Annotated in this window: 106 protein-coding genes and 1 pseudogene (1 of these 107 running past the window's edge); 22 read left to right on the top strand and 85 right to left on the bottom strand. The window is 70.4% G+C overall.

Translation table 11 applies throughout. The annotated features are described in order from the left end of the window. The 3 genes from PSEJ31_RS0111830 to PSEJ31_RS0111820 form a co-directional block, all read right to left on the bottom strand. Positions 1–3,514, bottom strand: the 5' portion of a protein-coding gene (locus PSEJ31_RS0111830; protein ID WP_028915564.1) for a YhdP family protein. It extends 470 nt beyond the left edge of the window; 3,514 of the gene's 3,984 nt are visible here — the first part of the coding sequence; it begins with the start codon at positions 3,512–3,514; the stop codon falls past the left edge of the window. A 105-nt stretch (positions 3,515–3,619) separates the two neighbouring features. Beyond that, on the bottom strand, positions 3,620–5,107 hold the full coding sequence (rng, locus tag PSEJ31_RS0111825; protein ID WP_028915563.1) for a ribonuclease G: 1,488 nt from the start codon (positions 5,105–5,107) through the stop codon (positions 3,620–3,622). A gap of 6 nt (positions 5,108–5,113) precedes the next feature. Next, positions 5,114–5,710 carry a Maf family nucleotide pyrophosphatase gene (locus tag PSEJ31_RS0111820; RefSeq protein WP_019399789.1) on the bottom strand — a complete coding sequence of 199 codons (597 nt, stop codon included), beginning with the start codon at positions 5,708–5,710 and terminating at the stop codon, positions 5,114–5,116. A 157-nt stretch (positions 5,711–5,867) separates the two neighbouring features. Between PSEJ31_RS0111820 and PSEJ31_RS0111815 the strand changes: the two genes are divergently transcribed. Next, positions 5,868–6,593, top strand: coding sequence for an SIMPL domain-containing protein (locus PSEJ31_RS0111815; RefSeq protein ID WP_019399788.1), 726 nt, complete (start codon positions 5,868–5,870; stop codon positions 6,591–6,593). Between the two features lie 70 nt (positions 6,594–6,663). Here the strand turns inward: PSEJ31_RS0111815 and PSEJ31_RS0111810 are convergent, their stop codons facing one another. The 9 genes from PSEJ31_RS0111810 to leuS form a co-directional block, all read right to left on the bottom strand. Next, positions 6,664–9,660: a TonB-dependent receptor gene (locus PSEJ31_RS0111810; protein WP_026010756.1), complete on the bottom strand. Its 2,997-nt coding sequence runs from the start codon at positions 9,658–9,660 to the stop codon at positions 6,664–6,666. Positions 9,661–10,279: 619 nt separating this feature from the next. Next, positions 10,280–13,276 (bottom strand): TonB-dependent receptor, encoded by a 2,997-nt coding sequence (locus PSEJ31_RS0111805; RefSeq protein WP_050992248.1) that lies wholly within the window; start codon positions 13,274–13,276, stop codon positions 10,280–10,282. A 1,209-nt stretch (positions 13,277–14,485) separates the two neighbouring features. Then, positions 14,486–17,569 carry a TonB-dependent receptor gene (locus PSEJ31_RS0111800; protein WP_028915562.1) on the bottom strand — a complete coding sequence of 1,028 codons (3,084 nt, stop codon included), beginning with the start codon at positions 17,567–17,569 and terminating at the stop codon, positions 14,486–14,488. A gap of 379 nt (positions 17,570–17,948) precedes the next feature. Further along, complete coding sequence (gene rlmH / locus PSEJ31_RS0111795; protein ID WP_028915561.1) at positions 17,949–18,419, bottom strand: 23S rRNA (pseudouridine(1915)-N(3))-methyltransferase RlmH; 471 nt, start codon at positions 18,417–18,419, stop codon at positions 17,949–17,951. A 422-nt stretch (positions 18,420–18,841) separates the two neighbouring features. Further along, positions 18,842–19,255: a ribosome silencing factor gene (gene rsfS / locus PSEJ31_RS0111790; protein ID WP_019399783.1), complete on the bottom strand. Its 414-nt coding sequence runs from the start codon at positions 19,253–19,255 to the stop codon at positions 18,842–18,844. A gap of 71 nt (positions 19,256–19,326) precedes the next feature. Then, positions 19,327–19,998, bottom strand: coding sequence for a nicotinate-nucleotide adenylyltransferase (nadD, locus tag PSEJ31_RS0111785; RefSeq protein WP_019399782.1), 672 nt, complete (start codon positions 19,996–19,998; stop codon positions 19,327–19,329). Between the two features lie 11 nt (positions 19,999–20,009). Beyond that, positions 20,010–21,047: a DNA polymerase III subunit delta gene (holA, locus tag PSEJ31_RS0111780; RefSeq protein WP_019399781.1), complete on the bottom strand. Its 1,038-nt coding sequence runs from the start codon at positions 21,045–21,047 to the stop codon at positions 20,010–20,012. 25 nt (positions 21,048–21,072) lie between these two features. Continuing rightward, positions 21,073–21,693, bottom strand: coding sequence for an LPS assembly lipoprotein LptE (gene lptE / locus PSEJ31_RS0111775; protein WP_037035097.1), 621 nt, complete (start codon positions 21,691–21,693; stop codon positions 21,073–21,075). 338 nt (positions 21,694–22,031) lie between these two features. After that, complete coding sequence (gene leuS / locus PSEJ31_RS0111770; RefSeq protein WP_028915559.1) at positions 22,032–24,683, bottom strand: leucine--tRNA ligase; 2,652 nt, start codon at positions 24,681–24,683, stop codon at positions 22,032–22,034. Positions 24,684–24,933: 250 nt separating this feature from the next. Between leuS and PSEJ31_RS0111765 the strand changes: the two genes are divergently transcribed. Then, positions 24,934–25,185 carry a SemiSWEET transporter gene (locus PSEJ31_RS0111765; protein WP_019399596.1) on the top strand — a complete coding sequence of 84 codons (252 nt, stop codon included), beginning with the start codon at positions 24,934–24,936 and terminating at the stop codon, positions 25,183–25,185. On the opposite strand, the gene PSEJ31_RS16045 is transcribed toward PSEJ31_RS0111765, so the two are convergent. Beyond that, positions 25,133–25,786: a DUF998 domain-containing protein gene (locus tag PSEJ31_RS16045; protein ID WP_051403732.1), complete on the bottom strand. Its 654-nt coding sequence runs from the start codon at positions 25,784–25,786 to the stop codon at positions 25,133–25,135. The two genes, PSEJ31_RS0111765 and PSEJ31_RS16045, sit on opposite strands and share 53 nt — an antisense overlap. Positions 25,787–25,978: 192 nt before the next feature. On the opposite strand from PSEJ31_RS16045, the gene trxA reads away from it, so the two are divergent. Continuing rightward, positions 25,979–26,836, top strand: a complete 858-nt coding sequence (trxA, locus tag PSEJ31_RS0111755; protein WP_028915558.1) for a thioredoxin — start codon at positions 25,979–25,981, stop codon at positions 26,834–26,836. A gap of 40 nt (positions 26,837–26,876) precedes the next feature. Here trxA and PSEJ31_RS0111750 read toward each other — a convergent pair whose 3' ends face one another. The 3 genes from PSEJ31_RS0111750 to PSEJ31_RS16040 all read right to left on the bottom strand — a co-directional run bounded on the left by PSEJ31_RS0111750 (position 26,877) and on the right by PSEJ31_RS16040 (position 30,412). After that, positions 26,877–27,653, bottom strand: a complete 777-nt coding sequence (locus PSEJ31_RS0111750; protein ID WP_028915557.1) for a LytTR family DNA-binding domain-containing protein — start codon at positions 27,651–27,653, stop codon at positions 26,877–26,879. Next, positions 27,650–28,873 carry a histidine kinase gene (locus PSEJ31_RS0111745; protein ID WP_232211018.1) on the bottom strand — a complete coding sequence of 408 codons (1,224 nt, stop codon included), beginning with the start codon at positions 28,871–28,873 and terminating at the stop codon, positions 27,650–27,652. Before PSEJ31_RS0111745 ends, PSEJ31_RS0111750 begins: the two co-directional genes overlap by 4 nt. A gap of 315 nt (positions 28,874–29,188) precedes the next feature. Continuing rightward, a complete protein-coding gene (locus PSEJ31_RS16040) occupies positions 29,189–30,412 on the bottom strand; it encodes a formimidoylglutamate deiminase (RefSeq protein WP_019399591.1) in 1,224 nt (407 codons plus the stop codon). A 94-nt stretch (positions 30,413–30,506) separates the two neighbouring features. Between PSEJ31_RS16040 and hutI the strand changes: the two genes are divergently transcribed. Beyond that, a complete protein-coding gene (gene hutI / locus PSEJ31_RS0111735; protein WP_028915555.1) occupies positions 30,507–31,730 on the top strand; it encodes an imidazolonepropionase in 1,224 nt (407 codons plus the stop codon). A gap of 78 nt (positions 31,731–31,808) precedes the next feature. Here the strand turns inward: hutI and PSEJ31_RS16570 are convergent, their stop codons facing one another. Beyond that, entirely contained in the window at positions 31,809–31,979 is a 171-nt protein-coding gene (locus PSEJ31_RS16570; protein ID WP_019399589.1) for a 30S ribosomal protein THX, read from the bottom strand. A 75-nt stretch (positions 31,980–32,054) separates the two neighbouring features. Beyond that, positions 32,055–32,468 (bottom strand): MerC domain-containing protein, encoded by a 414-nt coding sequence (locus PSEJ31_RS0111725; protein ID WP_019399588.1) that lies wholly within the window; start codon positions 32,466–32,468, stop codon positions 32,055–32,057. 74 nt (positions 32,469–32,542) lie between these two features. Between PSEJ31_RS0111725 and PSEJ31_RS0111720 the strand changes: the two genes are divergently transcribed. The 3 genes from PSEJ31_RS0111720 (at position 32,543) to PSEJ31_RS0111710 (ending at position 36,477) form a co-directional block, all read left to right on the top strand. Next, on the top strand, positions 32,543–34,729 hold the full coding sequence (locus tag PSEJ31_RS0111720; protein WP_051403731.1) for a TonB-dependent receptor: 2,187 nt from the start codon (positions 32,543–32,545) through the stop codon (positions 34,727–34,729). Between the two features lie 102 nt (positions 34,730–34,831). Then, on the top strand, positions 34,832–35,263 hold the full coding sequence (locus PSEJ31_RS0111715; protein WP_028915553.1) for a MarR family winged helix-turn-helix transcriptional regulator: 432 nt from the start codon (positions 34,832–34,834) through the stop codon (positions 35,261–35,263). Next, a complete protein-coding gene (locus PSEJ31_RS0111710; RefSeq protein ID WP_028915552.1) occupies positions 35,260–36,477 on the top strand; it encodes an MFS transporter in 1,218 nt (405 codons plus the stop codon). The genes PSEJ31_RS0111715 and PSEJ31_RS0111710 overlap by 4 nt, the downstream gene beginning before the upstream one ends. 30 nt (positions 36,478–36,507) lie before the next feature. Here PSEJ31_RS0111710 and PSEJ31_RS0111705 read toward each other — a convergent pair whose 3' ends face one another. The 3 genes from PSEJ31_RS0111705 to PSEJ31_RS0111695 all read right to left on the bottom strand — a co-directional run bounded on the left by PSEJ31_RS0111705 (position 36,508) and on the right by PSEJ31_RS0111695 (position 39,880). Further along, the gene (locus tag PSEJ31_RS0111705) at positions 36,508–36,987 is read right to left on the bottom strand and encodes a transcriptional repressor (RefSeq protein WP_019398190.1); all 480 of its coding nucleotides are present in this window, start codon (positions 36,985–36,987) and stop codon (positions 36,508–36,510) included. A 13-nt stretch (positions 36,988–37,000) separates the two neighbouring features. Further along, positions 37,001–38,404 (bottom strand): glutamate--tRNA ligase, encoded by a 1,404-nt coding sequence (gene gltX, locus PSEJ31_RS0111700; protein ID WP_019398189.1) that lies wholly within the window; start codon positions 38,402–38,404, stop codon positions 37,001–37,003. Positions 38,405–38,566: 162 nt separating this feature from the next. Beyond that, positions 38,567–39,880 carry a diguanylate cyclase gene (locus PSEJ31_RS0111695; protein ID WP_028915551.1) on the bottom strand — a complete coding sequence of 438 codons (1,314 nt, stop codon included), beginning with the start codon at positions 39,878–39,880 and terminating at the stop codon, positions 38,567–38,569. Between the two features lie 183 nt (positions 39,881–40,063). Between PSEJ31_RS0111695 and lpxH the strand changes: the two genes are divergently transcribed. Beyond that, positions 40,064–40,810: a UDP-2,3-diacylglucosamine diphosphatase gene (gene lpxH, locus PSEJ31_RS0111690; protein WP_028915550.1), complete on the top strand. Its 747-nt coding sequence runs from the start codon at positions 40,064–40,066 to the stop codon at positions 40,808–40,810. Positions 40,811–40,823: 13 nt separating this feature from the next. Here lpxH and PSEJ31_RS0111685 read toward each other — a convergent pair whose 3' ends face one another. From PSEJ31_RS0111685 to PSEJ31_RS0111655, 7 genes are all read right to left on the bottom strand, one after another. Next, positions 40,824–41,639: a ferritin-like domain-containing protein gene (locus PSEJ31_RS0111685; RefSeq protein WP_028915549.1), complete on the bottom strand. Its 816-nt coding sequence runs from the start codon at positions 41,637–41,639 to the stop codon at positions 40,824–40,826. Between the two features lie 10 nt (positions 41,640–41,649). After that, positions 41,650–43,119: an amidophosphoribosyltransferase gene (gene purF, locus PSEJ31_RS0111680; RefSeq protein ID WP_019398185.1), complete on the bottom strand. Its 1,470-nt coding sequence runs from the start codon at positions 43,117–43,119 to the stop codon at positions 41,650–41,652. Between the two features lie 19 nt (positions 43,120–43,138). After that, positions 43,139–43,780, bottom strand: a complete 642-nt coding sequence (locus tag PSEJ31_RS16035) for a CvpA family protein (protein ID WP_019398184.1) — start codon at positions 43,778–43,780, stop codon at positions 43,139–43,141. Positions 43,781–43,814: 34 nt separating this feature from the next. Next, positions 43,815–44,846, bottom strand: coding sequence for an SPOR domain-containing protein (locus PSEJ31_RS0111670; protein WP_028915548.1), 1,032 nt, complete (start codon positions 44,844–44,846; stop codon positions 43,815–43,817). 62 nt (positions 44,847–44,908) lie between these two features. Further along, a complete protein-coding gene (gene folC, locus PSEJ31_RS0111665) occupies positions 44,909–46,183 on the bottom strand; it encodes a bifunctional tetrahydrofolate synthase/dihydrofolate synthase (RefSeq protein ID WP_028915547.1) in 1,275 nt (424 codons plus the stop codon). A 165-nt stretch (positions 46,184–46,348) separates the two neighbouring features. Next, on the bottom strand, positions 46,349–46,993 hold the full coding sequence (locus tag PSEJ31_RS0111660) for a histidine phosphatase family protein (protein WP_019398706.1): 645 nt from the start codon (positions 46,991–46,993) through the stop codon (positions 46,349–46,351). 90 nt (positions 46,994–47,083) lie between these two features. Beyond that, positions 47,084–49,168, bottom strand: a complete 2,085-nt coding sequence (locus tag PSEJ31_RS0111655) for a S46 family peptidase (RefSeq protein ID WP_026010534.1) — start codon at positions 49,166–49,168, stop codon at positions 47,084–47,086. Positions 49,169–49,432: 264 nt separating this feature from the next. Here PSEJ31_RS0111655 and tdh point away from each other — a divergent pair, with 264 nt between their 5' ends. Then, positions 49,433–50,467: an L-threonine 3-dehydrogenase gene (gene tdh / locus PSEJ31_RS0111650; protein ID WP_028915546.1), complete on the top strand. Its 1,035-nt coding sequence runs from the start codon at positions 49,433–49,435 to the stop codon at positions 50,465–50,467. A 66-nt stretch (positions 50,468–50,533) separates the two neighbouring features. Here tdh and PSEJ31_RS0111645 read toward each other — a convergent pair whose 3' ends face one another. From PSEJ31_RS0111645 to PSEJ31_RS0111620, 6 genes are all read right to left on the bottom strand, one after another. Next, on the bottom strand, positions 50,534–51,223 hold the full coding sequence (locus PSEJ31_RS0111645; RefSeq protein WP_019398703.1) for a TorF family putative porin: 690 nt from the start codon (positions 51,221–51,223) through the stop codon (positions 50,534–50,536). Positions 51,224–51,355: 132 nt separating this feature from the next. After that, on the bottom strand, positions 51,356–52,405 hold the full coding sequence (locus tag PSEJ31_RS0111640; RefSeq protein ID WP_019398702.1) for a sulfate/molybdate ABC transporter ATP-binding protein: 1,050 nt from the start codon (positions 52,403–52,405) through the stop codon (positions 51,356–51,358). A gap of 9 nt (positions 52,406–52,414) precedes the next feature. Beyond that, a complete protein-coding gene (cysW, locus tag PSEJ31_RS0111635; protein ID WP_050992168.1) occupies positions 52,415–53,329 on the bottom strand; it encodes a sulfate ABC transporter permease subunit CysW in 915 nt (304 codons plus the stop codon). A 64-nt stretch (positions 53,330–53,393) separates the two neighbouring features. Further along, complete coding sequence (cysT, locus tag PSEJ31_RS0111630) at positions 53,394–54,272, bottom strand: sulfate ABC transporter permease subunit CysT (RefSeq protein WP_050992167.1); 879 nt, start codon at positions 54,270–54,272, stop codon at positions 53,394–53,396. 88 nt (positions 54,273–54,360) lie between these two features. Next, a complete protein-coding gene (locus tag PSEJ31_RS0111625) occupies positions 54,361–55,383 on the bottom strand; it encodes a sulfate ABC transporter substrate-binding protein (RefSeq protein WP_028915545.1) in 1,023 nt (340 codons plus the stop codon). A gap of 30 nt (positions 55,384–55,413) precedes the next feature. Then, complete coding sequence (locus tag PSEJ31_RS0111620; protein ID WP_028915544.1) at positions 55,414–56,850, bottom strand: porin; 1,437 nt, start codon at positions 56,848–56,850, stop codon at positions 55,414–55,416. A gap of 166 nt (positions 56,851–57,016) precedes the next feature. On the opposite strand from PSEJ31_RS0111620, the gene kbl reads away from it, so the two are divergent. Then, positions 57,017–58,222, top strand: a complete 1,206-nt coding sequence (kbl, locus tag PSEJ31_RS0111615; RefSeq protein ID WP_156924945.1) for a glycine C-acetyltransferase — start codon at positions 57,017–57,019, stop codon at positions 58,220–58,222. 79 nt (positions 58,223–58,301) lie between these two features. Here kbl and PSEJ31_RS0111610 read toward each other — a convergent pair whose 3' ends face one another. From PSEJ31_RS0111610 to PSEJ31_RS0111595, 4 genes and pseudogenes are all read right to left on the bottom strand, one after another. Further along, the gene (locus PSEJ31_RS0111610; protein WP_019398696.1) at positions 58,302–58,583 is read right to left on the bottom strand and encodes a hypothetical protein; all 282 of its coding nucleotides are present in this window, start codon (positions 58,581–58,583) and stop codon (positions 58,302–58,304) included. A 70-nt stretch (positions 58,584–58,653) separates the two neighbouring features. Beyond that, a complete protein-coding gene (locus PSEJ31_RS0111605; RefSeq protein WP_028915542.1) occupies positions 58,654–59,454 on the bottom strand; it encodes a pseudouridine synthase in 801 nt (266 codons plus the stop codon). A gap of 8 nt (positions 59,455–59,462) precedes the next feature. Next, positions 59,463–59,672, bottom strand: a pseudogene (locus tag PSEJ31_RS17260) (hypothetical protein); the annotation flags it as partial. A gap of 336 nt (positions 59,673–60,008) precedes the next feature. Then, positions 60,009–61,115 (bottom strand): OmpA family protein, encoded by a 1,107-nt coding sequence (locus PSEJ31_RS0111595; RefSeq protein ID WP_019398693.1) that lies wholly within the window; start codon positions 61,113–61,115, stop codon positions 60,009–60,011. Between the two features lie 297 nt (positions 61,116–61,412). Here PSEJ31_RS0111595 and PSEJ31_RS0111590 point away from each other — a divergent pair, with 297 nt between their 5' ends. From PSEJ31_RS0111590 to PSEJ31_RS0111575, 4 genes are all read left to right on the top strand, one after another. After that, positions 61,413–62,432, top strand: coding sequence for a zinc-binding alcohol dehydrogenase family protein (locus PSEJ31_RS0111590; protein WP_028915541.1), 1,020 nt, complete (start codon positions 61,413–61,415; stop codon positions 62,430–62,432). A gap of 73 nt (positions 62,433–62,505) precedes the next feature. Continuing rightward, positions 62,506–64,545, top strand: coding sequence for an NADPH-dependent 2,4-dienoyl-CoA reductase (locus PSEJ31_RS0111585; RefSeq protein ID WP_028915540.1), 2,040 nt, complete (start codon positions 62,506–62,508; stop codon positions 64,543–64,545). A gap of 430 nt (positions 64,546–64,975) precedes the next feature. Beyond that, entirely contained in the window at positions 64,976–65,431 is a 456-nt protein-coding gene (locus PSEJ31_RS0111580; protein ID WP_028915539.1) for a cell wall hydrolase, read from the top strand. Positions 65,432–65,486: 55 nt separating this feature from the next. Next, a complete protein-coding gene (locus PSEJ31_RS0111575) occupies positions 65,487–66,098 on the top strand; it encodes a glutathione S-transferase N-terminal domain-containing protein (RefSeq protein WP_028915538.1) in 612 nt (203 codons plus the stop codon). A gap of 40 nt (positions 66,099–66,138) precedes the next feature. Here the strand turns inward: PSEJ31_RS0111575 and PSEJ31_RS0111570 are convergent, their stop codons facing one another. Genes PSEJ31_RS0111570 through prpB form a run of 3 tightly spaced genes read right to left on the bottom strand, consistent with a single transcriptional unit; the run spans position 66,139 to position 68,803 of the window. Then, positions 66,139–66,666, bottom strand: coding sequence for a hypothetical protein (locus PSEJ31_RS0111570; RefSeq protein WP_019399137.1), 528 nt, complete (start codon positions 66,664–66,666; stop codon positions 66,139–66,141). 40 nt (positions 66,667–66,706) lie between these two features. Further along, complete coding sequence (gene prpC / locus PSEJ31_RS0111565) at positions 66,707–67,864, bottom strand: 2-methylcitrate synthase (protein ID WP_028915537.1); 1,158 nt, start codon at positions 67,862–67,864, stop codon at positions 66,707–66,709. 54 nt (positions 67,865–67,918) lie between these two features. Beyond that, positions 67,919–68,803 (bottom strand): methylisocitrate lyase, encoded by an 885-nt coding sequence (gene prpB, locus PSEJ31_RS0111560; protein WP_028915536.1) that lies wholly within the window; start codon positions 68,801–68,803, stop codon positions 67,919–67,921. An 86-nt stretch (positions 68,804–68,889) separates the two neighbouring features. Here prpB and PSEJ31_RS0111555 point away from each other — a divergent pair, with 86 nt between their 5' ends. Further along, on the top strand, positions 68,890–70,125 hold the full coding sequence (locus PSEJ31_RS0111555) for a citrate synthase family protein (protein ID WP_028915535.1): 1,236 nt from the start codon (positions 68,890–68,892) through the stop codon (positions 70,123–70,125). 10 nt (positions 70,126–70,135) lie between these two features. Here the strand turns inward: PSEJ31_RS0111555 and PSEJ31_RS0111550 are convergent, their stop codons facing one another. The 6 genes from PSEJ31_RS0111550 to PSEJ31_RS0111525 are packed head-to-tail and all read right to left on the bottom strand — an operon-like array spanning position 70,136 to position 75,520. Continuing rightward, entirely contained in the window at positions 70,136–72,052 is a 1,917-nt protein-coding gene (locus tag PSEJ31_RS0111550) for a response regulator (RefSeq protein ID WP_028915534.1), read from the bottom strand. Then, positions 72,039–72,902: an ATP-binding protein gene (locus PSEJ31_RS0111545; protein WP_019399142.1), complete on the bottom strand. Its 864-nt coding sequence runs from the start codon at positions 72,900–72,902 to the stop codon at positions 72,039–72,041. The genes PSEJ31_RS0111550 and PSEJ31_RS0111545 overlap by 14 nt, the downstream gene beginning before the upstream one ends. Further along, positions 72,899–73,918 (bottom strand): ATP-binding protein, encoded by a 1,020-nt coding sequence (locus PSEJ31_RS0111540; RefSeq protein ID WP_028915533.1) that lies wholly within the window; start codon positions 73,916–73,918, stop codon positions 72,899–72,901. Before PSEJ31_RS0111540 ends, PSEJ31_RS0111545 begins: the two co-directional genes overlap by 4 nt. Next, a complete protein-coding gene (locus PSEJ31_RS0111535) occupies positions 73,909–74,307 on the bottom strand; it encodes an anti-sigma regulatory factor (RefSeq protein ID WP_028915532.1) in 399 nt (132 codons plus the stop codon). The genes PSEJ31_RS0111540 and PSEJ31_RS0111535 overlap by 10 nt, the downstream gene beginning before the upstream one ends. Next, positions 74,304–74,669 (bottom strand): STAS domain-containing protein, encoded by a 366-nt coding sequence (locus PSEJ31_RS0111530; RefSeq protein WP_019399145.1) that lies wholly within the window; start codon positions 74,667–74,669, stop codon positions 74,304–74,306. The genes PSEJ31_RS0111535 and PSEJ31_RS0111530 overlap by 4 nt, the downstream gene beginning before the upstream one ends. Then, complete coding sequence (locus tag PSEJ31_RS0111525) at positions 74,669–75,520, bottom strand: STAS domain-containing protein (RefSeq protein WP_028915531.1); 852 nt, start codon at positions 75,518–75,520, stop codon at positions 74,669–74,671. Before PSEJ31_RS0111525 ends, PSEJ31_RS0111530 begins: the two co-directional genes overlap by 1 nt. A 339-nt stretch (positions 75,521–75,859) precedes the next feature. Here PSEJ31_RS0111525 and PSEJ31_RS0111520 point away from each other — a divergent pair, with 339 nt between their 5' ends. Continuing rightward, positions 75,860–76,903, top strand: a complete 1,044-nt coding sequence (locus PSEJ31_RS0111520) for a glycoside hydrolase family 43 protein (protein ID WP_028915530.1) — start codon at positions 75,860–75,862, stop codon at positions 76,901–76,903. On the opposite strand, the gene PSEJ31_RS16340 is transcribed toward PSEJ31_RS0111520, so the two are convergent. From PSEJ31_RS16340 to PSEJ31_RS0111505, 3 genes are all read right to left on the bottom strand, one after another. Continuing rightward, on the bottom strand, positions 76,851–77,339 hold the full coding sequence (locus tag PSEJ31_RS16340) for a hypothetical protein (protein WP_051403730.1): 489 nt from the start codon (positions 77,337–77,339) through the stop codon (positions 76,851–76,853). The genes PSEJ31_RS0111520 and PSEJ31_RS16340 overlap by 53 nt on opposite strands. 308 nt (positions 77,340–77,647) lie before the next feature. Next, complete coding sequence (prpE, locus tag PSEJ31_RS0111510) at positions 77,648–79,540, bottom strand: propionate--CoA ligase (protein ID WP_019399149.1); 1,893 nt, start codon at positions 79,538–79,540, stop codon at positions 77,648–77,650. A gap of 211 nt (positions 79,541–79,751) precedes the next feature. Next, the gene (locus tag PSEJ31_RS0111505; protein ID WP_028915529.1) at positions 79,752–80,675 is read right to left on the bottom strand and encodes a LysR family transcriptional regulator; all 924 of its coding nucleotides are present in this window, start codon (positions 80,673–80,675) and stop codon (positions 79,752–79,754) included. Between the two features lie 93 nt (positions 80,676–80,768). Between PSEJ31_RS0111505 and PSEJ31_RS0111500 the strand changes: the two genes are divergently transcribed. The 3 genes from PSEJ31_RS0111500 to PSEJ31_RS0111490 all read left to right on the top strand — a co-directional run bounded on the left by PSEJ31_RS0111500 (position 80,769) and on the right by PSEJ31_RS0111490 (position 83,332). Then, a complete protein-coding gene (locus PSEJ31_RS0111500) occupies positions 80,769–81,776 on the top strand; it encodes a zinc-binding alcohol dehydrogenase family protein (protein WP_028915528.1) in 1,008 nt (335 codons plus the stop codon). Positions 81,777–81,788: 12 nt separating this feature from the next. Further along, positions 81,789–82,961, top strand: a complete 1,173-nt coding sequence (locus PSEJ31_RS0111495) for an L-dopachrome tautomerase-related protein (RefSeq protein ID WP_028915527.1) — start codon at positions 81,789–81,791, stop codon at positions 82,959–82,961. Between the two features lie 86 nt (positions 82,962–83,047). Then, complete coding sequence (locus tag PSEJ31_RS0111490) at positions 83,048–83,332, top strand: DUF1330 domain-containing protein (protein WP_019399153.1); 285 nt, start codon at positions 83,048–83,050, stop codon at positions 83,330–83,332. A gap of 63 nt (positions 83,333–83,395) precedes the next feature. Here the strand turns inward: PSEJ31_RS0111490 and PSEJ31_RS0111485 are convergent, their stop codons facing one another. After that, the gene (locus tag PSEJ31_RS0111485) at positions 83,396–84,004 is read right to left on the bottom strand and encodes a TetR/AcrR family transcriptional regulator (protein ID WP_019399154.1); all 609 of its coding nucleotides are present in this window, start codon (positions 84,002–84,004) and stop codon (positions 83,396–83,398) included. Between the two features lie 101 nt (positions 84,005–84,105). On the opposite strand from PSEJ31_RS0111485, the gene PSEJ31_RS0111480 reads away from it, so the two are divergent. Continuing rightward, complete coding sequence (locus tag PSEJ31_RS0111480; protein WP_028915525.1) at positions 84,106–85,338, top strand: FAD-dependent monooxygenase; 1,233 nt, start codon at positions 84,106–84,108, stop codon at positions 85,336–85,338. Positions 85,339–85,466: 128 nt separating this feature from the next. Here PSEJ31_RS0111480 and PSEJ31_RS0111475 read toward each other — a convergent pair whose 3' ends face one another. From PSEJ31_RS0111475 to PSEJ31_RS0111465, 3 genes are all read right to left on the bottom strand, one after another. Continuing rightward, positions 85,467–86,453 carry a malate dehydrogenase gene (locus PSEJ31_RS0111475; protein WP_026010631.1) on the bottom strand — a complete coding sequence of 329 codons (987 nt, stop codon included), beginning with the start codon at positions 86,451–86,453 and terminating at the stop codon, positions 85,467–85,469. A gap of 74 nt (positions 86,454–86,527) precedes the next feature. Continuing rightward, positions 86,528–86,884, bottom strand: a complete 357-nt coding sequence (locus PSEJ31_RS0111470; protein WP_037035085.1) for a glutaredoxin domain-containing protein — start codon at positions 86,882–86,884, stop codon at positions 86,528–86,530. 136 nt (positions 86,885–87,020) lie between these two features. After that, a complete protein-coding gene (locus PSEJ31_RS0111465) occupies positions 87,021–87,515 on the bottom strand; it encodes a peptidylprolyl isomerase (protein ID WP_019399158.1) in 495 nt (164 codons plus the stop codon). A gap of 125 nt (positions 87,516–87,640) precedes the next feature. Between PSEJ31_RS0111465 and typA the strand changes: the two genes are divergently transcribed. Then, the gene (typA, locus tag PSEJ31_RS0111460) at positions 87,641–89,470 is read left to right on the top strand and encodes a translational GTPase TypA (protein ID WP_019399159.1); all 1,830 of its coding nucleotides are present in this window, start codon (positions 87,641–87,643) and stop codon (positions 89,468–89,470) included. A 131-nt stretch (positions 89,471–89,601) separates the two neighbouring features. Then, positions 89,602–91,179 (top strand): amidase, encoded by a 1,578-nt coding sequence (locus PSEJ31_RS0111455; protein WP_037035083.1) that lies wholly within the window; start codon positions 89,602–89,604, stop codon positions 91,177–91,179. Here the strand turns inward: PSEJ31_RS0111455 and PSEJ31_RS0111450 are convergent, their stop codons facing one another. The 31 genes from PSEJ31_RS0111450 to tuf all read right to left on the bottom strand — a co-directional run bounded on the left by PSEJ31_RS0111450 (position 91,180) and on the right by tuf (position 110,369). Further along, entirely contained in the window at positions 91,180–92,349 is a 1,170-nt protein-coding gene (locus PSEJ31_RS0111450) for a mechanosensitive ion channel domain-containing protein (RefSeq protein WP_051403729.1), read from the bottom strand. 144 nt (positions 92,350–92,493) lie between these two features. Continuing rightward, positions 92,494–93,891 (bottom strand): 3-deoxy-7-phosphoheptulonate synthase class II, encoded by a 1,398-nt coding sequence (locus PSEJ31_RS0111445; RefSeq protein ID WP_019399162.1) that lies wholly within the window; start codon positions 93,889–93,891, stop codon positions 92,494–92,496. A 35-nt stretch (positions 93,892–93,926) separates the two neighbouring features. Beyond that, positions 93,927–94,445 (bottom strand): disulfide bond formation protein B, encoded by a 519-nt coding sequence (locus tag PSEJ31_RS16025; protein WP_019399163.1) that lies wholly within the window; start codon positions 94,443–94,445, stop codon positions 93,927–93,929. A gap of 126 nt (positions 94,446–94,571) precedes the next feature. After that, positions 94,572–94,946 (bottom strand): 50S ribosomal protein L17, encoded by a 375-nt coding sequence (gene rplQ / locus PSEJ31_RS0111435; RefSeq protein WP_028915521.1) that lies wholly within the window; start codon positions 94,944–94,946, stop codon positions 94,572–94,574. 232 nt (positions 94,947–95,178) lie between these two features. Continuing rightward, positions 95,179–96,177 (bottom strand): DNA-directed RNA polymerase subunit alpha, encoded by a 999-nt coding sequence (rpoA, locus tag PSEJ31_RS0111430; protein WP_019399165.1) that lies wholly within the window; start codon positions 96,175–96,177, stop codon positions 95,179–95,181. A gap of 157 nt (positions 96,178–96,334) precedes the next feature. Continuing rightward, entirely contained in the window at positions 96,335–96,961 is a 627-nt protein-coding gene (rpsD, locus tag PSEJ31_RS0111425) for a 30S ribosomal protein S4 (protein ID WP_019399166.1), read from the bottom strand. Positions 96,962–96,975: 14 nt separating this feature from the next. Next, positions 96,976–97,368, bottom strand: a complete 393-nt coding sequence (gene rpsK / locus PSEJ31_RS0111420; protein ID WP_013535974.1) for a 30S ribosomal protein S11 — start codon at positions 97,366–97,368, stop codon at positions 96,976–96,978. A 14-nt stretch (positions 97,369–97,382) separates the two neighbouring features. After that, positions 97,383–97,739 carry a 30S ribosomal protein S13 gene (gene rpsM / locus PSEJ31_RS0111415; protein ID WP_028915520.1) on the bottom strand — a complete coding sequence of 119 codons (357 nt, stop codon included), beginning with the start codon at positions 97,737–97,739 and terminating at the stop codon, positions 97,383–97,385. Positions 97,740–98,071: 332 nt separating this feature from the next. Beyond that, on the bottom strand, positions 98,072–99,424 hold the full coding sequence (gene secY / locus PSEJ31_RS0111410; protein ID WP_019399168.1) for a preprotein translocase subunit SecY: 1,353 nt from the start codon (positions 99,422–99,424) through the stop codon (positions 98,072–98,074). A 7-nt stretch (positions 99,425–99,431) separates the two neighbouring features. Continuing rightward, positions 99,432–99,869 carry a 50S ribosomal protein L15 gene (gene rplO, locus PSEJ31_RS0111405; RefSeq protein ID WP_019399169.1) on the bottom strand — a complete coding sequence of 146 codons (438 nt, stop codon included), beginning with the start codon at positions 99,867–99,869 and terminating at the stop codon, positions 99,432–99,434. Positions 99,870–99,879: 10 nt separating this feature from the next. Then, on the bottom strand, positions 99,880–100,071 hold the full coding sequence (gene rpmD, locus PSEJ31_RS0111400) for a 50S ribosomal protein L30 (RefSeq protein WP_019399170.1): 192 nt from the start codon (positions 100,069–100,071) through the stop codon (positions 99,880–99,882). After that, positions 100,064–100,606 carry a 30S ribosomal protein S5 gene (gene rpsE, locus PSEJ31_RS0111395; protein ID WP_019399171.1) on the bottom strand — a complete coding sequence of 181 codons (543 nt, stop codon included), beginning with the start codon at positions 100,604–100,606 and terminating at the stop codon, positions 100,064–100,066. The genes rpmD and rpsE overlap by 8 nt, the downstream gene beginning before the upstream one ends. A gap of 151 nt (positions 100,607–100,757) precedes the next feature. Continuing rightward, on the bottom strand, positions 100,758–101,114 hold the full coding sequence (gene rplR, locus PSEJ31_RS0111390) for a 50S ribosomal protein L18 (RefSeq protein ID WP_019399172.1): 357 nt from the start codon (positions 101,112–101,114) through the stop codon (positions 100,758–100,760). A 78-nt stretch (positions 101,115–101,192) separates the two neighbouring features. Further along, positions 101,193–101,720: a 50S ribosomal protein L6 gene (rplF, locus tag PSEJ31_RS0111385; protein WP_019399173.1), complete on the bottom strand. Its 528-nt coding sequence runs from the start codon at positions 101,718–101,720 to the stop codon at positions 101,193–101,195. Positions 101,721–101,739: 19 nt separating this feature from the next. Continuing rightward, positions 101,740–102,138 (bottom strand): 30S ribosomal protein S8, encoded by a 399-nt coding sequence (rpsH, locus tag PSEJ31_RS0111380; protein ID WP_019399174.1) that lies wholly within the window; start codon positions 102,136–102,138, stop codon positions 101,740–101,742. Positions 102,139–102,312: 174 nt separating this feature from the next. Continuing rightward, positions 102,313–102,618 carry a 30S ribosomal protein S14 gene (gene rpsN, locus PSEJ31_RS0111375; protein WP_019399175.1) on the bottom strand — a complete coding sequence of 102 codons (306 nt, stop codon included), beginning with the start codon at positions 102,616–102,618 and terminating at the stop codon, positions 102,313–102,315. An 11-nt stretch (positions 102,619–102,629) separates the two neighbouring features. Then, positions 102,630–103,172, bottom strand: a complete 543-nt coding sequence (gene rplE, locus PSEJ31_RS0111370; RefSeq protein WP_019399176.1) for a 50S ribosomal protein L5 — start codon at positions 103,170–103,172, stop codon at positions 102,630–102,632. 11 nt (positions 103,173–103,183) lie between these two features. Further along, the gene (gene rplX, locus PSEJ31_RS0111365; RefSeq protein ID WP_019399177.1) at positions 103,184–103,501 is read right to left on the bottom strand and encodes a 50S ribosomal protein L24; all 318 of its coding nucleotides are present in this window, start codon (positions 103,499–103,501) and stop codon (positions 103,184–103,186) included. A gap of 15 nt (positions 103,502–103,516) precedes the next feature. Continuing rightward, positions 103,517–103,885, bottom strand: a complete 369-nt coding sequence (rplN, locus tag PSEJ31_RS0111360; RefSeq protein ID WP_014161372.1) for a 50S ribosomal protein L14 — start codon at positions 103,883–103,885, stop codon at positions 103,517–103,519. A gap of 14 nt (positions 103,886–103,899) precedes the next feature. After that, on the bottom strand, positions 103,900–104,166 hold the full coding sequence (gene rpsQ, locus PSEJ31_RS0111355; protein ID WP_028915518.1) for a 30S ribosomal protein S17: 267 nt from the start codon (positions 104,164–104,166) through the stop codon (positions 103,900–103,902). A 12-nt stretch (positions 104,167–104,178) separates the two neighbouring features. Continuing rightward, positions 104,179–104,367 carry a 50S ribosomal protein L29 gene (gene rpmC / locus PSEJ31_RS0111350; protein WP_019399179.1) on the bottom strand — a complete coding sequence of 63 codons (189 nt, stop codon included), beginning with the start codon at positions 104,365–104,367 and terminating at the stop codon, positions 104,179–104,181. Beyond that, complete coding sequence (gene rplP, locus PSEJ31_RS0111345; RefSeq protein WP_019399180.1) at positions 104,367–104,780, bottom strand: 50S ribosomal protein L16; 414 nt, start codon at positions 104,778–104,780, stop codon at positions 104,367–104,369. Before rplP ends, rpmC begins: the two co-directional genes overlap by 1 nt. A gap of 5 nt (positions 104,781–104,785) precedes the next feature. Continuing rightward, complete coding sequence (rpsC, locus tag PSEJ31_RS0111340; RefSeq protein ID WP_028915517.1) at positions 104,786–105,514, bottom strand: 30S ribosomal protein S3; 729 nt, start codon at positions 105,512–105,514, stop codon at positions 104,786–104,788. 1 nt (position 105,515) lies between these two features. After that, entirely contained in the window at positions 105,516–105,851 is a 336-nt protein-coding gene (gene rplV / locus PSEJ31_RS0111335) for a 50S ribosomal protein L22 (protein ID WP_013535991.1), read from the bottom strand. 10 nt (positions 105,852–105,861) lie between these two features. Continuing rightward, on the bottom strand, positions 105,862–106,128 hold the full coding sequence (gene rpsS, locus PSEJ31_RS0111330; protein ID WP_019399183.1) for a 30S ribosomal protein S19: 267 nt from the start codon (positions 106,126–106,128) through the stop codon (positions 105,862–105,864). A 6-nt stretch (positions 106,129–106,134) separates the two neighbouring features. After that, positions 106,135–106,962: a 50S ribosomal protein L2 gene (gene rplB, locus PSEJ31_RS0111325; RefSeq protein WP_028915516.1), complete on the bottom strand. Its 828-nt coding sequence runs from the start codon at positions 106,960–106,962 to the stop codon at positions 106,135–106,137. A 10-nt stretch (positions 106,963–106,972) separates the two neighbouring features. Further along, positions 106,973–107,272 carry a 50S ribosomal protein L23 gene (gene rplW / locus PSEJ31_RS0111320; RefSeq protein ID WP_019399185.1) on the bottom strand — a complete coding sequence of 100 codons (300 nt, stop codon included), beginning with the start codon at positions 107,270–107,272 and terminating at the stop codon, positions 106,973–106,975. Beyond that, the gene (rplD, locus tag PSEJ31_RS0111315; protein WP_019399186.1) at positions 107,269–107,874 is read right to left on the bottom strand and encodes a 50S ribosomal protein L4; all 606 of its coding nucleotides are present in this window, start codon (positions 107,872–107,874) and stop codon (positions 107,269–107,271) included. The genes rplW and rplD overlap by 4 nt, the downstream gene beginning before the upstream one ends. An 11-nt stretch (positions 107,875–107,885) precedes the next feature. Beyond that, positions 107,886–108,536 (bottom strand): 50S ribosomal protein L3, encoded by a 651-nt coding sequence (gene rplC, locus PSEJ31_RS0111310; RefSeq protein ID WP_028915515.1) that lies wholly within the window; start codon positions 108,534–108,536, stop codon positions 107,886–107,888. Between the two features lie 11 nt (positions 108,537–108,547). Further along, positions 108,548–108,859 (bottom strand): 30S ribosomal protein S10, encoded by a 312-nt coding sequence (gene rpsJ, locus PSEJ31_RS0111305; RefSeq protein WP_013535997.1) that lies wholly within the window; start codon positions 108,857–108,859, stop codon positions 108,548–108,550. Between the two features lie 319 nt (positions 108,860–109,178). Beyond that, on the bottom strand, positions 109,179–110,369 hold the full coding sequence (tuf, locus tag PSEJ31_RS0111300; RefSeq protein ID WP_028915514.1) for an elongation factor Tu: 1,191 nt from the start codon (positions 110,367–110,369) through the stop codon (positions 109,179–109,181).

Here is a 110,369-nt window from a genome sequence, read left to right as displayed (position 1 = left end):
CCACGCTCAGCAGGCCCAGCACGCGGCCGGCGCCGGGCTCGACCTCCAGCAGCTGGCCATTGCGCACGTCGATGCGCAGGTTGCCCTCCAGCGCGCCCAGGCTGAAACCGTCCGGCGGCCCGGGCCAGCCGGCCTGCAGGCGCAGGGTGCCCTCGCCGCGGGCGAGGAAGTCGGCATAACCCAGGGCCGAGACCAGCCGGCCCATGTCCTCGCTGCGCACGTCCACCTGCAGCCGGGTGCGTGCGTCGGCGCCGCGGCCGGTCCATTCGCCGCTGATGTCGGCCTGCTGCCAGTCGGCGCGCAGCTGCAGCCGCTCCAGGCGCATGCCGTCGGCCACCGGTGTGGTGCGCAGGCTGGCGCGGCCCAGGCGCGCGCCGCGGTAGCGCAGGTCCTCGACCTCGATCGCCAGCGGCGGTACCGCGGCCGGGTCGAAGCTTTCCGGCGCCGTTGGCTCCGGCGCCGCGGGCAGGTCCGCGGCAGGGTTGCCGGCAGCGGCCACGGACGCCGCAGCCGGCGTGGCGGCCCCGGCGGCGGTCGGACCAGGGTCGGCCGCGGGCGTGGTCTGCGCTGCCGCGGCGGCCGGCGCTTCCGCCTGCGCGCGCGCCACCGGCTGCCAGTGCAGCCGCGCGAAGCGGCCCTGCACCGGCTCGCCCGCCGCATCCGGCACCTGCAGGTGGCCGGCCAGGGCCGGGCCGTCCACCTCCACCGCCAGCATCCCGGCCCGCGGTTCCAGCTGCAGCCGGGTCTGCGCGAACTGCCCGCCCAGCAGGTACAGCTGCTGGGCCAGCACGTCGACCCGGCGCAGCGGCAGCCCGTCGCCGCCACCGCCGCGCGCCAGGCCAATCCATTCCAGCGCATCCAGCTCGGCGGTGTGGCCGCCGATGGCCATGCCGCTGGCCGGCGGCTCGCCGGCGACCACGGCGCTGCCCAGGGTCACCATCACCCCGGTGGCGCCATTGTGCTGGCGCGCGCGCAGGGCCAGGCGCTGGCCGAAGGCCAGATCGATCGGGCCGCTGCCGAACGGCAGGCCCAGCTGCACCCGGGTCGGCAGGGTGGCCGGCGCCGGCTTGGCCAGTGGCGCGGGGAAGTCCAGGGTGGTTCCGGCCAGGTCCGAATCCAGCCGCAACCGTGCCGCCGGGGTGCCGGCCGGGGCATTGGCCGGCACCGCCAGGCCCAGGATCCAGGCGGAGCGGCCGTGCACGTAGGGGCGCATCCAGTCCAGCTCCGGGGCGCGCGCCAGCAGGCGGCTGGCATCCATCGGCGCGGCCAGCTCGGCCTCGAAGGCCTGCGCCGGGTCCTGCACGTGGCCGCGGCCGGCGCGCAGCGACAGGCGCCCGGGCTGGCCTTCGTAGGCGACCGCAAGGTCCCCGGCGGTAAAGCCGTTGCCGTCGTAGCGGACCTCGCCGCGCACGCCGTCGAAGGCCAGGTTCCAGCGCTTCTCCACCAGCCGGGTGCCGGCCAGTTCGACGCTGCCGGACAGGCGCCCGGGCTGGTCGTGCTTCAGCGGCAGGTTGAGCGCGAAGCTGGCCCGCGCCGGGCCGGAGGCCTGCAGGTTGTCCAGGGTCTCGGCCTGGGCCTCGTACAGCGGGCTGGCGCGCAGCAGCTCGACGAAGCGGCCGGCGTCGGCGCGGGCGCTGGCGCGCACCAGCAACGGCGCGTCGCCGTAGTCGGCGATCCCCGCCTCGAAGCGCTCCACCGGCACCCCGCCTAGTTCGCCGCTGCCGCGCACCTGGAAGCCGTTGCCGACAAAGGCAACCTCGGCCTGGGTCGATTCCAGCGCCGGCCATTCGGCCTGGAAGCGGAAACGGCCGCCCTCGATCCGCCCGCGCGCGTCGAACAGGCCGTTGTCGTGCACGAACGGCCAGTCATCCAGGTCGCCGGCCACCAGCGCGCGGCCATCGCGCACCACGCCGTCCTCCAGGGCCATGTCCAGCCACTGCACCGCCGCCGGCGGCATCGACTGGCGCAGCCAGAACTTCTTGGCCGCCGGCACCGCGGCATCGTCCAGTTCGGCGGCCACGTCCATCCACGGCCGGGTGCCATCGCCCTGGAAGTGCAGGCCGCCGCGCAGGCGCGCGCCGTAGTCGCTGGCGCGGATCGCCAGGTCCGGGGTGGCGACCTGCCAGCCCGGGCCTTCGCGCCAGGCCAGCAGGTGGCCGTCCAGGCGCACCTCGTGGGCCACGCCGAAGCCGCCCGGCCAGTCCAGGCGCAGCGGGGTGGCGGGGTCCAGCGCCAGGTGGATGGCCTGGGCATCGCCCTCGAAGCTGCCGGACAGGCCTTCCAGGCCGGGGGCGCGGCCGACCGGGGCGAAGCCCAGGCCTTCCAGCCGGCCCTGCAGGCGCAGCGCGCCGCCGCGCTCGCCGGCCAGCTCCAGCGCGGCCAGGCGCGCATGCGGCGCCGCTTCCAGCAGCCAGGCGCGGCGTTCCGGTGGCAGGCGGTCGGACAACGCGGCCAGCGCCAGCAGCGGCCCCAGCTCGACCTCGTCCACCCGCAGCGCGTACTGCTGGCCGCCGGCCAGCACCAGCCCGTCCAGCCGCTGCGCGCCGCCGGGCATCTCCAGGTGCAGGTGCGGCGCGTCCAGGCGCCAGCCGCCGGCCACCAGCCGCCAGGTCAGCTGTCCGGACAGCCCGGCCAGCTGCTGCAGCGGACGGCCGAGGCCTTCCAGCGGGGCTCCGGCCAGCTCCACGCCGCGCAGCTCGAACTGGCTGGTCGCCAGCACCACGCGGCGGCCGCGCAGTTCGGCCCAGGCCTGGACCTTGCCGCTGCCGGCCTGCGGGGTGATCCCGGCCTGGCCCAGCAACGGCGCCCAGGCGGCCAGGTCGGCCGCGTCCAGCTGCGCCCAGGCGCGGCCATCGCCGCGGCTGCGCTCGAACTCCAGGGCCAGGGCCAGCGGCTCGGCCTGCGGATCGATCCAGCTGCGGGCACCGGCGCGGACCCGCGCGCCGTCGACGCGCAGGCGCAGGTCGATGCGCGGGATGCGCAGCTGCAGGCCCAGCTGCGGCGCCTCGACGTCGAGGCGGCCGCCAATCACCTGCAGCTCGCCCAGCCCTTCCAGGTACTGCAGCGGATCGGCCTGGGGCGCGCCGTCGGCCAGCGGCAGGCCGCGGATCGCCCAGCGGCCATCGTCTTCGCGGCGCAGGGCCAGGGCCGGGCCGCGCAGGCGCAGCTCGGTGAAGGAACGGCCCGGGAGCAGGCCGGCGTACAGCGAGACCAGCACCTCGGCCTGGCCGACCTGCACGCCGCCGCCGTCGGCGCCGCCGCCGATGCGCAGGCCATCCAGGTGCAGCAGCGGGCCGCGCCGGGTCCAGCGCGTGCGCACCTGGTCGAACTGCACCGGGCGGCCGGCCTTCTCGCTGAGCCAGGCCGCCACCTTGTCCGGATGGCGCTCGGCCAGCGGCAGCAGCTGGCTGGTGGTGCCGACCGCCAGCGCCACCGCGATCAGCAGCACGGCCGCCAGGTATCCGGCCCAGCGGCGCACCCGGCGCAGGCGGTGGCGCGACAGCACGGTGGTCACCGTCCGCGGGTCCGGCGGGCGCGCAAGCGCGCCGCGGCAACGGCCAGCGCCGCCCCCGTCCCGTCGCTGCCCGTCCTGGCCGTTATCGTCCCTGGGGTCCGCGCCTCAGAGCAGGACCACATCGAACTGCTCCTGCAGGTACTGCTCGTCCGCCTGGAAGCGGATGCTCTTGCCGAGGAATTCCTCCAGCTCGGCCACCGCCGCCGATTCCTCCTCGGTGATCCGCGCCACCACCTTGGGCGAGGCGATCACCAGCAGGCGCGCGGCCTCGAACTGGCGCACGGCGCGGGTGATCTCGCGGAAGATCTCGTAGGTCACCGTCTCGGCGGTCTTCACCGTGCCGCGCCCGCCGCACTGCGGACAGGTCTCCGACAGCTGCCGCTCCAGGCTCTCGACCGTGCGCTTGCGGGTCATCTCGACCAGGCCCAGCGGCGAGAAGTCGTACACCGTGGTCTTGGCGTGGTCGCGCGCCAGCGACTTCTCCAGCGTGCGCAGCACCTGGCGGCGGTGCTCCGGGTCGGTCATGTCGATGAAGTCGATGATGATGATCCCGCCCAGGTTGCGCAGGCGCAGCTGGCGGGCCACCGCCTGCGCGGCCTCCAGGTTGGTGCGGTACACCGTCTCCTCGAGGTTGCGCTGGCCGAGGAACGAGCCGGTGTTGACGTCGATGGTGGTCATCGCCTCGGTCTGGTCGATGACCAGGTAGCCGCCGGACTTCAGCGGCACCTGCTTGTCCAGGGCGCGTCCGATCTCGTCCTCGACCCCGTACAGGTCGAAGATCGGGCGGTCGCCGGAATACAGCTCCAGCTTCTCGGCCAGCACCGGCATGTACTTGGCGACGAAGGCCTGCAACCGGTCGTAGGTGTCGCGCGAGTCGACCCGCACCTTTTCCACGTCCTTGCGGATCAGGTCGCGCACCGAGCGCAGCGGCAGGCTCAGGTCCTCGTAGATGATCGAGCCGGCCGGGGCCTCGCGGCCGCGGCGCTCGACCACGTTCCATACCCGCGACAGGTAGGCGATGTCCTCGGCCAGGGCCTCGGCCGGCTGGCCCTCGGCGTTGGTGCGGATGATGTAGCCATGGCCGCCGTGGCTGGTGGCCAGGTCGGAAACAATGGTCTTCAGGCGCTGGCGCTCGGCCTCGTCCTCGATCCGCGCCGACACGCCCACCGTGCGCGACTGCGGCAGCAGCACCAGGTAGCGGCTGGGGATGCTGATCTGGGTGGTCAGGCGCGCGCCCTTGGTGCCGATCGGGTCCTTGACCACCTGGACCACGATCTCCTGGCCATCGCGCAGCAGCTCCACGATCGACGGCGGCGCCAGCGGCTGCGGCGGGGCGTCGTCGGACACCCCGGCGTCGACCGGGGCCGGCCGCACCACGTCGTTGGCGTGCAGGAACGCGGCCCGCTCCAGGCCGACCTCGACGAAGGCCGCCTGCATGCCGGGCATCACCCGCTGCACCCGCCCCTTGTAGATGTTGCCGACCACGCCGCGGCGCCAGCCGCGCTCGATGTGCAGTTCCTGCAGCATGCCGTTCTCGACCACGGCCACCCGGGTCTCGCGCGGCGTGACGTTGACCAGGATCTCCTCGGACATGCGCTCCTATCCTGCCATCGCGGCGCGGGCGCCGGCCGTGGTTGCGGGGCCGGCGGCCAGCAGCCGCGCGGTTTCGTGCAGGGGCAGGCCCATCACCCCGGAATGGCTGCCGGCCAGGTGCTCGACGAAGGCCTCGGCGCGGCCCTGGATGGCATAGGCCCCGGCCTTGCCCAGCGGCTCGCCGGTGGCGACGTAGGCGGCGATGGCCGCCTCGTCCAGCGCCGCGAAGCGCACCTGGGTGGTCGACAGCACCTCGCGCGCACCGGCGGCGTCGTGCACCACCACCGCCGACAGCACCTGGTGGGTGCGGCCGGACAGGCGCCGCAGCATGGCCGCCGCGTCGTCGGCGTCGGCCGGCTTGCCGAACACCTCCCCGTCCAGCACCACCTCGGTATCGGCGCCCAGCACCCGCGCGCCCGGCTCGGCGCATACCAGGGCCCAGCCGGCGGCGGCCTTGTCGCGGGCCACGCGGCGCACGTAATCGGCCGCCGGCTCGCCGGGGGTGCGCACTTCGGGCACGTCGACGTCGAGCAGGCGGTAGGAGAGGCCGAGGCGCTCGAGCAGTTCGGCCCGGCGCGGGGACTTGGAAGCCAGATAGAGCATTCGGAAAGGATAACCCGCGCCTGCCCGCTGAACGGTGTCCGATCGGCACCGGCGCCCCGCGACCCCGGAGCGGCTCACCGCGCGTTCATGCGTACAACCCGACCCTGCCGCCGTTCTTCACGCGGCCGGCGCGGCCCCATCCAAGGAGACCCATCGCATGCGCAACCTTTTCGCCTCCCTGCTCGCCCTCCCGCTGGCCCTGGCCATCGCCGCCCCGGCGGCGGCCCAGCAGGGGACGGTCCCGCCGTTGCCGGCCGACGCCACCCTGCTCTCGGTCCAGGCCCAGGCCCAGGCCAGCCAGGCCCCGGACATCGCCAGCGTGTCCGCCGGCGTGGTCACCCAGGCCGCCGACGGCAACGCCGCCATGCGCCAGAACGCCGAGCAGATGAACCGGGTGCTGGCCGCGCTCAAGGCCGCCGGCGTGGCCGAACGCGACATCCAGACCAGCGGCGTGAACCTGCACCCGCAGTACCGCTACGTGGAGAACCAGGCACCGGTGATCACCGGCTACCAGGCCAGCAACACGGTGGGCGTGAAGCTGCGCGACGTGGCCAGGATCGGCAAGGTGCTGGACGCACTGGTGGCCAACGGCGCCAACCAGATCAACGGCCCCAGCTTCGGCATCGACAAGCCCGAGCCGCTGTACGACCGGGCGCGGATCGAGGCACTGAAGCTGGCCCAGGCGCGCGCGGAAACCTATGCCAAGGCGCTGGGCCTGCGCGTGCGCCGGATCGTCAGCATCGGCGAGGGCGGCGCCGGCATGCCGGTGCCGATGCCGCGGATGGGGGCGATGAAGGCCGAGGCGTTCGACAGCACCCCGGTGGCCCCGGGCGAGAGCAGCGTCTCGGTGTCGCTGGACGTGGTGTTCGAGCTGGGCCGCTGAGTCCGGCGGCCACCGCGCCATAAAAAAAGGGCGCCCCTGGGGGCGCCCTCCCGCCACTGTCCCGGGGCGGTCAGAACTCGTACTGGACCGAGAAGGTCACCGTGCGCGGGGCCACGAACCCGGTCGGGAACTTGTAGCTGTAGACCCGGTCGCCGGCGCCGGTGTCCCAGTCATCGCGGACCCGGTAGTAGTCCTCGCGGTTGAACACGTTGTTGGCGACCAGGCCGAACGACAGGCCCTCCGCCCAGCGCGGCTCGTAGTCCAGGCGCAGGTCCACGATCTTCACCCACGGCACGCGGCCGGACGTACCGCGCGGATGCAGGCCGTCCTCGTACGAGACCGGGACGCTGGTGCCCTCGCCGCAGTAGAACGAGGCCACGCCGTACAGCGGGGCAACCGGGTCCGGGCCATCGCCCGGGTACACGCCGAAGCAGTTGATCGGGCGGCCGCTCTGCGCCAGCAGGCTGGCGCCCAGGCGCAGCTCGTCGGTCAGCTGGTAGGCGCCGAACAGCTTGAAGCTGTGCCGGCGGTCGTTGGGCAGGTAGCCGAACGAGCCGTCCATCAGGCCGGGGTAGTCGAAGTCCTGGGTGATGCCGGCATCGTCCTGGCCGTTGTCCGACTTCACGTAGCCCTCGGTGTTGCCCTTGCTCTTGGCATAGGTGTACGAGGCCGACAGGAACCACTTGCCGTCCCAGGCGCGGTCCAGCATCAGCTCCAGGGCGGTGTAGGTGCGGCGGGCCTCCGGCAGGCCGATGGCCTCGGCCGGGATGTCCACCCGGGTCAGGGTGCCGGTGCCGTCCAGGTCGACGTTGGCCGACAGGGCCTTGCCGGGGTTGGTCAGGAAGCAGTGCTCCAGGGCCCCGTAGATGGCCTCGGCCTGTTCTTCCGAATAGCCGTTGGCCAGCGCCCAGTTGGCGGCGCCATCGCCGGTGCAGATGTCGTCCATGCCCGACTGCAGTTCGCGGCGGATGGCGCGGAAGCCGGCGGTCCAGTTCGGGGCGAAGGTGAACTGGGTGCCGATGATGTACTCGTCCTGGTACATCGGGTCGAGGTTGTTGTCGACCACGGTCCGCGGGTCCGGGATCTCGCCGGTGGACGTGTAGTTGCGCGGGCCCACCTGCTCGCCCAGCACCGGGATGCCGGTCGCCGGGTCGATGCCGGTGAAGGTGTACCACTCGGTGTAGTCCAGCTCCGGGCCGGCCAGGCGCACGTTGGTGTTGGCGTACACCGGGATGTAGTAGCGGCCGGCGTTACCGAACACCTTCAGGCCGGAGTCGCCGTTCACGTCCCAGGAGAAGCCCAGGCGCGGCGCCCAGGTGTCCTCGATGTCGATGAAGGTGCCGCCCTCGGAGTTGAGGTTCTCGAAGCCCTCGTTGCGGATGCCCAGGTAGGCCATGAAGTTGTCGGTGACCTGCCAGGTGTCCTCGACGTACCAGGCATTGTTCTTGGTCAGGTAGGTGCCGCCGTTGCCGATGTAGCGGAAGCGGACCAGTTCGGTGACGCCGGGCGGCACGATCACCCCGGGCGCGGCGGTGGAGCCGGGCGTTCCGTTGACGTAGCGCCAGGACGCGCCGCCGGAGTACTCGCTGCCGTCGACCGTCTCGAATTCCTCGCGGTCCAGGCCGAAGCGCAGGGTGTGGTCGCCCAGCACCCACTCGCCGTCCACGCGCCAGGCCTTGCGCACGTCGCCGGCGTCCGGCACGCCGCGGAAGGTGTCGATCCAGCAGCCGGCCACGCCCACCGGCGCGGTGCCGGAGGAACGCACGTCGACCACCACCGGGCAGCCCTCGGCGTTGGTGTTGGTATTGAAGCGCGAGTACTCGCCGCGGCCGTACAGCGCCGACAGGGTGAAGGTGTCGGTGAGGTAGCCGGTCCACTTGCCGATGTAGTTCTCGCCGCCCTCCTCGGCGCGGAAGGTACCGATCGGGGTGCCGCCGCCGATGGTCAGGTCGCCCGGCTCGCGCTGGTAGGTGGTGCCCTTGATCTTGTTCTTGTCGCTGAAGGCGGTCAGCTCGAGGCGGTGGCTGTCGTTGATGTACCAGTCCAGCTTGACCAGGCCCTGCGGCGAGTCTTCCTTGGAGCGGTCGCTGCCGTTCTCGTAGTTCAGGACCTCGGTGTCGTCCTTGCCCTGGAACAGGCCGAAGAAGAACAGCCGGTCCTTGATCAGCGGACCGCCGCCGTAGAGGTTGTAGACGAAGGAATCGGTCTTGGAGCCGGTGTCGACGATGCGGTAGGTGCCCGAGCGGGTCGGGTCGTAGGCGAAGGGCGTGCCCTTGGCCAGCGAGTCCGGGCTCCAGAACAGACTCACGCCGCCCTTCCACTCGTTGGTGCCCTGCTTGGTGGTGACGTTGATGACGCCACCGAGGGAACGGCCGAACTCGGCGCCGTAGCCGCCGGTCTTCATCTGCTGTTCCTGCACCGCCTCGAACGGCACCTGGTTGAAGGCGGTGCCGGTGACGATGTTGGTCACGTTGAAGCCGTTGACGTAGTACACGTTCTCGGCCACGGAGGAACCGCCGAACGAGGCCAGGTTGCCGAAGCGGTTGTCGCCGCGCACCGTGCCCGGCGCCAGCAGGGCCACGTCGGTGGCGTTGCGGCGCACCGGCAGGCGGTCCAGCTGGGCCTCGGTCAGGATCGTCACCGACTCCACCGAGGACACGTCGATCGGGTTGACCGCGCCGGCGAAGCCGCGCACCTCCACCGCGTCCAGCGCCGTCGCCGAGGAACTGGCCGCGGCGACGAAGGAGACGTTGGAGCCGCTACCGCTGCTGACCCGCACCACGCGCTCGTTCACTTCCCCGGACGGCGAGGTGCGGATCACCCGGTACTCGCCCGCGGGGATGGCCGACAGGCGGAAGCTGCCGTCGCCACCCACGGTGATCTGCCGGGTAAAGCCGGTCTGGGTGTTGACGATCTGGACCGTGTCGCCGCTTTCCGCCTGGCCGAAGACCGAGCCGGCGGTATTGGACTGCGCGTGGACGGTGCCTGCGAAACACAGGCCAAGCGCGATACTGAGCGCGGTCCGCCTTATTCCCCTGGAGCAATGGAAGCGATTGGATTCAGTCACAGCTGCAGCCTCTTGATGGATGGAAACTGGACTTGCGCCCGAAGGCTTTCTTACCGGACGGAAAACGCCCGGTTAACCGCGATGTAACGGTGTTTTTGCGCAAGGAATCAAGTCAGATGAAACGACCTGGTTCTCACTTTGCGGAACCGTTCGGATAAATCGATTCGCACTCGCGCATTCAACAAAGTCATCGGATCGTGAAGTCGCGAAGCCCGTCACGCGCGCGCACGTCTGGCGTCACCATTTGATTCGCCGCATACAAACCTGAAGCACTGGCCCGTGGGCGCCTGCAGCTGCCTTGGCGTCCCGACGTAACCCGCGCATACGCATATATATGCGTGGCCATCGTCCGCTCGCAGCGCCGGCGACGCACTCGCGCATCCCCCGGGCAGATCCGGAGGCTTCCCTCGACGCGCGACACCGGCCACCTCCCCGTTCCCGCGTGCCCTGCCCCGGGTGCACCCTGGCATGCCCTCCGCAAGCCGTGCCGCCGCATGTCGCAGGGCAGCGTGGCGCGATCCGGCATCGGCTTTCCGTCGCGTCCAGCGCATCCGCCCCGCACACAAAAAAGAACCGGCGCCCGAAGGCGCCGGTTCCGGTCACGCACGATCGGTGTGGATCAGAACGAGTAGCGCACGCCCAGATAGGCACGGCGCGGCTCGACCCAGTCGTTGGCCTGGCCGAAGTTGTACACGCCGTTGCCGTCGACCAGGGCCATGTGGCTGGTGGCCGACTGCTTGTTGAGGATGTTGAAGACGTCGACGAAGAACTCCAGCTGTCCGACCTGCAGCGGCTTGACGTACTTGGCGCGCACGTCGAGCGTGTAGTACGACGGGCCGGTCTCGGCGCCGATGCTGCCGGGCAGCACCCAGGTGTCGAACACGCCGTCGTACTCGTACTCGTCGCCCATCACCGGCAGGTAGCGGCCGGAGATCAGCTGCGAGCGGCTGTAGATCAGGCCGCTGTTCCAGTTGAACACCGCGCTCAGCTCCAGGCCGAAATCGAACTCGTACGAGCCGAAGGCCTTGAACTGGTGCTCGATGTTGCCCGGCTGCCGGCCCCACATGTTGGGGGCGCGCGGGTCGATGGCCAGCCAGTCGCCCTGGAAGTCCGCGTTGGAGTCGGAGTTGGTGTTGCCGTGGGCGTCGTTGTAGGTGTACGACAGCATGCCCTGCCAGTTGTTGCTCTTGAACTTCTGCAGGGTGATCTCCAGGCCCTGGTACTCGCGCTTGCCGCCGGCCAGCGTGGCGATCACGTAGTTCGAGTTCGGGGCGCCGTCGTAGCCGAAGTACGAGTACGGCAGGTAGAACGTCGGCGAACCCGGGCCGGCCACGCCGTGGTCGCCGCGCTCGACCGTCGGGTCGGAGTACAGCGCCAGGTCGTAGTCCTCGAGGATGTCCTTGGTGGTGCGCCGGGTGAAGGTCACCGACAGGCTCATGTCGGTGCCGATCGTGTGCGACACGCCCACCATGAACTCATCGGTATACGGCGTCTTGGTCGACGGCGCGAACAGCGCGTCCGGGGTCTTCTCGCCACCACGCACGCGATAGGTCAGCCAGCGGTCGCCGATGTAGATCTGCTCGTGCAGCTCCGGGCCGGTCAGGTTGCCGGCGAAGTCGGCCATGTTGGTGCGGATCGGGTCGTAGTACCGGCCGTAGAAGCCGAACAGCTTGGAACGGGCGTCGCCGAAGATGTCGTACACCACGCTCAGGCGCGGGGCGAACTCCCAGTCGAACTTCGCGGACTCGCCGCCCTTGGAGTCGTAGTGGGTCCACTCCTCGGCGCGCACGCCGGCGTTGACCGTCCACTGGTCCTTGGTCCAGGTGTCCTGCAGGTAGAAGGTCTTGCCCTTGCTCTTCACCGTGTACGGCGCGGCGGCGGCCTCGATGATGCGGTAGTTGTTCACCTGGCCGGTCGGGTTGCCCGCGGTGCTGGTGAACTGGTACGCGTACAGCTCGGCCTGCGACACCTCGCCGTCGCCGTTGGTGTCCAGGGCGCTGATGAAGTACGCGCGGTCGGCGGCGGTGGAGTTGCCGACGCGGCCGGTGTCGGACAGCAGGCGGGAAACATCGCTGCTGGAGATCGAGCGGGTGCCCGACCAGCCCGGGCCGATGAAGTCGGCGAAGCTCACGCCGGCGTTGGCCGCGGCGATGGAGGCGTAGCGCGCGCGGTCCGGGCCGGTGATGATCGAGTCCTCGAAGTACTCGTTCTCCGAGTAGGACACGCCGCCCTTGATGGTGTGGGTACCGAAGGCGGTGTCCAGGAAGTACTCCAGGCTCAGGCCGAACTCGTCGCGGTTGCGCTCGGTGATCAGCGCGGTGCCGCCGCCGCCCTGCTGGCGCTCGGCCAGGCTGGCCGGCGAGTTGAAGTAGGCGACGTCGTTGCGCGACTGGTCCTGCACCGCCGGGATGTCGGACAGCTCGCCCTCGTGGGTGAAGCCGTAGACGTTCAGCAGCAGGTTGCCCCAGTCGCGGCTGTACTCCAGCTTGTAGTTGTCGCCGCCCTGCTCGCGGGCCACGTCGCGGTTGTTGAGGGTGGTCGCGTTGCGCGAACCGCTGATATCGGTCGGGTCGTTGAAGAAGGTGGCGACCAGGCGGTCGTTCTCGGTGATCTGCCAGGTGGTCTTGAAGAACGCGTAGCGCGCGTCGCTCTCCACCGTGCGCATCGCGGTGCGCGTGGTCGGGTCAAGCACGTCGTCTTCGCGGTACTTCTTCTGGTACGAGGCGAAGAACCACAGCTTCTCCTTGACGATCGGGCCGCCCAGGGTGAAGGCGGTGTCGTAGGTGGAGAAGCCGCTGGACTCGCCGTGTTTGTCCTTGGCGACCAGGTTGTCGTTCTGCAGGTAGTAGTTGACCGAGCCGTGCCACTCGTCGCTACCGGACTTGGTGATCACCTTGGAGATCAGGCCCGAGCCGCCGGCGTACTCGGCGGGCACGCCGCCGGTGATGACCTGCTGCTCCTGGATGATCTCGGAGTTGAAGTTCGAACCGAAGGTGCCGGTGTTGTTGTCGGTGACGTCGACGCCGTCGATCAGGTAGACGTTGTCGGAGGAGCTGCCGCTGGCGCCGCCGATGTCGCTGTAGTTGACGCCGGACTTGGACGAAGGGTTGCCGCCGGGGCTGGGCTTCACGCCCGGGACCAGCTGCAGGTAGCTCTGGTAGCTGCGGCCGGTGGGCAGCGATTCCACCATCTGCAGGGTCAGCGTGGTGCCCACGGTGGCCGAGGTGGTGTCGATGGCCGCCAGCGAGGCGCCGGTAACGACGATCGCGTCGAGGGTGGTGGCATCGCCGGCGGTGCGGCCGCCGCCGCCCAGACTGTAACCCAGGCTGAGGTTGCGGCCGGAAACCACCGCCACGTTGGACGCGGTGTAGTCCTCGTAGCCGGCCGCGGAAATCACCACGGTGTAGTTGGTCGCCGGGTCGAGGCCCTGCAGGCGCACGGTGCCGTCATCGCCGGTGACGCCGCTCTTGCTGACGAGACTGTCAGGAGAACTGACCCGCACGGTTGCACCGGCAACCGGTTGCCCGTCAGCACCGGTGATGCTGATACGCAAGCTGCCGGGATCGGCGGCCCAGGCGGCGCCGGCAATGCACATGCCCAGCGCGAGGCTGAGCATGCTTCGCTTGATGTTCTTCACACAACGGGAGCTTTTCGTATTCGTCACAGCGCCGACCTCTCAAAAAATGTTTGAAGGGGGTGGACCACGTGGACTACACGCCCGGCATACATCCATGGCTGGAACCTGAATGAAATGCAGGGTTAACCGGAATATAACGACGTTTCTCCCGCAGAAGAATCATGTGAAATGAAAGCAATTGGATTCAGCTGTTCATCTCAAAATAAAATAAATTTATTTGCTGACGAAACTGAATTGGGCATTCGATAATTGCGCACTGTTAAGTACTTGTTTTTCTTTGCGCACTACGGCAAAACCTGAAAACATGAATGTCTCGGGAAAGGCGTCATAATATATTTTCAAGGAATCGAAAAGCCTCAGAAATGGAGAAAATTGAATAGATTCCCTGACTTCGGGCACATGTCTTTCGTTGGCGCCGGCGCAACGATCGGGAATCTTGGGCAACGAGCAGCCCATCACCGTACGCGGATGTTCAGCTCGCCCGGCCCGCGCCTTGGCGGGCCTCCTTGCTTGCGCAAAAAACCGGGGCGCCCGTCATCGCCAGTGGCGATATCGGGGGGGGCGCAAGGAATATTGGCTAGCGCGCCACGCGCATCCGGCTGCAACGTGATGCAATCGCTCGCCGCACCATCCAGGTGCGGCAAGGGCCGCCCGCCACCGCTGCTGGCCAGGCGCCGCGCCAGAGTGGCGCCCTCGCAAACCAGCAAAGCGATCACCGATCAGCTCCGCCCCCGGAGCCGCCATCCGCGCCACGCCTGTGGAGCGCAGCGTGCCGGCCACGAATGCACGTGGAATGCCGCGCTGTCCGCATGCAGGTGCACTACGCATTCCGGCGCGTTCCCGGCGGTCGGCGGCGACATCACGCCACCGGGCCCGTGGCGGTCCTGGGGGACTGCCTTGTCGTCGCCGGTATCCGACCCGGAGCCGTCCCGGGTCGCGAGCCGCAAGGATTTGCCGTGGGCGGCGTAGTGCGACCCGGTCGCGCACGTGCGTGCGCGTTTTGGCCCGCCACGTGATCCACCAGGGGTCGCCACGGGGGGGGGCCGGTAGCCCACTGGCACGCCCCACACACAAGCAAATCCGGTGTCGGTACAGCAGGGCCCCTGTGCTTGCCGCCGCAACCAGGGCAAAAAAAACCGCCCCCGTTTCCGGGGGCGGCCTTGAAGCACCTTCTAGATCCGGAACGGATTAGAAGTCGTACTGCACCTGGAACCGCACGTAGCGCGGATCGTTGAAGAACTTGGCAGCACCGTAGTTGTAGTAGTTGCGGTACGAGGCCACGCCGCTGTAAGCGAACTTGGTCTCGTAGACCTGGACCGGCTTGATGTTGTTGAACAGGTTCAGCACGTCAACATTCAGGCGCAGACCCTCGGCCCAACGCGGCTTGTACACGATGCTCGGGCTGAAGGTAACGACCCACGGGGTGCGGCCGGCGGAACCCACCGGGCTGACCACGTCGTCCGCGGCGCGATCCATGTTGGCGCCGGTGTTGTTGGCACCGGTATCGCACACGTGGAACACGCCGGTGTAGCCGTACTCGGTGCCGAAGCTGCCGTAGCCGCCGCCCAGGCAGGAGATCGGCGAACCCGACTGCGCCATCAGGTTGAAGCCCAGCTGCCACTCCGGAGTGAAGGAGTACGAACCGAACACCTTCAGGCTGTGGCGGTGGTCGTTGAACAGGTAGCCGTCGGCACCGATCATGATCTCGGCGAAGTCGAAGTCCGAGGTCGTGCCGGTGTCGTCCTGACCGTTGGTGCTCTTGACCAGGCCTTCCAGGTTACCGGTCAGCTTGGACCAGGTGTACGAGGCGCTGACGTTCCAGCGCTCGGTCGCCTTGTCCGCGCTCAGGGTGATGGCCTTGTAGTCACGCTTGGCCTTCGGACCCAGGGCAGCGCCCGGAACGGTGACGGTGACGACGTTGCCGTCGACGTTCAGGTCGGTGGTCAGGGTCATGTCGCGACCCGGGTTGTAGATGTAGCAGCCCGGGATGCCACCCGGAACGGTCCACTCGTCGTCCCAGTTGGACAGGTCGTAGCCGGCGTCCACGCCCGCGTTGTACAGCGCACGCGCATCGCAGGTGTCGTCGATGGCGTTGTCGACGCGGCGGTAGGTGCCCTTGATGCCCAGGGTCCAGCCGTCCAGGAAGTCGTTGGCCGAATCCAGGCGCTGCTGGTAGCCCAGGATCAGCTCGTCCTGGGTGTAGGGCTTCAGGCCGCGGGCGGCCACGGCTTCCGGATTCGGCACGCTGCCGTCCTCGCCGTTGTGCACCAGGTTGTACGCACCGTCGGCGTAGCTGCCGGTGGTGTTCACCGGCACCTTGGTCACCGGATCCAGGCCACCGGTGTAGGTGTAGTAGAAGTCGGTGTAGTACGAGGCCGAAGCGGCGCGCAGGGCGACGTTGGCGGCGATCGGCAGGGAGTAACGGCCGACCGAGCCGAACACCTTGGAATCACCGTTGCCCAGGACATCCCAGGTGAAGCCGACGCGCGGCTGCCAGATGTTGTCCTGCTTCACGAAGGTGATGCCGTTCGTGTTCTTGTTCTCGAACGAGTCGTTACGCAGACCCGCGTACAGCATGAAGTTGTCGGTGATGTTCCAGTTGTCCTCGATGTACCAGGACTTCTGGTTGACCTGCACGCTGCCGCCGTTGAAGTAGCGGATCTGGTTGTAGATGTCGACCGACTCGTCGGTGCCCAGGAAGTAATCGGACGTGGTGATGTAGTACACGTCCTGGGCGGCGCCCTGGAACGACTTCCAGCGCTCGTCGCTGTAACCGAACGAGATCTTGTGGTCGCCCACCAGGTACTCGAAGTCGATGCGGCCGGCGTCGCGCTTGTTCGAACCACCGTAGATGTCCACCGAGCTCACGGTGGCGCAGCCGATGTTCTGGCCGAAGTTCGAGCTGTCCGGACGGTAGTCGAGGACGTACGGGCAGGTCGGCGAGGAGTTGATGTCGCCGTTGTACTTGTTCTCGATGCCGTCGGCGTTGACCGTGTAGTCAGAGTTGGTGTTGTCCATCTGACCATACTGCAGCGACATGGTCAGGGCATCGCTGAGGTAGGAGGTCCACTTCAGGATGTGGGTGGTGCCACCGTTCTCGAGGATCTCCTTGCCCTGGTAGGTGCCCTTGCTGACGCTGGCGTCGGCGTCCAGGCTGGAGTAGGTCGCGGTGTAGCGGTTGTAGGTGCCCTTGCGGGTATTGTCGAAGCCGGTGTACTCGACGTGGTTGTTGTCGTTGACGTACCAGTCCAGCTTGGCCACCCAGTACGGCTGACGCGACTTGTAGTCGTACATGGTGGTGTTGCGGTTCGTGGTGTACGGCGCAGTCGGCGAGGTCGAGTAGCCGTTACCACGGGCAGCGTAGCTGGTCACGTCCTGGTTGCTGAACGAACCCAGGGCGAAGAAGAACAGGCGATCCTTGATCAGCGGACCGCTCGCCCAGAAGCTCAGGTTGTCCGAGGACGACTTGTTGTTGCCGTAGCTGCGGAAGATGGTGCCGTCGCTCAGCATCACCGGATCGGGCTGCTCGCGCAGCGAATCCGGCACGACGGTGTAGCTGAAGCCGCCCTTCAGCTCGTTGGTGCCGCGCTTGATGTTGACGCTGGTCACGCCGCCGGTGGAGAAGCCGTAGCGGGCGCCGTAGCCGCCGGTCTGCACGTCCAGCTGGTCGATCGCCTGGTACGGAACCTCGGAGAACGACAGGTTGTCGTACAGGTTGGTGACGTTGAAGCCGTTGACGTAGTAGCTGTTCTCGGCCGCCGAGGCGCCGCCGAACGAGGCGTTGCCGAAGTAGTCACTGCTGGCGGCAGTGCCCGGGGTCAGCAGCGAAACGGCGGTGACGTTGCGGGCCACCGGCAGCGAGTTCAGCTGGTCGGCGGTGAAGGTGGTGCGGGTCTCGATGCTGGTGAGGTCGATGCCGTTGACCGAGCCCATGCCGCGGACCTGGACGACGTCCAGCGAGGTCGCGTCGGCGGCGCCGAACGAAGCGGTCACGGCCTTGCCGGCAACCACGGTGACGACGGTGGTGCGGCCATCGGAAGTGGTCACTTCGTACTGGCCGGCCGGCAGGGCCGGGGCACGGAAGCGACCGTCGGCACCAACGGCGAACTCGCGGACCTGGCCCGAACCCAGGTTGCGCACCTGGACCTTGCCGGCGGACGCGTCGAGCGTACCGATGATGTCGCCCGAGGTGCTCTGGGCGTAGGCCTGTTCGGCCGGGATCATGGTGGCCACAGCACCGGACAGCGCCAGTGCCAGCAGGCTCACCTTCATATAGTTACGGCGGCGGCTGTCACCGCCCTTAGTTGCAAAAGACATTAGTCCTCTCGATTCAAATGCTTATGGGACAGTGGCCGCGAAGCTAAGCCTCGCCAGCGGTCCCAACCTATACCATTTCAAATAAAAATTAAAGTTACGTTACTGACTCGCAAAGGAAGTCTTGTAAGCACCACAAAGGTGCGCTATGCGCCCCCGTTTGGATCTACAAAAAGCCCGCTGTAGCGCCTTTGGCGAGCAATTCCGGTCCAATCCCCATTCAGGTGCATTCATAGCCAAAGGGGAATTAGCAAGCGCATCCCAGAAACAGATCGTCCCAAACATAGAACGAACTAATGAAACGCCCCGTATGGTGGGCGCTGGGACCGGGTCGTATTCAGGCGCGGTGGTAGGGGTGGTTGGCCAGCATGGCCGCGGCGCGGTACAGCTGCTCGGCCACCACCAGGCGCACCAGCATGTGCGGCAGGGTCAGCGGGCCCAGGGACCAGGATTCGTGGGCCATGGCCCTGACCTCGGGGGCGTGCCCTTCCGGGCCGCCAATCAGGAACGCCAGGTCGCGACCCTGCTGCCGCCAGTGCTCCATGCGCGCGGCCAGCTGTTCGGACGACCACGGCTTGCCGGGCACGTCCAGCGCGACCACGTGTGCGTTCTTCGGCAGCGCCGCCAGCACGCGCCGGCCTTCGTCCTCGATCGCCCGCAGCGGATCGCGGCCCTTGCCGCGCAGGCCCGGCTCCACTTCCACCAGTTCCAGCGGCATCCAGTGCGAGAGCCGCTTGCGGTACTCGGCGAAACCCTCGGCCACCCAGGAGGGAGCGCGTTCGCCGGTTGCGATCAGACGTGCCTTCATCGGCACATGATACGCACCACCAGGCCGCAGCCAGGCCGCACCGCGCCTGCCTGCGCAATGCACGGCCTCTCCTGCCCGCTCCCTGGCTGCCACCGGATCCGCGCGCCAGTCACGCGGGCGGGAACGAGCGGCTGGCCGGGGCAGCGGAGGCCGCGGCGGGCCGGCACGCCCGATTGCGTCACACCGCCTTCCCGCGGCCGGCGGGCGTCAGGAGCGGCGGCGATCAACCCGGCACAACCCCGGCAGCGAGGCGGTTGCGGGGCCGCAGTCGCACCAGGCAGCAGGCGCATCGGCGCGCCACGCACGCGCGGGCACGCCTTCTGCACGCAGGAGCGCGACGCCCACCGGCGCAGGAACGCAAAGGCCGCGCCCAGGCGCGGCCCTTGCTTCGTGCGGTGCCGCCCGCATGCGCGGGCGCTGGATCAGCCGGCGTCGTCGACGTCCGCGGCCGAGCGCGGCTGCTGGTCGCCGACGCTCCACAGCCGCTCCAGCGCGTAGAACTCGCGCACCCGCGGCAGCATGACGTGGACGATCACGTCGCCCAGGTCCACCAGCACCCACTCGGCCTCGCGCTCGCCTTCCACGCCAAGCGGCTGCGCGCCGAGCTTCTTGGCGAACTTCACCACCTCGTCGGCGATGGACTTCACGTGGCGGGTGGATGTACCCGAGGCGATCACCAGGTGGTCGGCCACGCTGGTCTTGCCGCGCACGTCGATCTCCACGACGTCCTTGGCCTTGATCTCCTCCACCGCGGCGCGCACGGCGGCAAGCAGCTTGTCGGCGGAAGGGGGCGGCTCGGGCAGCCGGGGCTTGATGACGTGGGCCTGGTTGTTCAAGGAAGACTCGAGGTAGCTGGGGAATGGCCGGCACTTGGCCGACAGGGGTGCGGATTATACCGGCGGCGGCGTCACGTACCCGTCACGCCGTGCGCACCCTGCCCGGCACCGTACAGGCCGTGGCGGAGGATGTAGCCGGCCACTGCCGGCGGCACCATGCCCTGCCAGCCCGGATCGCCGGCGGCGATCGCGGCTCGCACCGCGCTGGCCGACTGCGGATGCAGCGGCTGCCGCAGCGGCAGGATCCGGCCGCCGGCGGCCGCGGCCAGCGCCGCCGGCGAGTCGCACCAGCGCCCTTCGGTGGCTGCCGCCAGCTCCGGTGGCAGCCCGCGGTCGACCGGCTCGTCGCCGCGACTGGCCACCACCAGGTGCGCCAGCGAGAGGATCTCCCGCCACTGGTGCCACTGCGGCAGCGAGCGGAAGCTGTCGGCGCCCAGCAGCAGCGCCAGCGGCGCGTCTCCGCCGTGCAGCACGCGCAGTTCGCGCAGGGTGTCGATGGTCCAGGACGGGCCACTGCGCTCCAGCTCGCGCCGGTCCACGCGCAAGCGCCGATCGCCGGCCGCGGCCACATCGAGCATGCGCGCACGATGGTGGGCGCTGGCGCCGGGCACGGCGCGGTGCGGCGGATCGGCGGCCGGGGCCAGGGTCACCGGCACGCCGAACGCGTCGGCGGCTGCGCGGGCGATGGCCAGGTGGCCGCAATGGACCGGATCGAAGGTGCCGCCGTACCAGAGCCTGAGCATGGCCGGCGGACTCACCCGGCGGTCGCGAGCAGCCGGGTGGCGGGGGTATCGGCGATTGCCAGCAGCAGCCGCTCCAGCAGCAGCCACGGATCGCCGGCGGCGCGGCCCTTGGCCGCGCGGTCCACGCGCGAGGCGTAGGCGGCGAACCGGTTCCAGCGCAGCGGCGCGGCGTGCCGCTGCAGGGCACGCTTGAACGGCGCCTGGCGTGCCTCCCACAGGCCTTGCGACTTCATTTCCGCGGCGAGGTTGGCGCCACGCGCCTGGGCACGGGCCAGCGCGGCGGCGCGCAGCAGCTCGCGGATCACCACCGGCATCAGCCCGGCCACCTGCTCGCCCTCGGCGCGCAAGCCGGCCAGCATGCGCCGCACCTGCGCCGCCTGGCCGGACAGCGCGGTCTCGACCAGGCGGAACACGTCGTAGCGGGCGGCGTCGGCCACCAGCGATTCCATCGTGTCCAGGTCAAGGGTCGCGCCCGGTGCCAGCAGCGCCAGCTTGTCGATCTCCTGCGCGGCAGCCAGCAGGTTGCCCTCCACCCGCTCGGCCAGGCCCTGGACCGCCTCGGGGCTGGCGCGCAGGCCGCGGTCGCGCAGCCGGCGCTCGATCCAGCCCGGCAACTCGTGCGGCTTGAGCGCCCAGGCGATGGAGACCACGCCGTGCCTGGCGACCGCTTCGTACCACTTGCCCTGGTGCGCCTTGCTCCATTCGTTGGCCACGATCAGCAGGGTTACGTCCGGCGGCGGGTTGGCGCAGAAGGCCATGATGACTTCCGAACCGGTCTTGCCCGGCTTGCCATTGGGCAGGCGCAGTTCCAGCAGGCGGCGCGAGGCGAACAGGCCGGGCGCGTCGAAGCTGGCCGATAGCGCATCCCAGTCCGGCTCGCGGCCCTCGGCCTCGAACACCTCGCGCTCGGCGCCCTCGGCGCGCGCGCGCGCGCGCACCGCGTCGGCGGCTTCCAGCACGTGCAGGGTTTCCGGGCCTGCGACCAGATAGGCCGGCTGCAGCGGCTGCTTGCCCACATGCGCGACCAGCTGTTCGGGCTTCAGCTCCATCGGGCCGGGCCTGGCTGCATCGGATTCACCGCACCGGGGCGTCGAGGGAGGCGGGCCCCTCTTCCGCCGCCCCGGCTTCGCCCGGCGCGGGCGCGGCCTCCGGCGCACGCACCGGGCGCGCGCGCGAGGGATCGGCGCGGACCACGCTGTCGAGCCGGCGCAGGATCGAGGCGGCCATCTCGCGGCGCAGCTCGTCGGCCAGGATCTCGCGCTCGCTGCTGGTGCCGGTGGCGTCCTCCGGCGGCGACACGTAGTCGCGTGCCAGTTCCACCGACTGCCGCGGCACCAGCACGGTGCCGTCGCCCAGCACCGCGGTGAACACGGTGGCGTAGCGCAGCGAGAATTCCTGGGCGCGGCCCTGCTCGTCGATCGCGATCGGCAGGTCGCCCCAGCGCTCGGACAGCACTTCCAGGCGCAGCACCTCGCCCCCGGCGGTGCCCTCGTCGGCCACCTTGGCGCCGGCGTTGCGCAGGTTGCGCTCCAGCAGGGTCACCAGCGAGCTGTACGGGGTGCTCGAGTACACCTGCACCGGCGGCGCATCGCTGGGCAGGGCGATGCGGTCGCGCAGGTGGAAGCCGCATCCGGCCAGGGCCAGGGTGGCGAGGAAGAGCAGCGCCCGGGCGGGCGGGGACGCGGTCGCAATCATGTGGAGAAGTCTGGACGAGGCCGCGACGGGCGGCAACAGGCGCGAAGCCTGACCGATTCCCCGTGAACGCCGCTTGAGAGCACCCGCGCCGGCACCACCCGGATGCAATACGCGCAGCGCGGATCGGGGGATGGACGTTCAAGGCGTGGGTGCCAAGGCTCCTCCGCACCGACAGCGCCAGGCGGGAACAACCGACGCTACCTCCCCCCCCCAGGTTGGGTGCTGTCCGCACGCAGCGCGCACGGGGGATGGAGGCATGGCAGCGGCGGGGCCCAAGGTTCCGCAAGGAACCTTGGGCAAGCGGCCGCAGGCCGCACCCGCCGTGAACATCGGCGCCGCTACGCGGCGACGATGTTCACGATCTTGCCCGGCACCACGATCACCTTGCGGATGGCCAGGCCTTCCAGGTACTTGGCCGCGTTCGGCTCGGCCTTGGCCAGGGCCTCGATCTGGTCGCGCGGGGCGTCGGCGGCGACCTCGATGGTGCCGCGCAGCTTGCCGTTGACCTGCACCGCCAGGGTCACCGCGGCGCGCACCAGCGCCGCCGGGTCGGCCTTCGGGAACGGCACGTCCTCCAGCAGCGTCTCCGGGTGGCCCAGCACCTGCCACAGCGCGTGGCTGGCGTGCGGGGTGATCGGGTTGAGCAGCAGCACCGCCGCCTCCAGCGCCTCCTGGCGCACGGCGCGGCCCTGCGGGCTGGCGTCGTCGAACTTCGAGACCGCGTTGAGCAGCTCCATCACCGCGGCGATGGCGGTGTTGAAGGCGTGGCGCACCTCGTAGTCGTGGCCCACCTTCTCGATGGTCTCGTGGGTCTTGCGCCGCAGCGCCTTCTGCCCGGCATCCAGCGCGGACACGTCCAGCGCCGGCGCGGGGCCGTCGGCGGCGTGCTTCTGCACCTGCGACCACAGCCGGCGCAGGAAGCGCGCCATGCCGTCCACGCCGGCCTCGTTCCACTCCAGCGACTGCTCCGGCGGCGCGGCGAACATCGAGAACAGGCGCACGGTGTCGGCGCCGTACTTGTCGACCATAGCCTGCGGGTCCACGCCGTTGTTCTTGGACTTGGACATCTTCTCGGTGCCCCCGACCAGCACCGGCTGGCCGTCGGCGCGCAGCACCGCGCCGGTGACGCGCCCGCGCTCGTCGCGCTGCACGTCGACGTCGGCCGGGTTGATCCAGTCCTTCGAACCGTCCGGGTTCTGCCGGTAGTAGGTGTCGGCGATGACCATGCCCTGGGTCAGCAGGTTGGTCGCTGGCTCGTCGCTGTCCACCAGGCGCGCATCGCGCAGCAGCTTGTGGAAGAAACGGAAGTACATCAGGTGCAGGATCGCGTGCTCGATGCCGCCGATGTACTGGTCGACCGGCAGCCAGTAGTTGCCGCGCTTGTCGACCATCTCCCGCGCCTTGGGCGAGGTGTAGCGTGCGTAGTACCAGCTCGACTCCATGAAGGTGTCGAAGGTGTCGGTCTCGCGCTCGGCGTCGGCGCCGCACTCCGGGCACTTGCACTTGCGCCATTCGGGATCGGCCTTGATCGGCGAGCCGACGCCGGTGAACTCCACGTCCTCCGGCAGCAGCACCGGCAGCTGGTCCTCCGGCACCGGCACCGCGCCGCACTTGTCGCAGTAGATCACCGGGATCGGGCAGCCCCAGTAGCGCTGGCGGCTCACGCCCCAGTCGCGCAGGCGGTAGTTGACCCGGCGCTGGCCGCGGCCCTGGCGCTCGAAGCGCTCGGCCAGGGCCTCGAACGCGCCGCGGTAGTCCAGGCCGTCGAACTCGCCGGAATTGACCAGCTCCAGGTCCTCCCGGGTCTTGTCGCCGTACCAGTCGCGCCAGACCTGCGCATCCCAGGTCGCCTCGTCCTCGTTGCGCGGCGACTTGAGGCGGATCACCTGCACCTTGGGCAGGCCGTACTTGCTGGCGAACTCGAAGTCGCGCTGGTCGTGGCCGGGCACGGCCATCACCGCGCCGGTGCCGTAGCCCATCAGCACGAAGTTGGCGACCCAGATCGGCACCTGCTCGCCGGTGACCGGGTGCACCGCCTTCAGGCCGGTGTCCATGCCGCGCTTTTCCTGGGTCTCGATGTCGACCTCGGAGACGCTGCCGCGCTTGAGCTCATCCAGGAACGCCGCCAGCGCCGGATTGGCGGCGGCGGCCTTGACCGCCAGCGGATGCTCGCCGGCGATGGAAACGAAGGTCACGCCCATCAGCGTGTCCGGGCGGGTGGTGAATACCCGGATCGGCTCCAGCGCCGCGCCGGCCGCGTCGACCACCTCGAACTGGATCTCCAGGCCCTCGGAGCGGCCGATCCAGTTGCGCTGCATGGTCTTGACCGCCTCCGGCCAGCCCGGCAGCTCGTCCAGGCCGTCCAGCAGCTCCTGGGCGTAGTCGGTGATGCGCAGGAACCACTGCGGGATCTCGCGCTTCTCCACCAGCGCGCCGGAGCGCCAGCCGCGGCCGTCGATCACCTGCTCGTTGGCCAGCACGGTCTGGTCCACCGGGTCCCAGTTGACCACCGCGTTCTTGCGGTAGGCCAGGCCCTTGCGCATCAGGCGCACGAACATGCGCTGCTCGTGCACGTAGTACTCGGGCGTGCAGGTGGCGAACTCGCGCGACCAGTCGATGGCGTAACCCAGCGACTTCAGCTGGGCGCGCATGTGCTCGATGTTCTTGTAGGTCCATTTAGCCGGGGCGACCTTGTTCTTGATCGCCGCGTTTTCCGCCGGCAGGCCGAACGCGTCCCAGCCCATCGGCTGCAGCACGTTGTGGCCGGTCATGCGCTTGTAGCGGCTGATCACGTCGCCGATGGTGTAGTTGCGCACGTGGCCCATGTGCAGCGCACCGGACGGGTACGGCAGCATCGACAGGCAGTAGTACTTGGGCTTGTCGGAGGACTCGTCCACCTCAAAGGCGCGGGTCGCTTCCCAGAACGCCTGGGCGGCGGATTCGACCGGCTTGGGATCGTAGGCGGAGACGTTTTCGGGGACGGCGGACATTTGCAGTTCGCGGCGGCTGCGGCAAAGTCCGCAAGGGTACCGCAGTGCAGCATCCGGCTCCACCCGGAACGCCTGCCGCCCCGGGCGCGGAAGCCCCTTCCCGGCAGCGCCGGCTACCATCGTCCAGCCACCACCAAGGCCCGGACATGCCGACCCGGTTCCCGCCCTCCCGCCCCCGCCGCACAGCTCCCGTATTCAGGGTTTCCGGCGCGGGCGCGCGCCCCCCGCTCCCGCGTGCCGGAGAGCGGGCGTGAGCGGGCACTGGCTGGGCTTCGTGGCCGCGACCCTGACCACGGTGGCCTTCGTGCCGCAGGCGCTGAAGACCCTGCGCAGCCGCGACACCCGCGGCATTTCCCTGGGCATGTACGTGGTGTTCACCGTGGGCCTGTGCTTCTGGCTGGCCTACGGGATCGTGCTCGGCTCGTGGCCGATGATCCTGTCGAACGTGGTCACCCTGGTGCTGGCGCTGCTGATCCTGGCGCTGAAGCTGCGGCACGGCTGAGCCGCGGCTGGGCCGCCGCGGCCACGCCCCAGCCCAACCAGCCGAGGATGGCCAGGCGCTGGGCCAGGGCCGGACCGATCCAGTCGCCCAGCAGGAAGGCGCCGGCCAGTACCAGCACCGCCGCGCCCAGGGAAATCGGGGCCAGGCGGCCGGCACCGCGGACCCCGCGCAGCCCCAGGGCAAGCGCGCCGCCACCCAGTACGAAGCCCAGTACCCAGGCCAGCCAGGCGAGCGCGTGCCAGCGGCTGGCACCCGCATCCAGCGCCTCCAGGTCCAGCCGCAACAGTCCCTGGGCGGCGAACGCCAGCGCACCGACCAGCAGCAGCTGCAGGCCGATCCCGGCCAGCAGCCTCGATCCGGGCGGCAGGCCGGCGCGCAGGCGCAGCACCTGCCAGGCCTGGGCCAGGCCCGGTGCCACGTAGGCGGCCAGCCCGAACGCCAGGCCGGCGCCGCCGAGCTGGCGCGCGCCCAGCAGGCCAAGCGGGTGGAGCAGGTGCGAATAACCGTCCAGGCGCGCCGCGGCGAGCACTGCCGCCACCACGCAGGCCAGGGCCGCTGCGACCGCGGCCGCGATGCGCATCCGCGCCGAAGGCGCGCTCACGCGGCGTCCCCGGCGCGTGCGGGAAACGCGGACGGCAACGGGAGGAAACGTGACATGGGGCTTGCGCGGGGCCGTGGCGGGCCGGCCATGCTCCGCCGCCAGGCCGCTAGACTGCAACCCCGGCGTGCGCCGCGCCCTTGCAAGCCACGGCCGCGGCCCCATCTGTCCACTTTCCCGATCCGGATGCCCGCAATGTCCAATCTCCCCCACGTCGTCGACGTCACCACCGACAACTTCGAGACCGAGGTGCTGCAGAAATCGCTGCAGGTGCCGGTGCTGGTTGATTTCTGGGCGACCTGGTGCGGGCCGTGCAAGTCGCTGGGCCCAATCCTGGAAAAGCTGGCCGGCGAGTACGGTGGCGCCTTCGTGCTGGCCAAGGTCGACGTGGACCAGCAGCAGCAGATCGCCGCCGCGTTCCAGATCCGCTCGGTGCCGACCGTGTTCCTGCTGGTCGGCGGGCAGCCGGCGGACGCGTTCCAGGGGGCGCTGCCGGAAGGCCAGCTGCGCCAGTTCCTGCAGCAGCACGGCATCCAGCCGCTGGCCGGCGCCGAGGCCGCCGAAGCCGACGCCGCGCCGCTGGATCCGCACGAGGAAGTGCTGCGCCTGCGCCAGGCGGTGCAGGCCGAACCGGACAAGGAAGAGCTGAAGCTCGACCTGGCCCTGGCCCTGCTGCGCACCGGCGCGGCGGACGAGGCCGGCAAGCTGCTGGACGCGCTGCCGGCCAACCTGGCCGCCGACGACCGTGCGGTGCGCGCCCGCGCGCGCCTGGGTTTCGCCGCCCTGCTCAAGGACGCGCCGGCGCAGGCCGCCCTGGAACGGGCCGTGGCCGCCGACCCGGACGACCACGCCGCCCGCCACCTGCTGGCCGTGCACCAGCTGGTCGGCGGCGATTCGGCCGCCGGCCTGGAGAACCTGCTGGAGCTGCTGCGCCGCGGCCGCGACTACCAGGACGGCCTGGCGAAGAAGGCGCTGATCGATGCCTTCCGCGTGGTCGAGGACGAAGACCTGGTCAGCCAGTACCGCCGCAGGATGGCCTCGCTGCTGTTCTGATCCATGCCGCCGGCGCGGCACCGCCGCCGCGCCGGCCGCCTCACATCCCGCGGAAGCGGTGCAGGAACGCGCCGCTGACCGGCAGCACCTCGGGATGGCCCTTCAGCCGCAGGCCGTGGCGCCCCAGTTCGTTGCGCAGCAGGCGGTCGATCGCCGCGACCCGGACCACCACGCCGCGGTGCACCTGCCAGAAGACGTCCGGGTCCAGCCCCATCAGCAGTTCCTTCAGCGGCGTGCGGATCAGCGCGTTGCCGCCGGCGGTAGCCACGCGCACGTACTTGTCCTGCGCCTGGAAGAACAGCACCTCGTCGATGCCGATCATGCGCACGCTGTCGCCGACGCTGGCGGTGATCCAGCGGATCAGCTGCCCGCCGCGCGGGCGCAGGCGCGCCTCCAGTCCGTCCAGCAGCGCCTGCAGGTCGGGGCCGCCGCCCGCGGCGCGCTCCTGCAGCCGCTGCCGCAGGCGCGCCACCGCCTGTTCCAGGCGTTGCGGCTGCAGCGGCTTGAGCAGGTAGTGGGCGGCGCCGGCCTCGAACGCGCGCACCGCGTAATCGTCGTAGGCGGTGGTGAACACCACCAGGCCGCCATGGCCGGCCACCGCACGCGCCACGTCCATGCCGCTGGCGCCGGGCATGCGGATGTCCAGGAACGCGACCTGCGGCCGGTGCGCGGCCACCGCGTCCAGCGCCGCCTCGCCGTCCTCGCACACCGCCGCCAGCTCCAGTTCCGGCCAGGCCAGGCGCAACTGTTCGACCAGCGCGCGCCGCTGCGGCGCCTCGTCCTCGGCCACCAGGCCAACCACCTTTCCCGTGCTCACGTCCCTGCCTCCTCCAGTGCCGAACGCTCCAGCGCGATCATGGCGACCACGCCGCCGCCCTCGCGCGGCTGCAACCGCAGCGATGCCCGGCGGCCGAAACGGTGTGCCAGTTGTTCGCGCACATTGGCCAGGCCCATGCCGCTGCCAAGGCCGGGCTTGAGGCCGGCGCCGTCGTCGAGGACGCGGACCACCAGGTCCCCGCCCTCGGCCGAAGCGTCGATCTCCACCCGTCCCGGCCCTGGCCTGGGCTCGATGCCGTGCTTGACCGCGTTCTCCACCAGGGTGATCAGCAGCGCCGGCGGGAACGGCAGGCCGCGCAGCGCCTCCTCCACGCGCACCGTCCATGAAAGGCGGCCGCCCGTGCGCACCTGCATCACCGCCAGGTAGCTGGTGCAGATGTCCAGCTGCTGGCCGAGGGTCGAAAGCAGCCGGTGGTCGTCGCGCAGGCGCGGGATGGCCGTGCGCAGGAACGCGACCAGCGCGTCCAGGGCGGCCTCGGCCTGGGCCGGATCCTGGCGCACCAGCGCGCGCACCGAGGCCAGGGTGTTGAACAGGAAGTGCGGCTCGACCTGGGCCTGCAGCACGCCCAGGCGCAGGTCGGCCTCGCGCACGCGCGCGGCCATCGCCTCCAGCTCGCGCGCGTGGCGGTGCTCTTCCCAGCGCCGGCGCTCGCTGAAATACGCCGGCAGCGCCAGGCCACCACCCAACAGGGCATGCAGGATGGCCAGCCCGATCAGCTCGAGGAAGCTGCGGGCCGCGTTGAGCACCGGCCCCAGGTCCGGCGGTGGGGTCCGCTGCAGGCCATGCGCGTGGACCAGTTCCCTGATGTGGGCCGAAACCACGATGTCCACTGCGACGCCAAGCGCGATGCCAAGGAGGACCGCCGCCACCACCGCCCGGCGTTCGCGCCGCGCCGGCCAGCCACGATGGCGCACCCAGGTGGCCATTACCGGTGCCAGCATGGTGAACAGGCAGAAGAAGGCGAACTGGACCGCGGCGTAATACAGCCCGAACCAGCCATCGCGCGTGCTCAGCCCGGTCACGGTCCCGGTCAGCGTGGCAAGCAGCGCACTCATCCCGCAGAACAGCCAGGCGCGCCCGAGCAGCCAGGGCCGGCTGAACACCGGGTACTGGCGGTAGTGGCCCCAGGCCGCGTGGCTGCCCACCAGCACCTCCGGCGGCAGGACCTGCTGCAGCGGATAGTCCGCGTCGGTTTTCATCCCGTGGCTTTCCTCGACGGTCGCCGGCATTGCACAGCAGCGCCGCCGGCATGGCCCGCGGCGGCGCCAGGCGCCGGGCCACGTCCATCCGCGTGCGGCCGCCGGCGGGACAGCATGCGCGGCGTGGCGCCAGCGCATGCCCCGTTCCGCCAGGTGCGCACGGGACATGGCCGGGCCGATGCGGCAAGGGTGTCCATGCAGGCATTCCCTGCTGTCCTGGGTGCCGCCATGATCGGCGTCCAGGCCGGGCCCGTGCACGCCTGCGACGGACGCGGCCGCAGGCGCGACGAATGCCCGCCTGCGCGGCGCGGGCGCTCAGCCGGCCAGCAGGCCCGCCAGCGCCTTGCGGTAGCGCGCGGCGATCGCATCCGCGTCCACGTGGCGGCCGGCGCGCACGCGCACCTGGCCCGCCACCCGGGTCTCGGCCACCAGCGGGCGGTTGCCGGCGAACAGCCAGCGGTCGGCCAGGTCGTCCGGCGTGGCCCCGGCCAGCTGCGCGGCGCCGGCATCGAGCAGGACGAGGTCGCCGGAGGTATCCGCGAAGCCGGTGGCATCGGCCGCGCTGGCGGCCACCCCGGCCAGCAGGCTGGCGCCGACGCGCGGGTGGTCCACGCTGGCGACGATGTTGCGGCGCCGCGCGCAGAGCCGCTGGCCGTATTCCAGCCAGCGCAGCTCCTCCACCGGCGACACCGACACGTGCGAATCCGAGCCGATGCCCCAGCGGCCGCCGGCATCCAGGTATTCGCGCAGCGGGAACAGCCCGTCGCCGAGGTTGGCCTCGGTGGTCGGGCAGATCGCCACGGTGGCGCCGCTGGCGGCGATGCCCTGCACCTCCCCGGCGTCCAGGTGGGTGGCGTGGACCAGGGTCCAGCGCCGGTCCACCGGGAAGCGGCGCAGCAGCCATTCCACCGGACGCTCGCCGCGCACCGCCAGGCTGGCCTCGACTTCGGGCACCTGCTCGGCGATGTGCAGGTGGATGCGCGTGTCCGCCGGCAGCGCCGCCAGCACCGCGCGCATGGCGTCCTCCGGCACCGCGCGCAGGCTGTGGAAGGCGCAGCCGACGCGCAGCATGTCGTCCTGCAGCGGGCGCAGCGCCTCCAGCAGGCGCAGGAAGCCGTCCACGTCGTGGGCGAAGCGCCGTTGCCGCGGCGACAGTGGCTCGCCGGCGAAGCCGCCGCTCATGTACAGCACCGGCAGCAGGGTCAGGCGGATGCCGGCATCGCGCGCAGCGGCGACGAGCGCGCGCGACATCGCCGCCGGATCGGCGTAGGGCGTGCCGTCGGGCTGGTGGTGCACGTAGTGGAACTCGCACACCGTGGTGTAGCCGGCCTCCAGCATCTCCGCGTACAGCTGCGCGGCCACGGCGTAGGTGCTGTCCGGATCCATGCGCGCGGCGAAGCGGTACATCAGCTCGCGCCAGGTCCAGAAGCTGTCCTGCGGATGGGTGCGGTGCTCGGCCAGCCCGGCCATCGCCCGCTGGAAGGCGTGCGAATGCAGGTTGGCGATGCCGGCCAGGGCGAAGGAGTGGTGATCGGGCATGGACGCATTGTGCCCGGCGGACCGCGGGCCGGCATGTGCGTGCGAGAATCCCGGCCATGACCGACGCGATCCCGATGGCCCGCGAGGGCTTCCGATGACCCGCCCGCCGCTGTGGGACGGCCTGCTGCTGGATGCGCGCCTGGCCACCCTCGACGGCCCCGGCTACGGCCTGGTGGAGGACGGCGCGCTGGCGTGGAAGGACGGCCGCATCGCCTGGGTCGGCCCACGCGGGGCATTGCCGGCCGGCGATGGTCCACTGGCCGCGCAGGTGCTGCAGGCCGGCGGTCGCCTGGTGACGCCGGGCCTGGTCGACTGCCACACCCACCTGGTGTTCGGTGGCAACCGCGCCGGCGAGTTCGAGCAGCGCCTGGCCGGCGCCAGCTACGAGGAGATCGCCCGCGCCGGCGGCGGCATCGTCTCCACCGTGCGCGCCACCCGTGCCGCCGATCCGGCCAGCCTGCTGGCGCAGTCGCTGCCGCGCGCCCGCGCGCTGGTGGCCGACGGCGCCACCACCGTGGAGATCAAGTCCGGCTATGGCCTGGACTTCGACAGCGAACGGCGCATGTTGCAGGTCGCGCGCCAGGTCGGCGCCAGCCTGGGCATCGAGGTGCGCACCACCTTCCTCGGCGCGCACGCGCTGCCGCCGGAGTACTCCGGCCGCGCCGACGACTACATCGCCGCGGTCTGCGAATGGTTGCCGCGGCTGCACGCCGAAGGCCTGGTCGACGCGGTGGATGCGTTCTGCGAGCGCATCGGCTTCGATGCGGCGCAGACCCGCCGGGTGTTCGAGGCCGCGCGCGCGCTCGGCCTGCCGGTGAAGCTGCACGCCGACCAGCTCAGCGACGGCGCCGGCGCGGCCCTGGTGGCGGAATTCGGCGGGCTCTCGGCCGACCATGTCGAGCACACCTCGCCCGAAGGCGTGGCGGCGATGGCACGCGCCGGCACGGTGGCCGTGCTGCTGCCCGGCGCCTTCCACGTGCTGCGCGAGACGCGGTTGCCGCCGCTGGATGCATTCCGTGCCCGGGGCGTGGCGATGGCGGTGGCCACCGACTGCAATCCCGGCACCTCGCCGCTGCAGTCGCTGCGCCTGGCCATGTCCCTGGCCTGCACCCACTTCCGGCTCACCCCGGAGGAAGCCCTGCGCGGGACCACGGTGCACGCCGCGCGTGCGCTCGGGCTGCATGATCGCGGCCGCCTGGCCGCGGGCCTGCGCGCGGACTTCGTGCTGTGGAACGCGAAGGCGCCGGCCGAACTTTGCTACTGGCTGGGCGGCAACCTGGCGGCCTCGGCCTGGAGCGGCGGCCGCCAGCTGTACTGAGGCGCGGGAAACCCTGCCCCGAAACGCAGAACGCGGCGCCAGGCGCCGCGTTCCGGGAGTACTGCTGCGAGGAGGCGATCAGCCGGCCTTGGCCACCGTCTTCTTGGCCACGGCCTTCTTCACGACGGTCTTCTTGGCCGCCGGCGCGGCCGCACCCGCCGCGGCACGGGTGCCACCATGGCGGCGCGCGTTGCCGTAGCTGGAGTTGTAGCGCTTGCCCTTGGCGGTCTTGCGGTCACCCTTGCCCATTCATTTAACTCCTTGATTTCGAATAACTTGGACGGCGCGCGGCGCGCGACAGGGCGGCAAGCCTAGCATGCGCGCTCAATGGGCGCAGCTGGCGTCATGAACATGGCCATGGTTGAGCCGCAGGTTCAGCACGTGGGCCACGCCGACCAGGGTGCCGCCGAAGGTCATCGCCACCGCATGCGGCACCGCCGCCTCGTGCAGCGGCGCGTACAGCAGCCCGGCCCACAGTGCCAGCAAGCCCGGCACGAGCAGGCCCAGCGCGCGCAGCGCACGGTGGCGGCGGTAGCTCCAGCCCAGGCTGAACACGCCCAGCAGGCTGACGAAGGCCACCAGGGTCCATTCCACCCCGTCGTCGAACCACAGCGACATGCCCAGCGCCGGCACCGCCGCCAGCAGCAGCGGCGTCAGCGCGCAATGGATCGCGCACAGCAGCGAGCCGGTGGCGGCCAGGCGATCGACGAGGCGGTGGTGGTGGTGGTGATGGGGCATGGGCGGGGGCTGGCACCGGAATGAGCGATACATTATAACATCCGCCCTCCCACGTCACCCCCAAGGACCTACGCATGCCCGATCCGATGCGTTCCCCCGCTTCCCGCGTCCTCGTCCGTGCGCCGCTGGCAGCCTCCATCGCGCTGGCCTGCGCGGGCCTGCCAGCCCTGGCGCTGGCCCACGACGACCCCACCGAACTGCCGGCGCTGCAGGTCACCGCCTCGCCGCTGGCCGGCGATGCGGAGACCCTGGCACGCCCGGTGGAAGTGCTGCAGGGCCAGGCCCTCGATGACGCGCGCGCCGCGACCCTGGGCGAGACCGTGGCCCGGCTGCCCGGCGTGCAGACCAGCTATTTCGGCCCGGGCGTGGGCCGTCCGATCCTGCGCGGCATGGACGGCCCGCGCGTGCAGGTGCTGGCAAGCGGGCTGGGCAGCCAGGACGCGTCCACCGTCAGCGCCGACCATGCCGCCAGCGTGGAGCCGTTCCTGGCCGACCAGATCGAGGTGCTCAAGGGCCCGGCGACCCTGCTGTTCGGCAGCGGGGCCATCGGCGGCGCGGTCAACGTGGTCGACGGCCGCATCGCCCGCGAGCTGCCCGGCGCACCGCTGTCCGGCCGCGCCGAGCTGCGCGGCAACACGGTCAACAACGAGCGCAGCGGCATGTTCCGGCTCGACGGCACCAGCGGCGACAACCTCGTGCTGCACGTGGACGGCCTGCTGCGTGATACCGGCGACTACGACATCCCCGGCCAGGCCCACGCCGCGCACGACCACGACGCGGAGGAGGAAGGCCACGAGGCCGCGCCGGGCCGCCTGGGCAACAGCGCGATGCAGACCCGCGCCGGCGGCCTCGGATTGACCTGGCTGGGCGATGCCGGCTACCTGGGCGTGGCCGCCAGCACCTACCGCAGCGAGTACGGCATTCCGCCGGGCGCGCACGTGCACGCCGGCGACCATGGGCACGGGGAAGAGGAACACGGCGACGGGGACGCGCACGGCCAGGAAGACCACGCCCACGACGTGCGCATCGACCTGCGCCAGGACCGCCTGGAGCTGAAGGGCGGGATCTACGCACCGGCCGCGTTCCTGGAGCGGATCGACTTCCACGGCGCCTGGAGCGATTACGAACACGTGGAACTGGAAGGCGGCGAGGTCGGCACCCGCTTCACCAGCAGCGGCTACGACGCCCGCGTGCAGGCGGTGCAGAAGGAACTGGGCGGCTGGCGCGGCGCCTTCGGTTTGCAATCCGGGCGGGTCGATTTCGGCGCGGTGGGCGCCGAAGCCTTCGTGCCGGCCACGCTGACCCGCAGCCACGGCCTGTTCGTGCTGCAGGAAAAGAGCGCCGGCCCGCTGAAGATGGAATTCGGCGCGCGCCACGACCGGGTCGAGCTGGAACCGGAAGGCGGCAAGCCGCGGCGCAGCTTCGGCGCCACCAGCCTCTCGGCCTCGGCGATCTGGAAGCTGGCCCCGTCCCTGGACCTGCGCCTGGGCGTGGACCGCTCCGAGCGCGCGCCCACCCAGGAAGAGCTCTACGCCGGCGGCCTGCACGTGGCCACCGCCTCGCTGGAGGTGGGCGACGCCGGCCTGGACACCGAGTCCGCCCTGCGCGGCGAGATCGGCCTGCACGCGCACCACGAGCGCTTCGACCTGGAGCTGTCGGTGTACCGCAGCCGCTTCGACGAGTTCATCCACCTGGCCGATACCGGCGTGTCCGAGCACGAGGTGCCGGCGCGGCTGTGGACCCAGGCCGACGCGGTGTTCACCGGCGCCGAGGCCGAGGCCGTACTGCACCTGGCCGACAACGCCAGCGGCCGCTGGGACCTGCGCCTGTTTGCCGACCACGTGCGCGGCGAACTGGACGGCAGCGGCACGCGCACGGCGGCGTTCGAGGTGCCGCACGGCGACCATGCCCACGCCTACGTCGTGGAACTGGACAACCGCGGTCCGCTGCCGCGCATCGCGCCCGGGCGCTTGGGTGCAAGCCTTGCCTGGGACCTGGGCGGCTGGCGCGCCTCGCTGGGCGCGGTGCGCTACCGCGCGCAGGACCGGGTGGCAGGCAACGAGGAACCAAGCCCCGGCTACACCCTGGTCGACGCGCACCTGTCCTACGGCTGGGAACAGCCGCACGGCGGCCGCTGGGAGCTGTTCCTGGATGGCAGCAACCTGGGCGACACCGAGGCGCGTCCGCACACCTCCCTGCTGCGCGAATACGCGCCGCTGCCGGGACGCGCGGTGGCGTTCGGCGTACGCGCCTGGTTCTGACCTCGCACGATGCGCGCGCCGCCACGCTTCGGCGGCGGCGCGCTTCCATGAATACGTGCATATGCACGTATAGTGGCGGCCCGCCCCACGCAGGCCGCCCGCATGCCCGCCCCGCACTCGCCTTGCACCTGCTTCCGGCTGCGCCGCGCCGCACGCCTGGTGTCGCAGATCTACGACCACGCCCTGGCCGGCGCCGGGCTCAACGTCAACCAGTATTCGCTGCTGCGCCACGCGCGCACGCCGCAAAGCCTGGGCACGCTGGCCGCGAGCCTGGGCATGGACCGCACCACCCTCAGCCGCAACCTGCAGCCACTGCTGCGCGACGGACTGGTTGCCGAAGTCCGCGATGAGGATCCGCGCCGGCGCGTGCTGGCACTGACCGCGGCCGGCCGCCAGCGCCTGGCCCGTGCACGCCCGCTGTGGCAGCGCGCGCAGCGGCGCATCGACGCCCTGCTCGGCAGCGGCCCGCTGGGCCAGCTGCACGCCGCGCTGGACGCACTGGACGGCGCACTGGCCAAGGAGACAGAGGAATGAGCGCGGACACTGCCCGCACGCCCGGCACCCCCGCCCTGGTGGTGGCCGCCGCGGTGATCCTGATGCTGACCATGGGTGCGCGCCAGACCACCGGCCTGTTCGTGGCGCCGATCCACCTGGATACCGGCGTCGGCATCGCCACCATCAGCCTGGCGCTGGCGATCGGCCAGTTCGTGTGGGGCGCGGTGCAGCCGGTGTTCGGCGCGCTGGCCGACCGCCATGGCTCCGAACCGGTGCTGGTCGGCGGCGGCCTGCTGCTGGCCGCGGGCCTGGCGCTGGTCCCGTTCCTGCCTTCCGGTCCGGGGCTGATGCTGAGCCTGGGGGTGCTGACCGCCGCCGGCGCGGGCGCCGGCAGCTTCTCCATCCTGATCGGTGCCACCGCCGGGCGGCTGCCGCCGCAGCGGCGCTCGTCGGCGGCCGGTTTCATCAATGCCGGCGGCTCGCTGGGCCAGTTCGTGTTCGCGCCGGTGCTGCAGCTGGTGATCGGCGCGGCCGGCTGGACCGTGGCGATGCTGGGCATGGCCGCGACCTCGCTGCTGACCCTGCCGCTGGCGCGCTGCTTCCGCCGCCGCGAGGGCGAGGCGCCGCCGGCGCACGAGGGCTTCGAGGACCGCGGCCTGCGCCACCAGCTGGGCGTGGCCGCACGCGACCGCAGCTACTGGCTGCTGCACCTGGGCTTCTTCACCTGCGGCGTGCACGTGGCCTTCCTGGTCACCCACCTGCCCGGCGAGGTGGCGCTGTGCGGCCTGCCGGCCAGCGTCTCGGCGGTCTCCATCGCCCTGATCGGCCTGTTCAACATCGCCGGCAGCCTGGCCGCGGGCAAGCTGGGCGAGCGCTTCCGCATGAAGTGGATCCTGGCGGCGATGTACGCCAGCCGCGCGCTGCTGATCGCGCTGTTCCTGCTGGCCCCGCCCAGCGCCTGGACCTTCTACCTGTTCGCCGCCGGCCTCGGCTTCACCTGGCTGGCGACGGTGCCGCCGACCGCCGGCCTGGTCGGCAAGCTGTTCGGCCCGCGTTACCTGGGCACGCTGTTCGGCCTGACCCTGCTCTCGCACCAGGTCGGCGGCTTCTTCGGCGCCTGGCTGGGTGGCGTCGCATTGGAGGGCACCGGCAGCTACCAGTGGATGTGGTACGCGGACATGGCCCTGGCGCTGGTGGCCGCAGTGGCCAATGCACCGATCAGGGAGCGGAAGCTGGCACCCGCGGCGGCCTGACCGCCGCAAGCCACGTCCGGGCGCGCCGGCTCAGCCGGCACAGCGCGCGCACAGGCCGTGCACTTCCAGGGTCTGCGCCTGGGGCTGGAAGCCCAGCGCCTTGGCGCGCGCGTCGAGCTGGGCCACGACCTCGCGGTCCTCCAGCTCCACCGCGCTATGGCAGCGGTCGCAGATCAGGAACGGCACGGAGTGCTGCGCGCTGTTGGGATGGTGGCAGGCGACGAAGGCGTTGACCGAAGCCAGCTTGTGCACGAAGCCGTTGGCCATCAGGAAATCCAGCGCGCGGTACACGGTCGGCGGCGCGTCGGCGCCGGCGCCCTTGGTCTCGCGTACCTTCTCCAGCAGGTCGTAGGCCTTCACCGGCTTGCCGGCATCGGCGATCAGCCGCAGCACGTTGGCACGGATCGGGGTCAGGCGCAGGCCACGCTCGCTGCAGGCCCGCTCCACCGCCCGCACGAACGCTTCGGCGCTGTGGACATGGTGATGGGGGTCGGTGCAGGCATGCGGCATGGCGCCTCCGTGGTCAGCCCTTTGGAACCTTGGTGATGGCGGCGTCGATGCGCTTCAAGGCCTCGTCGCGGCCGGCCAGGTAGACCGTCCAGGAAATGTCCGGGCTGACCTGGGTGCCGGTGATGGCCACGCGCAGCGGCTGGGCGATCTTGCCCATGCCCAGTTCCAGCGCCGCGGCGGTGTCGTGCAGGGCCTGGCCGACCGCCTCCACCGTCCACTCCGGCAGCGCGGCCAGCAGCTCCCGGGCCTTGGCCAGGGCGGCGTCGGCGCCGGGCTTGAGGTGCTTGGCCACCGCGGCCTCGTCGTAGTGCTCCAGCGGGGTGTACCAGACCACGGCCTTCTCGGCCATTTCCTTCAGCGTCTGCGCGCGCTCGCGCAGGGCCACGACCACTTCCTCCGGCTTCGGGCCCTTGCCCAGGTCCAGGCCCAGCTTCTCCAGCTGGTAGACCAGGTGCGGCGCGACCGCGGCCGGATCGGTGGTCTTGAGGAAGTGCTGGTTGACCCAGCCCAGCTTGGCCATGTCCAGGCGCGCGGCCTTGGAGTTGCAGTTGCGCACGTCGAACAGCTCGACCAGCTCCTGGCGGCTGAAGATCTCCTGGTCGCCGTGCGACCAGCCCAGGCGCGCCAGGTAGCTCAGCAGCGCGTCGGGCAGGTAGCCCATGTCCTTGTACTGCATCACGTCGGCCGCGCCGGTGCGCTTGGACAGCTTGGCGCCGGCCTCGTCCAGGATCATCGGCATGTGGCCGAACTTCGGCACCGGGGCGCCGATGGCCTGGTACAGGTTGATCTGGCGCGGGGTGTTGTTGATGTGGTCGTCACCGCGGATCACGTCGGTGATGCCCATGTCCCAGTCGTCGACCACGACCGCGAAGTTGTAGGTCGGGTAGCCGTCCGGACGGAAGATCACCATGTCGTCCAGCTCGCTGTTGGCGATCTCGATCCGGCCCTTGATCAGGTCGTCGAACGCGACCACGCCCTCGGTCGGGTTCTTGAAGCGGATGACGCGGTTGGGGTCGTCGCGGTACGGCAGGTTCAGGTCGCGCGCGGCGCCGTTGTAGCGTGGCTTCTCGCCACGGGCCATGGCCGCCTCGCGCATGGCGTCCAGCTCTTCCTTGCTCTCGTAGGCGTAGTAGGCCTTGCCCTCGGCGATCAGCTGCTCGGCCACCTCGCGGTAGCGGTCGACGCGCTGGGTCTGGTAGACCGGGCCCTCGTCGTAGTCCAGGCCCAGCCAGTCCATGGCCTCGAGGATGGCGTCGATCGCCGCCTGGGTGCTGCGCTCGCGGTCGGTGTCCTCGATCCGCAGCACGAACTTGCCGCCGCGGTGGCGCGCCTCCAGCCAGCAGTAGAGCGCGGTGCGGGCACCGCCGATGTGCAGGTAGCCGGTGGGACTGGGGGCGAAGCGGGTGCGGCAGGTCATGGGGAGGAAGACGTGGACGGAATGGGACATTTTACCCCGCCTGCGCAGCGCCCATGGCCCGGGCCGGTGGCGCCCGGCCGGCCGCGGCGGTGCAGGACGGGCCACGGACCGTCCCCCTGGCCCTGCAGCGCCTGGTCCACCGCGCCCGCGCCGGCCTGCCGGCTAGGGACCGGGGGCGATGACCACGCGGTTGCGCCCGCCGCGCTTGGCCTCGTACAGGGCCGCGTCGGCGCGCTTGAACAGCGCGTCGAAGCCCTCGTCCGGCCCCTGCAGGGCCACGCCCACGCTGACCGTCACCGGGACCGGCACGCCCGGCTCGAAGGCATGGGCCTCGACCGCCGCGCGCAGGTTCTCCGCCAGCGCCGGCACCTGGTCGCTGCGCACGCCCGGCAGCAGGACCACGAACTCCTCGCCGCCCCAGCGCACCAGCCAGTCGCTGGAGCGCAGCTGGCGCCGCAGCAGCACGGCCAGCTCGCGCAGCACGCGGTCGCCGGCGTCGTGGCCGCAGCTGTCGTTGATGCGCTTGAAGTGGTCGATGTCCAGCACCAGCAGGGCCCGCGCGTGGCCGGGCGCGACCGGGCCGGCCGGCAGCCGCGCCCAGCGCTGCTCGAAACCGTGGCGGTTCAGCGCCAGGGTCAGCGGGTCGGTGGTGGCGCGGGCGCGGTACTTCTCGGCCTCGTTCTGCAGCAGGCGGCGCTCGGTGCGGTAGGTGCGCAGCTGCAGCAGCGCGTAGAGCACGATGCCGGTGAGCCATACGCCCAGGATCCCCAGGTACCAGGTCTCGCGCGACAGGGCCGGGCGCACGAAGGTGATCTCCTGCACCTCCAGGTCGTGCACGCCCTCGGTCATGGGGTAGGAGAAATCCAGCCCCACCGTGACCACGTTGCTGAGTTCGGCGTGCGCCAGCTCGCGCGGCAGCTTGTAGTACAGCCGCCACCACTCGGCGACGGTGAACTCGTCCGTGCCCAGCGACAGGGGCGCGCGCAGGTCCTGGGTCGGCAGGAACACCGCATTGTACTTGGTGCTGTTGGTGTCGCCGACGGTGGAGTAGCGCGGGTCGAAGTGCCGCGCGAACAGCCGCAGCTTGGGCACGTCGCCCTTGTAGACGACCTTGACCTCCACGTGGGTGTACTTCGACAGGTCCAGGCCGCGGTCGGGGCCGGAGCCGATGAAGTAGTTGACCGCACAGTAGTACAGGGGCTCGTTGGTGCCCGGCGGGTAGTGGCAGCGCAGGCGGCGCTTGCCCTCGTCCAGCCACTCGCCGGCCTCGGCGCGGCCCGGCACCGGGGTGGAGGACAGCACGGTTGCGTCCTTCGGCACCCGGGTCACGTCGAAGCGCACCGGCGGGATGAGGTCGTAGCCGGCGATCGCGCCGAGGGTCAGGGCCACGCCCGCCAGCAGGGCCAGTGCGACGTGCTTGCGTTGCCCGGAGTGGGACGTCGGAGTCGGAGAAACGTCTACACCGGCCGCGGTCATGTGCCCTCTACCATCCCTGTGGACAGGCGGCGCGTGCACGACCGCCTGGAATTGCAGGGACGTTACCAAAGGCCATTCCCGCCTGCACTGTGTGACCCATGCACCCCCCGACCACCGGCGCGGCCGCCTGCCGCCTGGCGCCGGGCACGGGCGGGAGGGCGCGGTCCGGCCTACAATCCGGCGATGGCCACCCTGTTCGTCTCCGACCTGCACCTGGATCCGGCCCGGCCGGAAATCACCGCCCTGTTCCTGCGCTTCCTGCGCGGCGAGGCTGCGGGCGCCGACGCGCTGTACATCCTCGGCGACCTGTTCGAGGCCTGGGTCGGCGACGACGACCCGTCCGAGGCCGGGGCGGAAGTGGCCGCCGCGCTGCACGCCCTGGCCGACGCCGGGGTGCCGGTGTACTTCATGCACGGCAACCGCGACTTCCTGGTCGGCCAGGACTACGCCCGCCGCGCCGGCATGCGCATCCTGCCGGATCCGTCGGTGGTATCGCTGTACGGCCGCCCGGCGCTGCTGATGCACGGCGACCTGCTGTGCAGCGGCGACACCGCCTACCAGGCCTTCCGCGCCCAGACCCGCGACCCGCGCTGGCAACAGCAGTTCCTCGCCCAGCCGCTGCAGGCGCGGCTGGCGTTCGCGGCGCAGGCCCGCCAGGCCAGCATGGCGCGGCAGCAGGAAATGCTGCAGGGCGACCGCGGCACCTTCGAGACCGTCACCGACGTCACCCCGGCCACGGTCGAGGCCACCCTCGCCCGCTTCGGCGTGGACCTGCTGGTCCACGGCCACACCCACCGCCCGGCGGTGCACGCGCTGCGAGTGGGCACGCGCGACTGCCGGCGCATCGTGCTCGGCGACTGGTACGAACAGGGCTCGGTGCTGCGGGTGGACGCCGGCGGCGCGCAGCTGCAGGCGCTGGCGCCGGGCTGAGCGGCAGGCCGGCTCAGCCGCCGGCCTGCTCCGCTTCCACGTAGCGCAGCGATTCCAGCTCGTCCTCGTCGAATCCGGCCAGCAGCCGCGCCTCGACGTTGAACGGGCCGTGCAGGTAGCCGCTGGCGTACTCGCGCAACAGTTCGCGGAAGCGGGCGCGCGGCTCGACCCCGGCGCGCTCGCAGTACCAGCGGTACCAGCGCGAGCCGGCGGCCACGTGCGCCACCTCCTCGCGCAGGATGACCTCCAGGATCGCCACCGTGTCCAGGTCGCCCATGTCGCGCAGGCGCGCGATCATGCCCGGGGTGACGTCCAGCCCCCGCGCCTCCAGCACGCGCGGCACCAGGGCCATGCGCGCCATGCCGTCGTGCGCGGTCTTCTCGCACATCTCCCACAGGCCGTTGTGGGCGTCGAAGTCGCCGTAGTCGCGGCCCATCCGGCGCAGGCGGTCGCGCAGCAAGGTGAAGTGGCGCGCCTCGTCGTCGGCCACCTGCACCCAGTCGCGGTAGAACCGCTCGGGCAGGCCGCGGAAGCGGTAGGCCGCGTCCCAGGCCAGGTCGATGGCATTGAGCTCGATGTGGGCGATCGCGTGCAGGAACGCCGCCCGCCCTTCCTCGCTGCCCAGCCCGCGGCGCGGCAGGTGGCGCGGATGCACCAGCTTCGGCCGCGGCGGCCGCCCCGGCATGCGGATCGGCTCCGGCGGCGGCGCTTCCCCGGGCAGGACGATGTCACCGCGGGCGAAGGCTGCGGCGTATTCGTGGGTCAGCGCGACCTTGCGGGCCGGATCGGCCTCGTCCAGGCAGGCGCGCGCGGCCTGGTACAGCTCCATCGCCGCCTCCTCAGCAGGCGCGGCGGCGGCGCTTGGCCTCGTCCGAGCGCAGCTGCTGCAGGCGTTCGAAGTAGCCCGGCTCGATCCCGGTCACGTACTGGCCGTTGAAGCAGGAGGAATCGAAGCGGGTGAGCTGCGGGTTGCCCTCGCGCACCGCGGCCTCCAGGTCCTCCAGGTCCTGGTAGATCAGCCAGTCGCAACCCAGCAGCTTCTCCACCTCCTCGACGCTGCGGCCGTGCGCGATCAGCTCGTCGGTGGAGGGCATGTCGATGCCGTAGATGTTGGGGTAGCGCACCGGCGGCGCGGCGCTGGCCAGGTACACCTTGCGCGCGCCGGCGTCGCGCGCCATCTGCACGATCTGCTGGCTGGTGGTGCCGCGCACGATCGAGTCGTCCACCAGCAGCACCACGCGGTTGCGGAACTCCAGGTGGATCGGATTGAGCTTGCGCCGCACCGACTTAACCCGCTCGCCCTGCCCCGGCATGATGAAGGTGCGGCCGACGTAGCGGTTCTTGATGAAGCCCTCGCGGTACTTCACGCCCAGCACGTTGGAGATCTCCAGCGCCGCGTCGCGCGAGGTGTCCGGGATCGGGATGATGGTGTCGATGTCGTGGTCCGGGCGCAGGCGCAGGATCTTCTCGCCCAGCTTGACGCCCATGCGCATGCGCGCCTTGTGCACCGAGACGTTGTCGATCATCGAGTCCGGGCGCGCGAAGTACACGTACTCGAAGATGCACGGCGCCTGCTCGACCGCTTCGGCGCAGACCTCGGCGAACACCTCGCCGCGCGGGGTGACGACCAGCGCCTCGCCCGGCTGCACGTCGCGCACGCGGGCGAAGCCGAGGATGTCCAGCACCGCCGACTCGGAGGCCACGATGTACTCGGCACCGGCCGCGCCCTCGCGCTTGCCCAGCACCAGCGGGCGGATGCCGTGCGGGTCGCGGAACGCGACCAGGCCCAGGCCCAGCACCACGCTGACCACCGCGTAGCCGCCCTTGACCCGGCGGTGCACCCCGGCGACCGCGCGGATCGCGGCCTGCGGGGTCAGCTCGCCCTGCACGTCCAGCTCGTGCGCGAACACGTTCAGCAGTACTTCGCTGTCGGAGTCGGTGTTGATGTTGCGGCGGTCCTGGGCGAACACCTGCTGGCGCAGGGCCTCGGTGTTGATCAGGTTGCCGTTGTGCGCCAGGGCGATGCCGTAGGGCGAGTTGACGTAGAACGGCTGCGCCTCGTCCATGCCCTCCGAGCCGGCGGTCGGATAGCGGCAATGGGCGATGCCCACCCGCCCCTCCAGCACGCTCATCGCCTTGGCGTTGAACACGTCGCGCACCAGGCCGTTGTCCTTGTGCAGGCGCAGGCGGGTACCGTCGGCGGTGGCGATGCCCGCCGCGTCCTGGCCGCGGTGCTGGAGCACGGTCAGGCCGTCATACAACTGGCCCGCGACGTTGTCGTTGCCGACGATTCCGACGATGCCGCACATGATGCAAATCTCCGACGGTCTACTGACCGGGGTTGGGACTGGAAGAGGAAGGAGGCTCCCCGCCGGGTGGCGGCGGCGCCGCGTCATCGGGAACGGGAAGGGCCCCGGTAAGGGATTCGACGATGGCGCCGGCGCGGTGAAGGGCGCCATTATCGCCGCCGGCCCGACCGTTGCCAAAGTCCAGTTCGCCGGCCGCCCACTCCGGCAGCCAGCGCGCCAGCCACTGCGCGCCCGGCAGCAGCAGCGGCAGCGCGCGCGACTGCGCCCAGGCCGGTTGCTGCGGCAAGGTGCTGAAAGCCATCAGCAGCACGATCACGCAGGCCACCAGCGCGCCGCGCAGCACGCCCACGGCCAGGCCCAGCACACGGTCCACGCCCGACAGGCCCACCGAGTGCAGCAGCTTGCGCATGATCCAGCCGACCAGGCTCACCGCCACCAGCACGCCGAAGAACGCCAGCGCGTAGCCAGCCAGCAGCCCGGAGGTGCCGGGCTGTCCATCCTCGCTGATCAGGAAGGCCAGCTGCCCGCCGTAGTGGAACGCGCACCAGCTGGCCGCGATCCAGGCCAGCAGCGAGGCGACCACGCCGACGAAGCCGCGCAACAGGCCCAGCAGGGCCGAAGCGGCAATCACCAGCAGCAGGACCAGGTCGATCGCGTTCATGGCTTCGCGGCCGGCGCGCCGGCGCCGGTCCTGCTCACGGGTGCGGCACCACCATGCCGCCGCCGTGGGCGGCCAGGCGCCCGCGCAGCTGCTCGGCCTCGGCGCGCGTGGCCACCGGCCCGACCCGCACCCGGTGCAGGGTGCCCTTGTCGGTGCGCACCGGCTGCACGATGGCGCTGAAGCCGGCCGCGCGCAGGCGGTCGCGCAGCGCATTGGCGTCGGCCTGGCTGGAGAACGCGCCCATCTGCACCGCGAAGCCCACGTTGCTGGCCGCCGGCGTGGGCGAAGGCGCCGGCACGCTGGTGGACGGGGTGGCCGCGGAGGTGCTGGCGGTGGCCGACTTGGCCGGGGTCGCGGTGGTCTTCGCCGGCGCCGGCGTGGTCGCGGCCGGGCGCGGGGCATCGCGCGCCGGCGCGGGCTGCGCCGCGGCGGGCTGCGGCGTCGTCGCCGTCGTTGCGGGCGACGCGGTAGTCGCAGCAGGAGCGGCAGCGGCCGCGGTATCCGGCGCGGTCGCCGCGGCGGCGGCCGGCGCGGCTTCCCCGGCGCCTGCGTCCAGCGCGACCACCTGGGCGTTGACGTCGTTGCGGATGCGCACCGCGCGCAGGCGCCCGGCTTCGGCCAGGGCGCGGTCGGCGAACGGTCCCACACGCACGCGCCAAGCCGGGCGGTCGCCCACCGTGGTGCGCTCGCTGAAGCCCTCCAGGCCGGCCTGGCGCAGGCGGTTGATCACCGCCTCGGCATCCTTCTCGCTGGCATAGGCACCGAAGGTCACCGCCCAGCGTCCCGCCGCGGTGGCCGGGTCGGGCGCGGCCTCGGCCGCCTCGCCGTCGGTCGCGGCGGCTTCGGCCTCGGGGGCGGGCGCCGGGGCATCCACCTCGGCGGGCGCACCGAGCAGGGGCAGCTCGCGGGTCTCGTAGCCGCTGGCCGGCGCATCGGGGACGCGGGTGGAGACGTCGGCCACGCCACTGTCGGGGGCCGGGCCCTGCACCAGCATCGGCAGGAAGATGACCGCGAGCGCGACCAGCACGGCCGCGCCGATCAGGCGTTGTTTCAGCGTGGTATCCACGGGAGCTGGGGGCCTGGCGGGAAGTGGCGGCAATTATAGGGGGAGCCCGGCCGGGCCAACCGTCATTGCCCTGAACGCAGCATCGCCAGCGCGGCGGCGGCGGTGTGGAACGAGCCGGCCACCACCACCCGGTCGCCCGGCGCCGACTGCGCCAGGGCGCGCGCCAGCGCCGCCTCCACGCTGGCATCGCGGCTGCCGGTGGCGGCCACGGTACCGGCCAGGCGCGCGGCCAACGCATCGACCGCTTCCCCGCGCGCGATGCCCTCCAGACCCGCCAGGTGCCAGCGGTCCACGCAGCCTTCCAGCGCCTGCACGATTGCCGCCGCGTCCTTGTCGGCCAGCACCGCCAGGACCATGGCGGTGGCGCCGGACGCCGGCCGCGCCTTCGCCCAGGCAGCCAGTTCGCGCGCGGCCTGCGGGTTGTGGGCCACGTCGACCACCACCTCCACGCCGTCGTGCTCGAAGCGCTCCAGCCGGCCCGGGATGCGCGCGGCGGCCACGCCGGCCGCGCACGCCGGTTCCGCCGGCGAGCGCGGCAGCGCGCGCAGGGCCGCGATCGCGGCGGCGGCATTGGCGCGCTGCACCGGGGCGGCCAGCTGCGGATCGGGCAGCAGCAGCTCGGTGCCGATCTCGCGCCACTGCCACTGGCCCTCGCCGGCCGGCTCGTGGAAGTAGTCGCTGCCGGCGCGGATCGCGTTGGCGCCAATGGCGTAGGCATGGCGCAGCACGCTGGAAGGCGGGTCGATCTCGCCCAGGACCAGCGGCTTCCAGGCCCGGGCGATGCCGGCCTTCTCCTGGCCGATGGCCTCGCGGTCGCTGCCCAGCCAGTCGACGTGGTCCACGTCGACGGTGGTGATCACCGCCACGTCCGGATCGACGATGTTCACCGCGTCCAGGCGGCCGCCCAGGCCGACCTCCAGCACCGCCAGGTCCAGCCCCGCCTGCTGGAACAGCCACAGCGCCGCCAGGGTGCCGTACTCGAAATAGGTCAGCGGGGTGTCGCCGCGGGCGGCCTCGACCGCGGCGAAGGCCGCGGCCAGCTCATCGTCCGCGGCCTCGGCGCCATCGATCCGCACCCGCTCGTTGTAGCGCAGCAGGTGCGGCGAGCTGTAGGCGCCGACCTTCCAGCCGTCGGCGCGGGCGATGGCCTCGATGAAGGCCACGGTCGAGCCCTTGCCGTTGGTGCCGGCCACGGTGACCACCTGCGCCGCCGGCCGCTGCAGCCCCAGGCGCGCGGCAACCTCGCGCACGCGCTCCAGGCCCAGCTCGATGCTGCGCGGATGCCGGGTCTCGATGTAGGCCAGCCATTCGGCCAGGGTGCGGGACGTGGAGCTCATGCGGGTCCAGGGTAGTGGCGCGCCGCGGGCGTGCCGCGGCCACGGCGCGGCGTGCGGCCGCATCGGCCGGCGCCGCGGGAACAGGATGGCAGCTCGCCCGGGCGGGCGCCTCGGCACCGGTCACGGCGCGGGCGCGCGGCCAGGCGTCCCGGCCGCCGCCGGGCTTTACAGCGCCCGGTGCTTGGCTTCGCCGAAGAACGGGGTGTGGTGCGAGCAGTCGTTCAGGCGCACCACTTCCAGGTGCTCCACGTCCGGGCCTTCGAGCAGGTTCAGCGTGGTCGGCGCCTGGCGGAAGGTCCACAGCTTGCTGATCGGCAGGCCCAGGATCCTGCACAGCAGTACGCGGTTGACCGCGTCGTGGGCGACCAGCAGCAGGATGTCGTCCGCGCCCAGGCCCTCGGTGGCGCGCACCAGGCCGCGCCAGGAACGGTCCAGCACCTGGCGCAGCGATTCGCCGCCGGGCATCAGCACCGTGTCCGGCTCCTCGCGCCAGGCCCGCAGGCGGGCCGGGTCCTTCTCGTTGATCTCGCTGGCCAGCAGGCCTTCCCACTCGCCGTGGGCGATCTCCTGCACGTCCGGATCCAGCTGCAGCATCCCGGCGCGGTCCTCGCCCAGCGCCAGCTCGGCGGTGCGCCGCGCGCGCGACAGCGGCGAGGCCACCGCGCGGGTGACCGGCACGTCGCGCAGGCGCTCGCCCAGCGCGCGGGCCTGGGCCTCGCCCACCGGCGAGAGCGGGATGTCGATCTGGCCCTGGTAGCGGCCTTCGGCGTTCCACGGCGTCTCGCCGTGGCGTGCAAGCAGGATGCGCATGGAGTCCCCTCTGGGAAAAAACCCCCGCCGCGCCTGCGCGCGACGGGGGCCGCATGATACCCGACCGCCGGGCCCGTGGCCCGGACGGTTTCAGCGGGTAATACCCATTTCCTGCAGCAGCTGCGGGGCCGGGTAGACCTCCTGCATGATCCAGCGCATGTAGCGGGCGTCGACCGCGATCATGCGGGTCATCTTCGGGTCGAACACCCAGTTGGAGCTGACCGACTCCCAGTTGCCGTCGAAGGCCAGGCCGACCAGCTTGCCCTGGGCGTCCAGCACCGGCGAGCCGGAGTTGCCGCCGGTGATGTCCAGGTCGGACAGGAAGTTCACCGGCACCGAGCCGATGCGCGGATCCTCCAGCCCGCCGTAGCGCTTGGCCTTGACCGCGTCCAGCAGCGCCTTCGGGGAGTCGAACGGCTCCTCGCCGGTGTCCTTGGCGACGATGCCCTCCAGCGTGGTGAACGGGGTGTACGCCATGCCGTCCTTCGGCTCGTAGCCGGTGACGTTGCCGAAGGTGATGCGCAGCGACAGGTTGGCGTCCGGATAGACCGCCTTGCCCTGGCTCTTCTTGTAGTCGGCCACCGCCTGCAGGAACACCGGGCGCGCGGCCAGGTTCTCGCCGGCGCGGACCTTGCGCTCCTGCTCAAGCTTCAGCAGGGTCGGCAGCACCGCCACCGCGTACTGGATCGCCGGGTCGTCGCTGGCCTCGAACGCGGCGCGGTCGGCCGACAGCCACTTCAGGCGCTCCTCGGTGCTGCCCAGCTTCGTCGCGGCCAGGCGGTCCAGGGCGCGCTCCACGGCCACGGCGTCGTTGCCGCCCAGCCACTGGTCCACCGCCGGCACGCGCTGGGCCGCGGGCAGCTTGATGTACTCGTTGAGCCAGTAGGCCTGCAGCTGGCGGTCCATGGCCGGCACGTAGCGGCGCTCAAGCTGCTTCATCGCGCCCTCGATGGTCGGCAGGTCGCGCTGCTGGAAGCCCGGCTCGCGCTCGGCGTCCGGCTTGGCCTTCTCCAGCGACAGGCGGTACAGCTGGGTGGCCGCGCCGACCACGCCGGTGTTGTTGAACATGGCCAGGGTGTAGTCGCGGCTGCGGGTCGCCTTGGACTGCTCCAGCAGCTGCACCAGCTTCGCGTGCGCCTGCAGCGCCTCGCGGCCCTTCCTGCCCTGGCCCTTGAGCCAGGCCAGCACCGCCGCTTCCTCGGCGTGCTTCTGCGCGGCCGCGTCGATGCGCTTGAAGCCCTCCAGCTGGCCCTCGTAGTTCTTGGCGTAGTTGTTCCAGCCGGCCATGTTGCTGGCGTACTTGACCTGGATGTCCGGATCCTTGCGCCCGGCCTCCTCGATCATGCCGATCAGGTTGCGGTAGTGGCGGATGGTCTCCGGGTACACCGTCTGCGCGGTGTGGTCGAACTCGGCGGCCAGCGCGTAGCGGTTGGTCGAGCCCGGGTAGCCGGCGACCATCACGAAGTCGCCGGCGCCCAGCGGCTTGTCGGCGATCTTCAGCCAGTGCTTTGGCTGGTACGGCACGTTGTCCGGGGAGAACGGCGCCGGCTTGCCGTCCTTGCCGACGTAGGCGCGGTAGAACGCGAAGTCGCCGGTGTGGCGCGGCCACATCCAGTTGTCGATGTCGCCACCATACTTGCCCACGCTGCCCGGGGGCGCGTAGGCCAGGCGCACGTCCCGGATCTCCAGGTTCTTGAACAGGCGGTAGGTGTTGCCGCCGAAGAAGCTGTAAAGGCGGCAGCGGTAGCCCGGCTCGGACTCGCACTCGGCGACCAGCTTCTTCTCGAACGCCTCCAGGGCGCGGGTGCGGGCCAGCGCGTTGGGCGCGGCGGCGATCGCGGCCTTCGCCTCGGCGGTGACGTCGGTGATCTCGTCCAGCACGAACACGCGCGCGTTGGGACCGGCGCTGAGTTCCTCGGCCGGGGTGGCGGCGTTGAAGCCTTCCTTGATCAGGTTCTTCTCGGCGGTGGAGTTGAGCTGGATGGCGCCGTAGGCGCAGTGGTGGTTGGTCACCACCAGGCCCTGCGGCGAGACGAAGCTGGCGGTGCAGCCGCCCAGCGCGACCACCGCGCCCATCGGGTCGCCGGTCAGGTCCGCCAGCTGCTCCGGCGACAGCTCCAGCCCGGCCTGCTTCAGCGGACCGGCGATCTCCGGCAGCTGCTGCGGGACCCACATGCCTTCCACGGCATGGGCAAGCGGCGCGCCCAGCAAGGCGGCAAATACGGACAGGGAAAGGGTGCGCAGGCGCATGGGCATTTGGTTCCAACCGAAAGGAACCGGGATTCTAGCCCCCGCCCGCCCCGGGAGAGCCCATGACTTTTGGCAGGTTCCCCGGACAACCCGGGGATGGCCACCCCCGGCACGGGCGCCGCCGACGCCATGGTTTCTTTGGCAACCTATAATGCGCGCCTTCCCCTCCCTGCCACCGAGGTCCCGCCGATGTCCCGAACCATGAAGGCGCTGGTCAAGCGCGAAGCCGCCAGGGGCATCTGGATGGAGCAGGTCCCGGTGCCGCAGCCCGGCCCCAACGAGGTGCTGATCAAGGTCGAGAAGACCGCCATCTGCGGTACCGACCTGCACATCTACCTGTGGGACGAGTGGAGCCAGCGCACGATCCGGCCTGGCCTGGTGATCGGCCACGAGTTCGTCGGCCGCATCGCCGAGCTGGGCCCGGGCGTGTCCGGCTACAAGGTCGGCCAGCGGGTGTCGGCCGAGGGCCACATCGTCTGCGGCCACTGCCGCAACTGCCGCGGCGGCCGCCCGCACCTGTGCCCGCACACCGTGGGCATCGGCGTGAACCGCGACGGCGCCTTCGCCGAGTACATCGTGATGCCGGCGTCCAACCTGTGGCCGGTGCCGGATCCGGTGCCGTCGGAGCTGGCGGCGTTCTTCGACCCCTACGGCAACGCCGCGCACTGCGCGCTGGAGTTCGACGTGGTCGGCGAGGACGTGCTGATCACCGGCGCCGGCCCGATCGGCATCATCGCCGCCGGCATCTGCAAGCACATCGGCGCGCGCAACGTGGTGGTCACCGATGTCAACGACTACCGCCTGAAGCTGGCCGCCGACATGGGCGCCACCCGCGTGGTCAACGTCGCCAACCAGTCGCTGCGCGACGTGATGTCGGACCTGCACATGGAAGGCTTCGACGTGGGCCTGGAGATGAGCGGCAACCCGCGCGCGTTCAACGACATGCTCGAATGCATGTACCCGGGCGGCAGGATCGCCATGCTCGGGATCATGCCCAAGGGCGCCGGCTGCGACTGGGAACGGATCATCTTCAAGGGCCTGACCGTGCAGGGCATCTACGGCCGCAAGATGTACGAGACCTGGTACAAGATGACCCAGCTGGTGCTGTCCGGCTTCCCGCTGGGCAAGGTGCTGACCCACCAGCTGCCGATCGACGAGTTCCAGCAGGGCTTCGACCTGATGGAGCAGGGCCGCGCCGGCAAGGTCGTGCTCAGCTGGACCTGAGCACGCGGCCGGCCCTGGAACGGAAAAAGGCGCCGCATGGCGCCTTTTCCTTTGCCGCGGGGGCCGTTACTGGCCGATGCTGAGGGTCAGCACCACGCGGTCGTCGGCCAGGTCGCCGAAGATGTCGCGGCCGCTGCCGTCGGTGCCGACGTAGGCCAGCGAGGCGCTGAACAGGCCCCAGCTGCGGCTCAGGCCGACGCTCCAGTCGGTGTAGTCGTCGCTGTAGTCGTCGTCGAACATGCTGCGGCCGACGCCCAGGTCGAGGCTGAAGTCGTTCGGCAGGCCGATGCTGGCGCCGCCGGCCACGTACCAGGCCTTGGTGTCGCTGCCGCCGAAGTCGTTGCTGTAGGCGACGGTCAGCGAGTAGTTCTCGGCGAAGGTGGTGGTGGTGATCAGCTCGTTGAAGTTGAGGTCGCTGGCACCCGGGTAGGTGTAGCGGTTGATCATCACGTCGAAGTTGACCGCGTCGCTCAGGTCGACGTTGTAGCCGATGAAGCCGTCGACCTCGGTGTTCGGGTCGCCCGGGCCGAAGTCCACGCCCGAACCCCAGACGCCGGCGTAGAAACCGGAAGCCGAGGTGTAGGTGAAGCCGGCCTGCAGGGTGGGATCCTCGTCGGACTGCGAGACGCCACGCCAGACGTAATCGGAAACGGCGGTCACTTCCCAGGAGAACGGCGACTCCTCCTGCGCGGACGCGACGAACGGGACGGCGGACAGCAGGACGGCGAGCGAAGCAGCGAGCTTGAAGGACTTCATCCTTGGATCTCCTCTGGTGGGGTGGAGCACGCGGGCGGACGGGAGCCGTCACGGTTCACAAATACTTAACCCAGCGGATATTGCGACGCAACAATTGCAGCGTCAACCAGCTCCCGGTGCCCCGCCCGCTGCTCAGGCCCCGGCGAACGCCCCGTAGCGCACCGGCACCAGCCCGACCCGGCTCCCCGGCGGATGCGCCTGCTGCGCGTCCACCGGCAGCTCCACCTCCACTTCCTGACCCTGCCCGCCCTGCAGGCGTGCCCGCACCCGCAGGCGCGGGCCGCTACGCTGGGCATCGACCACCACCGCCTCCCAGCCGCCCTCGCCCAGGCGCAGGTCCTCCGGGCGCACGTACACGTCCAGTTCCGCCGAGTCCCCGCCCGGCAACGGCCCGCACGGCGGCGGCAGCACCAGGCCGCCAACCTCGATGCGGTCGCCCTGGCGTCGCCCGCGCAGGCGGTTCACCGCGCCGACGAAGGAATACACGAACGGGCTGGCCGGGCGGTCGTAGGCCTCGGCCGGGGTGGCCAGCTGCTCGATCCGGCCGCGGTTGAGGATCGCCACCCGGTCGGCCAGCTCCAGCGCCTCCTCCTGGTCATGGGTCACGAACACCGTGGTCAGGCCGGTCTGCACGTGCAGCTGCCGCAGCCAGCCGCGCAGGTCGCGCCGCACCTGGGCGTCGAGCGCGCCGAACGGCTCGTCCAGCAGCAGCACCCGCGGTTCGATCGCCAGCGCACGCGCCAGGGCCACGCGCTGGCGCTGGCCGCCGGACAGCTGCGCCGGGTAGCGCCCGCCCAGGTCCTGCAGCTGCACCAGCGACAGCAGCTGCTCCACCCGCGCGGCGATCCGGGCCGCCGGCCAGCGCTCGCGGCCGCGGCGCACCTTCAGCCCGAAGGCGATGTTCTCGGCCACGGTCATGTGCCGGAACAGCGCATAGTGCTGGAACACGAAGCCGACCCGCCGCTCCTGCACCGTCAGCCGCGAAGCGTCCTCGCCGCCGAACAGGATGCGCCCGCCGTCGGCATGCTCCAGCCCGGCGATCACCCGCAGCAGGGTGGTCTTGCCCGAGCCGGACGGGCCCAGCAACGCCAGCAGCTCGCCGTCGCGGATCTCCAGGTTGATGTCGTCCAGCGCGGCGAACGCGCCGAAGCACTTGTGCAGGTTCTGGATCTCGATCTTCATCGTGCGTCCTCAGTGCCGGTGCGTGGCGGCCAGCGATTCGCCGTGGCGCCACTCCAGCCAGGTCTTGAGCACCAGGGTCACCAGTGCGCTGAGCGCCAGCAGCGTGGCCACCGCGAAGGCGGCGCTGTAGGCGTATTCGTTGTAGAGGATCTCCACGTGCAGCGGCAGGGTGTTGGTGCGCCCGCGGATGTGGCCGGACACCACCGAGACCGCGCCGAACTCGCCCATGGCGCGGGCGCCGCACAGCAGCACGCCGTACAGCAGGCCCCAGCGGATGTTGGGCAGGGTCACCCGCCAGAACGCCTGCCAGCCGCTGGCGCCCAGGCTCAGCGCGGCCAGCTCCTCGTCGCTGCCCTGCTGCTCCATCAGCGGCATCAGCTCGCGGGCGATGAACGGAAAGGTCACGAACACCGTGGCCAGCACGATGCCCGGCAGCGCGAACACGATCTTCGGCAGCTGCAGGTGCACCTGGCCCAGCAGCGGCAGCGACAGCTGCACGCCCTCGTCGATCAGCGGCCAGGCCCAGCCATGGGCGCCGAAGATCAGGATGAACACCAGGCCGGCCACCACCGGCGAGACCGCGAACGGCAGGTCGATCAGGCTCACCAGGATGCGCTTGCCGCGGAACTCGTGCTTGGCCACCAGCCAGGCCGCGGCCACGCCGAACACCAGGTTCAGCGGCACGGTGATGGCGGTGACCAGCAGGGTCAGCCTTATCGCCGCCAGCGCGTCCGGCTCGCGGATCGCGGCCAGGAACGCGCCGATCCCGCCGCGTAGCGCCTCGGCGAACACCAGCAGCAGCGGCAGCAGCAGGAACGCCAGCAGGAAGCCGATCGCGGCGGCGATCAGCAGCCACTGCACCCAGCGCGGCTCGCTGGTCGGCGAGGCCGGGCGGGCACCGACGGTGGGCGCGCTCGGGGCCATGGTCAGTTGCGGCGGATCCAGGGCGATGACGCCCTGCACGTTACCACCCGTCTGTGGCGCCATCTCAAGCCCCTCCCCGGCGCCGGGCCAGGCGCGCCTGCAGCGTGTTGATCACCAGCAGCAGGGCGAAGGACAGCAGCAGCATGGCCACCGCGATCGCGGTCGCGCCGGCGTAGTCGAATTCCTCCAGCTTGATGGTGATCAGCAGCGGCGCGATCTCCGAAACCATCGGGATGTTGCCGGCGATGAAGATCACCGAACCGTACTCCCCCACCCCGCGCGCGAAGGCCAGGGCGAAGCCGGCCAGCACCGCCGGCCACACCGTCGGCAGCACCACCTTCCACACCGTGTTCCAGCGCCCCGCGCCGAGGGTGGCCGCGGCCTCCTCCAGTTCACCCTCGGTCTCGGCCAGCACCGGCTGCACCACCCGCACGACGAATGGCAGGCCGATGAACACCAGGGCCACGGTGATGCCCACCGGGGTGTAGGCCACCTTGAACCCGGCCGCCTCCAGCCAGCGGCCGATCCAGCCGTTGCCGCCGTACAGCGCGGTCAGGGCAATGCCGGCCACCGCGGTGGGCAGGGCGAACGGCAGGTCGATCATGGCGTCGAACAGGCGCCGGCCGGGGAAGCGGTAGCGCACCAGCACCCAGGCCACCAGGGTGCCCATCACCGCGTTGAAGGCGGCCGCCGCCAGCGCGGTGCCGAAGCTGATCTTCAGCGCCGCCAGCACCCGCGGCTCGGTCCAGATCCGCCACAGCCCGTCCCAGCCCAGGCCGGAGGCGTACACGAACACCCCGGCCAGCGGAATCAGCACGATCAGGCCCAGCCAGGCGAGGGTGTAGCCCAGGCTCAGCCCGAAGCCGGGCAGCACCCGGCGCTGCCGGCCGGACGCGCGCGCGCCGCCCACCGGCGGCGTCAGGGGATTGGGGACGCTGGACATCGCTTGGCTTCGCTTCGTCGGGTTCGGGTCTGCGACCCCGCTGCCGGGGCGGCGGGAAGGCCCGGGGCCTGCGCCCCGGGCCCACGGCTCAGCGGGCCTTGGCCGCGGCGAGGATCTGGTCGAACTCGCCGCCGTCGCTGAAGTGCCGCTTCTGCGCCTGCGCCCAGGAACCGAAGGCGCCGTCGATGGTCACCAGCTGTACCTTGGGGAAGCGGGCCACGTCCTCCGGCGCGGCGTGCTCGGGATGGCGCGGGCGGTAGTAGTTCTTGGCGGCGATGCGCTGGCCCTCCGGCGAGTACAGGAACTCCAGGTAGGCCTGGGCCAGCTCGCGGGTGCCTTTCTTGTCGACGTTGCGGTCGACGATCGCCACCGGCGGCTCGGCCAGGATCGACAGCGAGGGCACCACGATGTCGAACTTGTCCGGGCCCAGCTCCTCGATCGACAGGAAGGCCTCGTTCTCCCAGGCCAGCAGCACGTCGCCGATGCCACGCCGGACGAAGGTGGTGGTGGAGCCGCGGGCGCCGGTGTCCAGCACCGGCACGTTGCGGAACAGCGCGGTCATGAAGTTGCGGACCTTGGCCTCGTCACCCTTGAAGATCTTCTCGGCGAAGGCCCAGGCCGCCAGGTAGTTCCAGCGCGCGCCGCCGGAGGTCTTCGGGTTGGGCGTGACCACCGAGACGTTGGAGCGCAGCAGGTCCGGCCAGTCCTTGATGTTCTTCGGGTTGCCCTTGCGCACCAGGAACACGATGGTCGAGGTGTACGGCGAGCTGTTCTGCGGCAGGCGCTTCTGCCAGTCCGGCGCGATCAGCTTGCGCTCGGCGATGGAATCGATGTCGTAGGCCAGGGCCAGGGTGACCACGTCGGCCTCCAGTCCGTCGATCACCGCGCGCGCCTGCTTGCCCGAGCCGCCATGCGAATTCTCGATCTCGACCTTCTGCCCGCGGGTCTCCTGCCAGTGGCGGGCAAAGGCGGCGTTGAACTCGCGGTAAAGCTCGCGGGTGGGGTCGTAGGACACGTTGAGCAGCCTTGCGTCCTTGGCAAGGGCCCCCACCGCGAGGGTCAGGCCGAAGCTCGCGGCCAGCACCAGGAGGGAACGGCGGATGGTATTCATGGGACGAACCTCCGGTTGGATGGGGCTTTGTCAGAATGCGACCTGCAGGCGGGTGAACACCGCCTTCTCGTCCTCGCGGTCGGCGCCGCCGGCGGCCCCGCCCTCGAAGCCGGTCTGCAGGTAGTTCAACACCAGTTTGAGGTTGTTGTTGAGGTACCAGTTCACGCCGGCGACCCAGGCGCTGGCCTCGCGCGCCGACACGGCCGGGTCGGCGAACACCGGGAACGCCGCCTCGTCCACCTCCAGGCGGCCGTAGCGGGCCACCAGTTCCCAGGCGCCCCAGCCGCCCTTGCCCGGGGCGAAGGCGCGCGCGGGCTTGACCCCGCGGTAGCTGGCGTCCTCGCCGGTGAGCACCCAGCTGGCGGTGGCCTGCCATGCGGTGGTTTCCAGGTCCGCGGTGGTGCCGCCGGCGCCCAGCTCCTGGCTGGAGGACGCGTATTCGGCCAGCAGCCCGAACGGCCCGCGGTAGAAATAGCCCTGCGGCGACCAGCGCTTGCGCTGGCCGGCGGCTGCCACGGTGCCGCGGTAGGCGAAGAACTGCTGCTGGCCCGGGGTGCGGTAGCGCGGCAGGAAGTTGTTGCCGGCCCCTTCCACGTCGCCGATGCTGGCGCCGATGCCGAAACCCAGGCCGGCCCAGAAGCTGTCGCTGCCCTTGAGCGGCTCGAAGAACAGGCGGCCGGCGTACTCGAACTCGTCGTCCGGGTTGGTGGTGGTGGCGTCGCGGCCGTCGACCGCGCCGTTGAACACGCCGATGGCGTAGGACACCTTGCCGCCGGCCAGCTCGCCCTGCAGCTGCACGCCCAGGTCGCGGTTGGGCAGCAGCTCGCTGGCCAGGGCGCGCTCGATTTCCGGCAGCGAGGCCGAGGACTGCAGCCGCTCCAGGCCCACCGGCGAGGTAAACTTGCCCACCCGCAGCGTCGCCGCCGGCGAGAACTGCAGGTCGGCGTAGGCGTCGACGATGCTGGCGCTGTCGCCGGCGAACTCCGGGGTAAAGCGGAAACCCACCCACTTGCCCAGGGTGCCCTCGATGGTCGGGCGCGCGGTGCGCAGCAGGAAGCTGTCGTTGGCGCCGGGCGCGCCGCTGTTGAAGAAGCGGCCGTCGCCCTGCAGCAGGCCGCGGATCTTCACCTCGTAGGCACCGTCGCCGGAGCGGAACGAGGCGCCGCGGTCGTTGACCGCCACCGCCGGCGCGGCCTTCTCCTTCGCCGCGCGCGCCTCTTCCTGCAACTCGAGGTTGCGCTCCAGGGCGCGCAGGCGCTGGTCCAGCGCCTGCAGGTCGAGGCTGTCCTGGCCATCGACGCTGGTGCCGCCATAGCGGGCTTCCAGCGCCTGCAGGCGGCGGGCCAGCTCCTCGACCGTGGGCTGCGACTGTGCGAAGGCCGGCGCGGCCAGCGCCAGGGCGATGGCCCCGGCAAGCCAGGAACGGACCAGCAGACGCGAGCGGCGGTGGGGGATGTGCTTGGGCATGGGAGTTCCGTCGTGGGAGCCGGACATCGGCCGTGCGCAAATACTCCCTATTCAGTTTGAAGACCGGAAATGACTTAGGGGCCGCCCCTTATAGCGGATGCGCATGAAGCGGGCGCCGCCGCCGGCAGCCCCGGTAGAATGACGGTTTTCCTTGCAACTGAAGGCCTTGCCCATGTCCGAAGCCGCCATCGCCCGCTACGCCGCCCAGCTGGAAGACCTGCGCGCCAAGGGCCTGTTCAAGTCCGAGCGCGTGATCACCAGCCCGCAATCGGCCGAGATCGAGCTGGCCGACGGACGCAAGGTGCTGAACTTCTGCGCCAACAACTACCTGGGCCTGGCCGACCATCCGGACATCATCGCCGCCGCACGCGGGGCCCTGGACAGCCACGGCTTCGGCATGGCCTCGGTGCGCTTCATCTGCGGCACCCAGGACCTGCACAAGCAGCTGGAGGCGAAGATCGCGCAATTCTTCGGCACCGAGGACACGATCCTCTACGCCGCCTGCTTCGATGCCAACGGCGGCCTGTTCGACCCGCTGCTGGACGAGAACGACGCGATCATCTCCGACGCGCTCAACCATGCCTCGATCATCGACGGCGTGCGCCTGTGCAAGGCCAGGCGCTACCGCTACGCCAACTGCGACATGGCCGACCTGGAGAAGCAGCTGCAGCAGGCCCGGGCCGACGGCGCGCGCACCATCATGATCACCACCGACGGCGTGTTCTCGATGGACGGCTTCATCGCCCCGCTGGACGAAATCACCGCGCTGGCCAGGAAGTACGACGCCCTGGTCCATATCGACGAGTGCCATGCCACCGGCTTCCTCGGCGCCACCGGCCGCGGCTCGGCCGAGGTCAAGGGCGTGCTCGGGAAGATCGACATCTTCACCGGCACCCTGGGCAAGGCCATGGGCGGCGCACTGGGCGGCTTCACCACCGCGCGCCGCGAGATCATCGAACTGCTGCGCCAGCGCTCGCGCCCCTACCTGTTCTCCAACTCGCTGCCGCCGCACGTGGTCGCCGCCGGCACCAAGGCCTTCGACATGCTTTCGTCGGCCGGCGAGCTGCGCACCCGCCTGCAGGAGAACACCGCCTACTTCCGCCAGCGCATGACCGCTGCCGGCTTCGACCTCAAGCCCGGCGTGCACCCGATCTGCCCGGTGATGCTGTACGACGCGCCGCTGGCTCAGCGCTTCGCGCAGCGCCTGCTGGAGGAAGGCATCTACGCCATCGGCTTCTTCTACCCGGTGGTGCCGCAGGGCCAGGCGCGGATCCGCACGCAGATGAGCGCGGCCCACACCCGCGAGCACCTGGACCGCGCGATCGACGCCTTCACCCGCATCGGCCGCGAGCTGGGCGTGGCCAAGGCCTGAGCCACGCCGCCACCGGCATCGGCCCGGCCGGCGCCGCAGCACGGATGGGCCCGGCGCAGGAAACCGCGCCGGGCGCGCCTCAGTTGCCGCCGGCCGGCACCGGCGCCTGCCCCGGCTTGCCGGTGGCGATGCGCACGCCGCGCGACTTCATCCACGCATCGAACTCGTCGGCATTCATCCGCCGCCCTTCCTGCTCCATGTGGAAGCGGTAATCGAGCGGGTCGTCGCTGCGGACGATGATGACCTCGTCCGGCTTCGGCGGCGGCTCCGGCAACGCGGCTGCGGCATCGCGCGCCTGGCGGCCGGCGCAGGCGCAAAGCACGGGAAGGGACAGCACCAGGCAAACTCGCAGGACCTTCATGGCAACTCCTGGAGGGGACCGGGGGAGGATGGCATGCCGCGGTCCCGCATCCGGTGATGGCGGTGACCGCTTACCCCGCCGTCGTCCCTGCGGCGGTGGCCGGCGCCAGTGCATCACGCTCGGCCGGCTCCAGCAAGCGCCACTGTCCCTTGTCCAGCGTGCCCAGCTGCAGCGGCCCGATCGCCACCCGCACCAGGCGCAGCACGGCCAGGTCGAACGCAGCCAGCAGCCGCCGGATCTGCCGGTTGCGGCCCTCGTCCAGCACGATTTCCAGCCAGGCGTTGCGGGTGCCGGCGCGCAGCAGCCGCGCCGAGGCCGCGCGCAGGTGCTCGCCGTCGGCCTCGACCCCGGCACACAGCGCCTGCAGCAGGGCCTGGTCGGGAATGGCGTCGACCTGGACGTGGTAGGTCTTGTCCGGGCCGCTGTCCGGATCCAGCACGCGCGCGGCCCAGGCGGGATCGTTGCTGAACAGCAGCAGGCCTTCGCTGGCGCGGTCGAGGCGGCCGACCGGGGCCAGCCACGGCAGCCCGCTGCCGTCGAGGCAGCGGTAGACGGTGTCGCGGCCCTGCTCGTCGCGGGCGGTGGTCACCAGGCCGCGCGGCTTGTTGAGGGCAAGGTAGATGCGTTCCGGGCCGGCAGGGGCGCGGCCATCGATCAGCACCCCGCGCAGGCCGTCGCGCATGGGGTATTCGGGATCGCGCACGACGCGGCCGTCGACCTGCACGCGGCCGGCCTGGATCCAGCGCGCGGCCTCGGTGCGCGAGCACAGCCCGGCCTTGGACAGGACCCGGGCCAGACCATGGCGGACGCCGGCCCGGGGAGCCCCGGGCGCGGCGGGGTTCGGGCGGCGCGACCGTGGAGGCGCGCCCATCCCGTGCCTCAATCCTTGGTCGGTGCCGCCGCCGATTCGGTGGCCGGCGCCGAGGCGGTCGCGGCCGGAGCCGGGGCGCCCTTGGCCACGCGCACCCCGCGCGCCTTCATCCACGCGTCGAACTCGTCGGCGGTCATGCGCTTGCCGTTCTGGCTCATGTCGAAGCGCCAGGGCGTGTTGTCGTATTCGGTCTGCGGCTTGTACGCAGCCGGATCACTGGCGTTGGCGGCCGCCTCGCAGCCCTTCTCCCCGGACTGCTGGGCGTTGGCGCAACCGTCGGCAGCCATGGCCGCCGCGGACACGAGGGTGAGGCCGAACAGCCCTGCCGCAATCAACTTACGCATGGTGGAACTCCCCCTGGAAGACGGGGCGAGTGTAGGCACGGCGTGCAGGCCGATTCAAGAAGAATCTTACGGAACCTTGGCAAATCGCTAACGCCTCTGCAGAAATGCCGCGACCGGCGTCGTGATCCCGCGCCCGCGGGCCCGGCAGCCATGCAAAAAGAAAGGGCCCGGCTTGCGCCGGGCCCTCCTGGACTGCGTCCGTCCGGAAGCTTAGTTCTGGACGTTCAGCTCGGTGCGACGGTTCTTCGCACGGCCTTCCGGATTGTCCGAACCATCCGCGTTGGTGTTCGGGGCAATCGGGCGGCTCTCGCCGTAGCCGACCGGGCCAACCAGGCGCGAGGCGTCGATGCCGTTGCTGGTCAGGTAGTCGTACACGGCCTGGGCGCGACGCTCGGACAGCTTCTGGTTGTACGCGTCGGTGCCCTTCGAGTCGGTGTGGCCCGCCACCTCGACGCGCAGGTCGGGGTAACGCTTCAGGATCTCGACGGCCTCCGACAGGATGGCCACCGCGTCAGGACGCAGGGTCGCCTTGTCGAAGTCGAAGTTCACGCCCTTCAGGTCGATCGAGACCGGGACCGGGCAGCCGTCCGGGCCGATGGCCTGGCCAGCCTGCGAGTTCGGGCACTTGTCGTCGCAGTTGTTGACGCCGTCGCCGTCGTCGTCCAGGTCGGCGCAGCTCGGCGCGACCGGGGCCGGAGCCGGCGGCGGCGGCGGAGCGGCGGCCGGGCCCAGCGGGATCACGACGCCGACCGAGGCCAGCAGGTCGCCGTACCAGTCGTCGTCGCGGCCAGCACGGGCCGGGTTGACGGCCTGGTCGTCGAAATCGGCGCGGTAGGCGATTTCGGCGCGCACGGCGACGCGGTTGTCGAAGGTGCTCTGCAGGCCGGCGCCGACCTTGGCGGCGACGTTACCTTCGGCGCGCTGGGCCGGGGAGTTCGGCGACGGGACGGTGTACTCCTCCTCGGAGTACTGGTAGCCGATGCCGAACAGCAGGTACGGGTTGAAACCGCGGCCTTCCTGGATGAAGTGGCGACGGAAGTCCAGCGAGGCGCCGTACTGGCTCCAGTTCAGGTCGTTGTTGTCGTCGAACGACGGGTTCTGGTAGTTCAGTTCGCCGTCAACCGACCACACCGGGCTGATGAACTTGCCCAGGCCGATCGTGCCGAAGGGAGCATCCTCGGTGCCGCGGCCGCTGTCCTGGAAATTGAAGCCAACCGAGCCGGTCAGGTACCAGCGGTCGTCAAACTCCTGCGCGGAAGCCGACTGGGCCACAGCCAGGCCGCCCAGCAGCGCAGCGGTCAGAAGTTTCTTGTTCATCTCAAGCTCCTTGATGATTCGGGGGGATGATCCGGGGGAGTAAGTGGAAACACTTGCCTCAGGATTCACGCAGACATGCGCTGGTAGCGGCATATCCCTGACGGCCGTAATCACGACGTCGGGGCGCAGGTTAGGCGCGTTAATGTGAAGGCGGTGTTAACAGTCCCGTAACAAGTGAATTGAAGAAAACCGCCGTTCAGGTTCCAGCAGAGGCCGGCGCCCGGAGCCTGCGCCGGTCCGGCCGCGGGCGCTGCGTATGATGGGACGGTCCCGCAACCACGAAGGTGGAGCCTGCGCATGAAAGCCGTCGGACTGACCCGCTACCTGCCGATCGACGACCCCGAAGCGCTGCTGGACGTGGAACTGCCCACGCCCGCCCCCGGGCCGCACGACCTGCTGGTGCGGGTGGAGGCGGTCTCGGTCAATCCGATCGATACCAAGCTGCGCGCCCCGCGCGAGGGCAGCGAAGCGCAGCCGCGGGTGCTGGGTTTCGACGCGGCCGGGGTGGTGGAAGCGGTCGGCAGCGCGGTGGCCCTGTTCCAGCCCGGCGACGAGGTGTACTACGCCGGCGACATCACCCGTCCCGGCAGCAATGCCCGCTACCAGCTGGTCGACGAGCACATCGCCGGCGATCGCCCGATCACCCTGGACTTCGCCGAGGCCGCGGCACTGCCGCTGACCACGCTCACCGCCTGGGAACTGCTGTTCGAGCGCATGCGCTACGACTTCGACGGCGACAACGCCGGGCGCCGGCTGCTGGTGGTCGGCGGCGCCGGCGGGGTCGGTTCGATGGCCATCCAGCTGGCCCGGCACGCCGGCTTCACCGTGGTCGCCACCGCCTCCCGCCCGGAGAGCGCCGAGTGGTGCCGGCGCATGGGCGCTCACGAGGTGGTCGACCACCGCCAGCCGCTCGGTCCGCAGCTGCAGGCGCTGGGCATCGCCGAAGTGGAGGCCGCGGTGAACCTGGCCGACACCGACCGCTACTGGGAGGAACTGGGCCGGCTGCTGGCGCCGCAGGGCCACCTGGGCCTGATCGTGGAGCCGAAGGGCCCGCTGCACATCGGCGGCGACTACAAGGCCAAGGCCATCGGTATCCATTGGGAAACGATGTTCACCCGGCCGCGCTTCCGCACCGCGGACATGATCTGCCAGCACCGCATCCTCAACCGCGTCGGCAGCCTGGTCGAGGCCGGCGAGCTGAAGACCACCCTGGCCGAGGTGCTGGGCCCGATCAACGCCGCCAACCTGCGCGAGGCCCACCGCCGGCTGGAGTCCGGTCGCACCATCGGCAAGCTGGCCCTGGCCGGCTGGGACTGACCCCGCGGCGCAGCTTGCCCGGCGCCGGGCTTTCATCGACGATGGCGGCCTTCCGTACGCAAGCGTATCCGCCATGACGCCTACCGCCAGCGCCACGCCCTACCCGCACCTGTTCGCCCCGCTCGACCTCGGCTTCACCACCCTGCGCAACCGGGTGCTGATGGGATCGATGCACACCGGCCTGGAGGACCGCGCCCGGGATTTCCCGAAGCTGGCCGCCTACCTGGCCGAACGCGCCGCCGGCGGCGCCGGGCTGATCGTCACCGGCGGCTTCGCCCCGAACGTGGAGGGCTGGCTCAAGCCGTTCGGCGGCAAGCTGTCCTGGCCCTGGGAAACGCGCCCGCACCGCCAGCTCACCCGCGCCGTGCACGAGCACGGCGCCAGGCTGTGCCTGCAGCTGCTGCACGCTGGCCGCTACGGCTACCACCCGCTGCAGGTGGCGCCTTCGAAAGTGAAGGCGCCGATCAACCCGTTCACCCCGCGCGAGCTTTCCGCACGCGGCATCGAGCGCCAGATCCGCGCCTTCGCCAGTGCCGCCGCCCGCGCCCGCGACGCCGGCTACGACGGCGTGGAGGTGATGGGCTCGGAGGGCTACCTGATCAACCAGTTCACCGCCCCGCGCACCAACCGCCGCCAGGACGCCTGGGGCGGCGACGCGCAGCGGCGCATGCGCTTCGCGGTGGAGATCGTGCGCCGGGTGCGCGAGGCCTGCGGCCCGGACTTCATACTTATCTATCGCCTTTCCCTCCTGGACCTGGTCGAGGACGGCAACGCCTGGGACGAGATCCTCGAGCAGGCGCGCGCGGTGGAGGCGGCCGGCGCCACCATCATCAACTCGGGCATCGGCTGGCACGAGGCGCGGGTGCCGACCATCGCCACCTCGGTCCCGCGCGCGGCCTTCGCCGGGATCACAGCGCGCCTGCGCCCGCATGTCTCGGTGCCGGTGGTGGCGGTCAACCGCATCAACATGCCGGAGGTGGCCGAGCGCATCCTCGCCTCCGGCCAGGCCGACCTGGTCTCGCTGGCGCGCCCGTTGCTGGCCGACCCGGAATGGCCGAACAAGGCCCGCGCCGGGCGCACCCACGCCATCAATACCTGCATCGCCTGCAACCAGGCCTGCCTGGACCACATCTTCGTGGGCAAGGTCGCCAGCTGCCTGGTCAACCCGCGCGCCGGCCACGAGACCGAGCTGCGCTACGTGCCGGCGGCCACCCCGCGCCGGATCGCGGTGGTCGGCGCAGGCCCGGCCGGCCTGGCCTGCGCCACGGTGGCGGCGCAGCGCGGCCATCGCGTGACCCTGTTCGAGGCCGCGCCGCGGATCGGCGGCCAGTTCAACCTGGCCGCGCGGATCCCGGGCAAGGAGGAGTTCGTCGAGACCCTGCGCTACTTCGGCCACCGCATCGGCGAGACCGGGGTGGAACTGCGCCTGGGCACCCTGGCGGGCCCGGACGAGCTGGCCGGCTACGACGAGATCGTGCTGGCCACCGGCATCGTGCCGCGCAGGGTGGATTTCCCCGGCGCCGACGACCCGCGGGTGGTCGGCTACCTGGACATCCTCGAGGGCCGGGTCCAGGCCGGGCCGCGGGTGGCGGTGATCGGCGCCGGCGGCATCGGCTTCGACGTGGCCGAGTTCCTGGTCCAGAAGGGCCCATCGCCCACCCTCGACCCGGGCCGCTGGCACGCCGAATGGGGTGTGGACCTGGCTGGCTCCGGCCGCGGCGGCCTGGTGCCGGCCCGGCCCGAGCCGCCGGCGCGCGAGGTGTGGCTGCTGCAGCGCAGCCCGGGGCGGCCGGGGGCGCGGCTGGGCAAGACCACCGGCTGGATCCACCGCGCCACGCTCAAGGCCAAGCAGGTGCGCATGCACGGCGGGGTCGAGTACCTGGGCATGGAAGCCGGCGGCCTGCGGGTGCGGATCGAGGGCGCCGAGCAGGTCCTGCCGGTGGATACGGTGGTCGTATGCGCGGGCCAGGAGCCGCGCCGCGACCTGTACGCGCAGCTGCAACAGGCAGGGGTCGCCGCGCCGGTGCACCTGATTGGCGGTGCCGACGTGGCCGCCGAACTGGATGCCAAGCGTGCCATCGCCCAGGGCAGCCGGCTGGCCGCCGGGTTCTGAGCCGCGCATTCGCGCCTTCGGTGGACGCCGATCCGGTCCGGAGCCGGCCTGCCTGTTCAGGTTCGCGCGGGGCGGTTCAGCCGCCTGCTCCGGCCTCCCGGCGCGGGTGACACACCTCCGCCAAGCCCCGGGAAAACCGCCGCTCGGCCCTTCACGCGGCCTCGAACAAGCCCTCGGGAGGCTTTCCACAGGCCACCGAGTGTGACCGTTGTCAACCTGGCATATTCAGTTTCGGTTAGGGAAATCGCACCTATCGTGCGCGCCACTTCGACCCGCCCCCAGCAACTGGCGGGTCCTGCCGGCACCACTTCCGCCGGCACCCGGGCGGCCCGTGGAGAGATGGCCGCCTCCCCATGACGCCCCGCGTCGTCGCCTGCCCCCGGCCCTGCCGGCGGGCCTGCGACCGCGAAGACGGAGCAAGGAGATACATATGAAGCTGGCCTGGATCCTCTGGCTGTCGCAGTTCCTGCCGCAGCCGGCCGCCGACTCGCTGTGCCTTAGCACCACCGTGTACCTGGAAGCCCGCAACCAGAGCCTGCAGGGCCAGCACGCGGTTGCCGAGGTGGCGCTGCGCCGCAAGGACAGCGGCCTGTGGGGCGACTCGATGTGCGCCGTGGTCACCGCGCGCAAGCAGTTCGCCCCCACCCTGGTCTCGCCGGACACGCGCCTGCGCAACCTGGACGCCTGGCACCGCTCGGTGGCCGTGGCCCTGGACGCCGAGCGCAACTGGGCGCTGCCGGCGGGGCAGCGCAAGGAAATCGTGCCTGGCGCCAGCCATTTCGCCGCCCATTCCATCGCCAATCCCAGCTGGTCCAACGCCTACCAGGTGGCGACCATCGGCGACCACACCTTCTACCGGGTGCAGCGGCTCAAGCCGCGCACCTGACCCACCGTCCCCGGCGCCGCCTCTCCCGGCGTCCCCAGCCCGCATCCCGACCTGCATGAAGCTGTACACCAAGCCCGGCGCCTGCTCCACCGCGATCCACATCGACCTGTGCTGGACCGGCCAGCCCTTCGAGCTGCAGATCCTGGACGCCGACGGGCTGAAGTCGCCGGAGTTCCGGGCGCTGAACCCGGCCGGCTCGGTGCCGGTGCTGGTGGACGGCGACTTCGTGCTGACCCAGAACGTGGCCATCGCCGGCTACCTGGCCGACCGCTTCCCCGAGTCCGGCCTGGCTGGCGACGGCAGCGCCCGCCAGCGCGCCGAGGCCACCCGCTGGCTGGCCTTCGTCAATTCCGACCTGCATCCGGCGTTCAAGCCGATGTTCGCGCCGGCCGCGTTCGTGGCCGACCCGATGCAGCACGAGGCGCTGCGCAGCAATGCCCGCGCCCGGATCCGCACCCTGCTGGAGGGCGCGGACAAGGTCCTGGCCAGCCGCGACTGGCTGGCCGGGTTCCGCAGCTTTGCCGACCCCTACTTCTATATGGCGCTGCGCTGGGCCACGCGTATCGGCGTGGACCTGTCCGGGCTGGACGCGCTGGCCGCCTTCCGCGGGCGCATGGACGCCGACCCGGGCGTGCAGCGCGCGCTCCGGGACGAAGGCCTGGCCTGAGCCCGACCACGGCGCCGCGCCGCCAGTACCCCGGCGGCCCTCAGCCCTGGAGCTGGCGCTCCCAGAACGTGGCGAACTCCTCGCCGCGGGCCTTGGCCAGGGCCTGGCGCAGCTCCGGCAGGACCTCGCGCAGCCCGGCGGCGTCGGTGCAGCGCTCGATCTTCAGCTGCATGAAATAGCCGCGCAGGCCCAGGTGGGCGCGGACTGCCTCGCTCATGGCCTCGTACAGGCGCACGTATTCGTTGGCCTCGTCGGCCGTGCGTGCCGGCGGCGGCTCCTCTTCGGCCACGGCCGGCACCGGTGCGCCCGGCCCGCCGCCGCGGGCGGCCTGGGCCAGCCCGGCGGCATCGAAGCCGTTGCTCACCGGTTCGATCAGGCCCTCGGCCAGCAGCCGCTCCAGGGCGTCCTCCGGGGCCTTGACCCCGGCGGCCACCTGGCGCAATTCGGCCAGCGTGCGCTGGCCGTCCACCATCAGCAGGACCGTCCGCAGTTGCGGCGGCAGCTTGCGGGCGCGGTCGCGGATCTCGTCGCGACCCGCCTCGGTCTTCCGGTAAATCCCCTCGCGCATCGGTTCCCCCCCAGGAATACGCGGGGATCACGATAGCACTTCAGGGGCGCTGGTCCAGAGGGACGAACGGGAGGTTCTCCGGGCCGGTGTAGTTGGCGCTGGGGCGGATGATCTTGCCGTCCTGGCGCTGCTCGATCACGTGGGCGCTCCAGCCGGCGGTGCGGGCCAGCACGAACAGCGGGGTGAACATGGCCGTGGGCACGCCCATCATGTGGTAGCTGACCGCGCTGAACCAGTCGAGGTTGGGGAACATCTTCTTGATCTCCCACATCACCGCCTCCAGACGCGCGGCGATGTCGAACATCTTCATGTTGCCCTGCTCGGCCGACAGCTGCCGCGCCACTTCCTTGATCACCTGGTTGCGCGGGTCGGCCACGGTATAGACCGGGTGGCCGAAGCCGATGACCACTTCCTTGCGCTCGACCCGGGCGCGGATGTCGGCCTCGGCCTCGTCCGGGGTGTCGTAGCGCTTCTGCACCTCGAACGCGACCTCGTTGGCGCCGCCGTGCTTCGGCCCGCGCAGCGCGCCGATCGCGCCAGCGACGCAGCTGTACATGTCCGAGCCGGTGCCGGCGATCACGCGCGCGGTGAAGGTCGAGGCGTTGAACTCGTGCTCCGCGTACAGGATCAGCGAGGTGTGCATGGCGCGCACCCAGCTCTCGCGCGGCTTCTCCCCGTGCAGCAGGTGCAGGAAGTGGCCGCCGATGGAGTCGTCGTCGGTCTCGACCTCGATGCGCTTGCCGTTGTGGCTGTAGTGGTACCAGTACAGCAGCATCGAACCGAGCGAGGCCATCAGCTTGTCGGCGATGTCGCGCGCGCCCGGGTGGTTGTGGTCGTCCTTCTCCGGGCTGATGCAGCCGAGCACCGACACGCCGGTGCGCATCACGTCCATCGGATGGGCCGACGGCGGCAGCTGTTCCAGCGCGGACTTGACCGCCGCCGGGACGCCGCGCAGCGCCTTGAGCTTGGCCTTGTAGCCGGCCAGTTCGGCGCGGTTGGGCAGCTTGCCGTGCACCAGCAGGTAGGCGATCTCCTCGAACTCGCAGGCGTTGGCGATGTCGAGGATGTCGTAGCCGCGGTAGTGCAGGTCGTTGCCGCTGCGGCCGACGGTGCACAGCGCGGTGTTGCCGGCGGCGGTACCGGACAGGGCCACGGACTTCTTCGGCTTGAACGTGGCGGTGGCGGTGGTGTCGCTCATCTTCGTGCTCCTGTGTTCGGGGGGGGCCGGCCGCCCGGGCCGGGCCGGATGCGCTTACTTCTTCGCGGCGAACAGCGCGTCGAGCTTCTGCTCGAAGGCGTGGTAGCCGATGCGGTCGTACAGTTCCTCGCGGGTCTGCATGGCGTCGACCACGTTGCGCTGGTGGCCATCGCGGCGCACGGCCTGGTACACGTTCTCGGCGGCCTTGTTGGCGGCGCGGAAGGCCGACAGCGGGAACAGCTGGATGGCCACGCCTGCCGAGGCCAGCTCCTCGCGCGAGAACAGCGGGGTCTTGCCGAACTCGGTGATGTTGGCCAGCACCGGCACCTTCACCGCCTCGACGAAGCGGCGGTAGGTGTCCAGGTCGTAGGCGGCCTCGGCGAAGATGCCGTCGGCGCCGGCCTCGACGCAGGCGATGGCGCGCTCGATCGCCGCGTCCACGCCCTCGACCTGGATGGCGTCGGTGCGCGCGACCAGGAAGAAGTCCGGGTCGGTCTTGGCGTCGGCCGCGGCCTTGATCCGGTCGACCATCTCGCCCTGGCTGACGATCTCCTTGCCCGGACGGTGGCCGCAGCGCTTGGCGCCGACCTGGTCCTCGATGTGGCAGGCGGCGGCGCCGGCCTTGATCAGGCTCTTGATCGTGCGCTCGATGTTGAACGCGGACGGGCCGAAGCCGGTGTCGATGTCGACCATCAGCGGCAGGTCGCACACGTCGGTGATGCGGCGGGTATCGATCAGCACGTCCTCGAGGGTGTTGATGCCCAGGTCCGGCAGGCCCAGGGAGCCGGCCGCGACCCCGCCGCCGGACAGGTAGATGGCGCGGAAGCCGGCGCGCTTGGCCAGCAGGGCGTGGTTGGCGTTGATCGCGCCGATCACCTGCAGCGGCGACTCGGCGGCGAGGGCGGCGCGGAAGCGCGCACCGGCGGAAGCATTGGACATGGCGGACTCCTGGGCACGTGGTTCACGTGGCGCGGGCAATGTGTCACCCTGTTACCGGTTGATCAATCTTGATCCTTCAAATCAATATGTCCCTGGACCGCGACCTGATTCCCGCTACCGAGGCCTGCCGCCTGCTGGGCATCAGCCCGGCCACGCTGTACGCCTATGTCAGCCGGGGACTGCTGGAATCCCGCCCCGGCCGCGACCACCGCAGCCGGGTGTACCGCCGCCAGGACGTGGAGCGGCTGGCGCAGCGCAAGCGCCTCGGCCGCGGCCCGGCGCGCGGCGCCGCGCAGAGCCTGGACCGCGGCCTGCCGGTGCTGGAAACGCGCATTTCGCTGATCCGTCCGGACGGACCCTACTACCGCGGACGTTCAGCCGTCGCCATGGCCCGCGCCGGCGCCACCCTGGAGGACACCGCACGCCTGCTGTGGGACTGCGGCAGCCAGGATCCGTTCGCCGATCCGCCCGGCGACTGGCCGGCGCGGGTGGTGGCGCTGGCCACCGACCAGGAGCTGCCGCCGCTGGCGCGGGCGATGGCGGTGATCCCGCTGCTGGCGCTGCAGGTGCCGCATTCGTTCCAGGCCGACCAGGCCACCCGCCGCGCCCTGGCGGCGACCCTGCTGCGGCAGAACGCCGGCCTGCTGGTGGCGCGGCGCCCGTCCGGCCCGGTGCACCGCCTGCTGGCCGGCACCTGGTGCCCCGGCGACGAAGGCTTCGCCGAACTGGTGCGCGCCGCGCTGGTGCTGTGCGCCGACCACGAGCTCAACGTCTCCGCCTTCGCCGCGCGCGTGGTCGCCTCCACCGGCGCGCACCTGCACGCGACCGTGTGCGCCGGCCTGTCGGCGCTGGCCGGCCCGCGCCATGGCGGCGCCACCGCGCGGGTTTACGCGCTGCTGGAGGACGCGCGCCAGACCCGCGACGTCAAGCGCCTGATCGCCGCGCGCTGGCGCCAGGGCGAGGACCTGCCCGGCTTCGGCCACGCGCTTTATCCGGACGGCGACCCGCGCGCCACCGAACTGCTGGCCATGCTGCGCACCCAGCCGGTGGCGGAGGCACCGATGCAGCTGGTGGAGGAAGTAGTCGCCGCCGCCGAGGGCGTGTCCGAGCGCCGCCCCAACGTGGACTTCATGCTGGCCGCGATCTGCTACGTGTACGGCCTGCCCGCCGCGCCGGCGCTGTCGATCTTCGCCGCCGGGCGCCTGGCCGGCTGGCTGGCGCACGTGCTCGAGCAGCAGGCACTGGGCCGGCTGATCCGGCCGCGCGCCAGCTACACCGGGCTGCCGCCGGAAAGCGGCGAAGACAGCGCGCCGCGCGCCTGAGCCGCGTGCCTCAGCCCAGCTTCTGCCGCACCGCGCGCAGCAGCTCGTTGAGGTTGAACGGCTTGAGCAGCAGGTCCATGCGCTCGCCGAGGAAGGCCTGGCGGTCCTGGGCGTTCTCCGCGTAGCCGGTGACGAACAGCACCGCGGTGCCCGGGTGCCGCTCGCGCACGCGGTCGGCCAGCTCGCGGCCGCTGATCCCGGGCAGGCCGACGTCGGTCAGCAGCAGGTCGAAGCCGCGCTGGGCGGCCGCCTGCAGCGCCTCGGCCGCGTCGGTGCAGGCCACCACTTCGTAGCCTGCGTCCACCAGCACTTCCAGCGCCATGCCGCGCACCAGCTCGTTGTCGTCCACCAGCAGGATGCTCTCGGCGCCGCCGCGTACCTCCGGCTCCTCCACCGGCGCCTCCGGCGCGGCCTGGCGCCCGCGCGGCAGCAGCAGCTCGATGGTGGTGCCCTGGCCTTCGACGCTGTGCACGCGCGCGGTGCCGCCGCTCTGGCGGGCGAAGCCGTAGGTCATCGACAGGCCCAGGCCGGTGCCCTGCCCGATCGGCTTGGTGGTGAAGAACGGCTCGAACACCTTGTCGATGATGTCGGCGGGGATGCCGGGGCCGTCGTCGGTCACCTCCAGGCTCACGTACTCGCCCGGTGGCAGGTCGGACGGCACCTGGGTGGCCGGGCGCGCGGAGATGGTGATGCGCCCGGCACCCTTCAGCGCGTCGCGCGCGTTGATCACCAGGTTCAGGACCACGCTCTCCAGCTGGTTGGCGTCGGCCACCACGACCAGGCCTTCCGCCGGCAGGTCGAACGCCAGGTCGATGTTCTCGCCGATGGAGCGGGTGAGCAGCTCGGCCAGGCTGGACACGCGCGCGCCGATGTCGAACGCGGTGGCATCCAGCGACTGCTTGCGCGCGAACGCCAGCATGCGCTGGGTCAGCGCCGCGGCGCGGAACGCCGAGGTGGTGGCGACCCCGGCGAAGCGCGGGATGCGCTCCAGGCGGCCGTTCTCCACCGCGGCGTTGATCATGTCCAGCGCGCCGATGATGCCGGTCAGCAGGTTGTTGAAGTCGTGGGCGATGCCACCGGTGAGCTTGCCCAGCGCGTCCATCTTCATCGCCTGCTGCAGCTCGGCTTCGGTGCGCTCGCGCTCGGCGATCTGCACCGCCAGCTCGCTGGTGGCCGAATGCAGCTGCTGGCGGTGCTCCTGCTCGCGCGCGTGCTGCTCGGTCTGGTCCTCCACGTACAGCAGGCCCGCGCCCGGGCCCTTGTACGGGCTAACCCGCCACTCGGTCACGCGGCGGCCGCGCGGGGTATGCAGGCAGTAGGTACCCTTCCAGCTGCCGCCGCTGCGCAAGGCCTCGCACAGCGCGTCCACCGGCTGATCGCCGAACAGCGCGGACAGGTCCGGCGCCCCCGCCTCGTCCAGCAGGCGCTTGAAGGCGTGGTTGGAATCGCGCACCTCCAGCTCGCCGGACACCACCGCGATCGGCGCGCCCACGTTCTCGAAGATCCCGCGGAAGCGCGCCTCGCTGGCGTGCAGCGCGTCCTCGACCCTGCGCACCCGCAGCAGGGTGCGCAGCGTGGCCAGCAGTACGTCGTGGTCAACCGGATGCACCAGGTAGGCGTCGGCGCCGGCGTCGAGGCCGGCGATCACGTCGCCACGGGCGATCGAGGCGGCGGAGACGTGGATCACCGGCAGCAGGCTGGTGGCCAGGTCGGCGCGCAAGGTACGCACCAGGTCGAAGCCGCTCATGTCCGGCAGGTTCACGTCCAGCACCAGCGCGTCGAACGCGGCCGCGGCCAGCTGCGCCAGGCCCTCGTTGCCCGTGCCGGCCTCGGCCACGCTGAAGCCCTGGCGCTCGAGCACGCGCCGCACCGAGTAGCGGGTGGCGGCGTTGTCGTCGACCACCAGGATCCGGCTAGCTCCCGTCATCGTTCTTCTCCGGTAGTGCGATGGGCACGATCACGTGGAATTCCGATCCCTGCCCGACCACGCTGTGCACGCCGACGCTGCCGCCGAGCAGTTCGGCGAAGCGGCGGCACAGGGCCAGGCCCAGGCCGGTACCGCGCAGGCGCTTCTGGATCGGCGAGTCGACCTGGACGAAGTCCTCGAACAGGGCGCCGAGCATGTGCCCGGGGATGCCGATGCCGGTGTCGCGCACGCTGAAGCGGATGTGCGCCGCGCCTTCGGGCCGCGCCGATACCGACACCCGTCCCTGCGGGGTGAACTTGAGCGCGTTGGAGATGAAGTTGCGCAGGATCTGCGCCAGCTTCTTGTCGTCGGTGTAGAGCATCGGCAGCGCCGGCGGCTCCTCGAACACCAGCTCGACGTGGTTGGCGCCCTCCACCAGCGGCCGGAACATGCCGCGCAGCGCCGAGAACAGGTCCATCAGGTCGAACCAGGCCGGGGAGATCGAGATCCGCCCGGCTTCGATCTTGGCCAGGTCCAGCAGGTCGTCGACCATGTCGCGCAGCTCCACCGCCGCGGTGCTGACGAAGCGCACCTGCTTGAGCTGCTCGTCGTTGAGCGGGCCGTCCATGCCCTCCTCCAGCAGCCGGGTGATGCTCAGGATCGAGCCCAGCGGGGTGCGGAACTCGTGGCTCATGTAGGACAGGAACCGGCTCTTGAGCTCGGAGACCTCCTTGAGCTGCTCGGCCTGCTGGTCCAGCTCGGCGTACAGGGCCAGCACCCCCTGGTTGGTCTCCTCCAGCTCGGCGCGCAGCGCGGCGTTCTCCGCGTGCAGGCGCTGCAGTTCGGTGTCCGTGGCAACGGGGGTATTCACGTCCGGCCTCCAAGGCGGATGGCGAGCGCGCCGGTGTCGTCGCGCCCGCGGTCGAAGTCGCGCAGCAGGACCGCCAGCACCAGCGCCGGGTGGCGGTGGGCCAGGCCCTCGTACGCGCCCAGGCTCCAGCGCGATTGCAGGCCGTCGCTGTGCAGCAGCAGCAGCGCGCCCGGTTCGGCTGGCAGCACGAACGCCGGTGCGCGCCGGTACTGCGCGCCGACGATGCCCGGATGCGAGGCCAGGCCGCGTGCAGGCGCGCCGGGCAGGTGGATCGCCGCGGCGATGTTGCCCACCCCGGCGAAGCGCACCACGCCGGCCTGCGGATCGTGCTCGAACACCGCGGCGGCGGCGCCGCGGGTGGAGGACATGCGTGCGTGCATGCGCGCCAGCACCTCCTCCGCGCGCAGGTCCGCGGCTGTGGCCGCCGCGGCGATGCCGGCATCGGCCGCCTCGGCCGCCAGCAGGCCGTGGCCCAGGCCATCGACCAGCACGCCCAGCACGCGGCTGCCGTCGCCGCCCAGGAACCAGGCATCGCCGCAGGCGCTTTCCTGGCGCATGGGCAGGCGCAGCGCGCCGTAGCCGAGGTCCTGCCCGCGGCTGCGCTCGGGATAGATGCGCGCCAGCACCACCGCGCCGCGCCCGTCCGACCACACGTCGAACATCTGGGCCTGGCGCCGGATCGCGCCCAGGCCCTGGCCCGGGCTGCCAACCCCGGTGGTATAGCCGTCCGGCAGGCACTGCGGCAGCGAGAAGCCCGGGCCGCGGTCGATCCCGCACACCTCCACGCCGCGGCCATCGCGGCCCTGCAGCAGCGACAACAGCACCCGCCCGCCGCGGCCATGGCGCAGCACGTTGGTGGCGATTTCCACCGCCGCCAGCGTCACGCGCCCGGCATCCAGTTCGGCGAATCCGGCCAGTTGCGCCAGCGACTGCGCTTCGCGCCGCACCTGGCCGACCTGGGAGGACTCCTCGACCACGATGGAGCGCGTGGGATGGCCGACGAACCCTATGCCCATTTGGTGATCGCCACCCGCGTGCCCCGCCCCGGCGCACTGTCCAGCTCGAACGCGTCCACCAGCCGGCGCGAACCGGACAGGCCCAGGCCCATGCCGGCACCCGAGGTCCAGCCGTCGGTCAACGCCTGCTCGATGTCGGCGATGCCCGGGCCCTGGTCGACGAACTCCAGGCGCAGGCCGCGGCGCATTCCGTCCTCGACCACGCGCCAGTGCATCGCCCCGCCGCCGCCGTAGACCACGGCGTTGCGCGCCAGCTCGCTGGCGGCGGTGACCAGCTTGGTCTGGTCGACCAGGCGCAGGCCGCAGGCCACCGCCGCCTGGCGGGCGGCCTGGCGGGCGAGCACCACGTCCTGCTCGGTGCGGATCGGCAACTCCCCTGCGCTGCTCATTCGACGCCGGCGCCTGCCTGCCGCAGCAGGCGCATGCCCCGCTCCACGTCGAGCGCGGTGCTCACGCCGGTCAGGTTCAGGCCCAGCTCCACCAGGGTGATCGCCACCGCAGGCTGCATGCCCACCACCACGGTGCGTGCGTCCATCACCGCGGCCAGCGCCGAGATGGTGGCGATCATGCGGCCGATGAAGGAGTCGACGATGTCCAGTGCCGAGATCTCGATCAGCACGCCGCGCGCGGAAGTGGCGCGGATGCGTTCGGCCAGGTCGTCCTGGAGCGTCAGCGCAAGCTGGTCGTGCATGTCCACCTGGATGGTGACCAGCAGGACGTCGCCCATTTGCAGGATCGGGATGCGCTCCATCAGGCCGCCTTCGCCACGGTGACGCCGGTGCGCTTGAGCGCCAGCGCCAGGGCGTCGGCGAGGTTGGCCTTGGTGACGATGCCCTGCAGGTCCAGGCCGAGGTGGACGATGGTCTGCGCGATCTGCGGGCGCACGCCGCTGATGATGGCGTCGGCGCCCATCAGGCGGATCGCGGTGACGGTCTTGAGCAGGTGCTGGGCGACCAGGGTGTCCACCGTGGGCACGCCGGTGATGTCGATGATCGCGATCTCCGAACCGGTCTCCACGATCCGCTGCAGCAGCGATTCCATCACCACCTGGGTGCGCTGCGAATCCAGGGTGCCGATCATCGGCAGCGCCAGCACGCCCTCCCACAGCTTCACCACCGGGGTGGACAGCTCCAGCATTTCCTCCTGCTGGCGCTTGATCACATCCTCGCGGTTCTTCTGGAACACCTTGACGGTGTGCAGGCCCAGCTGGTCCAGCAGGTCCGAGACCACGCGCAACTGCGCGGCCATGGCCTGCGGATCGGCGGCCAGGCCCTGCTCGACCGCGTCGAACAGCGGGCGCTTGAGCGAGAAGATGAAGGTCGCCGTCTCCGCGGCGCTGAAGCCCTTGAGCACGCGGTCGCGCGACAGGTCCTCGAGGAAGTGGCGGGTGTCGTCCCACTCGGCCCCCTGCAGGCTGGAAACGTCGGCGCGGCCGAGCGCGGCGGCGAAGGCCTGCCAGAACCCGCGCACCTGCGCGTCGAGCTCGAGCGGCGAAGCACGCCCGTCCTGCGCGGCCCGGGCGAAGCCGGCGGCCCAGGCGTCGAGGATGGCGTCCTGGCGGGACTGGATGAGGGTGAGCGTACGCGGGTCGAGAGCGGCCATGCAGGGATCCTGTAATGGGCGCAGCCGGACGACCCCCGGCATGCCAGCGGATCCCCCCCAGCCACATTGTTGGACGAGCCTAACGGAAACCGGGCTTCCGCGTCGGCGCGCGGATTAGCGGGAAAGCGACGTGAAACGGGCGTGAAATACCGCGGCACGGATCCTGCACCGCGCCGGACAGGCGGCGCAACGCTTCCTGCGCGAGCAGGCGTGCGCGCCTGCGCATTGGCATATACCGACGGTTATCCCGGCGGGCGCAGATCGAATCGGTGGGGCGACGGACGGCGCCTACACTCGCCCGGCCGCCCGCGCGGACCACCGAGATCCCGGAGCCCACCGATGCCTGCGAAGTCCCGCACCTTCTCCTGCCTCCGCCACGCCGCCCTCGCGCTCCTGCTGTGCAGCACCGTCTTGCCTGCCGCGGCCGGCACGGATCCGCACGCCGCGCATCCACCCGGGCCTGCGCCGGGCTCCAATCCGCTGTTCCGCGACCGCTTCACCGCCGATCCCGCGCCGCTGGTGGTCGGCGACCGCCTGTACCTCTACGTCGGCCACGACGAGGCGCGGGACGGGGAAATGTTCAACATGCGCCAGTGGCTGGCGTACTCGACCGGCGACATGAAGCATTGGACCTACCACGGCCCGGTCATGCAGGCCACCGACTTCAAGTGGGCCAAGGGCGATGCCTGGGCTTCCCAGGTCATCGGGAAGGATGGCCGCTACTGGTTCTACACCGCGGTCGAGCACGACGACACCCACCCGGGCAAGGCCATCGGCGTGGCCGTGTCCGATTCGCCCACCGGCCCGTTCGTCGACGCCCGGGGCTCGGCCCTGGTCACCAACCAGATGACGCCCAAGGGCGAGCACAGCTGGGAAGACATCGACCCGACGGTGTTCACCGACGACGACGGCAGCACCTGGATCGCCTGGGGCAACCGCCACTGCTACATCGCCCGGCTCAAGCCGAACATGATCGAGCTTGACGGCCCGATCACCGAGATAACCCCGCCGCATTTCGAAGAGGGCCCGTGGCTGCACAAGCGCGGCGACACCTATTACCTCACCTACGCCTCGCTGGACCGCAGCACCCACACCGACGAGCGCATCTCCTACGCCACCGCGTCCTCGATCCAGGGCCCGTGGACCTACCGCGGCGAACTGACCGGCTCGGGCAAGAACAGCTTCACCATCCACCCGGGCATCGCCGAGTTCAAGGGCCAGTGGTACATCTTCCTGCACAACGCCGCCCTGACCATCGGCGACCAGGAAGGCGCCCTCGGCCGCCGCGCGGTCACCGTCGAGTACCTGCAGTACAACGATGACGGCACCCTCAAGCCGGTGATGCAGACCGAGGAAGGCGTTTCCGTTCCACCGCCGCGGTGAGCGCGTGGGTGGCGGACGCCGGATGGACGCCCAGGCCGGGCGCCGGTCCTTCGTCCAGCGTGCGCCGGCGTCTGCGCGGGAACGGGCTGCGCGGGGGGCCGCCATCGGGCCGGCCGGTGTCCTCCCAGGCTTCTTCCGTGGTTCCGTAGGCGTACTCGTGGAACTCCGGTCCCAGCGGCTCGACGATCATTTCCCCCGGCTCCTCGTCCCCGGACTCCGCCTCGAAGGCGACGAACGGCCGGTACATGCGGCCCTGGTACGCGATCTCGCCCTGGTCCAGCAGCATCGAGAGCGCGAAGCTGAAATCGCCGCAGACGGACTTGGCCACCTCGTCGGCGATGCCATGCGCCCGGAGCGTGTCGCGCAGGTCCGCGATCCACTGCCGTTGGAAACCGGCGCAGAGCGCTTCGAGCCGGGCGTAGTCGTCCTCTTTCATGGTTTCCCCCTTGCGCCATGGATGCTGCCTGTCCCGCTCCTGCAGCGTGCGGCCGCTGCGTGCATGCCTGGCCCTGGCGGCGCGCGCGACTGCTCCTGCGCAGCAGTCCCGGCATCATCGCCAACCCGCACCCTCGTGGAAACAAGGCCCGGACCCGGGACCATGGTTCCGCGTATTCCATGGCAAGCCGGAGGTTCCCGTGGCCGGACGCATCCATCGCCTGCCGGCCTCCATCGTCCGGCAGGCGATCCGGGGGGAGTCGGATGCGCCCGGCTACAGGAAGGGGGACGCTTGCGCCATGCCGTCACTCAGCAGCCGGCGTCGGCGCCGCGCTCCAGCGCGCGCTTCACTTCCTCCAGCGCATTGGGATCGTCGAGGGTGGACAGGTCGCCCGGGTCGCGGTGCTCGGCCAGGGCCTGCAGCGAGCGGCGCAGCAGCTTGCCTGAGCGGGTCTTGGGCAGGGCGCTGACCACGTACACGCGCTGCGGCCGCGCCACCGCGCCAAGCTGGCGGGTGACGGTCTGCAGCATGGCGCAGGCGGCATCGGCCGGATCGGCGTCGGGCCGCTTGAGGGTGGCGAACACCACCGGCACCTGGCCCTTGACCTCGTCGTGCACGCCGACCACCGCGGCCTCGGCCACGTCCGGGTGGCTGGCCACCGATTCCTCGATCTCGCGCGTGCCCAGGCGGTGGCCGGCGACGTTGATCACGTCGTCGGTGCGGCCAAGGATGAAGGTGTAGCCGTCCTCGTCGCGGATCGCCCAGTCCAGCGAGCTGTACAGCTGCTCCCTGAAGTGGCTGAAGTAGCTGGCGATGAAGCGGTTGTCATCGCCCCACACCGTGCTCAGGCAGCCGGGCGGCAGCGGCGGCTGGATCGCCAGCACGCCCTTCTGCCCCGGCCCCACGTCCTGGCCGGTGTTCTCGTCGATCACGCGCAGGCGGTAACCCGGCGCTGGCAGGCCCGGCGAGCCGAGCTTGACCGGCTTCAGTTCCACGCCCGGCATCAGGGTCAGCACCGGCCAGCCGGTCTCGGTCTGCCAGTAGTTGTCGATCACCGTCTTGCCCAGGGCGCTGGTGATCCAGTCGGCGGTGGGTTCGTCCAGCGGCTCGCCGGCCAGGAACAGGTACTGCAGCTGCGACAGGTCGGCGCTGCGCAGCCACTTGGGATCCTGCTTCTTCAGCACGCGCACCGCGGTGGGCGAGGAGAACATGGTGCGCACGCCGTACTTCTCGCAGATGCGCCACCAGATGCCCGGGTCCGGGCAGGTCGGCAGGCCTTCGTACAGGATCGAGGTGGCGCCGGCGATCAGCGGGCCGTAGACGTTGTAGGAGTGGCCCACCACCCAGCCGATGTCGGAGGTGGAGAACATCGCCTGGCCGGCGCGCACGTCGTAGATCGACCACATCGACAGGGCCAGGGCCACGGCATAGCCGCCGACGTCGCGCTGCACGCCCTTCGGCTTGCCGGTGGTGCCGGAGGTGTAGAGGATGTAGCTGGGTTCGTTGGATTCGAGCCATTCCACCGGCACTTCGGCGTCCGCGTGTTGCGCGGCCAGCGGGCCGTACTCGAGGTCGCGCCCCTCCTGCATCGGCAGCTCGGCGGCCAGGCCGCGGTTGACCACCAGCACGTGCGCAGGCGGGTGCTGCGCGCGCGCCAGTGCCTCGTCCACCAGCGGCTTGAACGGGATCACCTTGCCGCCGCGCATGCCGGCGTCGGCGCAGACCAGCACCGCGGGCCTGGCGTCGTCGATGCGCACGGCCAGGTTGTGCGCGGCGAAGCCGCCGAACACCACCGAGTGGATCGCACCGATGCGGGCGCAGGCCAGCATCGCGACCGCCGCCTCGACGGTGTGCGGCATGTAGATCACCACCCGCTCGCCCTTGCGCGCGCCCAGCGACTGCAGCACGGCGGCGAAGGCGTTCACCTCGCGGTGCAGCTGGCGGAAGGTGAGTTCGCGCACCTGGCCGGTCTCGGTGGACCAGCCGACCAGGGCCAGCTGGTCGCCGCGTTCGGCCAGGTGCCGGTCAACGGCGTTGTGGCACAGGTTGGTGGTGCCGCCGACGAACCAGCGCCGGAACGGCGGGTTGTCGTAGTCGAGGATGCGCTGCGGTGGCTGCTTCCAGTCGATGGCGCGGGCCGCTTCGGCCCAGAATTCCTCCGGCTGCTCCACCGAACGCCGGTAAAAGTCTTCGTAACCCATGGCCCTCTCCCACTTCCCCTGCAGGGAATGGGCCGAGCATAGTCCCCGTCGATGGGACCCGCGCGTCAGACCTTGGTCGAAAAGACCGGGCTGAATGCGCGGAACCCCGGGTTTCCCGGGCGTTCCTGCAAGCCACAGGTTGATCGATGCGATCAATGCGCCGTGCCCGACGGGCCTGGCCGCGGGGCCAGCGTATTTCGCGGCGGCGGGTTCAGCCCAGCAATCCGGCCAGCGATGCGGAGACGCGCTCGAACCGCGCGGCGAGGAAATCCACCAGCGCGCGCACGCGCACCGGGACGAAGCGTCCGCTGGGCAGGATCGCGTTCAGCGGATAGCGTTCGGTCCGCCAGTCCGGCAGCAGCCGCACCAGGCGTCCCTCGGCCAGGTCCTGGCGCTGTTCGACCGGGGTCTTGATCAGGATGCCGGCGCCGGCGAGCGCCCATTGCCGCGCCAGCGAGGCATCGTCCACGCTGCGGTCGCCATCGACCTGCACTTCCACCGACTGCCCATCGCGGGTGAAGCGCCAGGTGCGGTGCGGGCGGCCGCCGCGGTCGTAGGCCAGGCAGTTGTGGCCCAGCAGTTCCATCGGCGTCTGCGGTGCCGGGTGCCGCGCCAGGTACGCCGGCGAGGCGACGACCACCGGCGCGGTATCCATCAGCCTGCGCGCCACCAGCCGCGAATCAACGAGGTGGCCATAGCGGATCGCCAGGTCGACCTCGTCGCGCACCACGTCCAGCGGGCGGTCGCCGACCGACAGCGCGAGGCGCACGCCGGGGTGGGCGGCCATGAATTCGTCCAGCCAGGGCAGCAGGGTCGCGCGCGCCAGGTCCGAGGGCGCAGCCAGGCGGATCAGGCCCACCAGGCCGGCGCGGTCGACCGTGGCCTGCGCCTCGCCTTCCTCCACCAGCTCGAACGCGCGGCTGGCGTAATCCAGCAGGATCTGGCCCTGCGGGGTCAGCCGCATCGCCCGCGTGGAACGTTCGAACAGGCGCACCCCGAGCTGGGCTTCCAGGCGCTTCAGCGTCGCACTGGCGGCCGCCGGCGTGATCCCCAGCGCGCGTGCGGCGCCGGTCAGGCTGCCGGTACGCGCGGTCTGCACGAGCACCCGCAGGTCGCCAAGATTTTCAATCAACATTTGAATATGAATTCAATCATGTTGGCTTATCAATTCTAGCTTGAATTCCTAGAGTGCAGTCCTCCACCCGCACCACGCCGAGGACGCACCGCCATGAAAGCCGTTGGTTATCGCCACAACCTGCCCATTACCGACGCCCGCGCCCTGGAGGACGTCGAACTGCCCACCCCGGCCTACGGCCCACGCGATCTCCTGGTGCGGGTCAAGGCCATCTCCGTCAATCCGGTCGATACCAAGATCCGCCAGGGCCGCAAGCCGGCCGACGGCCAGGTCGAGGTCCTGGGCTGGGACGCGGTGGGCGTGGTCGAAGCCGTGGGCAGCGGGGTCACCCTGTTTGCGCCAGGCGACCGGGTCTATTACGCAGGCGCGATCAACCGCCCGGGCACCAACGCCGAACTGCACGCGGTGGACGAACGCATCGTCGCCCGCGCGCCGCGCTCGCTCGACGATGCCGCCGCGGCGGCCCTGCCGCTGACCGCGATCACCGCCTACGAACTGCTGTTCGACCGCCTGCGCGTTCCCAGAGGCGGCGGCGCCGGCCAGACACTGCTGGTCGTCGGCGGTGCCGGCGGCGTCGGCTCGATCCTGATCCAGCTGGCCCGCCAGCTCACGCAGCTGCGGATCGTCGCCACCGCCTCGCGGCCGGAAACCCGGCAGTGGTGCCTGGAGCTGGGCGCGCATGCGGTGATCGACCATCGCCAGCCGCTGTCCACCGCGCTCAGGGCCGCCGGCATCCACCAGGTCGACGCCGTCGCCGCCCTGACCCGCACCGGCGAGCACTTCGCGGAAATCGTCGAGAGCCTCAAGCCGCAGGGCGCCATGGCGGTGATCGACGACGAGCCGCTGGACGTCATGCAGCTGAAGCTGAAGTCGATCTCGCTGCACTGGGAGCTGATGTTCACCCGGCCGCTGTTCGAAACGCCCGACATGGACGAGCAGGGCCGGCTGCTTGCCGAAGTGGCCGCGCTGGTGGACGCCGGCCGGATCCGCAGCACGGTCAACCACCGGCTGGGCACCATCAACGCCGGGAACCTGCGCCGCGCGCATGCGCTGATCGAGAGCGGCAAGGCGCAGGGCAAGGTGGTGCTGGCCGGCTTCTGAGGGAGGACGCACATGGACAACACCCGCGCCCCGTTCGCTGCCGCCCTGGCGCTGGCAGCGCTGATGACCGCGGCATCGCCGCTCCGCGCCGCGCCGGATGCCGGGTCCGCGGCCACCGTCGCGCCGCGCGCCGCGGCACAGCCGCCGGTCGTCGTGCGCCAGAACGACCGCATGCCCTGGAACGCGGTCGTCGTCGACGGCAATGGCCGTTTCATCGTCGGCTCGCCGCGATGGACGGCCAACGGCGACACGCGCCCGGCCGTGGCCATCGCCCGCGAAGACGGCACCCTGGTCCCCTACCCGGACGCGGCCTGGAACAGCTGGGCACCGGGCAGGGAAGCGGCCGGCGTGCTGGTCAGCGTCAATGCCATCCACCAGGACGCGCAAGGCGGCCTGTGGATCGTCGACAGCGGCGCCCCGGAGTTCGGCGGCGAACCGGTGCGGCACGGCCCCAAGGTGGTCCACGTCGATCCCCGCACCGACACGGTGGTCCGCACCTACCTGATCCCGGACGAGGCGATCCGGGCACACAGCTACGTCGACGACATACGCATCCACGGCAGGCATGCGTACCTGACCGACGCGGGCGAAGGCGCGGTCCTGGTGCTGGACCTGGAGGACGGCCGCGTCCGCCGCCGCTTCGACGGCCAGCCGTTCGTCCGCGCCCGCGCGGGCGACACGATCGAGGTCGCCGGCAAGGTCCTGCGCGGCGGCGACGGCAAGCCGCTGCAGGTCAACGCGGATCCGCTGGAACTGAGCCCGGACGGCCAGGTGCTGTATTTCGGCCCGCTGTCCGGCCCGCTGTCACAGATCCAGACGCGCTACCTGGACGACGACGACATCGACGACGAAGCGCTGGCACGCCTGGTGCGTCCGTGGTTCGGGATCCCGCCGGTGGGCGGGACGGCCATGGCGGCGGACGGCAGCCTGTACTACACGCGGTTGGCGGACAACACGCTGGTGGTGCGGCGTCCGGACGGCACGACCGCGCCGGTCGTGCGCGACCGGCGCCTGCGCTGGGCCGATGCACCGTTCCTGGACGGCAAGGGACACATCTACCTGCCGGCCGCGCAGATCGACGGCGCCGCGCCGTTCAACGACGGCACCTCAACCATGCAGCCGCCGTTCGAGGTGCTCCGCGTCGATCTCCCGGACGCCGTGCCCCGCGCCCCCGGCTCCCCCTGAGCACCCCGCCCGCAGCGCCCCTCCCCCTCCTCCGCTGCGCGGCACGCTCCACCACACCCTGCCCCACGACCAGACCGGAGTCCCCCATGGCCGCCTACGTCGTATTCACCCGCGAACAAACCCTGGATCCGCAAGCACTGGCGACCTACGCCCAGGCACCGGACAAGCTCACCGGCCACCCCGTCACCGTGCGGGTGGGCTACGGCGAATTCGAAATGCTGGAAGGAGCGCCCATCGAAGGGGCCGTCATCCTCGAGTTCCCCGACATGGATGCGGCCCGTGCCTGGTATCACGGCGACGCCTACCAGGCGATCGCCCGCCACCGCTTCCGGGGAGCGCGGTACCGCGCCTTCATCGTCCAGGGCACCTGAGGAGCCACGCCCATGCCGGCGAACGCAGCAAGGCACCGGGCGCCATCGCCAGCAGGCGCCCGCTCACCACGCCGCGGCGGCTTTCCGGTCCGCCGCGACGAGCGGCAGGAAGATCGTGTCGAGGATCTCGGCGATGACCGCCGCGGGCACTGGCTTGAGCGTCATGAGCGCTTCGTGGCTCACCAGCTCCAGGGGCAGCGCGATGCGGCGGGCGGTCAGCTTGCGCGGATCGATCTCGCCGCGGCGGATGCCCCGCTCGAGGATGTCGTCGATCACCGGGCGGGTCCCCAGCTGCTCGTGCAGCGCCTTGCGCAGGTCGGCCACGCTGGAACTCGTCTCGATGAAGTAGTCCCTCATGCCGAACAGCACGCGGGCGATGGTGATCGCGCGGCGATCGGATACCTCGCGCAGGAACCGCACCAGTTCCGCGCGGACGTTGCCCAGGTCCGGCACCCGGATCGGGTTCTGCGCGATGTAATGGCGCATGGCCGCGACCGCCAGGTCCGCGCTGCCCGCCCAGCGACGGGACAGGACCGGGCGGCTGGTGCCGGCACGCCGGGCCACCCCTTCCAGGGTGAAACCCGCGTAGCCGTTGTCGATCAGTTCGGCCCAGGCAGCCTCGAGGATCGCCTCGTCCAGCGCCGCGCCGCGCCTGCGGGAATTGGTCGTCATGCCCCTACTCTGCCACACAAGATACATGGACGCATCTTGTTGACGCACCCGATCCATCGTCAATACGATGCATGCATGCATCTTAACTAGAAGGTACTCCGATGTCTGGCACCAAGGTTCCCCGCAGGAAGATCCTGGTCTCCGGCGCGAGCATCGCCGGCCCGGCGCTGGCGTACTGGCTGCACCGGTACGGCTTCGAGGTTTCGGTCGTCGAGCGCGCCAAGGGGTTCCGCGCCGGGGGGTATCCCATCGACGTGAGGGGCACGGCGGTCGACGTGGTCGAGCGCATGGGGCTGCTCCCGCGGCTGCGCGCCGCCCAGGTGGAAGTGCGCAAGCTCACCTTCGTCGACGGCGACGGGACCGCCATCGCCACCCTGGCGCCCGGGGCGGTGACGGGCAGCGTGCCCGGCCGCGACCTGGAGCTGCCGCGCGGAGCGCTGACGGCGCTGCTCCACCAGGCAACCCGGGAAAAAGGCATCCGCTACCGCTTCAACGATGCGATCGACGTCCTGATGGACGACGGCAAGGGCATCGACGTGTGGTTCCACAGCGGCGCCCGGGAACGCTTCGATGCCGTCATCGGCGCCGACGGCCTGCACTCCCGGACCCGCGCCCTGGTGTTCGGCCCGGAGGAGAAGTTCAATCACTACCTCGGGCGCTGCTTCAACCTGTTCTCGATGCCCAACCACGCCGGGTACGCCCACGAGAGCGTCAGCTACGCCGCCCCGGGCCGGATGGCCGGGATCTACGCGACCGGCGACAACGCGGTCCTGCATGCGTTCCTCACCTTCGCCAGCGACAAGCCGCCGTTCCGCTCGCATGGCGACGTGGACATGCAACGCAAGCGCACGGCCGAGGTGTTCGCGAACGACGGCTGGGAGGTGCCGCGCCTGGTCGAGGCGATGCAGAAGGCGAACGACCTGTTCTTCGACACCGTCAGCCAGATCCGCATGCCACGCTGGTCCTCCGGGCGCGTGGCGCTGGTCGGCGACGCCGCCTACGCGCCCTCGTTCCTGTCGGGACAGGGCACCAGCCTCGCCCTGGTCGGAGCCTACGTCCTCGCCGGGGAGCTGGCGTCCCAGCCCGACGCGGAAGCGGCCTTCGCGGCCTATGAACGCGCGCTCCGGCCCTACGTCGAGGCCAACCAGGCGCTGGCGACCGATGGCGAACCGATCCTGCTGCCGCGCACCCGGGAGGAGCTGGAACACCGTAACCGCAGGCTGGCCGCCGGCCACTTCGCGCCGGGCGGCGGCGACCATGCGGCCAGGCACCGCAAGGCCCACGGCCTGCTCGAGCTGCCGGACTACGTCGCCGTGCTCGGCCTGGGCGGATAAGGCGGGCCTCGCCGGAACGCGGCCGCTGGATGAAAAAAAGCGCCGGACGATGTCCGGCGCTTTTCCCTTCCACGCTTCCGCGCCGGCTCCCGGACGCGCACGGCACGCCCGGGCCCGGCGGCGGCGGATCAGCCCAGCAGGTGGGCGACGCCGGCGCGCTCTTCTTCCAGCTCGGCCAGGGTCTTGTCGATGGCCTTCTGGCTGAACTCGTCGATCGGCAGGTCCTTGACGATGGTGTACTTGCCGTTCTCGGTGGTCACCGGGAAGCCGAAGATCACGCCCTCCGGGATGCCGTAGGAGCCGTCGGACGGGATGCCCATGGTCACCCACTTGCCGTTGCTGCCCAGCACCCAGTCGCGGATGTGGTCGATGGCGGCGTTGGCGGCCGAGGCGGCCGAGGACAGGCCGCGGGCCTCGATGATGGCGGCGCCGCGCTTGCCGACCTTCGGGATGAACTCGTTGGCGTTCCAGTCGGCGTCGTTGATCTTGTCCTTCAGCGACTCGCCCTTGACCGTGGCGAAGCGGTAGTCCGGGTACATGGTCGGGCTGTGGTTGCCCCACACCACCAGCTTCTCGATGTCGCCGACGGCGACGTTGGCCTTGGCGGCCAGCTGGCTCAGCGCGCGGTTGTGGTCCAGGCGCAGCATCGCGGTGAAGTTCTCCTTCGGCAGGTCGGGGGCGGACTTCATGGCGATGTAGGCGTTGGTGTTGGCCGGGTTGCCGACCACCAGCACCTTGACGTCGCGCTTGGCGACCTTGTTCAGCGCGGCACCCTGGGCGGTGAAGATCTTGGCGTTCTCCAGCAGCAGGTCCTTGCGCTCCATGCCCGGGCCGCGCGGACGCGCGCCGACCAGCAGGGCCACGTCGGCGTCCTTGAACGCCACTTCCGGATCGTCGGTGCCGATGATGCCGGCCAGCAGCGGGAACGCGCAGTCCTCCAGCTCCATGATCACGCCCTTCAGCGCGGCCTGGGCCTTCTCCATCGGCAGCTCCAGCAGCTGCAGGATCACGGGCTGGTCCTTGCCCAGCATCTCGCCGGAAGCGATGCGGAACAGCAGGGCATAGCCAATCTGGCCGGCGGCACCGGTCACGGCAACTCGAACGGGGGTCTTCATCGGTGGAGGTCCTTCGGTGTGTGTTGCGGGTAATGGAAAGGCGTCGCCGGCGTGACCGTGCGGCGCCGCGCAGGTTAATAGACGTCGTCGCCCAGCGGGGTAAGCCTTTGGTCCAAGGCGGCGGGGTCGTAGCCGTGGACCACGGCCTGGCCGACCACGGTGACCGGGACGCCGCGCGCGCCCAGCGCGCGCATGGCCAGCCCGCCCTCTTCCCGGTCGACGTCCAGCACGCGGTAGGGCACGCCGGCACGCTCGAATTCGCTGCGCTGGCGGCGGCAGTAGCCGCACCAGTCGGCGGCCAGCATCACGATGCCGGCCTCGCCGGTCAGCCGCCGCGGATCGTCCGGATGCAGCTCCGCCGGGGCTTTCGACCACCAGGCGTACAGGCCGCCGGCCAGGCCGATGACCAACAGTAAGCCGAGGATGCGCATGGGAATCCGTCGCTCAGGGACCGCGGATTTTACCACGCGGCCCCGGGCCGGCCCCGGACGCTGCCAATCGCAACCATTGGCGCAAACTCTCGTGCGGCGGGGCGCGAAGGGGCCGCCGCGCGGCCCCGCGGGTGGATCAGGCGCTCAGGTAGCGGTTCCACTCGGCCACGCGGTCGGCCTTGGCGGCCAGCACCGCCTCGGCGTCGCCCTCGATCTTCACCGAGTTGATCGTGTCGCCCTGGGCGATGGCGTCCACCACTTCCATGCCCTCGGTCACCTTGCCGAACACGGTGTGGCGGCCGTCCAGCCAGTCGGTCTTCACATGGGTGATGAAGAACTGGCTGCCGTTGGTGTTGGGGCCGGCATTGGCCATGGACAGCACGCCGCGCTCGTGCGGCACGCCGTTGCTGGTCTCGTCCTCGAAGCGGTAGCCCGGGCCGCCGCGGCCGGTGCCCTCGGGGCAGCCGCCCTGGATCATGAAATCGGCGATCACGCGGTGGAAATTCAGGCCGTCGTAGAAACCGCGCCGGGCGAGGTTGACGAAATTGGCCACGGTGAGGGGGGCCTTGTCGGCCAGCAGGTCCACCTTGATCACGCCCTTGGCGGTGTCGAAGACGGCAGTCACGGTCATTGGTTCATCTCCAGGCGCCCGGATCGGGCCATTGACCGGGTATAATAGCCCGTTCGTCCGCCCCATCCTTCCGCGCCCTGTCCAGCTCCTGGCAGCCGGGTGCGGCTTTCCCGATCCCAGAAAACATGTCCATCGAAAACCTGCGCAATATCGCCATCGTCGCCCACGTCGACCATGGCAAGACCACCCTCGTCGACCAGCTGCTGAAGCAGTCCGGCACCTTCAGCGAACGCACCCAGCTGGGCGAGCGCGTGATGGACAGCAACGACCAGGAAAAGGAACGCGGCATCACCATCCTGGCCAAGAACACCGCCATCAACTGGAACGGCAACCGCATCAACATCGTCGATACCCCCGGGCACGCGGACTTCGGCGGCGAGGTGGAGCGGGTGCTGTCGATGGTGGACTCGGTGCTGCTGCTGGTGGACGCGATGGACGGCCCGATGCCGCAGACCCGCTTCGTGACCCAGAAGGCCTTCGCGATGGGCTTCAAGCCGATCGTGGTGGTCAACAAGATCGACCGCCCCGGTGCGCGCCCCGACTGGGTCGTCGAGCAGGTGTGGGACCTGTTCGACCGCCTCGGCGCGACCGAGGAGCAGATGGACTTCCCGATCGTCTATGCCTCGGCGCTCAATGGCTACGCCAGCCTCGACCCGGAGGCCCGCAGCGGCGACATGACCCCGCTGTACGAGGCGATCATGGAGCACGTCAACCCGCCGCAGGTCGACCTGGAAGGCCCGTTCCAGATGCGCATCAGCCAGCTGGACTACAACAGCTACGTCGGCCTGATCGGCATCGGCCGCATCCAGCGCGGCCGCGTGCGCCCGAACATGCCGGTGGCGATCGTCGACCGCGAGGGCAAGAAGCGCCAGGGCAAGGTGCTGCAGGTGCTGGGCTTCCTGGGCCTGGAGCGGCACGAGGTGGCCGAGGCGCAGGCCGGTGACATCGTCGCCATCTCCGGCATCGAGGGCCTGGGAATCTCCGACACCATCACCGACCCGTCCGCGCCGGAGGCGCTGCCGGCGCTGAGCGTGGACGAGCCAACCATCTCGATGACCTTCCAGGTCAACAACTCGCCGTTCGCCGGCAACAAGGATTTCTCCGGCGGCAAGTTCCTCACCAGCCGCCAGATCCGCGAGCGCCTGGTCCGCGAGACCCTGCACAACGTCGCCCTGCGCGTGGAGGACACCGAGGACCCGGACCGCTTCAAGGTCTCCGGCCGCGGCGAGCTGCACCTGTCGGTGCTGATCGAGACCATGCGCCGCGAGGGCTACGAGCTGGGCGTGTCGCGCCCGGAGGTGATCATCAAGGAGATCGACGGCCAGATGATGGAGCCGTACGAGCAGCTGGTGGTCGACGTGGAGGAGGAGCACCAGGGCGGCGTGATGGAGAAGCTGGGCATCCGCAAGGGCCAGCTGCGCAACATGGAGCTGGACGGCAAGGGCCGCGTGCGCCTGGACTACATGATCCCGGCGCGCGGCCTGATCGGCTTCCAGAGCGAGTTCAAGACCCTGACCTCCGGCTCGGGCCTGATGTTCCACATCTTCGACCACTACGGCCCGAAGCAGGAAGGCGCGATCGCCAAGCGCCCCAACGGCGTGATGATCTCCAACGGCCAGGGCAAGGCCCCGGGCTACGCGCTGATGGGCCTGCAGGAGCGTGGCCGCCTGCTGATCGACGCCGGCGAGGACATCTACGAGGGCATGCTGGTCGGCATCCACGCCAAGGACAACGACCTGACCGTCAACGCCCTGCGCGAGAAGCAGCTGACCAACATCCGCGCCGCCGGCAAGGACGACGCCATCTCGCTGACCCCGCCGATCCGCATGTCGCTGGAGCAGGCGCTGGAGTTCATCGAGGAGGACGAGCTGGTCGAGGTCACGCCCAAGGCCATCCGCCTGCGCAAGAAGCTGCTGACCGAGAGCGACCGCAAGCGCGCCTCGCGCTCGGCCTGAGGTCCTGCCCCGGGGCGTGCCCGCCGCGCCCCGTATGGATTGCGAAACGCCGGCCCCTCGCCGGCGTTTCGCGTTTGCGGGCCGGCGCGCGCGCCGCTAGGCTGCGCGGGGCCAAACCGGGGGAATTGCCGATGCCTGCACTGCGGATCGTGATGGCGGCCATGCTGGCCGCGCTGGGAGCCGGCTGCGCCGCCGACGCGGCCCGGCCGGAAGCGGAGTTCGCCCATGCCGAGGCCGGGATCCGGCAGCTGCAGGAGGCCATGGCCAGCGGCCGCACCAGCAGCCAGGAACTGGTGCGGGCCTACCAGGCGCGGATCGAGGCGCTGGACCGCAACGGGCCGCGGCTCAACGCCTACATCGCGCTCAACCCGGACGCGCTGGCCGAGGCCGCGGCGCTGGACGCCGAGCGCCGCGCCGGGCGCGTGCGCGGGCCGCTGCACGGCATCCCGGTGGTGCTCAAGGACAACATCGACGCCACGCCGATGGCCACCACCGCCGGCAGCCTGGCGTTGCGGGACCTGCGCCCGCGGCGCGACGCCTTCCTGGTCCAGCGCCTGCGCCAGGCCGGCGCGGTGATCCTGGGCAAGGCCAACCTCAGCGAGTGGGCCAACTTCCGTTCCACCCGCTCCATTTCCGGCTGGAGCTCGGCCGGCGGCCAGGCGCGCAATCCCTATGCGCCGGACCGCTCGCCCTGCGGCTCCAGCTCCGGCACCGCGGTGGCGGTGGCCGCCAACCTCGCGGTGGTCGGCATCGGCACCGAAACCGACGGCAGCATCCTCTGCCCGGCGGCGGTCACCGGCATCGTCGGGCTCAAGCCCACCGTCGGCCTGGTCAGCCGCGACGGCATCGTGCCGATCGCGCACAGCCAGGACACCGCCGGCCCGATGGCGCGCACGGTCGAGGACGCGGCCCTGGTGCTGGCGGCCATCGCCGGCGCCGACCCGGCCGACCCGGCCAGCGCCGCGATCGCCGGCTCCGGCTCCGACTACGCCGCGCAGCTGGACGGCACCGGGGTCGTGCGCGGCCTGCGCATCGGCCTGCTGCGCAAGCACGTGGAGGATGTCTCGCCCGCGGCCGCGGCGGCCACCACCGCGGCCATGGAAGTGCTGCGCGCGGCCGGCGCCACCGTGGTCGAGGTCGACCTGCCGACCGAGGGCCAGTGGAAGAAGGACGAGTTCCAGGTCCTGCTGCACGAGTTCCATGCCGGCCTGGAGCGCTACCTGCGCGAACACGACGCGCCGCTGCAGACCCTGGAGGCGCTGATGGCGTTCAACCGCGAGCACGCCGACGCGGTGATGCCACTGTTCGGCCAGGAGCTGTTCGAGCAGGCGGCCGCCACCGGCGGCCTGGACGACCCGGGCTACCTGGCCGCGCGCGAGCGAGCCCGCCGCCTGGCCGGGCCCGAAGGCATCGATGCGACCCTGCGCGCGCACCAGCTCGACGTGCTGGTCGCGCCGGTCACCGACGCGGCCTGGAAGATCGAGGCCGGCGGCGATCCGGACGTGGCGGCCAGCTACAGCGCCGCCGCGGTGGCCGGCTATCCCTCGCTCACCGTGCCCATGGGCGAGGCCGGCGGACTGCCGCTGGGCCTGGGCTTCTACGGCCCGGCCTGGAGCGAGGCGCGCCTGCTGCGCATCGGCCACGCCTTCGAATCCCTGCTGCGGGCGCGCCGCGCCCCCAAACTGCAGGACGCAGCCGCGGCGCGCTGATCAGGCCGGCGCCGGCGGCTCGACCACCGCCTCGCCGTCCTCGGCGCGCGGCGAATCGGGCACGTCCGGCGGGGCCTGGTAGCGGCCGCGCTGCGGCGCTTCGTCGCGGTCGATCTGCGCGCGCAGCCGCGGCAACGCGTAGGGATGGTGGCGGACGAGGAAGTCGATCATCCGCTCGCGCACCGCGCAGCGCAGGTCGAAGGCCTCGCCGGAATCGCGGGCGCTCACCAGCAGGCGCACCTGCATCACGTGCTCGCCGGTCTCGGTGACCTGGGCGATGCACACCCGCCCGTCCCAGCGCGGGTCCTCGTTGCAGATGCGCTGCAGCTCGGTGCGCACCTCCTCCATCGGCGTGCGGTAGTCCAGCCACAGGAAGGCGGTGCCGAGCATCTGCGCGGTGCGCCGGGTCCAGTTCTGGAACGGGTTCTCGATGAACCACGACAGCGGCACCACCATGCGCCGCTCGTCCCAGATGCGCACCACCACGTAGGTGCTGGTGATCTCCTCGATCCGGCCCCATTCCCCTTCCACGATCACCACGTCGTCCAGGCGGATGGGCTGGGCCAGGGCGATCTGCAGGCCGGCGATCAGGTTGCCGAACACCGGGCGCGCGGCGATGCCGGCGACCAGGCCGGCGATGCCCGCCGAGGCCAACAGGGTGGCCCCGACCTGGCGCACCGCCGGGAAGGTCATCAGCGCCAGTGCGGCACCGAGCAGGATGATCCCGCCCTGCACCACCCGGCTCAGCACCCGGGTCTGGGTCTGGATCCGGCGCGCGTGCAGGTTGTCTGCGACTTCCATCGGGTTGTGGCGCAGGATCGAGGCCTCGACCGCGCCGACGATGCGCACCAGCAGCCAGGTGAAGCAGCCGAACACGGCCAGGCGCAACAGGTGCAGCCAGTTGGCCAGGTGCTCCTCCGGCATCGGCACCGCGCGCAGGGCCTGGCCGAGGAAGATCAGCGGCAGGGCGAAGGCCAGCGGCAGGATCACCGCGTGCGCCACCCGTGCGCGGCTGGAGTCCTTCAGCGCGATGCGCCGCGCGTAGCGGCGCAGCACGTAGTGCACCAGCAGGCCCAGCAGCAGGGCCGCGCCGATCGGGATGGCGTAAGCGGCGGCCAGGCGCCAGTCGGGCACCGGCACGCCGGCGATCAGGAAGTGCGGATCGGGCATCTGTCTGCTCCTCGCGTTGCCGTGAGTGGCAGCCATGCCGTGCGGTGTTCCGTGGCATGGCGCACCGGTCGATGCCCCATGCTGCCGATGCCGGCGTGAGGAGCGCGCAAGCGCGCCCCACGCGGCCCTGCCCGAGCCGCGGCGTCAGCCGCGCGCTTCGGCGGCGCGCTGCTGGCCCTGCTTGCGCACGATCGCCATGGCGATCTCCAGCGACTGCTCGTAGTTCAGGCGCGGGTCGACGGTGGAGCGGTAGGCGCGCTCCAGGTCGGCGTCCTTGAGTTCGCGCGCCCCGCCGGTGCACTCGGTGACGTCCTCGCCGGTCAGCTCCAGGTGCACGCCGCCCAGACGGGTACCGGCCGCGGCGTGCAGGTCGAAGCTCTGCTCCACCTCGCTGAGGATGTTGGCGAAGCGCCGGGTCTTGTAGCCGTTGCTGGTGCTCTCGGTGTTGCCGTGCATGGCGTCGCACACCCACAGCACGCGGCGGCCGTCGCGCCTGACCGCCTCCAGCAGCGGCGGCAGTTTCCCGGCGATCTGGGCCGCGCCCATGCGGTGGATGAAGGTCAGCCGGCCCGGCTCGTCCTCGGGGTTGAGCACGTCGATCAGGCGCAGCAGCTGGTCCGGCTGCACCGAGGGGCCGACCTTGATCGCGATCGGGTTGCGGATGCCGCGGAAGTACTCCACGTGCGCGCCGTCCAGCGCGGCGGTGCGCATGCCGATCCACGGGAAGTGGGTGGACAGGTTGAACCAGCCGTGCTGCCGCGGCACCTGGCGGGTCAGCGCCTCCTCGTACGGCAGCAGCAGCGCCTCGTGCGAGGTGTAGAAGTCGATGCGGTTGAGGTTGTGCACCTCGGCCCCGGCCAGGGTCTCCATGAAGCGCACCGCGTCGCCGATGGAGTTGACCATCTTCTGGTAGTCCTCGGCCAGCGGCGAGCAGCGCACCCAGCTGAGGTTCCAGTACTCCGGGTGGTGCAGGTCGGCGAAGCCGCCGTCGATCAGGGCGCGCACGAAGTTCATGGTCATCGCCGAGCGCGCGTGCGCGGTCAGCATGCGCTGCGGGTCGGGCACGCGCGCCTGCGCGGTGAACTCCGGGCCGTTGACCACGTCGCCGCGGTAGCTGGGCAGGCTGACCTCGCCGCGGGTCTCCATGTCCGCAGAGCGCGGCTTGGCGTACTGGCCCGCGAAGCGGCCGACGCGCACCACCGGCAGGCGCAGGCCGTGCACCAGCACCAGGCTCATCTGCAGCAGCACCTTGAGCCGGTTGGAAATGGTGCCGGACTCGCAGTCGGCGAAGTTCTCGGCGCAGTCGCCGCCCTGCAGCAGGAAGCGCTTGCCCTCCTGGGCCTCGGCCAGTTGGCGCTTGAGCGCCAGGATCTCCCAGGAGGTCACCAGCGGCGGCAGGTGGCGCAGTTCGGCCAGCGCCCGCTCCAGCGCCGCCTGGTCCGGGTAGGTCGGCATCTGCAGCGCCGGCCGGGTGCGCCAGCTGTCCGGGGTCCAGCCACCGGACAGGTCGACGGGATGCAGGTTGCGTTCGGGGGTGCTCATGGCGGGTTACCGGAAGGAAGGGAAAGGGCCGGGTTTCAGTAGCGGCTGCGGCCGCGCGGTCGGCGCAGCGCCGCCAGCAGGCCCCAGGCGGTCAGCAGCACGAAGCAGGCCAGGCTCCACGCCGGCATGCCCAGGCCGAGGAAGGTCCAGTCCACGTCGCCGCAGTTGCCGGTGCCGGTCAGCACCCGGCGCACCAGCTGCAGCGGCCCCATGGTCTCCTGCAGGAAGGACAGCGGCGGCCCGCAGGACGGGGCTAGTTCCGGCGGTAGGTTCTGCAGCCATACGTGGCGCCCGGCGATGCCGGCGCCGACCGCGCCGACCGCCAGCAGCAGCACGCCGTACACGCGGCGGGCACCGATGCCCTTGGGCGCGTGCAGGCCGCCGACCAGGAACACCAGGGCCAGCGCGGCGAAGGCCAGGCGCTGGAAGATGCACAGCGGGCACGGCTCCAGCCCCTGGTAGAGCTGGGTGTAGATCGCGTAGGCCAGCAGCGCGGCGCAGGCCAGGAAGCCTGCGAGGAAACGGGCGCGAAAGCTCCAGTCGAACGGATTCATCGGGCACGGCCAGGAAAGATTGGGCCGATTATTCCGCATCGCGGCCGCGAACAGGAAAAAGGGTGACAGCTGAAACGGAAAACCCCGGCCGGGGCCGGGGTTCTCGGTTCGCTCGCTACGCCGGGATTACTCGGCGGCAGCCTCGGGACGGTCGACCAGTTCGACGTACGCCATCGGGGCGTTGTCGCCGGCGCGGAAGCCGCACTTGAGGATGCGCAGGTAGCCACCCGGACGGCTCTGGTAGCGCGGGCCGAACTTGGTGAACAGGTTGCCGACCGCTTCCTTGTCGCGCAGGCGGGCGAAGGCCAGGCGGCGGTTGGCGACCGAGTCGACCTTGGCCAGGGTGATCAGCGGCTCGGCGACGCGGCGCAGTTCCTTGGCCTTGGGCAGGGTGGTCTTGATCAGCTCGTGCTTGAACAGCGAGGCGGCCATGTTGCGGAACATGGCTTCGCGGTGCGAGCTGGTGCGGTTGAACTTGCGGCCGGCTTTCTGGTGGCGCATGGCGGTTTGTCCTTATCGATGAATGTTGGGTCTTTGTACTTCGCTGTCGCCATCCCTGGCGCTGGAACATCGGACTGCGCTGGCCCTACCGGCCTCCCTGGCCGGAAAGTCGCCGCGGACCTTAAGGGTCCGTCGGCGCTGTTGCCCCGTCGCCGGGGCCGTCTTGCGGTACTGCGGGTATTGCTGCGGCAACGGCCGGCGCCCATAGGGACGCCAGCCGTCGCCAGGCTCGTCAGCCGAGCATGCCGTGGGCGGCGACGCCGGCCGGCGGCCAGTTCTCCAGCTTCATGCCGAGCGAAAGGCCGCGCTGGGCAAGCACTTCCTTGATCTCGGTGAGCGACTTCTTGCCCAGGTTCGGGGTCTTGAGCAGCTCGACCTCGGTCTTCTGGATCAGGTCGCCGATGTAGTAGATGCTCTCGGCCTTCAGGCAGTTGGCCGAACGCACGGTCAGCTCCAGGTCGTCGATCGGGCGCAGCAGCACCGGGTCGATGCCGGTCTGGGCCGGCTTGGCCGCACCGCGGTCGCGGTGGGTGAAGTCGCCGAACACCGACAGCTGGTCGCTCAGGATGTCGGCGGCGGTGCGCACGGCTTCCTCGGCGTCGATGGTGCCGTTGGTCTCGATGTCGATGACCAGCTTGTCCAGGTCGGTGCGCTGCTCGACGCGCGCGGCTTCGACCGAGTAGGCGACGCGACGGACCGGCGAGAACGAGGCGTCCAGGACCAGGCGGCCGATCGCGCGGCTCTCCTCGTCCGGGCGGCGGCGCGAGGTGGCCGGCTGGTAGCCCAGGCCGCGCTCCACCTTCAGCCGCATGTTCAGCGCGGTGTCCTTGGTCAGGTGGCAGATGACGTGGTCGGGGTTGATGATCTCGACGCTGTGGTCGGTCTTGATGTCGCCGGCGGTGACCACGCCCGGGCCCTGCTTGTTCAGGGTCAGGGTGGTGCTCTCGCCGCTATGCATGCGGATGGCGACATCCTTCAGGTTCAGCAGGACTTCCAGCACGTCCTCCTGCAGGCCCTCGACCGTGGTGTACTCGTGCAGCACGCCGTCGATCTCGACCTCGGTAATCGCGAAGCCCGGGATCGAGGACAGCAGCACGCGGCGCAGGGCGTTGCCCAGCGTGTGCCCGTAGCCGCGCTCCAGCGGCTCGATCACGATCTTGGCGCGATTGCCATTGAGGCGTTCGATCTGCGGTCCGCGCGGACGCAGGACCTGGTTGGCGGTAACCGTCATGTTGCGGATTCTCCTGCAATGGACCGACGATCCGGAGGCGCCGGCCCTGGTGTGTGGCCCCTTATCCGGGGACGGCCGGAAGGCGGGGCGACGCGATCCGGCCGGTGGTGGGATGCGGCGCCGCGCCCCGGAGGGCGCGGCTGCCTGCCACTACTTGTTACTTCGAGTACAGCTCGACGATCAGCGCTTCGTTGATGTCGGCCGGCAGGTCGGCCCGGTCAGGCACGGCCTTGAACACGCCGGAGAACTTCTTGGCGTCGACCTCGATCCACGACGGGGTCAGGTCGTGCTGCTCGGCGATGGCCAGGGCCTCCTGGACGCGCAGCTGCTTCTGCGCCTTCTCGGACAGGGCGATCGAGTCGCCGGCCTTGACCTGGTACGACGGCAGGTTCACCGGCTTGCCGTTGACCAGCACGCCGCGGTGCGAGACCAGCTGGCGGGCCGAGGGACGGGTCACCGCGAAGCCCATGCGGTAGACGACGTTGTCCAGGCGGGTTTCCAGCAGCTGCAGGAGGTTCTCGCCGGTGTTGCCCTTCTTGGTCGAGGCCTTCTTGTAGTAGTTGCGGAACTGGCGCTCCAGCAGGCCGTAGATGCGCTTGACCTTCTGCTTCTCGCGCAGCTGGGTGGCGTAGTCGGACAGCTTGCCCTTGCGCGCGGCGCCGTGCTGGCCGGGCTTTTGCTCCAGCTTGCACTTGGAGTCCAGCGCACGGGCCGGGCTCTTGAGGGACAGGTCGGCGCCTTCGCGGCGCGCGAGCTTGCAGGTAGGACCGATATAACGAGCCATTTCTTATCGCCCCCTTAGACGCGACGCTTCTTCGGCGGACGGCACCCGTTGTGCGGGATCGGCGTCACGTCGATGATGTTGGTGATCTTGTAGCCCACGTTGTTCAGCGAGCGCACGGCGGACTCGCGGCCCGGGCCCGGGCCCTTGATGCGGACTTCCAGCGACTTCACGCCGTAGTCGAGCGCGGCCTTGCCGGCCTTCTCGGCGGCGACCTGCGCGGCGAACGGGGTCGACTTGCGCGAACCGCGGAAACCCGCGCCGCCCGAAGTCGCCCACGACAGCGCGTTGCCCTGGCGATCGGTGATGGTGACGATGGTGTTGTTGAAAGAAGCGTGGACGTGGGCGATGCCGTCGGTGACGACGCGCTTGATCTTCTTCTTGGTCTTGGCAGCAGCTGGCTTGGCCATGGTTGTCTAGTCCCTTACTTCCGGATCGCCTTGCGCGGACCCTTGCGGGTGCGGGCGTTGGTACGGGTGCGCTGGCCACGCAGCGGCAGGCCGCGGCGGTGACGCAGGCCGCGGTAGCAGCCCAGGTCCATCAGTCGCTTGATGGCGATGCCGACTTCGCGGCGCAGGTCGCCTTCGACGATGTACTTGCCGACTTCGGCGCGCAGGCGCTCGACTTCCGGCTCGGACAGGTCACGGATCTTGGTCGTCGGGGCCACGTTGGCGGCCTCGCAAACCTTCTTCGACCGGGTGCGGCCGATGCCATAGATGCTCTGCAACCCCACCCAGACGTGCTTGTGGGTCGGCAGGTTGACGCCTGCAATACGCGCCATGACGCGATCTCCAAACTTGATGGGTCGGGGTCGCCCAGGGGCACGCCCGACAGGAATGGTTCAAAAGTGAACAGCGAATTCTATCAATGTCCCGGATTGCTTGGAAGTCCAAGGCCTTGCGACCCTGAACCCGGCATGGGGAGTGTGCCCATGCTCCGGCGCCGGACCCCGCTGGCCCCGGTTTCCCGGGACCGGCCGCGCTACTCCAGCGCGGCACCGCAAGGTCTCACCCGCGCGCGAGACGTCGCACGGGCCGCCCATTTCTGGAAGGTCCGGCCCGTGGGGCCGGCCTGCCGGCGGAATGGGTCCGCCGGACTTGGAAATCTTGCCGCTCAGCCGCGCGGCAGGCCGCGCGTGCCACCCTTGAGGTTGGCCTTCTTCAGCAGGCTCTCGTACTGGTGCGACATCAGGTGGGCCTGGACCTGCGCAATGAAGTCCATGACCACGACCACGACGATCAGCAGCGAGGTGCCGCCGAAGTAGAACGAGGTGCCCAGCTGGGTACGCATCAGCTCCGGCAGGAGGCAGACGATCACCAGGTAGGCCGCGCCCGCGGCGGTCAGCCGGGTCAGCACGCCGTCGATGTACTCGGCGGTGGCCTTGCCGGGGCGGATGCCCGGGATCAGGGCACCCGACTTCTTGAGATTATCGGCGGTTTCCTGCGAGTTGAACACCAGCGCCGTGTAGAAGAACGCGAAGCCGGTGATCAGCGCCGCCAGCGCGATCATGTGCAGCGGCTCGCCGGGGGCCAGCGCGTTGGACACGCGCTGCAGCCAGGTGGCCGAGGTGGCCTGGCCCGACCACATGCTCAGGGTCGCCGGGAACGCCAGGATCGACGAGGCGAAGATCGCGGGGATCACGCCCGACATGTTGAGCTTCAGCGGCAGGAACGAGGTCTGGTTCATGTACGCGTTGCGGCCGCCCTGGCGCCGCGCGTAGTTGACCGTGATCCGGCGCTGGCCCCGCTCGACGAACACCACGAACCAGGTGAAGCCGGCCACCACGGCGGCGATGATCACCAGGCTCAGGAAGTTCATGCTGCCGTCGCGGAAGGCCTGGAAGGTCTGGATGACCGCGCCCGGCAGGCCGGCCACGATGCCCGCGAAGATGATCAGCGAGACGCCGTTGCCGATGCCGCGCTCGGTGACCTGCTCGCCCAGCCACATCAGGAAGATGGTGCCGGCGGTCAGCGCGACCACCGCGGTCAGGACGAAGCCCATGCCCGGGCTGTACACCACCGGCATGCCGCCCGGGGCGGTCTGGTTCTGCAGCGCCAGCGCGATGCTGCCGCCCTGCACGATCGCCAGGAACACCGCGCCGATGCGCGAGTACTGGGTGATCTTGCGGCGGCCGGACTCGCCTTCCTTCTGCATCGACTTCAGCGCCGGGAAGATGTGCACCGCCAGCTGCATCACGATCGACGCGGAGATGTACGGCATCACGTTCAGCGCGAACACGCTGAAACGGTGCAGGGCGCCGCCCGAGAACATGTTGAACATGTCCACGATGCCGCCGCCCTGCGCCTGCATCATGGCAAGCATGGCATCGGGGTTGACGCCGGGCACCGGCACGAAACAGCCGATGCGGTAGACGACCAACGCTCCAAGCACGAACAGCAGGCGCTGGCGCAGTTCGGTGAACTTGCCCAGGCCACTGCCGAGATTGCCGATGCCAGCTTGCGCCATGTGCGACTTACTCCTCGATGCTGCCGCCGGCAGCCTCGACCGCGGCCTTGGCGCCGGCGGTCAGGGCGATGCCCTTGATGACCAGCTTGCGCGACAGCTCGCCCTTCTTGACGATCTTCGCGCGCTTGGCGGTGGACGGGACCAGCTTGGCGGCCTTCAGCGCCGCGAAGTCGACCACGTCGCCCTGGACCAGCTCGAGCTTGTACAGCAGCACCTCGGCGGTGTCCTTCGCGGTCAGCGAGCGGAAACCGATCTTCGGCAGGCGGCGCTGCATCGGGGTCTGGCCGCCTTCGAAGCCGGCCTTGATCTTGCCCTTGCCAGCGCGGGCGAACGAGCCCTTGTGGCCGCGGCCGGCGGTCTTGCCCAGGCCGGAGCCGATGCCGCGACCGACGCGGGTGCGCTCCTTGCGGGCGCCCTCGGCGGGCTTGAGAGTATTCAGACGCATGGGATTCTCCTTACTCCTCGACCCGCACCAGGTAGTGCAGCTGGTTGATGAGGCCGCGGACCTGCGGGCTGTCCTTCAGCTCGCGGACGTCGTTGAGCTTGTTCAGGCCCAGGGCACGGACCGACAGACGGTGACGGGCCTGGGTGCCGCGCAGGCCGCGCACCAGGCGCACCTTGACGGTCTTGTTGGACTCGTTAGCCATTGAGGAGTTCCTCCGCCTTCTTGCCGCGCTTGGCCGCGATGCGGGTCGGGGACTGCATGGCTTCCAGGCCCTTCAGGGTGGCGCGGACCAGGTTGATCGGGTTGCGCGAACCGACGGCCTTGGCCAGCACGTTCTTCACGCCCACCGCTTCCAGGACGGCGCGCATGGCACCGCCGGCGATGACGCCGGTACCCTCGGAAGCCGGCTGCATGAACACGCGGGCCGCACCGTGGCCGGCCTTGACCGGGTGCCACAGGGTGCCGTTGTTCAGCTCGACGGTGAGCATGCCCTTGCGCGCGTATTCCATCGACTTCTGGATGGCCACCGGCACCTCGCGGGCCTTGCCGTAGCCGAAGCCGACGCGGCCTTCGCCGTCGCCGACCACGGTCAGCGCGGTGAAGGTGAACTGGCGGCCGCCCTTGACGGTCTTGCTGACGCGGTTGACCGCGATCAGCTTCTCGATCATGCCGTCGTCGATTTTCTCTTCGCGGTTGCGGTCGCGATCGCGACCCCGCGGCTGACGCTCTTCTGCCATTTCTGTTTCCTTGTGGATTGGGTCTGTACGGCTCGTGGGCCGCTTGTCGTTGTGGTCTACAGCGGTGGAGCGTCACGCCCCCGCAGAAGGAGGGCGGCGCCCGGCGCGACCCGCGCCGGCAGGACGGGCCCGCGGAAGCGGGCCCGCGGGATCAGAACTGCAGGCCACCCTCGCGGGCGGCGTCGGCCAGGGCCTTGATGCGGCCGTGGTACCGGTAGCCCGAGCGGTCGAAGGCGACCTTCTCGATGCCGGCGGCCTTGGCGCGCTCGGCGATGATCTTGCCGACCTTGGCCGCGGCCTCGATGTTCTTGCCGTTCTTCAGGCCTTCCTTGACGTCGGCCTGCAGGGTGTTGGCGGCGGCGATCACCTTGGAGCCGTCGGCGGTGAACAGCTGGGCGTACAGGTGCTGGCCGGTACGCAGGACCGACAGGCGCGGCACGCCGAGCTTGCGGATGTGGGCGCGGGTGGACTTGGCGCGGCGCAGGCGGGCGTCGTTCTTGATGCTCATGGTTTCTGTCCTCGGAAGCGGATCGGCTTGGGCGGATCCCCCGTGGCGCCGGCCGGGCCGGCGCGCGGGGAAGCCGCATTACGCCTTCTTGGCTTCCTTGCGAATGATGACTTCGTCGGAATACTTCACGCCCTTGCCCTTGTAGGGCTCCGGCGGACGCACTGCGCGGATCTTGGCCGCGATCTCGCCGACGCGCTGCTTGTCGGCGCCCTGGACCAGGATCTCGGTCTGGCTCGGGGTGGACAGGGTGATCCCTTCCGGCGCCTGGAACACGACCGGGTGGGAGAAGCCCAGCGACAGGTTCAGGTCCTTGCCCTGCATCGCGGCGCGGTAACCCACGCCGACCAGCTCGAGCTTGCGCTCGAAGCCCTCGGACACGCCCTTGACCATGTTGGCCAGGATGGCGCGCACGGTGCCGGTCATGGCGATCAGCGACGGCTCGGCGGCCGACAGCACGGCCTGGCCGTCCTCGATGGCGATCTTCACGCCGGCCGGCTTGGCCAGCGACAGGGTGCCCTTCGGACCCTTGGCGGTGACGCTGGTGTCCTGGATGTTCAGTTCCACGCCCTTCGGCAGGGCGATCGGCTTCTTGGCTACGCGGGACATGGTCGTCGTACTCCTTCGATTAGGCCACGTAGCACAGGACTTCGCCGCCGATGCCGGCGTTGCGCGCCTGCTTGTCGGTCATGATGCCCTGGGAGGTGGAGATGATGGCCACGCCGAGGCCGCCAAGGACCTTCGGCAGCTCGTTCTTGCCGCGGTACATGCGCAGGCCCGAGCGCGAGGCGCGCTTGAGCTGCTCGATGACCGGACGGCCCTCGAAGTACTTCAGCACGATCTCGAGTTCGGCCTTGTTGTTCTCGCCCTGGATGACGCGCAGGTCGGAGATGTAGCCCTCGTCCTTCAGGACGTTGGCGATGGCAACCTTGATCTTGGAGGACGGCAGCTTCACCGTCGGCTTGCCCACAGCGGCCGCATTCTTGATGCGGACCAGCATGTCGGCGATGGGATCAGTCATGCTCATGAGTGGTTCCTTGAGTGCACCGATATCCGCTTTCGCGAAATCTGGATTGTCCCGGGAGGGGCCGGGGCCCTTGCCACGCCGCGGCTGGGCCGGGCAAGCAGAAAATAATAGCAGGAAAACCGGCCCGTGGGGCCGGTTTCCCCGCGGGGGCGGCCGGCGCCGCCCTCGCCTTCCTTACCAGCTGGCCTTGCGCAGGCCGGGCACGTCGCCACGCATGGTGGCTTCGCGCAGCATGTTGCGGCCGAGGCCGAACTTGCGGTACACGCCGCGCGGACGGCCGGACAGCTCGCAACGGTTGCGCTGGCGGCTCGGGGACGAGTCGCGCGGCAGCTTCTGCAGCTTGGTCGCCGCCTCGAGCTTCTCCTCGTAGGAGGCGGTCTGGCTCGAGATCACCTTCTTCAGGGCCTCGCGCTTGGCGGCGTACTTCTTGGCCAGCTTCTCCCGCTTCGCGTCGCGGTTGACCATCGAGGTCTTTGCCATGTGTCTAACCCTTAGTTGCGGAACGGGAACTTGAACGCCTCGAGCAGCGCCTTGGCCTCGGCGTCGGTCTTGGCGGTCGTGGTGATGGCGATATCCATGCCGCGGATCGCGTCGACGGCGTCGAAGTCGATTTCCGGGAAGATGATCTGTTCCTTCACGCCCATGTTGTAGTTGCCGCGGCCGTCGAACGAACGGCCGGACACGCCGCGGAAGTCGCGCACGCGCGGCAGCGCAACGCTGATCAGGCGGTCCAGGAACTCGAACATCTGGTTCCGGCGCAGCGTGACCTTGCAGCCGATCGGCCAGCCGTCGCGGATCTTGAACGAGGCCACCGAGACGCGGGCCTTGGTGGTCACCGGCTTCTGGCCGGTGATCTTGGCCAGGTCGGCAACGGCGTTCTCCAGCACCTTCTTGTTGGTCGCCGCCTCGCCCACACCCATGTTCACGGTGATCTTGACGAGCCTGGGCACTTCCATCGGATTGGTGTAGCCGAACTTCTCCATGAGAGCCGGCACAACCTGTTCCTTGTAGATCTTTTCGAGCCGCGTGGTCATTGCTTCATTCCTCAGGCGTCGAGCGCCTCACCACTGGAGCGGAACACACGCAGTTTGCGTCCATCCTCCAGGACCTTGTAACCGATGCGCTCGCCCTTGCCGGTAGCCGGATTGAGCGGCATCACGTTGGAAATGTGGATCGAGGCCTCGCGCTCGACCACGCCGCCGGCGATGCCCGCCTGCGGGTTCGGCTTGGTGTGCCGCTTGACGAGGTTCACGTTGGAGACGACCACGCGGTCGCCGTCCACCTTGATCACCTCGCCCTGCTTGCCCTTGTCCTTGCCGGCGATGACCACGACCTGGTCACCCTTCTTGATACGGTTTGCCATGTCTGCTTCCTCCGCTCAGAGCACTTCAGGCGCGAGCGAGACGATCTTCATGAACTTCTCGGAACGCAGCTCACGGGTCACCGGTCCGAAGATACGGGTACCGATCGGCTCCTGCTTGTTGTTCAGCAGGACGGCGGCGTTGCCGTCGAAGCGGATCAGCGAACCGTCGGCACGGCGGACGCCCTTGCGGGTACGGACCACGACGGCGTCGTAGACCTCGCCCTTCTTGACCTTGCCGCGCGGGATCGCGTCCTTGACGGTCACCTTGATGATGTCACCGATGCCGGCGTAACGGCGCTTGGAGCCGCCCAGCACCTTGATGCACATCAGTTCCTTGGCGCCGGAGTTGTCGGCGGCGTCAAGGTAGCTCTGCATCTGGATCATGATTCAGATCTCCCTTATTCGGCCGCGCGGGTGACGACTTCAACCACGCGCCAGTTCTTGGTCTTGGAAATCGGCGCGACCTCGGTCACGCGCACCACGTCGCCTTCCTTGCAGGCGTTGTCGGCGTCGTGGGCGTGCAGCTTGGTCGACCGCTTGATGTACTTGCCGTACAGCGGGTGCTTGACCTGGCGCTCGACCAGGACAGTCACCGTCTTGTCCATCTTGTTGCTGATCACCCGGCCTTCGACCGTGCGCAGCGGCTTGTTGTTGTTCTCGCTCATCGCTGCGATCCCTTACTTGTTGCTGCCGAGCAGGGTCTTAACGCGAGCGATCTCGCGGCGCACCCGGCGGGTTTCGTGGGTCTTCGTCAGCTGGCCGGTCGCCCGCTGCATGCGCAGGGAGAACTGCTCCTTGCGCAGGTCCAGCAGGTGAGCCTTCAGTTCGTCGGCCGACTTTTCACGGAGTTCGTTGATCGTAGCCATTAGCGCACCGTGCGGGTCACGAAGGTGGTGGTGACCGAGAGCTTGGCGGCCGCCAGGCGGAACGCCTCGCGCGCCTGCTCCTCCGACACGCCCTCGATTTCATAGATCATGCGGCCCGGCTGGATCTGGGCCACCCAGTATTCGACGTTACCCTTACCGGAGCCCATGCGGACCTCGATGGGCTTCTGGGTGATCGGCTTGTCCGGGAACACGCGGATCCACATCTTGCCGCCGCGCTTGACGTAGCGGCTGATCGTGCGGCGGGCCGCCTCGATCTGGCGCGCGGTCAGGCGACCGTGGGCGGTGGCCTTCAGGCCGTACTCGCCGAAGGACACGGCGTTGGCGCTCCAGCTCAGGCCCTCGTTACGGCCCTTGTGCTGCTTGCGGTACTTGGTTCGCTTGGGTTGCAACATCGCCGTTACCTCGCTTCACGTGCCGGACGGGAGGGACGCTCGCGGTCGCCACGCTCGCCGCGCGGGCTGCTGGCTTCTTCCTGCTTCTCCTGTCCAACCTGGGCGAAGTCGAAGATCTCGCCCTTGTAGACCCATACCTTGATGCCGATCACGCCGTAGGTGGTGTGAGCCTCGGCAAAGCCGTAGTCGATGTCCGCGCGCAGGGTATGCAGCGGCACGCGGCCTTCGCGGTACCACTCCGAACGGGCGATCTCGGCGCCGTTCAGGCGGCCGGCGACGTTGACCTTGATGCCCAGGGCGCCGAGGCGCATCGCGTTGCCGACCGCGCGCTTCATGGCGCGGCGGAACATGATGCGGCGCTCCAGCTGCTGGGCGATGGACTCGGCGACCAGCTGGGCGTCGAGCTCGGGCTTGCGCACCTCGCTGACGTTGATGTGCGCCGGGACGCCCATCAGCTCGCTGACCTCGCGGCGCAGCTTCTCGATGTCCTCACCGCGCTTGCCGATCACCACGCCCGGGCGGGCGGTGTGGATGGTGACGCGGGCGGTCTTGGCCGGGCGCTCGATCAGGATGCGGCTGATGCCGGCCTGGGCCAGCTTCTTGCGCAGCATCTTGCGGACCTTCAGGTCGGCCGCCAGGTAGTCGGCGTACTCGCCCTTGCCCGCGTACCACTTCGAGTTCCAGTCCTTGGCGATGCCCAGGCGGATGCCGGTGGGATGAACTTTGTGACCCATATTACTTGCCCTCTCCCACGACGACGGTGATGTGGCTGGTCCGCTTGAGGATGCGGGTGCCGCGGCCCTTGGCTCGCGCCATGAAGCGCTTCAGGGTCGGGCCCTCGTCGACCATGATGGTCTTGACCTTGAGGGCGTCCACGTCGGCGCCGTTGTTGTTCTCGGCGTTGGCAATGGCGGACTCGACGACCTTCTTGATCAGGGCGGCGGCCTTCTTGTCGGAGAACTTCAGCAGGTTGACGGCACGCTCGGCCGGCAGGCCGCGCACCTGGTCGGCGACCAGGCGGGCCTTCTGCGGGGAGATGCGCGCGGTGCGCAGGATGGCTTTCGCTTCCATGGTCATCTCCTTACTTCGACTTCTTGTCGCCGCCGTGACCCTTGAAGGTCCGGGTGACAGCGAACTCGCCGAGCTTGTGGCCGACCATGTTCTCGTTGATGAGAACCGGAACATGGTTCTTGCCGTTATGGACGGCGATGGTGAACCCCACCATTTCCGGCAGGATCATGGAACGGCGCGACCAGGTCTTGATCGGCTTCTTGGTGCCGCCCGCGGCCTCCACCTTCTTGAGGAGGTGGTGATCGACGAACGGGCCTTTCTTGAGGGAACGTGGCATGGTCGATTAGCCCCTACGATCGCGGACGATGAACTTCTGGGTGCGCTTGTTGCTGCGCGTCTTGTAACCCTTGGTCGGGACACCCCACGGGGTGACCGGATGCGGGTTACCCTGGCCGGCCTTGGCCTCACCACCGCCGTGCGGGTGGTCAACCGGGTTCATCGCCGCACCGCGGACGGTCGGGCGCACGCCGCGCCAACGCTTGGCGCCGGCCTTGCCCAGCTTCTCCAGGTTGTGCTCGTCGTTGCCGACCTCGCCGATGGTGGCGCGGCACTCGGCCGGCACCTTGCGCATCTCGCCCGAACGCAGGCGGAGCAGCGCGTAGGCGCCCTCGCGGGCGACCAGCTGCACGCCGGCGCCGGCGGCGCGGGCGATCTGCGCGCCCTTGCCCGGCTTCAGCTCGATGCAGTGCACCGTGGTGCCGACCGGGATGTTGCGCAGCGGCAGGGTGTTGCCGGCCTTGATCGGGGCGTCGGAACCCGCGATCACCTGGTCGCCGGCCTTCAGGCCCTTCGGGGCGATGATGTAGCGGCGCTCGCCGTCGACGTAGCACAGCAGGGCGATGTGGGCGGTGCGGTTCGGATCGTATTCGATCCGCTCCACGCGCGCCGCGATGCCTTCCTTGTTGCGCTTGAAGTCGATCAGGCGGTAGTGGTGCTTGTGGCCACCACCGATGTGGCGGGTGGTGATGCGGCCGTGGTGGTTGCGGCCGCCGGACTTGCTCTGCTTCTCGACGAGCGCGGCGTGCGGGGCACCCTTGTGGAGGTCGGGGGTGACCACGCGGACCGCGGAGCGGCGGCCGGCAGAGGTGGGCTTGAACTTCATCAATGGCATGGGATCACCCTCAGGCCTTCGCGGACACGTCGATGCTCTGGCCCTCGGCCAGGCGCACGTACGCCTTACGCCAGTCGCCGCGGCGACCGGAACGGAAGCGGAAGGACTTGTTCTTGCCCTTCACGTTGACGACGTTGACCGACTCGACCTTGACGTCGAACAGCTGTTCCACCGCGGCCTTGACGTCGGCCTTGGTGGCGTCGTTCGAAACCTCGAACACGTACTGGTTGCTCACTTCCTGCAGGCGAGCGGTCTTCTCGGACACGCGCGGCGCGAGCAGTACGCTGAAAATCTTCTCGTTGGTGCTCATGCCAGCCACTCCTCGACCTTCTTGACCGCATCGGCGGTGATCAGCACGGAATCGGCGCCGACCAGGGCGACCGGATCCAGGCCCTGGACGTCGCGGACCTGCACGTACGGCAGGTTGCGGGCCGACAGGAACAGGTTCTCGGAGGCGTCCTCGGTGACGATCAGCGGGCGCTTGCCCAGCTCGAAACCGGCCAGCTTCTCGACCAGGCCCTTGGTCTTCGGGGCGTCGACGTCGAACGACTCGACGACCTTCAGGCGGCCCTGGCGGTTCAGCTCGGACAGGATCGCGGCAATCGCGGCGCGGTACATCTTGCGGTTGACCTTCTGGTCGTAGCTGCGCGGCTTGGCCGCGAAGGCCCGGCCGCCGCCGACGAAGATCGGGGCCGTCAGGGCGCCGTGACGCGCGCCGCCGCCCTTCTGCCGCTTGGACTTCTTGGTGGTGCCGTTGACCTCGGCGCGGGTCTTCTGCGCCTTGGTGCCGGCACGGCCGGCGGCCTGGTAGGCCACCACGACCTGGTGGACCAGGTCCTCGCTGAATTCGCGGCCGAACACGGCGTCGGAAACCGACAGCTTGTTGGCGCTACCCGTAATGGTGAGTTCCATCGTGCTTCTCCTTACGCCTTGCTCGCCGGGCGCACGATCACGTCGCCACCCGGGGCACCCGGGACGGCGCCGCGAACGGCGATCAGGCCGCGCTCGGCATCGACGCGAACCACTTCCAGGTTCTGCGTGCTCTGGGTCTCGGCGCCCATGTGGCCGGCCATCTTCTTGCCGGGGAACACGCGGCCGGGGGTCTGGCGCTGGCCGATCGAACCCGGGGCGCGGTGCGACAGCGAGTTACCGTGGGTCGCGTCGCCCATGGTGAAGTTGTGGCGCTTGATGGTGCCCTGGAAGCCCTTGCCCTTGGTCACGCCCTGGACGTCGACCTTCTGGCCCACCTCGAAGATGTCGGCCTTGATCTCGCCACCGATGGCGAAATCACCGATCTTGTCGTCGGCGACGCGGAACTCCCACAGGCCGCGGCCGGCTTCGACCTTGGCCTTGGCGTAGTGGCCGGCCAGCGGCTTGTTCACCAGCGACGCACGGCGGGCGCCGGTGGTCACCTGGACAGCGCTGTAGCCGTCGACCTCGACGGTCTTGATCTGGGTGATGCGGTTCGGGGTGGCCTCGATCAGGGTCACCGGAATGGAACGGCCATCCTCGGTGAAGACGCGGCTCATGCCGGCCTTGCGGCCGACCAGACCCAACGAATACTTCTTCGTCATGTCGGCAGTCCTCAGGCGAGCTTGATCTGGACGTCGACGCCAGCCGCGAGCTCGAGCTTCATCAGCGCGTCCACGGTCTTGTCGTTGGGGTCGACGATGTCGAGCACGCGCTTGTGCGTGCGGGTCTCGTACTGGTCACGCGCATCCTTGTCGGCATGCGGGGAGACGAGGATGGTGTAACGTTCGATCTTGGTCGGCAGCGGGATCGGGCCACGCACCTGCGCGCCGGTCCTCTTGGCCGTTTCGACGATCTCGCTGGCCGAACGATCGATCAGACGGTGATCGAACGCCTTGAGCCGAATCCGGATCTTTTGGTCCGCCATGACGGAGTTCCTTCGTTAAAAGAGCGACGGGCGCGGCCTCTGGGATGCCTGCCCCGGTATGGTTCGTTCGCCCGGCCGGTCCCGCGCCGGACAGGAGGCCGCACCGGGCGACCCCCAAAAGTGCGGGCAGACCAGCGAGCCGGCCTGCCCAGACGGAAAAGTATAGAACGCGTAAAACGGCGCGTCAACAGCACATGGCTGTCCCGCGCTCTGCGTCACGCGACTTTTCCCTGTCTGGCGAACACGAGGCGCTTCCTGCACCTCTTTTCGCGGTAAGCCCCCTGCCCGCCCAGGCGGACAGGGGGTCAGTGAACCTGAATTACTTCAGGATCTTGGCGACCACGCCGGCGCCGACGGTACGGCCACCCTCGCGGATCGCGAAGCGCAGGCCCTCGTCCATGGCCACCGGGTTGATCAGCGACACCGACATCTTCACGTTGTCGCCCGGCATCACCATCTCCACGCCCTCCGGCAGCTGGACGGCGCCAGTGATGTCGGTGGTGCGGAAGTAGAACTGCGGACGGTAGCCCTTGAAGAACGGGGTGTGGCGGCCGCCCTCGTCCTTCGACAGCACGTACACCTCGGCCTCGAAGTCGGTGTGCGGGGTGATCGTGCCCGGCTTGGCCAGCACCTGGCCACGCTCGACCTCGTCACGCTTGGTGCCGCGCAGCAGCAGGCCCGCGTTGTCGCCCGCCTGGCCCTGGTCCAGCAGCTTGCGGAACATCTCCACGCCGGTGACGGTGGTCTTCTGGGTCGGACGGATGCCGACGATTTCCACTTCGTCGCCCACCTTGATCACGCCGCGCTCGATGCGGCCGGTCACCACGGTGCCGCGGCCCGAGATCGAGAACACGTCCTCGACCGGCATCAGGAACGGCTTGTCAACGTCGCGCTCCGGGGTCGGGATGTAGCTGTCCAGCGCGTCCACCAGCTGGATGATCGCCGGAACGCCGATCTCCGACTGGTCGCCTTCCAGCGCCTTCAGCGCCGAACCCTTGATGATCGGGGTGTCGTCGCCCGGGAAGTCGTACTTGCTCAGCAGCTCGCGGACTTCCATCTCCACCAGCTCCAGCAGCTCGGCGTCGTCCACCATGTCCGCCTTGTTCAGGAAGACCACGATGTACGGCACGCCCACCTGGCGGGCCAGCAGGATGTGCTCGCGGGTCTGCGGCATCGGGCCGTCAGCCGCCGACACCACCAGGATCGCGCCGTCCATCTGCGCCGCACCGGTGATCATGTTCTTCACGTAGTCGGCGTGGCCCGGGCAGTCCACGTGCGCGTAGTGGCGGGTCGGCGATTCGTACTCGACGTGCGAGGTCGAGATCGTGATNCCGCGGGCCTTCTCTTCCGGCGCCTTGTCGATCGCGTCGTACGCGTGGAACTCGCCGCCGAAACGCTCGGCACCGACCTTCGTCAGCGCGGCCGTCAGCGTGGTCTTGCCATGGTCAACGTGGCCGATGGTGCCGACGTTCACGTGCGGCTTGGTGCGCTCGAACTTACCCTTGGACAT

Source organism: Pseudoxanthomonas sp. J31, from assembly GCF_000510725.1.
Lineage (GTDB): Bacteria > Pseudomonadota > Gammaproteobacteria > Xanthomonadales > Xanthomonadaceae > Pseudoxanthomonas.
The sequence above is the reverse complement of the archived record's forward strand: the minus strand, read 5'-3'. Positions and strand labels throughout refer to the sequence as shown.

Coding starts and splice junctions, on each gene's coding strand:
- purF (WP_019398185.1), bottom strand. CDS start 43,119: ATGTGCGGCATCGTCGGAATCGTCGGCAACGACAACGTCGCGGGCCAG.
- rplP (WP_019399180.1), bottom strand. CDS start 104,780: ATGTTGCAACCCAAGCGAACCAAGTACCGCAAGCAGCACAAGGGCCGT.
- rpsM (WP_028915520.1), bottom strand. CDS start 97,739: ATGGCGCGTATTGCAGGCGTCAACCTGCCGACCCACAAGCACGTCTGG.
- PSEJ31_RS0111605 (WP_028915542.1), bottom strand. CDS start 59,454: ATGGGCGCGCCTCCACGGTCGCGCCGCCCGAACCCCGCCGCGCCCGGG.
- PSEJ31_RS0111715 (WP_028915553.1), top strand. CDS start 34,832: ATGCCCGCCCCGCACTCGCCTTGCACCTGCTTCCGGCTGCGCCGCGCC.
- PSEJ31_RS0111660 (WP_019398706.1), bottom strand. CDS start 46,993: ATGCGCATCCTGCTTGCACGCCACGGCGAGACGCCGTGGAACGCCGAA.
- rplR (WP_019399172.1), bottom strand. CDS start 101,114: ATGAGCATCAAGAACGACGCCCGCCTGCGCCGCGCCAAGTCCACCCGC.
- rpsH (WP_019399174.1), bottom strand. CDS start 102,138: ATGAGCATGACTGATCCCATCGCCGACATGCTGGTCCGCATCAAGAAT.
- PSEJ31_RS0111445 (WP_019399162.1), bottom strand. CDS start 93,891: ATGAGCACCCCCGAACGCAACCTGCATCCCGTCGACCTGTCCGGTGGC.
- PSEJ31_RS0111495 (WP_028915527.1), top strand. CDS start 81,789: ATGGACAACACCCGCGCCCCGTTCGCTGCCGCCCTGGCGCTGGCAGCG.
- rplE (WP_019399176.1), bottom strand. CDS start 103,172: ATGACCACGCGGCTCGAAAAGATCTACAAGGAACAGGTTGTGCCGGCT.
- rplC (WP_028915515.1), bottom strand. CDS start 108,536: ATGACGAAGAAGTATTCGTTGGGTCTGGTCGGCCGCAAGGCCGGCATG.
- PSEJ31_RS0111535 (WP_028915532.1), bottom strand. CDS start 74,307: ATGAGCAGCGCAGGGGAGTTGCCGATCCGCACCGAGCAGGACGTGGTG.
- PSEJ31_RS0111640 (WP_019398702.1), bottom strand. CDS start 52,405: ATGAAGATCGAGATCCAGAACCTGCACAAGTGCTTCGGCGCGTTCGCC.
- rlmH (WP_028915561.1), bottom strand. CDS start 18,419: ATGAAGGCACGTCTGATCGCAACCGGCGAACGCGCTCCCTCCTGGGTG.
- PSEJ31_RS0111625 (WP_028915545.1), bottom strand. CDS start 55,383: ATGAATACCATCCGCCGTTCCCTCCTGGTGCTGGCCGCGAGCTTCGGC.
- rpsQ (WP_028915518.1), bottom strand. CDS start 104,166: ATGAGCGAGAACAACAACAAGCCGCTGCGCACGGTCGAAGGCCGGGTG.
- PSEJ31_RS0111745 (WP_232211018.1), bottom strand. CDS start 28,873: ATGAAAACCGACGCGGACTATCCGCTGCAGCAGGTCCTGCCGCCGGAG.
- rng (WP_028915563.1), bottom strand. CDS start 5,107: ATGTCCGAGGAGATCCTGGTCAACGTCACGCCGCGCGAGACCCGGGTG.
- gltX (WP_019398189.1), bottom strand. CDS start 38,404: ATGACCTGCCGCACCCGCTTCGCCCCCAGTCCCACCGGCTACCTGCAC.
- lptE (WP_037035097.1), bottom strand. CDS start 21,693: ATGATTGCGACCGCGTCCCCGCCCGCCCGGGCGCTGCTCTTCCTCGCC.
- PSEJ31_RS0111555 (WP_028915535.1), top strand. CDS start 68,890: ATGTCCCTGGACCGCGACCTGATTCCCGCTACCGAGGCCTGCCGCCTG.
- PSEJ31_RS0111695 (WP_028915551.1), bottom strand. CDS start 39,880: ATGACCGCGGCCGGTGTAGACGTTTCTCCGACTCCGACGTCCCACTCC.
- PSEJ31_RS0111540 (WP_028915533.1), bottom strand. CDS start 73,918: ATGGGCATAGGGTTCGTCGGCCATCCCACGCGCTCCATCGTGGTCGAG.
- nadD (WP_019399782.1), bottom strand. CDS start 19,998: ATGCTCAGGCTCTGGTACGGCGGCACCTTCGATCCGGTCCATTGCGGC.
- rpsE (WP_019399171.1), bottom strand. CDS start 100,606: ATGGCAGAAGAGCGTCAGCCGCGGGGTCGCGATCGCGACCGCAACCGC.
- PSEJ31_RS0111550 (WP_028915534.1), bottom strand. CDS start 72,052: ATGACGGGAGCTAGCCGGATCCTGGTGGTCGACGACAACGCCGCCACC.
- rpsD (WP_019399166.1), bottom strand. CDS start 96,961: ATGGCTCGTTATATCGGTCCTACCTGCAAGCTCGCGCGCCGCGAAGGC.
- PSEJ31_RS0111620 (WP_028915544.1), bottom strand. CDS start 56,850: ATGCCCAAGCACATCCCCCACCGCCGCTCGCGTCTGCTGGTCCGTTCC.
- PSEJ31_RS16570 (WP_019399589.1), bottom strand. CDS start 31,979: ATGGGCAAGGGTGACCGCAAGACCGCCAAGGGCAAGCGCTACAACTCC.
- PSEJ31_RS0111815 (WP_019399788.1), top strand. CDS start 5,868: ATGCGCAACCTTTTCGCCTCCCTGCTCGCCCTCCCGCTGGCCCTGGCC.
- PSEJ31_RS0111645 (WP_019398703.1), bottom strand. CDS start 51,223: ATGAAGTCCTTCAAGCTCGCTGCTTCGCTCGCCGTCCTGCTGTCCGCC.
- PSEJ31_RS0111475 (WP_026010631.1), bottom strand. CDS start 86,453: ATGAAGACCCCCGTTCGAGTTGCCGTGACCGGTGCCGCCGGCCAGATT.
- PSEJ31_RS0111470 (WP_037035085.1), bottom strand. CDS start 86,884: ATGCGCATCCTCGGCTTACTGTTGGTCATCGGCCTGGCCGGCGGCCTG.
- prpC (WP_028915537.1), bottom strand. CDS start 67,864: ATGAGCGACACCACCGCCACCGCCACGTTCAAGCCGAAGAAGTCCGTG.
- PSEJ31_RS0111465 (WP_019399158.1), bottom strand. CDS start 87,515: ATGACCGTGACTGCCGTCTTCGACACCGCCAAGGGCGTGATCAAGGTG.
- prpB (WP_028915536.1), bottom strand. CDS start 68,803: ATGTCCAATGCTTCCGCCGGTGCGCGCTTCCGCGCCGCCCTCGCCGCC.
- PSEJ31_RS0111580 (WP_028915539.1), top strand. CDS start 64,976: ATGAAGCTGGCCTGGATCCTCTGGCTGTCGCAGTTCCTGCCGCAGCCG.
- PSEJ31_RS0111520 (WP_028915530.1), top strand. CDS start 75,860: ATGCCTGCGAAGTCCCGCACCTTCTCCTGCCTCCGCCACGCCGCCCTC.
- PSEJ31_RS0111505 (WP_028915529.1), bottom strand. CDS start 80,675: ATGTTGATTGAAAATCTTGGCGACCTGCGGGTGCTCGTGCAGACCGCG.
- PSEJ31_RS0111450 (WP_051403729.1), bottom strand. CDS start 92,349: ATGCCCGATCCGCACTTCCTGATCGCCGGCGTGCCGGTGCCCGACTGG.
- PSEJ31_RS0111805 (WP_050992248.1), bottom strand. CDS start 13,276: ATGCTCAGCCTCGCGCTGGGCATGTGCATTGCCGGCGCCGCCTGGGCC.
- rplD (WP_019399186.1), bottom strand. CDS start 107,874: ATGGAACTCACCATTACGGGTAGCGCCAACAAGCTGTCGGTTTCCGAC.
- PSEJ31_RS0111570 (WP_019399137.1), bottom strand. CDS start 66,666: ATGCGCGAGGGGATTTACCGGAAGACCGAGGCGGGTCGCGACGAGATC.
- PSEJ31_RS0111705 (WP_019398190.1), bottom strand. CDS start 36,987: ATGCCGCATGCCTGCACCGACCCCCATCACCATGTCCACAGCGCCGAA.
- PSEJ31_RS0111655 (WP_026010534.1), bottom strand. CDS start 49,168: ATGTGGGTCCCGCAGCAGCTGCCGGAGATCGCCGGTCCGCTGAAGCAG.
- lpxH (WP_028915550.1), top strand. CDS start 40,064: ATGGCCACCCTGTTCGTCTCCGACCTGCACCTGGATCCGGCCCGGCCG.
- rpmD (WP_019399170.1), bottom strand. CDS start 100,071: ATGGCTAACGAGTCCAACAAGACCGTCAAGGTGCGCCTGGTGCGCGGC.
- typA (WP_019399159.1), top strand. CDS start 87,641: ATGTCCATCGAAAACCTGCGCAATATCGCCATCGTCGCCCACGTCGAC.
- rpsN (WP_019399175.1), bottom strand. CDS start 102,618: ATGGCAAAGACCTCGATGGTCAACCGCGACGCGAAGCGGGAGAAGCTG.
- rplO (WP_019399169.1), bottom strand. CDS start 99,869: ATGCGTCTGAATACTCTCAAGCCCGCCGAGGGCGCCCGCAAGGAGCGC.
- PSEJ31_RS0111490 (WP_019399153.1), top strand. CDS start 83,048: ATGGCCGCCTACGTCGTATTCACCCGCGAACAAACCCTGGATCCGCAA.
- rplX (WP_019399177.1), bottom strand. CDS start 103,501: ATGGCAAACCGTATCAAGAAGGGTGACCAGGTCGTGGTCATCGCCGGC.
- PSEJ31_RS0111500 (WP_028915528.1), top strand. CDS start 80,769: ATGAAAGCCGTTGGTTATCGCCACAACCTGCCCATTACCGACGCCCGC.
- leuS (WP_028915559.1), bottom strand. CDS start 24,683: ATGTCCGCCGTCCCCGAAAACGTCTCCGCCTACGATCCCAAGCCGGTC.
- PSEJ31_RS0111610 (WP_019398696.1), bottom strand. CDS start 58,583: ATGAAGGTCCTGCGAGTTTGCCTGGTGCTGTCCCTTCCCGTGCTTTGC.
- rpoA (WP_019399165.1), bottom strand. CDS start 96,177: ATGACGGTTACCGCCAACCAGGTCCTGCGTCCGCGCGGACCGCAGATC.
- rplF (WP_019399173.1), bottom strand. CDS start 101,720: ATGTCCCGCGTAGCCAAGAAGCCGATCGCCCTGCCGAAGGGCGTGGAA.
- cysT (WP_050992167.1), bottom strand. CDS start 54,272: ATGTCCAGCGTCCCCAATCCCCTGACGCCGCCGGTGGGCGGCGCGCGC.
- tdh (WP_028915546.1), top strand. CDS start 49,433: ATGTCCCGAACCATGAAGGCGCTGGTCAAGCGCGAAGCCGCCAGGGGC.
- rpsJ (WP_013535997.1), bottom strand. CDS start 108,859: ATGGCGGACCAAAAGATCCGGATTCGGCTCAAGGCGTTCGATCACCGT.
- PSEJ31_RS16025 (WP_019399163.1), bottom strand. CDS start 94,445: ATGAATCCGTTCGACTGGAGCTTTCGCGCCCGTTTCCTCGCAGGCTTC.
- rpsK (WP_013535974.1), bottom strand. CDS start 97,368: ATGGCCAAGCCAGCTGCTGCCAAGACCAAGAAGAAGATCAAGCGCGTC.
- PSEJ31_RS0111530 (WP_019399145.1), bottom strand. CDS start 74,669: ATGGAGCGCATCCCGATCCTGCAAATGGGCGACGTCCTGCTGGTCACC.
- PSEJ31_RS0111720 (WP_051403731.1), top strand. CDS start 32,543: ATGCCCGATCCGATGCGTTCCCCCGCTTCCCGCGTCCTCGTCCGTGCG.
- holA (WP_019399781.1), bottom strand. CDS start 21,047: ATGGAGCTGAAGCCCGAACAGCTGGTCGCGCATGTGGGCAAGCAGCCG.
- PSEJ31_RS16340 (WP_051403730.1), bottom strand. CDS start 77,339: ATGAAAGAGGACGACTACGCCCGGCTCGAAGCGCTCTGCGCCGGTTTC.
- rpmC (WP_019399179.1), bottom strand. CDS start 104,367: ATGGCTACGATCAACGAACTCCGTGAAAAGTCGGCCGACGAACTGAAG.
- cysW (WP_050992168.1), bottom strand. CDS start 53,329: ATGGCCCCGAGCGCGCCCACCGTCGGTGCCCGCCCGGCCTCGCCGACC.
- trxA (WP_028915558.1), top strand. CDS start 25,979: ATGTCCAATCTCCCCCACGTCGTCGACGTCACCACCGACAACTTCGAG.
- rpsC (WP_028915517.1), bottom strand. CDS start 105,514: ATGGGTCACAAAGTTCATCCCACCGGCATCCGCCTGGGCATCGCCAAG.
- PSEJ31_RS16040 (WP_019399591.1), bottom strand. CDS start 30,412: ATGCCCGATCACCACTCCTTCGCCCTGGCCGGCATCGCCAACCTGCAT.
- PSEJ31_RS0111525 (WP_028915531.1), bottom strand. CDS start 75,520: ATGGCCGCTCTCGACCCGCGTACGCTCACCCTCATCCAGTCCCGCCAG.
- folC (WP_028915547.1), bottom strand. CDS start 46,183: ATGAGCTCCACGTCCCGCACCCTGGCCGAATGGCTGGCCTACATCGAG.
- PSEJ31_RS0111480 (WP_028915525.1), top strand. CDS start 84,106: ATGTCTGGCACCAAGGTTCCCCGCAGGAAGATCCTGGTCTCCGGCGCG.
- rplW (WP_019399185.1), bottom strand. CDS start 107,272: ATGAGCACCAACGAGAAGATTTTCAGCGTACTGCTCGCGCCGCGCGTG.
- PSEJ31_RS0111800 (WP_028915562.1), bottom strand. CDS start 17,569: ATGAAGGTGAGCCTGCTGGCACTGGCGCTGTCCGGTGCTGTGGCCACC.
- PSEJ31_RS0111820 (WP_019399789.1), bottom strand. CDS start 5,710: ATGCTCTATCTGGCTTCCAAGTCCCCGCGCCGGGCCGAACTGCTCGAG.
- PSEJ31_RS0111455 (WP_037035083.1), top strand. CDS start 89,602: ATGCCTGCACTGCGGATCGTGATGGCGGCCATGCTGGCCGCGCTGGGA.
- PSEJ31_RS0111725 (WP_019399588.1), bottom strand. CDS start 32,468: ATGCCCCATCACCACCACCACCACCGCCTCGTCGATCGCCTGGCCGCC.
- PSEJ31_RS0111585 (WP_028915540.1), top strand. CDS start 62,506: ATGACGCCTACCGCCAGCGCCACGCCCTACCCGCACCTGTTCGCCCCG.
- PSEJ31_RS0111595 (WP_019398693.1), bottom strand. CDS start 61,115: ATGAACAAGAAACTTCTGACCGCTGCGCTGCTGGGCGGCCTGGCTGTG.
- PSEJ31_RS0111685 (WP_028915549.1), bottom strand. CDS start 41,639: ATGGAGCTGTACCAGGCCGCGCGCGCCTGCCTGGACGAGGCCGATCCG.
- rplN (WP_014161372.1), bottom strand. CDS start 103,885: ATGATCCAGATGCAGAGCTACCTTGACGCCGCCGACAACTCCGGCGCC.
- rplQ (WP_028915521.1), bottom strand. CDS start 94,946: ATGCGCCACCAGAAAGCCGGCCGCAAGTTCAACCGCACCAGCTCGCAC.
- secY (WP_019399168.1), bottom strand. CDS start 99,424: ATGGCGCAAGCTGGCATCGGCAATCTCGGCAGTGGCCTGGGCAAGTTC.
- PSEJ31_RS0111710 (WP_028915552.1), top strand. CDS start 35,260: ATGAGCGCGGACACTGCCCGCACGCCCGGCACCCCCGCCCTGGTGGTG.
- rplV (WP_013535991.1), bottom strand. CDS start 105,851: ATGGAAGCGAAAGCCATCCTGCGCACCGCGCGCATCTCCCCGCAGAAG.
- hutI (WP_028915555.1), top strand. CDS start 30,507: ATGACCCGCCCGCCGCTGTGGGACGGCCTGCTGCTGGATGCGCGCCTG.
- prpE (WP_019399149.1), bottom strand. CDS start 79,540: ATGGGTTACGAAGACTTTTACCGGCGTTCGGTGGAGCAGCCGGAGGAA.
- PSEJ31_RS0111485 (WP_019399154.1), bottom strand. CDS start 84,004: ATGACGACCAATTCCCGCAGGCGCGGCGCGGCGCTGGACGAGGCGATC.
- rpsS (WP_019399183.1), bottom strand. CDS start 106,128: ATGCCACGTTCCCTCAAGAAAGGCCCGTTCGTCGATCACCACCTCCTC.
- PSEJ31_RS16035 (WP_019398184.1), bottom strand. CDS start 43,780: ATGAACGCGATCGACCTGGTCCTGCTGCTGGTGATTGCCGCTTCGGCC.
- rplB (WP_028915516.1), bottom strand. CDS start 106,962: ATGCCATTGATGAAGTTCAAGCCCACCTCTGCCGGCCGCCGCTCCGCG.
- PSEJ31_RS0111590 (WP_028915541.1), top strand. CDS start 61,413: ATGAAAGCCGTCGGACTGACCCGCTACCTGCCGATCGACGACCCCGAA.
- PSEJ31_RS0111575 (WP_028915538.1), top strand. CDS start 65,487: ATGAAGCTGTACACCAAGCCCGGCGCCTGCTCCACCGCGATCCACATC.